This is a genomic window from Rhodococcus sp. GQ147, from assembly GCF_059759155.1.
Window position 1 is genome coordinate 1 of the sequence record NZ_JCAXDU010000018.1, and the last position, 106,241, is coordinate 106,241.

A 106,241-nucleotide genomic window follows, 5' to 3' on the forward strand; every position below is an offset into this window, starting at 1 on the left:
CCGTGGTCTTCTTCGCTGCGGTGGTCTTCTTCGCCGCGGTCGACTTGGTGGCGGTGGTCTTCTTCGCCGCCGTGGTCTTCTTCGCCGCCTTCTTCGCTGCCGCGGTCTTCTTGGCCGCTGCAGCTGCACCGCGCTTCACGGCCGGACCCGAAGCCGGGAGCTTCTGGGTGCCCGCGATGATGTTCTTGAAGGACTGGCCGGGACGGAAGGCCGGCACCGAGGTCGGCTTGACCTTGACCGTCTCACCCGTGCGCGGGTTCCGCGCGACACGCGCGGCCCGACGACGCTTCTCGAAGACACCGAATCCGGTGATGGTGACGCTCTTACCGTCGTGCACGGCGCGAACGATCGCGTCCACGATGTGCTCGACGGCCGCGGTGGCGGTGCGCCTGTCCGAACCGAGTTTCTCGGTCAGAACGTCGATCAGTTCTGCCTTGTTCATTGATTTCCTCCGCACATACACGGTCCACCGTCAGACCGACTCCAGTCCACGGTAGACCCGCAAACGGGCAAGAGTCTATGTGCCACGCGGATTCTCATGCAAATAACCTCCGGGCCCGGCCCGACGGGAGCGTCGGACCGGGCCCGGAGAAGGCGCGTTCGGGGGTGTTTTCAGGGCGCCGGAAGGGTACTCGGTTTCCATGACGGCCTTGACTTTTCGTACTCGGAAATCGCGTCTACCTGGCGCAATGTCAATCCGATGTCGTCGAGACCCTCCAGCAGACGCCACCGCGTGTAGTCGTCAATGGTGAACGGCACCACGGTGGTTCCGGCGGTCACCGTCCGGTTCTCGAGATCCACTTCCAGTTCGAGTCCGGGCTGCTGCTCGATGAGCTTCCACAGCAGTTCGACGTCGTCCTGCGAGACCTGAGCGGCGAGCAGACCGGCCTTTCCGGCGTTGCCCCGGAAGATGTCGGCGAAGCGGGACGAGATCACGACCCGGAATCCGTAATCCGACAACGCCCACACGGCATGCTCACGCGAGGAGCCGGTGCCGAAATCCGGTCCGGCGACGAGAACGCTGCCGCGGTCGAAGGGCGGGGTGTTGAGGACGAAGGACGGGTCGTTGCGCCATGCGGCGAACAGACCGTCCTCGAATCCCGTACGGGTGACGCGCTTCAGGTACACGGCCGGGATGATCTGATCCGTGTCGACATTGGAGCGGCGCAGCGGGACGCCGATGCCCCTGTGGGTGGTGAAGGCTTCCATCGAAAATTCTCCTCGTCGGTCCTGTGGTCTAGTCCAGATCCGCCGGTGCGGAAAGCGTTCCCCGCACCGCGGTTGCGGCGGCCACGGCCGGCGAGACGAGATGCGTCCGTCCGCCCTTGCCCTGCCGTCCTTCGAAATTCCGGTTCGAGGTCGACGCGGAACGCTCGCCCGGCGCCAACTGGTCGGGGTTCATGCCCAGGCACATCGAGCACCCGGCCTGACGCCACTCGGCCCCTGCGGCGGTGAAGATCTCGCCGAGACCCTCCTCCTCCGCCTGCGCGCGCACCCGCATCGAACCCGGCACGACGAGCATCCGGACGCCGTCGGCGACCTTGCGGCCCTGCAGGACATCCGCCACGGCACGCAGATCCTCGATGCGGCCGTTGGTGCACGAGCCGACGAAGACGGTGTCGATCTTCACGTCGCGCAGCGGCATGCCCGGTTCGAGATCCATGTAGCGCAACGCCTTTTCCGCTGCAGACCGCTCGGTTTCGTCGGCGATCTCCTCGGGTACCGGAACGCTGGACCCGAGCGCAGCGCCCTGGCCCGGGTTGGTGCCCCACGTGACGAAGGGGGTCAGAGCGCTGCCGTCGATGTGGACCTCGGCGTCGAAAACCGCGTCGTCGTCGGTCTTCAGCTGCTCCCACGCCTCCACGGCAGCATCCCAGTCGGCGCCCTTCGGGGCGTGCGGGCGGCCCTTGATGAACTCGTAGGTGGTCTCGTCGGGGGCGATCATGCCGGCGCGGGCGCCCGCCTCGATCGACATGTTGCAGATGGTCATCCGCGCTTCCATCGACAGTGCGCGGATCGCCTCGCCGCGGTACTCGAGGACGTAGCCCTGTCCGCCGCCGGTGCCGATCTTCGCGATGATCGCGAGGATGAGGTCCTTGCTCGTCACTCCCGGCGCGAGGGTACCGCCGACGTTGATGGCCATCGTCTTGAACGGCCGCAGCGACAACGTCTGTGTCGCCATGACGTGTTCGACCTCACTGGTGCCGATGCCCATCGCCAGTGCGCCGAAGGCGCCGTGGGTGGAGGTGTGGCTGTCGCCGCACACCACCGTCATGCCGGGCTGCGTGAGACCGAGCTGCGGGCCGACCACGTGGACGATGCCCTGATCGAGGTCGCCCATGGGGTGCAGACGGACACCGAACTCCTCGCAGTTGCGGCGCAGGGTCTCGACCTGTGTGCGCGAGACCGGGTCGGCGATCGGCTTGTCGATGTCCACCGTGGGGACGTTGTGGTCCTCGGTGGCGATCGTGAGGTCGGGACGCCGCAGCGGGCGTCCTGCCAGCCGCAGACCGTCGAAGGCCTGCGGGCTGGTCACCTCGTGTACGAGATGCAGGTCGATGTAGATCAGGTCCGGCTGTCGCGCCGATCCCTCTCCTTCACCGCGCACGACCACGTGCTGGTCCCACACCTTTTCCGCCAGAGTCTTTCCAGCCATCTTCTCCACCTTGTCGTACGTGACGAACGCGGGATCCCGGGGGCTGTCCGGCCGCGTATGGCGTCGTCCCCACCGTTCTCGGCATGCGATATGCTTCCCATTATGCGAGACGGAGGTATCGACCTATGAGACAGCATAGCGGGATCGGAGTGCTGGACAAAGCGATGACAGTCCTCCATGCGGTTGCCGAACAGCCGTGCAACCTCAACGAGTTGTGCGCGCGGACCGGCCTGCCCCGTGCCACGGCGCACCGTCTCGCCGTGGGCCTCGAGGTCCACCGCCTCCTCATGCGCGACAGCGACGGACAGTGGCGTCCCGGCCCCGGACTGGCCGAATTGTCCGCGGGCGCAGGCGACACGCTCGTCGAGGCCGCCTCGCTCGTCCTCCCCCGTCTGCGCGAGATCACCGGCGAGAGCGTGCAGTTGTACCGCCGCGAGGGCACCCAGCGGGTCTGCGTCGCCGCTCTCGAACCGCCGACCGGTCTGCGCGACACGGTCCTCGTCGGCGCACGCCTTCCGATGACGGCCGGCTCCGGCGCGAAAGTTCTGCTCGCGTGGGCCGATACGGCGACCCAGCGCGCCATCCTCCCCGACGCGGCCTTCGGTGAACGCGTGCTCGTCGAGGTCCGCCGCCGCGGCTGGGCGCAGAGCGCCGCCGAACGCGAACCCGGTGTGGCGTCGGTCGCCGCACCCGTGCGCGACAGCAGCGGTGGCGTGATCGCCGCGATCTCCGTATCGGGCCCCATCGACCGCATGGGCCGCCGACCGGGCGCCCGCTGGGCCGCCGACCTCCTCGCCGCCGCAGAAGCGCTCCAGAAGCGTCTCTGAGGCCGACCGCATGCCCGTGTCCCTCCCGGGTGGAGCCCAGGAGGGACACGGGCGGGGCGGGAGGAAGACAGCCGTGCGGCCCCACGCTCTGCCAGAGTGCTTCGCATGGGAACCAACCGCCGCGCAGGCATCACGATGACGGAGTCGGAGATCGACGAGTTCCTCCACCGCAGCCGGGTCGCGAACCTGGCGACCCTCGGACCGACGGGCACCCCGCACCTCGTCGCCATGTGGTACGCGGTGCTCGACGGGGAGATCTGGTTCGAGACGAAGGCGAAATCGCAGAAGGTGGTCAACCTCCGGCGCGACGATCGCGTGACCGTCCTCGTCGAGGCCGGCGACACCTACGACCAGTTGCGTGGCGTCTCGATCGAGGGGCGGGCGGAGATCGTGGACGACCACGACCGCCTGTTCGAGGTCTGCCGCGACGTATGGGAGCGGTACACCGCCCCGTACACGGAGGAGGCGCGCCCCGCGGTGGAGCAGATGATGCACAAACGGGTGGCCGTCCGTGTGGTGCCCGCGCGGGTGCGTTCGTGGGATCACTGCAAGCTCGGGATGCCTGCCATGGAGATCGGCGGCACGACGGCCGCCTATCTTCCGTCCGCCGCGCACTGACCGCCCATACGCGAAAGGCTCTCCGATCGATGATCGGAGAGCCTTCGTGGTTGTACCCCCGATGGGATTCGAACCCACGCTACCGCCGTGAGAGGGCGGCGTCCTAGGCCGCTAGACGACGGGGGCCTGGAACTTTCCGAGGAATCGACGAGCCGACGCCTCCGAGAGAAGAACACCCACCGACCCGGAGATCGGTGGGTAGTCCGTTGTACCCCCGATGGGATTCGAACCCACGCTACCGCCGTGAGAGGGCGGCGTCCTAGGCCGCTAGACGACGGGGGCCTATGGAACTTCTTCTCTTCGCTTCCCGAAGGAAGCTCAGCCAGCATAGCTGGCTGAGACGTTGCGGGCAAACCGCCGCGTCTCAGCTGGGGTACCAGGACTCGAACCTAGAATGGCTGAACCAGAATCAGCTGTGTTGCCAATTACACCATACCCCAATGGTTTGTTCCTTCGGCCTGCCCTGCGGGCGTTGTGGCCTCCGTTCCGAACCGAGAAGAAGATTAGCACCAACCCCGCCACCAACTACAAATCGGCTGGTCAGAGGAGTGCAATCGAGCTCAGGACGAGCTCGGTGGCATGAAATCGAGCCCGGAGGGAGTTCGGCCCGTCGCCGGCGGGTGCCGACGACGGGCCGAGAGCGACCATGCAGGGGTCAGGCGATGCGCGCCCGCCCGGCACGCAGTCGTGCAAGGGTGCGCTCACGGCCGAGCAGTTCCATCGACTCGTAGAGCGGCGGGCTGACGTGCGAGCCCGTCACCGCGACCCGCACGGGAGCGAAGGCCTTCCTCGGCTTCAGTTCGAGCCCCTCGATCAGTGCGCTCTTGAGCGCCTCCTCGATCGCCGGCGTGGTCCACTCGGTCAGGCCCTCGAGGGCGGCGACGGAGGCGTCGAGCACGGGCGCGGCATCCTCCTTGAGATTCTTCGCCGCGGAGACCTCGTCGAGCGTGAAGTCGGCGTCGTCGACGAACAGGAACTTCAGCAGGTCCCACGCGTCCCCGAGAACGACGATACGGGTCTGTACGAGGTCGGCGGCCGTCCGGAAGAGCGCGTCGTCGACGTCGGCCCCGATCCGGCCGTGCTCGACGAGGTACGCCTTCAGCCGGGTCGCGAACTCCTCCGGCTCGAGCAGGCGGATGTGCTCGGCGTTGATGGCGTCGGCCTTCTTCTGGTCGAACCGGGCGGGGTTCGAGTTGACCTTGGAGATCTCGAAGGCCGCGACCATCTCGTCGAGGGAGAACACGTCGCGGTCGTCGGCGAGACCCCAGCCGAGCAGAGCGAGGTAGTTGAGCAGGCCCTCGGGGATGAACCCGCGATCGCGGTGCAGGAAGAGGTTGGACTCCGGGTCGCGCTTGGAGAGCTTCTTGTTGCCCTGCCCCATCACGAACGGCAGGTGGCCGAACTCGGGCGTGAAATCGGTGACGCCGATGCGCTGCAGCGCCGCGTACAGCGCAAGCTGACGCGGGGTGGACGACAGCAGGTCCTCGCCGCGCAGGACGTGTGTGATCTTCATCAGCGCGTCGTCGACGGGATTGACGAGCGTGTAGAGCGGGATGCCGTTGCCGCGGGTCAGCGCGAAGTCGGGCACCGAGCCCGCCTTGAAAGTGGTCTCGCCGCGGACCAGGTCGTTCCACGTGAGGTCCTCTTCGGGCATGCGCAGTCGCACGACCGGCTTGCGCCCCTCGTCGAGGAATGCCTGCCGCTGCTCCGGGGTGAGGTCGCGGTCGAAGTTGTCGTAGCCGAGCTTCGGGTCGCGGCCGGCGGCCTTGTGCCGCTCCTCGACCTCTTCCGGCGTCGAGAACGACTCGTAGGCCTCCCCGGAGTCGACGAGCTTCTGCACGATCTCGAGGTGAAGGTCGCGTCGCTGCGACTGCCGGTACGGCTCGTACGGTCCGCCGACCTCCGGACCCTCGTCCCATTCGAGACCAAGCCACCGGAGGGCGTCGAGGATCGCCTGGTACGACTCCTCGGTGTCGCGTGCGGCGTCGGTGTCTTCGATGCGGAACACGAAGGTGCCGCCGTGATGACGCGCGAAAGCCCAATTGAACAGGGCGGTGCGCACCAGACCCACATGCGGGGTTCCGGTCGGTGACGGGCAGAAACGTACGCGTACTTCGCTGGTGGTCATGACTCGCTCAGGGTTGAGGATCGACGGGAGACCTTCCCAGGCTATCCGCCCCGCAGCGAGCTCCGGTCAGGATCCCTTGGCGACGACCGGATTCGTGAGCGTTCCGATGCCCTCGACGGTGATCGAGACTGTGTTGCCCGGCTCGATCGGTCCGACACCTTCGGGAGTGCCGGTGAGGATGACGTCGCCCGGCAGCAGGGTCATGACACCGGAGATCCATTCGATGAGCTTCGGGATGTCGTGCACCATCTTCGAGGTGCGGCTGCGTTGGCGGATCTGCCCGTCGACCTCCGCCGAGATCTCGAGATCGGAAGGGTCGATGTCGGTTTCGATCCACGGACCGAGCGGGCAGAAGGTGTCGTGGCCCTTGGCTCGGCCCCACTGGCCGTCCTTGCGCTGATGGTCGCGCGCGGACACGTCGTTGGCGATCGTGTAGCCGAGGATCGCCTCCCGGGCCTTCGCGGCGGGGACGTCCTTGCAGGGACGCCCGATGACCACGGCGAGTTCGGCCTCGTGATGGACGAGCGAGGTGGTGGGCGGAATCACGATGGGCGCGCCCGGGCCCACGATCGACGTGTTGGGCTTGAGGAAGATCATCGGCTCGTCGGGGACCTCGTTGCCCGACTCGGCGGCGTGGGCGGCGTAGTTGCGACCGACCGCGATCACCTTGGTGGCGAGGATCGGGGCGAGAATCCGCACGTCGGCGAGGGGCCAGCTCCGGCCCGTGAAGGTGGGGTTCCCGAAAGGATGCTCGGCGATCTCCTTCGCCGTCGCGGACTTCCCCTCCCCTTCGATGCTCACGAACGCGACACCATCCGGGCTGGCAATTCGACCAAGGCGCATGTCCGGAGTCTAACGGTGCGCGCACACTGCGATCGACGCCCGGGTGCCGCGGGTATAGAGTCCGACCAAGATTTCATATAACGGTACGACTTTCTCAGATAGTGGGACTCATGGACACTCCGGACATCGGTCGGCGCCGATGGCTGATCCTGGCCCTCGGCGTCCTCGCCCAGGCCTCCCAGGCCACCGTCATCAACGGCGTCGCCTTCCTCATCCCAATCCTGAACCAGGAGGGTGGCTTCACCCTCGCCCAGGCCGGAACCCTCGCCGGCGCACCGATCCTCGGCGGCGTGTTCACGCTCGTCGTGTGGGGCGCGATCGCCGACCGGTTCGGCGAACGTCTCGCGCTGGCCGCCGGACTCGGGATCGCGGCCGTCTCGATGGGACTCGCGAGCGCGACCACCTCACTGGACCTGTCCCGCACCACCTCCGCAGCACTGCTCGGCCTATTGCTGATGTGTGCGGGAGCCGGCGCCGTGAGCGCCAATTCGGCGAGCGGTCGCGTGGTGGTCGGATGGTTCCCGCCGCACCAGCGCGGCCTCGCGATGGGCATCCGGCAGATGTCGGTGCCGCTGGGTGTCGCCGCGGGCGCACTCGTCATCCCCACTCTCGCGGGCGACCACGGGATCGCCTGGGCGCTCTCGTTTCCCATGCTCGCGTGCGGGCTCGCAGCCGTCGTCTGCGCGGTCGGCGTGGTGGATCCGCCCCGACCCGGACGGGTGGAGGCCGAGCGCGCAGGCGTGCTCGGCAATCCCTACCGGAGTTCCATGTCCCTCACGCGGATCCATCTCGCGTCGATCCTGCTCGTCGTTCCGCAGTACGTCGTGTGGACCTACGCCCTGGTCTGGCTCATCGCCGACCGCGGCTGGGACGAGGTCGGCGCCGGTCTCGTCATCACCGCCGCCCAGATCCTCGGCGCCCTCGGACGTGTCGTCACCGGGGCCTGGTCCGATCGGGTGGGCAGCAGGCTGGGACCGATGCGCCTCGTCGCCGCATCGGTCGTCGTGTCGATGGTCGCGCTCTCCGTCACGGCGTGGACGGATTCGGCGATCGCGGTGGGCGTCCTGCTCGTCGCGTCGATCCTGACCTCGGCGCCGAACGGGTTGGCATTCACTGCCGTCGCGGAGATCGCCGGCCCGTTCTGGGGCGGCCGCGCACTCGGGATCCAGAACACCGGGCAGTTCGTGTTCGCCGCGGCCGTCGGACCGGTCTTCGGTGGGCTCATCGCCGCGGTCGGATTCCCCGCGGCCTTCGCCCTGTCCGCCATCGCTCCCGCAGCGGCGGTCCCGGTGATACCGAAGGACTGATACGCGAAACGCGCGTGGCGCCGGACGGGACGTACCCGCCGGCGCCACGCGCGTTTGTGCCGAAGAACTCGGTGCCCGGAGAGAATCCGCGCTCAGAGATCAAAGAGAAGCAGCGATCCGATCGCCGATCTCGGTGGTCACGATCGGACCGGGGCCACGATTCGCGAGGTCGGCCTCGACGGCCCGCTCGACGCGTGCAGCATCCTCCTCGCGCCCGAGATGGCGCAGCAGCAAGGCGGTGGACAGGATCGCCGCGGTGGGATCGGCGATGCCCTTGCCGGCGATGTCCGGTGCCGAGCCGTGGACCGGTTCGAACATCGACGGGTTGGTGCCCGAGGCGTCGATGTTGCCGCTCGCGGCAAGGCCGATACCGCCGGTTACGGCGCCGGCGAGGTCGGTGATGATGTCGCCGAACAGGTTGTCGGTGACGATGACGTCGAAGCGCGACGGGTCGTCGACCATGTAGATGGTCGCGGCGTCGATGTGACAGTAGGCCGTGGTGACCTCAGGGAACTCCTTGCCGACGGTCTCGACGGCGCGGGTCCAGATGGCGCCGGCGTTCGACAGCACGTTCGTCTTGTGGATGAGCGTGACGTGCTTGCGGCGGGTCTGCGCGAGCTCGAAGGCGTAGCGGACCACGCGCTCGGCTCCGAACCAGGTGTTCACCGAGACCTCGGTGGCGATCTCATGCGGGGTGCCGACGCGGATCGCTCCCCCGTTGCCGGTGTACGGGCCCTCGGTGCCCTCGCGGACGACGACGAAGTCGATCTCGTGGTCGGCGGCGAGCGGCGACTTCGAGCCCGGGTACAGGCGCGACGGCCGCAGGTTGACGTGGTGGTCGAGTGCGAACCGCATGTTCAGGAGGAGACCGCGTTCGAGGATGCCCGGCGTGACCGACGGATCGCCGATGGCACCGAGGAGGATCGCGTCGTGCTCGCGGATCGCGGCGAGATCGGCATCGGGCAGGAGTTCGCCGGTCGCGTTGTACCGGCGAGCACCGAGGTCGTACTCGGTCGTCTCGAGATCCGGGACGAGGGCGCGGAGCACCTTGAGAGCTTCCGCCGTGACCTCGACACCGATGCCGTCACCTGGGATGACCGCAAGTTTCATGAGCACTACTCACTTCCTGTGCGACGGTGGCCGCGACCGTGCAGACGGTCGCGGCCACCGGATGATGGAGAACCGAAGGATCAGGACAGGTCGACCTGGGCGACGCGCGCGTCGAGCGCCTCGGTGATCTGTCCGACCTCGGCGTCGCCGACGACGCGGTCGACACGGAGGATCACGGTGGCGCCGGGGCCCTCCGCGTCCTGGCTCAGCGCCGCGGCCTGGATGTCGATGCTCGCGTTGCCGAGCACGGTGCCCAGCGTTCCGAGGACACCCGGACGGTCCTGGTAGTGGACGATCAGGTTGTGGCCCTCGGCGCGGAGGTCGAAGCTGCGGCTGTTGATGTTGACGATCTTCTCGACCTGCTGCAGGCCGGTGAGCGCACCCGCGACGGACGTGACGTGTCCGTCCGGCGCCACGGCGCGGACCTCGACGGCGCTGCGGTGCGTGGTGGCCTCGCTGACCTTCTCGACCTCGACCGTCACGCCGCGCTGCTCCGCGAGCTTGGGGGCGTTGACGAAGGTGACGGGCTCGTCGCTGCTCGCCGAGAACAGGCCGCGGAGGGCGGCCAGGCCGAGAATGTCGGTGTTCTCGGCCGAGAGCTCACCGCTGACGACGACCTGCACGTTCTGCACGGCCTCGGGCGAGAGGGTGCCGGCGAGCAGACCGAGCTTGCGAACGAGCTCGAGCCACGGCGCGACCTCCTCGCCCACGGGGCCACCGGAGACGTTGACGGCATCGGGCACGAACTCGCCGGCGAGGGCGAGCAGCACGCTCTTGGCAACGTCGGTACCGGCGCGGTCCTGGGCCTCGGCGGTGGATGCACCGAGGTGCGGGGTGACGACGACGTTGTCGAGGTCGAACAGCTTCGAATCGGTGCACGGCTCGGTCTCGAAGACGTCGAGGCCGGCAGCGCGGACCTTGCCTTCGACGAGCGCGTCGTACAGCGCGTCCTCGTCGATCAGGCCACCGCGGGCGGCGTTGACGATGATGACGCCGTCCTTGGCCTTGGACAGACGCTCGGCGTTGATCAGGCCGGCGGTCTCCTTGGTCTTGGGCAGGTGCACCGAGATGAAGTCGGCGCGGGCGACCAGCTCGTCGATGTCGACGAGCTCGATGCCGAGCTGTGCGGCGCGGGCGGCCGGCAAGTAGGGGTCGTACGCGATGACGTGGGTTTCGAACGCCGCGAGACGCTGGGCGAACAGCTGGCCGATGCGGCCGAGGCCGACGACGCCGACCGTCTTGCCGAGGATTTCGGTGCCGTTGAAGCTCGACCGCTTCCAGGTGCGCTCACGCAGGGTGCGGTCGGCGGCGGGAACCTGCCGCGCCGCGGACATGAGGAGCGCGACCGCGTGCTCGGCGGCGGAGTGGATGTTGGAGGTGGGCGCGTTGACGACCATCACACCGCGCTCGGTGGCAGCAGCGATGTCGACGTTGTCGAGGCCGACACCGGCGCGACCGACGATCTTGAGGTTGGGCGCCGCAGCGAGCACCTCGGCGTCGACGGTGGTCGCGGAGCGGACCAGCAGCGCCTGGGCCTCGGGCACGGCCGCGAGCAGGGCGGGGCGGTCGGGGCCGTCGACCCAGCGCACCTCGACACCGTCACCGAGCGCATCGACGGTCGACTGCGCAAGCTTGTCGGCGATCAGGACTACTGGACGGCCATTCTGGCTCACGTGCGGACTCCCTGTGTCGTGAATGTGTGAGTGGTCGACGGCGCTCGCGCCCGACAGCATGCGTGGGCACCCGCGACCGCCCACAGTTTAGTGCCCCGGCCCCTCCCACGGGGCCACCGGGACCGGGATCACGGTGGTGCGGGCCGATCCTTCCGCGGGGGCGGGACGATGTCCTGCGGGGGTGCGTCGAGCACACTGCGCTCGATGCCGGGCTGGTTCCGGTGCCGGAAGGCCACCACGGCAGTGCGGACGGTCGGATGGAATCGACCGGCCCCGAAGCGATTCCCCGATTGCATCCGGTGCAACTTGTCCTTGACCGGCCCCTTCATCGCGGCGAAGGCGAGCCGTATCCCCCTGTGGGCGAGGTAGTCGTCGAGACGTTCGATCTCCTCGACGGCGCTGATGTCTAAATCCGTGATCGGTTCGGCCGCGAGTACCACCCACTCGATACGGTCCTCGCGTTCGCGGACGAGTTCACGGACGAACTTCGTGAGGATCACACCGTTCGCGAAGAACAGCGGAGCGTCGAATCGCACGAGCACGAGACCCGGGATGCGGTGGCCCTCGGGATGCCGCTCCCGGTCGTGATATCCGGCGATGTTCTCGAGTTCGACGAGTTCGGTCCGGTGGGGTTGCCAGGCACGCACGATCACGACCGCCAACGACAATGCGATCGCGACGAGTACACCCCTCAACACACCGGCGAGACCGACCGCCACGAATGCGGCGAAGGACAAACAGAATTCGATCTTGTTGACCCGCCACAGGCGACCGAGCCCCTTCGCATCGACGAGCGCACTCGCCGCGGCAATCACGACGGCAGCGAGCGCGGCCTGCGGCAGGTACGCCGTCGCCCCCGGCGCGGCGAGCAGGAAGATCGCGACCGTCACCGCTCCGACGGCACCCGCGAGCTGGGTACGCGCTCCGGCCTGTTCGAGGACGGGAGTGCGACTGCCGCTGCCGCAGATGGGGAATCCGCCCGTCGCACCGGCTGCGATGTTCACCACACCGAGGGCGCGCATCTCGGAACTGCCGTCCACGTCCTCGCCCCGTCGGAGCGCGAACGAGCGCGACAGCACCGCGGTGTCGGCGAACGCGATGACGGCGACCGCGACCGCGGGTGCGAGCAGTTCGATCACGTCTCCCCGTTCGATACCGCCCAGAACGGGCGCGGGGATCCCGGAGGGCAGCGCCCCCACCATCTCCACCCGATCGGTGAGCCCGAACACCTCGACCGCCGCGGAGGCGGCGACCACCGCGACGAGCACCGCGGGTATGCGGGGAACGACCTTCTGCAGCACGAGGATCACAGCGAGGGTGCCGGCGCCGAGGAGAAGTCCGACCGGTTCGACACCGTCCTCGAAGACGTCGTCGACGACGTCGAGAACCTCGGCGACGACACCGGATTCGTCGGCCGAGGTGCCCAGCAGGAGCGGGAGCTGCCCGACGATGACGATGATCGCGATCGCGTTGAGGAAACCGACCCGGATCGGTGTGGAGAGCAGATAGGTCAGGAATCCGAAGCGGAGTATCCCCCCGACGAGGAGGATCGCCCCGACGAGGAGGGCGAGCACACCGGCGAGGGCGACCGCACGCTGCGGGTCACCGTCGGCGGCGAGCGGGATCACCGCGGCCGCGATGAGCGGGGCGAGCGCGGAATCCGGTCCGAGCACGAGGATCCGGGACGGACCGACCACCGCGTACACGAGCATCGGCACCACTGTCGCGTAGAGACCTGTGTAGGGCGGCAGTCCCGCCGCCTGGGCATATCCCATGCCGGTGGGGACGAGCAGGGCGCTGAGCGCGAGACCCGCCGTGACGTCGCCCCGCAGCCACCCCCGCCGGTAGGACCGTGCGGTGGCGACACCCGGGAGCCGCCCGAACGCGGCGAGGAGCCACATCAGCCAAGTATCCTCCGCGGCCTCGGCCCGTGGCTGCGACATCGCTCACGCGCACCGACGACGGCGGCCCGGCACCCCCGTAGGGGTACCGGGCCGCCGTGACCGGATCAGGTGGCTGTCACGCCGTCTCGGTGATGGGGCGATCGACCCAGCTCATCAGGTCGCGCAGCTGCTTGCCGACAACCTCGATGCCGTGCTCGGCGTTCTGCTTGCGCAGACCTTCGAGCTCCTTGTTGCCGCCCTCGACGTTGGCGACGAGACGCTTGACGAAGGTGCCGTCCTGGATGTCCTTCAGGATCTCCTTCATGCGCTCCTTGGTGCCGGCGTCGATGACGCGCGGGCCGGAGAGGTAGCCGCCGAACTCCGCGGTGTCGGACACCGAGTAGTTCATGCGGGCGATGCCACCCTCGTACATGAGGTCGACGATGAGCTTGAGCTCGTGGAGAACCTCGAAGTAGGCCATCTCGGGGGCGTAGCCCGCCTCGACCATGACGTCGAAGCCGGTCTTGACGAGCTCCTCGGTGCCACCGCAGAGCACGGCCTGCTCGCCGAAGAGGTCGGTCTCGGTCTCTTCCTTGAAGGTGGTCTTGATGACGCCGGCCCGGGTGCCGCCGATGCCCTTGGCGTAGGACAGCGCGAGCGCCTGGCCCTCACCCTTGGGGTCCTGATGGACGGCGATGAGCGCGGGAACGCCCTTGCCGTCGACGAACTGACGACGCACGAGGTGGCCGGGGCCCTTGGGGGCGACCATCGCGACGGTCACGTTCTCCGGAGCGGTGATGAGACCGAAGTGGATGTTGAGGCCGTGGCCGAAGAACAGCGCGTCGCCGTCCTTCAGGTTGGGCTCGATGTCGTTGGTGAAGATCGACGCCTGGGCGGTGTCGGGCGCGAGGATCATGATGACGTCGGCCCACTCGGAGACCTCGGCGGGGGTGCCGACGGTGAGACCGGCTTCCTCGGCCTTGGCCCGCGACTTCGAGCCCTCCTTCAGACCGATGCGAACGTCGACGCCCGAGTCGCGCAGGCTCAGCGAGTGCGCGTGTCCCTGACTGCCGTAGCCGATGACGGCGACCTTACGACCCTGGATGATCGACAGGTCGGCATCGTCGTCGTAGAACATCTCGACTGCCACAGTGATTACCTCTTTCAGCAAGTATGGGTGTGTTAAGGCTAACGGGTAGCCGTGATGGACTTCGGACCGCGTCCGACGGCGACGACACCGGACTGGACGATCTCGCGGATTCCGTACGGTTCGAGCATGCGCAACAGCGCGTCGAGCTTGGACCGCGTACCGGTCGCCTCGATGGTCAGCGACTCGGGCGAGACGTCGATCACCTTGGCGCGGAACAGATTCACCGTCTCGATGACCTGGGTGCGTACACTCGCGTCGGCGCGCACCTTGATGAGCACGAGTTCGCGGGCGACGGACGCCTCGTCCTCCTGCTCGACGATCTTGATGACGTTGACGAGCTTGTTGAGCTGCTTGGTGACCTGCTCGAGCGGGAACTCGTCGACGGTCACCACGATCGTCATCCGCGAGATGTCGGGCACCTCGGTGCCACCGACGGCAAGGGATTCGATGTTGAAGCCGCGTCGCGAGAACAGCGATGCGACTCGGGCGAGCACGCCCGGCTTGTCCTCGACGAGAACACTGAGGGTGTGACTCGTGCTCACTTGGTCTCCTCCTGGGCCGCAGCGTTCTCGCTGCGGGTTTCGAGCGCGTCGATGGTCTCGTGGATGACGGCGGGATCGTCGGCAGCGGCGTCGTCGTCGAACAGCGGCCGGATGTCGCGAGCCGCCATGATCTCGTCGTTGCTCGTGCCGGCGGCGACCATCGGCCACACCTGCGCGTCCTTGCCGACGATGAAGTCGATCACGACGGGACGATCGTTGACCTCCTGCGCCCGGCGGATCGCAGGCTCGACGTCTTCCTCGCGCTCGACGCGGATGCCCACGCAGCCGAGGGCCTCGGCGAGCTTGACGAAGTCGGGGATGCGTAGCGAGTGCGTCGCCAGGTCGGTGTTCGAGTATCGCTCCTCGTAGAAGAGGGTCTGCCACTGCCGGACCATGCCGAGATTGCCGTTGTTGATGAGCGCGACCTTGATCGGCACACCCTCGACGGCGCACGTCGCGAGTTCCTGGTTGGTCATCTGGAAGCAGCCGTCGCCGTCGATGGCCCACACCTCGGTGTCGGGGCAACCCATCTTGGCGCCCATCGCGGCGGGCACCGCGTAGCCCATGGTGCCGAGACCACCGGAGTTGAGCCAGGTGCGCGGCTTCTCGTAGTCGACGAACTGCGCCGCCCACATCTGGTGCTGACCGACGCCTGCGCAGTAGATCGCGTCGGGACCGGCGAGCTTACCGACGGCCTGGATGACGTACTGCGGCGACAGGGTGTCGTCGGTGGGACGGTCGTAGCTCAGCGGGTAGGTGCGACGGATGTCGTCGAGGTAGGCCCACCATGCCGTGTAGTCGAGCTTCGTGCCGGTCGCCAGGTCGGCGCGGATCGCCTCGAGCAGTTCGACGATGACCTCCTTGCAGTCACCGACGATCGGCACGTCGGCGTGCCGGTTCTTGCCGATCTCCGCCGGGTCGATGTCGGCGTGGATGACCTTGGCGTCGGGCGCGAAGGAGTCCAGCTGACCGGTGACGCGGTCGTCGAAGCGGGCACCGAGGGTGATGAGCAGGTCACTCTTCTGCAGTGCGGCCACCGCGGCGACGTTGCCGTGCATGCCGGGCATGCCGCAGTGCAGGTTGTGGCTGTCGGGGAACGCACCGCGGGCCATGAGCGTCGTAACGACCGGGATGCCGGTCAGCTCGGCGAGCTCGAGCAGCTCGGCCGACGCCTCGGCCTTGATGACACCGCCGCCGACGTACAGCACCGGGTTCTTCGCGTCGGCGATCAGTCGCGCGGCCTCGCGGACCTGCTTGCCGTGCGGCTTCGTCACCGGGCGGTAGCCGGGCAGGTGCATCTCCGGCGGCCAGCTGAAGGTGGTCTGTGCCTGGAGGATGTCCTTGGGGATGTCGACGAGGACCGCGCCCGGTCGGCCCGAGGAGGCGAGGTAGAACGCCTCGGCCAGGATGCGCGGGATGTCGGCGCCGTCGGTGACCAGGAAGTTGTGCTTCGTGATCGGCATCGTGATGCCGGAGATGTCGGCTTCCTGGAAGGCGTCGGTACCGATGAGCGGGCGACCGACCTGGCCGGTGATCGCGACGAGGGGCACGGAGTCCATCTGCGCGTCGGCGAGCGGGGTGACGAGGTTCGTCGCGCCCGGACCGGAAGTGGCCATGCACACGCCGACCTTGCCGGTGGCCTGGGCGTAACCGGTGGCAGCGTGCCCGGCGCCCTGCTCGTGACGGACGAGCACGTGGCGCACGCGCCGCGAATCGAAGATCGGGTCGTAGACGGGCAGGATCGCGCCGCCGGGAATGCCGAATACCGTGTCGACCTCGAGTTCCTCGAGTGCGCGGACCACCGACTGGGCGCCGGTGACCCGCTCGGGGGCGACCTGGCGTCGATTGGCGGGCTGCGTCGCGGCAGCTGCGGGAGTCGGGGTGGCGGACCCCGGCTTTCGCGGCGAGGGTTGAGGCCGTGCGGTTGGTGCGCTCACTGCGAATTCCTCTGATTCTGGCTCCGGGCAACAAAAAACCCTCGTCAGCAAGTCTGCTGTACGAGGGTGGCGCGTCGTGGGCGAGTTGCGAAATGCGGCTCAGGCGACGACGCGCCGGCCGATTACGAGCAACCCATTCTGATTCACGCGCTCGACGGTAGGCGCATGGTGTCCAGACAGTCAACTTGGTGCGGTCCACTGTCCCAGAATGTGAGATGCCGCGGCTGCAGTGCGAAGATGTAGAGGTGTCATCTTCCCAGCAGCCCGTGCCACCGCCCCCATCATCCCACACGCCCGATTCGACGACGCAGGTCATCCAGATCTCGCGACTGTCCTTCCTCGCGTGCGCTCTGCTGTTCCTCGCCCTCGCCTCCCCCGCGCTGGCGTGGCCGGAGGCCTTCGCATGGACGCTGATCATCCCGTTCCTCGTCGCCGCCTGGGTCGTGCGGGTACGCACCGTCGTCGGCCCCGAGGGCATCGTCGCGCGAGCGACCTTCAAGACGACGAACCTGAAGTGGGACGAACTCGACGGCCTCCGGTTCCCGAAGCGGGGCTGGGCCCGCGCACGGCTCACCGACGGCAGCGAGGTCGCACTGCCGGTCGTCACCTTCGGCCGGCTGCCGCAGCTGTCGGAGGCCAGCGGAGGCCGCATCACCGATCCGTACGCGGCCGCACAGCTCGCCGAGGAGAAGGCATACCGCGAGAAGGCGGCCGCCGAAGCCGGTCCGGATGCCGAAACCACCGACGACGCAGTCACCGTCGAGAAGAAGGGGGACCGCTCCTCCTGATCCTCGCGACCGGATGCGAATAGAGGCATCCGGAAGCACGCGAGTAGATTCGTCGGTGCCGTTGCCCGGATCCGCCCAGCCCGGCGCCCGGACGCGGCCCGGCCGATTGCGCACCAGCCACCGTCAAGGAAGTCAGCCCATGCCCCCGTTGAGGTCACGCACCACCACCGTCGGACGAAACGCCGCGGGAGCGCGCTCCCTGTGGCGCGCCACCGGCCTGACCGATTCCGACTTCGGCAAGCCGATCGTCGCCATCGCGAACTCCTACACGCAGTTCGTACCCGGTCACGTCCACCTCAAGGACGTCGGTGAGATCGTCGCGAAGGCCGTGCGCGAAGCGGGCGGCGTGGCGCGCGAGTTCCACACCATCGCAGTCGACGACGGCATCGCCATGGGCCACGGCGGCATGCTCTACTCGCTGCCGAGCCGCGAGATCATCGCCGACTCCGTCGAATACATGGTCAACGCGCACACCGCCGATGCACTGGTGTGCATCTCGAACTGCGACAAGATCACCCCGGGCATGCTCAATGCCGCGATGCGCCTGAACATCCCGACGGTCTTCGTCTCCGGTGGTCCGATGGAGGCCGGCAAGGCGGTCGTCGTCAACGGTGTCGCGCAGGCCCCCACCGACCTCATCACCGCCATCTCGGCCTCCGCCAGCGAGGCCGTCGACGACGCGGGACTCGACGAGGTCGAGCGCAGCGCGTGCCCGACCTGCGGTTCGTGCTCGGGCATGTTCACCGCCAACTCGATGAACTGCCTCACCGAGGCTCTCGGTCTCGCGCTGCCCGGCAACGGTTCGACCCTCGCCACCCACGAGGCGCGACGCGCACTGTTCGAGACCGCCGGCCGGACGATCGTCGAGGCCGCCCTGCGCTACTACCGCGACGACGACGAGTCGGTGCTTCCGCGCAACATCGCCACCCCGGCCGCCTTCCGCAACGCAATGGCGCTCGACGTCGCCATGGGTGGTTCCACCAACACCGTGCTGCACACCCTCGCCGCCGCGCAGGAGGGTGAGGTCGACTTCGATCTCACCACCATCGATGAGATCAGCCGCCGGGTGCCCTGCCTGGCGAAGGTCTCCCCGAACTCCGACTACCACATGGAGGACGTGCACCGCGCCGGCGGAATCCCCGCCATCCTCGGCGAGCTGCGCCGCGGTGGTCTGCTCGAGACCGACGTCTCCACGGTCCACACGAAGAGCTTCGACGAGTGGCTCGACACCTGGGACATCCGTTCCGGCAAGGCGTCCGAGACGGCCCTCGAACTGTTCCACGCCGCACCGGGCGGTGTGCGCACCACCGAACCGTTCTCGACGGACAACCGCTGGTCGTCGCTCGACACCGATGCCGCGAACGGTTGCATCCGCGACATCGAGCACGCCTACACCGTCGAGGGCGGCTTGTGCGTGCTGCGCGGCAATCTCGCACCGGACGGCGCGATCCTCAAGACCGCCGGTATCGACGAGGATCTGTTCCACTTCGAGGGCCCCGCCTACGTCGTCGAGTCGCAGGAGGAGGCCGTCTCGGTCATCCTCGGCAAGAAGATCAAGGCCGGCGACGTCGTCGTCGTCCGCTACGAGGGCCCGGCCGGCGGCCCCGGCATGCAGGAGATGCTGCACCCGACCTCCTTCCTCAAGGGCATCGGTCTGGGCAAGGTGTGTGCCCTGATCACCGACGGTCGCTTCTCGGGCGGCACCTCCGGTCTGTCCATCGGGCACGTCTCCCCCGAGGCCGCGTCCGGTGGTGTGATCGGCCTGATCGAGCAGGGCGACCGGATCCGCATCGACGTCGCGACCCGCACCCTCGAGGTGCTCGTCGAGGACGAGGTGCTCGCGGATCGTCGCGCGAAGATGGAGGCCTCCGAGCGTCCGTGGCAGCCCGTCGACCGTGAGCGCACGGTCTCGAAGGCACTGCGCGCCTACGCCGCTCTGGCGACCTCCGCCGACAAGGGTGCCGTCCGGCGCGTGCCGTAACACTTCACGACAGCAGGAACGAGGGCCCCGCGATCATCCCGATCGCGGGGCCCTCGCCTGGTGTCCGTCCTTCGTATGTCAGCGTCCGAAGATCCACAGGCACACGCCGGCCGCCACACCCATCAGCAGCACGACGAACGAGCCCAGGAACGGACGCGTCGCCCAGCCGCGTCGTCCGTCGATCGCGATGCGTCCCGGTCCGGTGAGGGTGATCGTCACCGCGCAGGCGACGAGAAGGGCCTCGAACTCGAAGCCCGACGATTCGGCGGCGAAGAACTGGACGCCCGGCTCGAGTTCGTGTTTGAACAGCACCGCGTTGACCATGATGGCCACGATCGCAGCAGCGGCGAACGGAGTGAGCAGACCCAGGACGAGCAGTCCTCCGGCCGCGATCTCACCGACCGCGCCGACGATCGCGAGCACGGCGGGCTGCTGGTACCCCGCGTCGCGCAGCAACGACTCGAAACCGTCGAGACCCGGGCCGTTCCACAGACCCACCAGCTTCTGCAGTCCGTGTGCGACGAGGATCGCCCCGACCGCCGCGCGCAGGACGAACAATCCGAGGTCGAGCGTCCCGCGACGCACCTTCGGGGTCTGCTCGCCGACTGCCACCGCGCCGCCCGCATCCGCACCGAATACCGGCTCCGGCCGGTACATCTGCTCGGTGGGAGCGGCGTAGGCGTCGGTGCCGAGGGGCGTTCCCCCGGCCCCGAAGTCGTCGTCCGATCCGAGATACGACTCGCGTGGTCGGTGCATCTCGAGTGTGTGCTCGTCGGGCTGGTTTCCGTAGGAACTCGAACCCGCGTCCGGTATGCCACCGTTCTTGTTGTCGGCCACGCTCCCAGCCTAGGCCCGTGACTGCCCCCACACCCGGCATCCGCGGGTGCGCGCGTCGTGCCGGTAACGTTTGCGGCATGACACGGGGTACGCGGTGGACGGGTTCGTGGGGCGTACGTGCGGCAGCGGCGGCGCTCGCCGTCGGAGTCCTCGCCGTCCCGTCCTGCGCCCGCTTCGACGACTCCGCATCGAGCCCGTTCACTCCCGAACCCACCTTCGATCCGGGACCGGGCGTCGGGCCCCAGGACCCCACCGAGACGACCACGCCGAGCGCCTCCCCCAAGCCTCCGGGGCCGTGTGTCGATCCCGACCCGTCCGTGATCGCGACCTGCCTCGACGTCACCGGCGGCCTGGTGACGATGCCCGACGGCAACTCCGCGCTCGTCACCGAGCGCCGGACGGGTCGGATACTGCAGGTCGCGCCGGAGACCGAGCCGGTGGAGATCGCGACGATCCCGGTCGACGGATCCGGGGACGGTGGGCTCCTGGACGTGGCACTCTCCCCCACCTTCGCCGAGGACCGACTGCTCTACGCCTACATCACCACGGCCTCGGACAACCGCGTGGTCCGCATCGCCGCGGGCGACACTCCCAAGGACGTGCTGACGGGAATCCCGCGCGGCGCGACGGGCAATTCCGGCGCCATCGAATTCGTCTCCCCCACCGAGCTCGCCGTCCTGACTGGCGACGCCGGAAACGCAGCGGCCGCAAACGATCCGAACGTCCTGTCCGGCAAGCTCCTGAACCTGCCGCTCCCGGCACCCGGCGCAGCACCCACTCCCTCGGTGATGCTGTCGGGGATCGGCACCGCGGGCGATGTGTGCCGCGATCCGAACGGCAACCTGTGGATCACCGACCGCACTCCCCTCGAGGACCGGCTCCAACGGGTCGGGGTCGACGGCTCGACCGGCACCGGCCCGGCCTGGACGTGGCCCGAGCGGCCCGGTGTCGCCGGGTGCGCGGCGGCTCCCGACGGGATCGCGATCTCGCTCACCGACGCGAAGGCCGTCGCGGTCGTCGCTACCGATCCGGGGACCGGCGCGGTCACGGCGTCCCCCGTCCTCGCGGCGGAGGACCGCTACGGCATGCTGCGCGGCGCCTCTTCGTCGCCCGACGGCCTGCTGTGGGTCTCGACGGTCAACAAGTCCGGCGCCGAACCGGGACCGAACGACGACCGCGTCATCCGCATCCAGTTCCCGGCCGGTGGCGGCGGATTCGACTGATCATGCCCGCCCCGGTGTCTGCGCCGCAGCGGGGTGGTGGAGCAGCCCCGCGAGCATCGGGAGGACGAGGACGGTGACGGCGCCCGCCGCCACGAGGATCGACGCGCTCGCGTTCGTCATCTGATCGGCACTCACCGCGACGCCGGTGACCGCGACGATCAGTGGCAGACCCGTAGTGGAGTACAGGGCGATCTGCAGTTGTTCGGCGGTTCCGAACATGCGGTTGCCGGTCTCGTCGCGTTCGAGGCGCGATGCGACGAACACCGGTACACCCCTCACCAGGACGAGCAGTCCGAGGAATGCCAGCAGGATGCCCGGGGCACTCGCAACGGCACCGACGTCGATCGCCATGCCCGAGGTGACGAAGAAGATCGGGATGAGGAAGCCGTATCCGAGGCCGTCGAGCTTCTTCTCGAGCCGCTCGTCGCCCGCCGGGATCGTGCGGCGCAGGATGAAGCCGGCCGCGAAGGCCCCGAGAATGATGTCGAGATCGAAGACGGCGGCGACGGCGATGAGTCCGACGAGCAGCAACATTGTCAGGCGCACCGGGATCTGGGCGGTGGTGTCGGAGCCGAGCCGGACGAACTGGGTGAACCGTGAGCCCTCCCCCAGGATCCAGGTCGGCAGCACGGCGACGGCGACGGCCACGACCGCGAACGCCAGCAGGACGATCAGCGAGCCGAGTGCGCCGCGCGCACCGAGCAGGGTTGCCATGGCCACAACGGGCAGCAGTTCTCCGAACGCACCGTGATTGAGCACCGACCGTCCGAGTGGGGTCGCGACGAGCCCGCGGTCGGCGAGGATCGGCAGGAGCGTCCCCAACGCTGTGGATGTCAGGGCGATCGCCACGGCAATCTCGGCGTGCACCTGGCCGACCGCTCCCAGGGCGGCGACGGTACCGAGCGCCAACAGCATGCACACGCACCAGGTGAGCATCGCGCGGCGCCCACCCCGCCCGCGCAACTCGGCGGGGTCGATCTCGTATCCGGCGAGCAGGAAGAGCATCCCCAGGCCGAGTTCGCGCAGGATGCCGATCTCGCTGCCCGTCTCCGCGAGGTCGAACGCGTAGGGGCCGATGAGGACACCGGCCACCAGCAGCAGCACGACCTCGGGCACCAGCCGACGCGGGACGGCGCCGGCGATCAGCGGTGCCAGCACCGCCGCGACGGCGATCCAGAACAGCGAGGTGGCGACAGCAGCGTCCATGCGCCGCTACTCTAGCCGCGCAAGATCAACTGCACGCAGCGATGACGAGTTCCTTCACGCGCGCCGGATCGGCCTGTCCGCGAGTGGCCTTCATGACGTCGCCGACGATCTTGCCGGCCGCCTGGACCTTGCCGGAGCGGATCTTGTCGGCGATGTCGGGGTTGGCGGCCAGCGCGGCGTCGACCGCGGCCTGCAGCGCCGAATCGTCGCGCACGACCTCGAGACCGCGAGCGGCGACCACCTCGTCGGGCTCGCCCTCACCGGCGAGCACACCGTCGACGACCTGACGGGCCAGCTTGTTCGTCAGCTTGCCGTCGGCCACCAGCGCGATGACGCGGGCGACCTGTTCGGGTGTGATAGGCAGTTCGGCGAGTTCGACACCGCGGGTGTTGGCCTGCTGGGCCAGGTAGGCGACCCACCACGAGCGGGCCTCCGAGGCGGGGGCGCCGGCCTCGGTGGTCGCGATGACGAGGTCGAGCGCTCCGGCGTTGACGAGGTCGCGCATCTCCTCGTCGGAGACACCCCAGTCGGCCTGGATGCGGGCGCGGCGCAGCCACGGCAGCTCGGGCAGCGTCGCGCGCAGCTCTTCGACCCAGGCGGCGTCGGGCGCGATCGGCTCGAGGTCGGGCTCCGGGAAGTAGCGGTAGTCCTCGGCGGTCTCCTTGCGGCGACCGGGCGAGGTGGTGCCGTCGGCCTCCTGGAAGTGCCGGGTCTCCTGGATCACCTCACCACCGGAGACCAGTACGGCCGCCTGGCGCCGCATCTCGTAGCGCACGGCCACCTCGACGGACTTGAGAGAGTTGACGTTCTTCGTCTCGGTGCGGGTACCGAACTCCTTCGCGCCGATGGGCATCAGCGAGATGTTCGCGTCGCACCGCATCGAACCCTGGTCCATGCGGACGTCGGAGACGTCGAGTGCCTCGAGCAGGTCGCGCAGGGCGGTGACGTAGGCGCGGGCGACCTCGGGGGCGCGCTCGCCGGCACCGACGATCGGCTTGGTGACGATCTCGACGAGCGGCACACCGGCGCGGTTGTAGTCGAGCAGCGAGTGGCTCGCACCGTGGATGCGACCGGTGGCGCCACCGACGTGCAGCGACTTGCCGGTGTCCTCCTCCATGTGCGCGCGCTCGATGTCGACCCGCCAGGTGGTGCCGTCATCGAGTACGACATCGAGATATCCGTCGGTGGCGATCGGCTCGTCGTACTGCGAAATCTGGTAGTTCTTCGGCTGATCCGGGTAGAAGTAGTTCTTACGCGCGAAGCGACCCCACGGGGTGATCGAGCAGTTCAGCGCGAGGCCGATGCGGATCGCGGACTCGACCGCGGCCTGGTTGACGACGGGCAGCGCCCCCGGCAGACCGAGGCAGACCGGACACACCTGCGTGTTGGGCTCGGCGCCGAAGGTGGTCGGGCAGCCGCAGAACATCTTGGTGGCGGTGTGCAGCTCGACGTGCACCTCCATGCCCATCACGGGCTCGAACTTCGCGAGCACGTCGTCGTAGGCGAGCAGGTCAGCGGACACGGAGGCAGTCATGGTGTCGATTTTAGACGGCGCCGACAGTGCCGACGCGCCGCCTCACCCGAACAGGATCCGCATCTCCTGATAGCGCTCGTCGGGCACGTACTTCGGTTCGGCGAGCTCGTCGAAATCGACCCGAGCGATGTCGGTGCCGTGCAGCGCGACCATGCGCCCCCAATCCTCCTCGGCGACGAGATCGGTCACCGCCATGCCGAGTCGCGTGGCGAGCACCCGGTCGAATGCCGTGGGGACACCGCCCCGTTGGATGTGACCGAGCACCGTCGCGCGGGCCTCGACGCCGGTGTGCTTCTCGATGAGCGGCGCGAGCACCTCCGCGATACCGCCGAGACGCGGCCGGTCGAATCCGTCGAGCCCCTTGGTGGAGTACGCCTCCTCCATCTCGGGCAGTGTGAAGCCCTCAGCGACGACAACCATCGGCGAACGCCCGCGGTCGCGGACGCTGGTCACCCACTCGCAGATCTGTTCGAGGCTCTCGGGGTGTTCGGGGATGAGGATGGCGTGTGCACCACCGGCAGTACCCGCGTGCAATGCGATCCATCCGGCGTGCCGGCCCATGACCTCGAGCACCATGCACCGCTTGTGGGAGTTGCCGGTGGTGCGGAGACGGTCGATCGCCACCGTCGCGATCTCGACGGCCGTGTCGAAACCGAAGGTGTAGTCGGTGTGGCTGAGGTCGTTGTCGATCGTCTTCGGCACACCGACGATGCGGATCCCTTCACCGAACAGTCGCTTCGAGGCGGCAGCGGTGCCCTCTCCCCCGATGGCGATCACCGCGTCGATCCCGAGGCGGCCGAGGGTCTTCTGGATGTTCTGTGCCCCACCGTCGGGTCCCTGGTACGGACCGAACCGGCTCGTGCCGAGGATCGTGCCACCCTGCTGGGCGAGACCGCGAACACGGCTGCGGTCCAACGGGATCACATCGCCCTCGACGAGACCGCGCCAGCCGTCGAGGAATCCGACGAACTCCTGTCCGTGGACCTCGGTGCCCTTGAGCACCGCACCGCGGATGACCGCGTTGAGCCCGGGGCAGTCCCCGCCACTGGTGAGAATTCCGATCCTCGTCACGCACTACCTCCCGTCGCATGGTTCCGTACCGCACGGACCGATACCGCCCGGACCGCTGCTGCATTGCCATCCTGCCCGTTCACCGGCGCGACGGCAGCCCGATTCAGCCGGGTGTGACGAGACCGGACTCGTAGGCGAGCACCACGGCCTGTGCCCGGTCGCGCAGGTGCAGTTTTGCGAGAACCTTGCCGACGTGGGTCTTCACGGTCTGCTCGGCGACGAACAATCGTTCTGCGATCTCGGTGTTCGACAGGCCGTGTGCGATCAGTTCCAGCACCTCGAGTTCGCGCGGGGTCAGCGGATCGAGGACACGGTCGCGCCCTCTCGCCGGCCCGCGCCGGCTGGTGACGTCGGCGATGAGGCGACGGGTGACGGTCGGCGCGAGCAGTGCCTGACCATCGGCGACCACCCTCACGGCCCGCACGAGTTCGTCGGCGGGGGCGTCCTTGAGCAGAAACCCGCTTGCCCCCATCCCGAGCGACTCGTAGACGTAGTCGTCGAGGTCGAAGGTGGTGAGCATGAGCACCTTCGACCGCGGCTCACGGGTGTCGGCAAGGATGTGCCGCGCCGCGTCGAGACCGTTCATCTCGGGCATGCGCACGTCCATGAGGACGACGTCGGGCCGCAGTCGCGCGACCTCCGAGACAGCCGCTCGACCGTCGGGGGCATCGCCGACGACGCTGATGTCGGGCTGGGCTCCGAGCAGTGCTCCGAAGCCCTGCCGGACCATTGCCTGGTCGTCGGCGATGAACACGGTGATGGGAGGGTGCGGTTCGGTCATCGGCACCCACCTTAGGCCCCGGTCAGCACCGGGAGAACCGCTCGGACCTCGAATCCGCCGCCGGGGCGGGGATGGGCGACGAGTTGCCCGCCCACGACGGACGCACGTTCGACCATGCCGAGGATTCCGTTGCCGCCGCTGCGGTCCGACTGCCGAACGGTGGTGTCGACCTGACCGGGCGAGGCCGGCCCGTTGGTCACCTCCACCGTGACGGTCGCCGGCTCCCACTGCAGTCGTGCGGACACGCGGGCGCCGGGTGCGTGCCGGGCCGCGTTCGCCAGGGACTCTTGCAGGATCCGGTAGACGGTGAGTCCGACACTGTCGGAGACGGGTGCGGGGACGCCGACCGTCTCCGTCTCGAGCGCCATCCCGGCTCGGCGGGAGGACTCGAACAGCTCACCGATGCGGTCGATGTCGGGCTGCGGTTCGTGTTCGGGGAGCTGCCCGTCGCTGCGGAGTACTCCGAGCAGGGTGCGGACCTCGTTCAGCGCCTCCCGTGCGGTCGCACCGAGGGCGTCGAACTCGGCGCGCACGTCGTCGTTCACGTCCGGGAGCCGGTAGGGCGCGCTCTGCGCCTGCACGACGATCATCGACATGTGATGGGCAACGATGTCGTGGAGGTCGCGTGCGATGTGGGCCTTCTCCTCGAGGATGGCGCGCCGTGCACGTTCGAGCTCGCTGGCTTCCTCCTGCTGGGCGAGTTGCCGTCGGGAGATCACCAGCCAGCGCACCAACAGCCCGAACACCATCAGGGCGCTGATCCCGATCCCCCAGCCCCAGCCGTCGCTGCCGGGGACGAAGGCCGCGAAGAGCAGAACCGTCGAGACCCAGACGACGAGGACGATCCGGATCTCCTCGCGGATCGCCACGGCGAACACCAGCGCGAGCATCACCATGATGTGCACGACCTGCCACGGATAGTCGTAGCCGGGGACCAGGTCGAACGCTATCGGGATGACGAGTCCCGCCGCCGCGGCCACCGCCCACCCGAGCGCCGGCCGGACGAGCACGAGGAGGAACGGGAACACCGCCATCCCCGAGATCAGCGGCAACAGGGGTGGGGAGACGTCGTGGGTCAGGGGCAGCGTCGGCCACGCGATCGCATAGAGGATCAACGTCACGGTGACCACGGTGATGACGCTCCACCGTCCCCGGCCCAGGCGTCCCGCGGTTCTCACGCCGGACTTCGCAAGCTCTTTCACCTCACCCACGCTAGGAGCCGGGGTCTCGACTGTCCTCATACCTGGGGGTGAGATCCGCATAGCTCTGCGGGTGGTGTCGGCCTCCTCGAGATCGCTCCGTCGCGGGGTCCGGTGCAGGGCTGCGCGTTCCTAGCGTCACCGGCATGACAGTGAGATCCGCAGCGGTCCGAGTCGCGTCGGTCGCCTTCCTCGCCACCGCAGCATATGCCGCCGTGCCGGGGGCGCTCGCCCACTCCGCCGCGCCCCCGACGGAGGACGCCGCGGCCGCAGCGACGGTGACGGCGCTCGTCGCCGACGACGCGGAGGGAGCACTGTCGTCCCTGCCGGCCGATTTCACCGCCGTGATGGGGTATGCGCCGATCGTCGAACAGTGGGCGGACGGGACGACGGTGCTCGCCGACCCCGAAGGTGACTGCTCTGCCCCGGTGCCGCTGCCGGCGGCGTTCGAATCGGCATGCCGGGTGCACGATCTCGGGTACGACCTCCTGCGGTACGCCCACACCACCGGTGGCGAGCTGGGCACCGGTGCCCGCCGCGACCTCGACGGTCTGTTCGCACGGCATCTCGACACCGTCTGCCGTTCCGAACCCGGCATCCCCTCCTGCACGCCGATCGCAGGGATTTCTTCTGCAGCAGTCGAATTCAACTCGTGGCGACAGGGTCACCGGACACCTGTCGCGGAATCGCCGTGGGCCCTGGCCGTCGCTGCGGGCTCGGTCGCTCTGGGCTTCACGGCACGAAAGGTACGGCGATGACGATCCTCATGGTGGTTCTCGCGACGGTGATCTCCCTCGCCCCTCCCCTGCTGCCGCGACAGTCGGTCGTGCAGGGCGTCGTCACAGGGGTGTTCGTCCTGGTCGCGCTGGCCGTTCTCCGTCTCGTCGTGACCGCGAGGCGGCGGACCGGTCGGGCTCCGCGGCCGGCGAGACCGGAACTGCGTGTGCCCGTCGCGCTCGTCGGCGGATCCGTCGTGCTGGTCACGGCCGCCGGTGCGCATCGGTGGCAGAACGGTCTGCGGGAGGCGATGGCGGTCCCGGCGCTGGATGTGCGCTGGTGGCTGGAGGCACTGGCAGTCGCGATCGTGGTCGTCGCGGCGCTGCTCGCCCTTCCGCGCCTCGTGCACCTCCTGTCGCGACGCGGGGTGGCGGTGGCCGTCGCCGCGACGCTGGGAATCGGCGCCACGGTTGGGATCGGCACCACGGCGGCCTTCTCACCCGGAGGGGCGGTCGACACGGTCGCCTCCCCCACCGCGCTCTCGGCGGGATTGTCGGGTGGCGTGGGATCGGCGGTGTTGTGGAACCGGTTGGGTCGAGAGGGGCAGAAGTTCGTGTCCCTGCCCTCCGAGGGGTCAACGATCCGGATCTACATACCGTTGTCGGCCGCGCCGGATCCGTCTGCGCGCGCCGAGTTCGCGGTGGACGAACTCCGCCGGGCGAGAGCCTTCGACCGACCGCATCTCGTGGTGGCCGTGCCGACCGGCTCGGGCTGGGTCGATGCCGCTGCGGTTCGCGGCTTCGAGGACCGGTGGGGCGACGATGTCGCCATCGTCGCCCAGCAGTACTCGGACATGCCGAGCTGGGTGACCTTCGTCCTCGATCGCGGTGCTGCGGAGGAGGAGGCCCGCGCGCTCGTCACCGCCTTGCGGGCGCACCTGTCCACGCTGCCCGACGAGCGACGCCCCGCCCTGCACGTCTACGGGCAGTCTCTGGGAGCGTCCGGCGCGAGCGCCGTCTTCGACGACGAACCGGAGCCGTGTGCACTGTTCCTCGCGGGGCCACCCGCGGGGGTCCGCACCGCCGGTGCGAGTGTCCGGGCGAACACCTCCGACCCGGTGGTGTGGTGGCGGCCGTCGCTGCTGTGGTCGCCGCCCGATCTGTCGCATGCGCGCGCCGATGCCCCGACCCCGCCGTGGCTGCCGGTGGTGTCGTTCGTGAACACAACGGTGGACCTGCTCACCTCGCTCGAGGCGGCACCCGGTCACGGTCATCGCTACGGCGACGATCAGGCGCGGTGCACCTCCGCCGACGGGTAGATCGCGCCCACACGGATCGGCGTCCGGATACACCGCGACCCGCCGGCCGACGAACGGCACGACGGGTCGTGGTGTGGGAAAGGATCAGGCGACGATGGGTCCTCGTGCCGCCTCGAAGGCCGCACCCACGCGGTACAGGCGCTCGTCGGCCAGGGCCGGGGCCATGATCTGCAGACCGACGGGGAGACCGTCGTCCGCCGAGAGGCCGGACGGCACCGACATCGCGCAGTGCCCCGCGAGGTTGGTCGGGAGCGTGCACAGGTCGGACAGGTACATCGCCAGCGGATCGTCGACCTTCTCGCCGAGCTTCCACGGCGTGAACGGGCTCGTGGGCGAGACCAGCACGTCGACCTGCTCGTAGGCCTTGTCGAAGTCCTGCGCGATGAGGCTCCGGACTTTGAGTGCCTGACCGTAGTAGGCCTCGTAGTAGCCGGAGGACAGCGCGTAGGTGCCGATCATGATGCGGCGCTTGACCTCCTTGCCGAAACCGGCGGCGCGGGTCGCGGCCATGACCTGCTCGGCACTCATCGTGCCGTCGTCGACGCGCATACCGTACCGCATCGCGTCGAAGCGGGCCAGGTTGGAGGAGACCTCCGACGGCAGGATCAGGTAGTACGAGGCGAGCGCGTACTCGAAGTGCGGGCACGAGACCTCGACGACCTCCGCGCCGAGCTTCGTGAGCGTCTCGACCGCCGCATCGAACGACGAGAGCACGCCGGGCTGGTAGCTGTCGGAGTGCAGCTCCTTGACCACGCCGACCTTCAGGCCCTTCAGGTCGCCGGCCGCACCCTGGCGCGCCGCCTCCACGACGGGACGCACGGGGGCGTTCACCGACGTCGAGTCGCGCGGGTCGTGCCCGGCGATGACCTCGTGCAGCAGCGCCGTGTCGAGGACGGTGCGGCCGCAGGGACCACCCTGGTCGAGCGACGACGCACAGGCGACGAGGCCGTACCGAGAGACCGTGCCGTAGGTGGGCTTGGTGCCAACGGTGGCGGTGACAGCGGCGGGCTGGCGGATCGAGCCACCGGTGTCGGTGCCGATCGCGAGGGGAGCTTGATACGACGCGAGCGCCGCAGCGGAACCGCCACCCGAGCCACCCGGGATACGGCTGGTGTCCCACGGGTTGCGGGTGGGGCCGTAGGCCGAGTTCTCGGTGGACGAACCCATCGCGAACTCGTCCATGTTGGTCTTGCCGAGGATGGGGATCCCGGCCTCGCGCAGCTTCGTGGTGAGCGTCGCGTCGTAGGGCGAGACCCAGCCCTCGAGGATCTTCGAACCGCACGTGGTGGGCATGTCCGTGGTGGTGAACACGTCCTTGAGCGCGAGCGGCACACCGGCGAGCGCCGAGGCCGGTTTCTCGCCCGCGGCGACGGCACGGTCGACCTCGTCCGCGGCGGCGAGCGCCTGCTCGGAGGCGACGTGCAGGAAGGCGTTGTACTCGCCGTCGACCTCGGCGATGCGATCGAGGTGGGCCTGGGTGACCTCCACCGACGACAGTTCGCCGGCATGGATCTTCGACGCCAGAGTCGCGGCGTCGAGGCGTGTCGTATCCGTGCTCATTCGCCCTCTCCCAGGATCTGCGGGACCGAGAAGCGATCCTCCTCGACGGCCGGCGCACCGGAGAGCGCCTGCTCGGGTGTGAGACCGGGGACGACGACGTCGGGTCGCGTCACGTTGGTGACGGCGTTCGGGTTCGCCATGGGAGCCACATCGTCCGCGGCCACCTCCGACACCGCCTTGACGTGGTTGAGGATCGAATCCAACTGACCGGCGAACTCGTCGAGTTCGGCATCGGTCAGCGCAAGCCGGGACAACCGGGCGAGATGCGCGACCTCGTCACGGGAGATGGCAGGCACCGTGAATGGCCCCTTTCCGATGGAGAGTGAACGTCCTGTCCAGGGTAATGCGTCCTGGAAGCGACGGCGCACGCGGTTCGGCGACATCACTCGTCGCCCGGTCGGCGTCGCGTCCCGTCCGCCGATGTTGCAAGCTTCGCAACGCTGTGTTGCGTTCGTGTGACATGCACCGTCGCGACCGGGGATTATCGATGGGGTCGGCATAATTTCGGATCTGCGCCGTCCCGGACGCCGGCGCCGAGGTGCAAGGATGTGGTCTGCCAGAGGTCGACACGGGCCCCTGGGCCGGCACTCGGATGCCGGCGCACCACGAGCCGTCGATGTGGCGTTCGTCGACGGCAGGAAACCGACTGGGAAAGGACTCACGTGTCGTACCTCTTGCGTGTCAGGCTCCCCGATCGTCCCGGTAGCCTCGGCTCGCTCGCCCTGGCGCTCGGTTCGGTCGGCGCCGACATCCTGTCGCTCGACGTCGTCGAACGCGGCACGGACTTCGCGATCGACGATCTCGTCGTCGACGTCGAGCCGGGCAAGCTCCCCGACACGCTCCTCACCGCGGCCGAGGCCCTGCCCGGTGTGACGGTCGACTCGATCCGTCCCTACGCCGGAATCCTCGACACCCATCGCGAACTCGAACTGATCGATCACGTCGCCGCCGCCCGCGACGACCGCATCCAGATCCTCGTCGACGGTGCTCCCCGGGTGCTCCGCGTGGGTTGGGCGACCGTGCTCGGAGTCGGCCCGAACGGCATCTTCCGCCTCGCGGGGAGCCCGGGTTCGCCGGAGACCCACCTCGACGGCGTCCCCTGGATGCCGCTCGCCGAGGCCACCCTGCTCGACCACGACGGTGAGTGGGTGCCGCAGCTCTGGCGCGACATGGACACGATGCTCGCGGCCGCTCCCCTCGGCTCGCCCGAACGTGTCCTCGTCCTCGGCCGCCCCGGCGGACCGGAGTTCCGTCCGTCCGAGATCGCACGCATCGGTTACTTCGCGGGCATCGTCGGCACCGTCCTCCGATAGTCCCCGGGGTTCCGGTCGTAGCTTCGGGAAAGGGTCTCAGCCGACGACGAGCCTGTGTGCCTGCGCGATCGCTTCCTCACGCGAATGCACGCCCAGTTTCCGGTAGAGGGAACGCAATTGGGTCTTGACGGTGTTGAGGGTGACGAACTGTTCCTTGGCGATCGTGCCCGCCGTGCCGCCGGCGAGCAATGCGTCGAGGACCGCGCGCTCGCGTGGGGTCAGCCGTACGACGACACGGATCTCGCGGAAGATGCCGTACTCGGCCATCGCCGGGTCGAGATCGATCGGCAGGTCGACCCCGAGCGACAGGATGTCGCGCACGGCCGAGGGCGGGACTCCGACGAACGGCCGTGTCACCCCGGCATGTTCCGCCAGCACCACGGCCCGCTGGAGATGCCGTCGCGCATCGGTGCGGCGACCGAGTCTCAGAGACGCCACCGATCCGATCAGGGCGAGTTCCGCACCGACGGCCGGACAGTGCTCACGGGCGGCATCCCCACGATGCACGATCACCTCCGCGCCTCCGGGATCGCCGCCGAGCAGACGCAATCGCGCACGGGCCGGAGCCGTGAGGGGGTGCGTCGAGCTGTCGACCAGCTCGCACGCCGCGCGGGCCTCGCCGAGCGCGAGGTGCAGGTCGGCACGCGCGGCATCGACCAACACCGCGGAGATACCGGTGAGGCGATGGGAGAAGTGCTGAAGTTCCGAATCGATGTACAGCAGGCCGTCGGCGGGCACACCGCTCAGCAGCGCCAGTCGCCCCCGCGCGTACATGACGGCCGCCCACAACTCTTCCGTGTGGCGGAGAGTGCCGAGTTCGGAGAGCGCGCGGAAGGCCGTGCCGGTGTCGAGCCTGTCGAGGGCCACGAGCGCGGTGGCGACCAGGCCCGCCGTACGGATGAGGGCCTCGGCCTCTCCCATGATCGGCGGATGCCGGAGCTCCTCCTCGATCCACCGGGTCGCCTCGTGGGTCCGGCCCCGGAGGGCTTCGAGGAGCGCGAGTTTGCCCGCGGCCTCTCGCTCGACGAACACACCGCGACCCGCCGTGTGGGCACGGCGCAGCATCGTTCCGGCATCGGTGGTGCGTCCGCCGAGGAGGTAGACGGTGCCGAAGTTGAGGTATTTCAGTCCGTGGGCGTGCCGGGTCGTGTCGTCCAGCGTCTCGAAATTCGGCACGGGTTCGGTGGCCAGGCCGTCGCACACTTCCATCGCCTCGTCGTAGGCACCCTGCATCCGGAGACTTCCGAGGCGAAGGATCGTTTCGAAGGATCGAGGGAAGGCCCACTGTTCCGGCTCTCCCGCCTTGTTCCGGGCACAGGTGATCGTCCGCAGCGACGCGACGGTGCGATCGTTGGTCGTCATGTCGTCGGGGAGCAGCTCGAGCAGCACGATCCCCAGGGAGCGGAGCGATCCGCTTCCGTACAGCGCCACCCAGTTCTTCTCGACGATGTCGATCGCGCATCGCCAGTCGCGCCGCTCCACGGCATGTTCGAGGGCGATGTCCGGACGCGAGCGCTGCAACCAGTAGTCGATGAGAGCCGACCGCGCATCCCGCAGCTCCTTCGGGTATTCGGCGCTGCCCACCCGCAGGAGTGATCTGTGGACGACCTCGGGATAGCGCCAGGCGGTCTCGCCGTCCGTGGAGTCCTCGTCCGTCGAGCAGGCCTCGATCAGTCCCGACTCGGTCAGCGCGGTGAGGAAGGCGTCGCTGTCGTCGATGTGCGGTAGAGCCGAAATCGACGACTCCGTCACCGTGTTGGGTGCGGCGGAGACGAGGACCGAGCGGGAGGACAGTGCCAGTGAGGGATCCGCGGCCACGACATGCATGACGACGAGATCGACGGTCGAGTCGACCAGGACGTCGAGGGCGTCGGTGCCGTAGACCCGATCCGGCTTCTCGGCACGCAGCGTCGCACACACCGCCGCGACGAATGCGGCGAATCCTTCGGTGCGGCGGGTGATCCACTCGATGGTGCGTTGGTCCCGCGCAAGTCCGAAGAGCCGGCACAGTGCAGCGGTCTCGTCCACGGTGAACGCCAGGTCGTCGTCGCCGACGATCGTCCTGTGCGGGTGTCCGTCGACAAGTTCGGCCCACGAGCCTGCGGCCCTGCTGGTGACCACCATCCGCACCTGCGGCCCGAGCCGCAGCAACTGCCCGACCCGGTCTTCGATCGCTTCGACCGACCGGACACCGTCGAGCACGAACATCACGGGCCGGGGGTGCCGGACCAGTATCGAACACAACGAGTCGAAGGAGCCTTCCGCCGCAACGGGTTCGTCGACTCCGAGGGAGGTGCACAGCGACGATGCCACCGTCGCCCAGTAGGTCTCGGGTGTGACGTCGTGCGCGGGTTCGGGAATCACCACCGGCGCCCACTCGGGACACGGGTCGGTCGCCAGCCACGTGTCGACGAGGGTCGTCTTGCCGGAGAAGGGGCCACCGAGGATCACGGCGAGTTCGGAATGCGCGGACAGAACGGAGAACAATCGGCGACGGGACAAAGGCAGTGTTCTCGGCACGTCCACTATCCCTTTCGCATCCGGGCAGCATCGCCCTCGAAACGGACTCACAGGTATGTGCAAATATTAGCAGCCGGCGGGGGAAATGACGGATTTCGCCGGAACTCCGATCGCGCGCCAGGAATCACATCGAAGTAACTCCGCACCTCCATTCACACGGTCCACGAACGGATTTCACGTCGGCGGGGGAGAAACTCGGTGAGCTTCTCCCCCGCTGCGACTTCGTTCAGTGTGCGAATGCCTGGTCGGTGTGGCCGCGACCGACACCCTCGCGGAGATATCCGACTACATCGGCGATGTCTTCACCGAGCTTGTGGGCGATGTCCCGGCTGAACCCCTCGCGAAGCACGATTCGCAGAACCGCGACGTCCTCCGCGTCGGCCGGCATCGTGTAGGCCGGAACCTGGAATCCGCGGGCCCGCAATTCGTGGGAGATGTCGAACACCGTGAAGCCGGGGTCGCCCGTCACCTCGAAGGAGATGACCGGGATGGCGGAGCCGTCCGTGATGATCGCCATGTTCTCGATCTCGGAGATCTGCTTCGACAGCATGAGCGCGGTGTCGCGCAGGGTCTCCATGATCTGCGTGTACCCGGCGACACCGAGCCGGATGAAGTTGTAGTACTGGCCGATGACCTGGTTACCAGGACGCGAGAAGTTGAGCGTGAACGTCGGCATGTCGCCACCGAGGTAGTTGACCCGGAAGACCAGGTCCTCGGGCAGATGTTCCTTCGAGCGCCAGACGACGAAACCGATACCCGGATAGGTCATGCCGTACTTGTGACCACTGACGTTGATGGACACGACCCGCGGCACACGGAAGTCCCATTCGAGGTCCGGATGGAGGAAGGGCACCACGAAGCCACCGGAGGCGGCGTCGACGTGCAACGGGACGTCGGGACCGCCGGAGGCCGCGAGCTCGTCGAGCGCGGCGGCGATCTCCGCCACCGGCTCGAGTTCACCGGTGAAGGTGGTGCCGAGGATCGCGACGACGCCGATGGTGTTCTCGTCGACCGCTTCACGGACCTGCTCGGGGGTGATGGCGTAACGGCCGGGCTCCATCGGCAGGTACTTCGGCTCGACGTCGAAGTAGCGGCAGAACTTCTCCCACACCACCTGCACGTTGCTGCCGAGCACCAGGTTCGGCTTCGACGCGTCCTTGCCGGCGGCCCTACGGGCCTCACGCCAGCGCCACTTGAGCGCGAGACCGCCGAGCATGACGGCCTCGGACGAACCGATCGTCGAGACGCCGGTGGCCGACGACGGATCGGCCGGATCGAGGTTCTCGGCGTGGAACAGGGCCGCGACCATGTTGACGCAGCGGGTCTCGATCTCCGCCGTGGCCGGATACTCGTCCTTGTCGATCATGTTCTTGTCGAACGTCTCGGCCATGAGACGACCCGCCTGCGGATCCATCCACGTGGTGACGAAGGTCGCCAGGTTGAGCCGCGAGCTGCCGTCGAGCATCAGCTCGTCGTGTATGAACTGGTACGTCGCCTCCGGATCGGTCTCCGACTTGGGAAGTCGCAGAGCAGGAATCGGGTCGGTACCGAGTCTGCCGGTGAAGGCAGGTGCGAGTGTCTCGGCTGGAGCATTGGACTCTGACATGGTTTCCTCCATTTCCCGCATCGAACACTCGTCGATCCGGTGACTTCAGGACATACGGGGCGGCTCTCACACCTCGATCGGCGGGTACAGCCTCTCCATCGTGTAGCGGCGGTTGCGCCGAACCGACAGGGCACTCAGCGTCAACGATACGAGCAGGATTCCGGCCAGGACAGCGATTGCGATCCACAATCGCGAATCGATGTTCTCGGCGACGGTAAGCTGCCGCAGACCGTTGACGGTGTAGGTCATCGGGTCGAACGGGTGGATGTACTGGAACGGCTTCGCCGTGGTCGGCACGGGGTAGATACCGCCGGCCGAGACCAGTTGCAGCATCAGGAAGGCCAAGGTCACCACCCGACCGACGGCGACGCCGAAGATCGCATTGAACGCTTGGATCATGGCCAGATACGTTGCGGAGATCAACATCAGGAACAGGATCGTCCCCACGACGTGCTTCACGTCCAGTCCGACGCCGAAATGGACGACCGTGTACATCACGACCACCTGCAGGATGCCTACCAGCAGAGCCGGCCAGTACGACGCGAGGACCGTGCGGTAGGCACCGAGTCCCGCGACGGTGGGCCGCGACTGTAACGGGGTGAGCAGCATCCAGGTGATGATGCCGCCGACGAACAGGGCGAGCGACAGGAAGAACGGGGCGAAACCGGTACCGAAGGTGGGTGCCTCGTTCGTGTAGTTCTGTTGCAGAGCAACCGGAGTCGACAACGTCTCGGCGGTGGCGGTGCGTTGTTCGTCCGTCCAGTTCGGCACCTGGGTGGCGCCCTGACTCAGGGCCTGCGCGAGTTCCTGCGAACCCGACTGCAACTCGACCATGCCCGAGGACAGCTCTCCTGCTCCGTCGGCCAACTGGACACTGCCGTCGGCGAGTTGGACGAGACCGGAGTTCAGCGTGGCGGCACCGGAGCTCAGTTCGTCGACACCGCTGCGGAGTCGGTTCACGTCCGCCGCCAGTCCCCCGTTCGACAACGTCGCCAGGGCTCCCTGTAGCGGACTGTTCGGGTTGCCGAGTTGATACTCGAGTTGTTCGGCGCCTGCCTGCAGACGCATGATCTCAGCGGCTTCGGTGAAACTCTCCGGAATCGTGATGGTGTAGTAGTACTTTCCGTCGGCCAGACCCGCGACAGCGTCCTCTTCCGACACCTCCGCCAGATCGAGCTGACCGGATGCGATGAGGGACTTCACGACCTGATCGCCGGCGTCGACCTGTTCCCCCGTCGACGAACGACCGGTGTCGTTGTTGACGATCGCCGCGGGAATCTTGTTCACCGCACCGAACGGATTCCAGAAGGCCCACAGGTACATGGCCCCGTACAGCAACGGCATGAGAATGATCGTCGCGATCGCGATGCGCGGCATCGTGCCGCGGAAGTATCGCTTCGAGTCGCTACCGAGAGAGACGCCTGCGAGCACTCGTCACTTCCTCTTCGTCAGGACGCCGATGTCACCAGGTCCGAGCAGATCGTGCATGTCCACCACGGCCCGTACCCCGCTATCGGGGTCGACAGGGTTCACGTCGCCGATGATCACCGCCTGGTTCTCACCGAGCGCGACGAGCCGGCCGAGCAGGGTGGCACGTTCGACGTCGTCGGCGATCCGATCGATCCGGCCCACCACCAGCAGTGGCGGACGCCGGGTGTTCGCAACCGAGATCCGCAGGAGCAGTTGCTGGAGTTCGGGGAGGTCGTCGACGAACGCCTCGAGCGGTGGCAGCGGTACGTCGCCGAAGATCTCCTCGCACATCTCGGCGATACCGTCCTCACGGACCCGCGGAACGAACTTGTACCACGGGGAATCCCACCGCTTCTGCTCGGTGACGAGATCGCGCACGGTGACCGACGGGCGTACCTCGTCGAGCTCGTTCATGCACGCAATCGCCGACCGCGCGATGATCTTCTGCGGTCTGTCCTCGCCGAGAACCGTCAGCGATCCCCGGGTCAGTCGCATGCGACCGCACAGAGCCATGAGCAACGCGGTACGCGCAGCACCGGCCTGCACGGCCAGAACCGTCACTCCCCCGGCGTCGAGGTCCAGGTCGAGGGGGCCGAAGACATGGCCCCAGGGTCCGTGGAGTTCGATCCCGCGCGCCGACACGAGTGTGCCCGGCGTCTGCCGGGCGGTTGCCCGCTGCACGACCGGAGCGCCGTACGGCGGAGTCCCGACATCATCCGGTTCGGCTGTGCCCACCGGTGTTCCGCCGTAGTTTCCGTCCACGACGAAGGGATCCTCGAGCTGCTCGTCCGACAACTCGTCCCAGGCCTCTGCGTCGCTGCGCTGCCCGTAGTGAGTCACCGACTGTCCTTGCGCCGAGCGAGTGGGGTGTGGTGCCGTGTCCGATGCGCTGCCACGGTCACAGGCTGTTCTTGACGACGTGGCCGTTCTTCACGATGACCGACAGGTTCTTTGCTGGATCGGCGATCAGACTCAGATCCTCGAGCGGGTTGCCGTCGACGAGGAGCACGTCCGCCCAGGCGCCCTTGTCGATCACACCCCATCGGGCCTGACGGTAGGGATCGCGTTCGCCTGCGAGCCGGAACAGTTCGGCGTTTCCTGAGGTGAGCATCCGCAGCGCGTCGAGGTTGTTGTAGTGGTCGCCGAGCCGCGCGGCCATCTCGCTCTGGCGCGGCGCGATCTGCGGCTCGAGCAGCAGGTCGGTTCCCCAGGCCGTCTTCACGCCGTGCTTCTGCGCCCACTCGTAGACGTGGTCGGTGCCGGTGCAGATCTGCTTGTCCTTCTCCGCGCGATCCGGGTCGGGATAGTGGTGGTCGCCGAGCGCGAAGGGCTGCATCGACAACCACACCTCCTTCTCCGCGAGCAGTGCGACGGTCTCCTCGTCGGCGAGGTGGCCGTGCTCGATCGACTTCACCCCGGCCGCGACCGCGCGGCGGATCCCGGTGACGTTGTAGACGTGGGTGGCCACGTACGTGCCGTAGTCGGATGCGGCCTGGACGGCGGCACGCAGTTCTCTGTCGATGAACTGGACGGTGTACAGCGGGTCGTACATGGACGCCGCTCCGCCGCCGACCATCAGCTTGATCTGCGATGCACCTTTCTTGAGTTGCTCGCGCACGGCTGCGAGGACCCGGTCCTCACCATCGGCGACCCGCATGAAGCCGATCTGTTCGGCGCGGGCCTGATCCCCACCGAGGGCTGTGGGGCATTCGTAGACGAAGCCGAAGTCGCCGTGCCCGGACGTCTGCGAGATCGCGGCCTGGGACGGGTAGATGCGGGGACCGTCGAACAATCCCCGGTCGATCACCGATTTGATGCTGCCGGTGTCGCCGGCCATGTCGCGGACGGCGGTGAAGCCGCGCAGCAGCATGTTGCGGGCCTCGGCGAGGCCGTTGAGCGCGATGTGCGCTTCGCTGCCCATCACCATGTCGATGTAGGAGTTCGCGTTACCGACGAGGTGGACGTGCGCGTCGGACATGCCGGGCATGAGGACCCGCCCGCCGCCGTCGATCACGTCGGTCTCGCGGCCGGGTTCGTCGCCGATCGGCGATTCGGATACGGCGACGATGCGGTCTCCGTCGATCAGTACGTCGCCGGTGACGAGCTCTCCGGAAACTCCATCGAAAACTCGCACATTACGAAAAAGAAGGCGCTGAGTGGACTTACCGGTTTCCGTCATGGCTGGGACGCTAACGCGCATCGAACACGACTTCCGACCAACCGAAAGGATCCCGAACCAATTCACCCCAACCGTTCACCCTTTTCGAAAGTTCGTTCTGAACTGCACCTATTCGATCGGATAGTTTCTTTTGAAAACACACAAATTTCCGATCTTCGACTTACACTGCGCCAATGCTGATTCACCCGACATTGCGCATGCAGTCCTGGGGATTCGTCATCGGCGCCGCCCTGTTCGCATTGGGTTCGGCGCCCGGAATTGCGACGCTTCTCGGCACCGCCGGTGCAAATACTTCGTTCTTCGTGGGTTCCTGGTTCTTCACGGGTGCAGCATTCGTCCAATTGATGCTCAGTGGGCCGGCCACCGTCACGGACAAGGGCAGCCCGGCGATCCGCGCCGACTGGCTCGCGTCGCTGATCCAGTTCATCGGTACGCTGCTGTTCAACGTCAGCACGGGAGCCGCACTGCACGCCCACACCGTCAAGGGTGAGAAGCACCTGGTGTGGAACCCCAATCTCGAAGGTTCCCTGTGCTTTCTGGTGTCGAGCGCGATCGCGTGTGCAGTCCTCTGGCGAGCGGGCTCGCATTGGGCGCCGCGCTCGAAGGACTGGATCAGCGGGTGGCTGAACATGCTCGGGTCGATCGCTTTCGGGGTCTCCGCCGTCGGTTCGTTCGTCCTCGACGACGGAAACACTCTCGACCCGAGCCTTGCCAACACCGGCACGTTCGTCGGGGCGATCTGCTTCCTGCTCGCCGCGGCGGTATTCCTCGGGAGGCGCAGCGCCGAGGAACCGGAATCCGCAACGGCCTCCTGAGAATCCGCGGGCAGGGCACCTCCCGGCGGAGAGCGTCTCAGTTCTCCCCTTCGCGCCCTTCGAGATAGGCGCGAGCGGCGTCGGGCCCCTCGTCGAGCAGGATCCGGAAACCGTCCTCGTCGAGCACGGGTACTCCGAGATCGGCGGCCTTGTCGGCCTTCGAACCAGGGTTGTCGCCGATGACGACGAAAGCCGTCTTCTTCGACACCGATCCGGCGGCCTTGCCTCCGCGCGCGAGGACGGCCTCCTTGGCCTGGTCGCGGGAGAATCCCGCGAGCGTGCCCGTAACCACGATCGACAGTCCTTCGAGGGTTCGCGGGATCGATTCGTCGCGTTCGTCGGCCATCCGCACACCCGCTGCCGCCCACTTGTCGACGATCGCGACGTGCCAATCGACGGTGAACCAGTCGGTCACCGCCGCGGCGATCGTCGGTCCGACGCCCTCGACGGCCGCGAGCTCGTCGACGGACGCGGCCCGGATCCGGTCGAGGCTGCCGAACTCGGTGGCCAGCGCACGCGCAGCGGTCGGTCCGACGTGCCGGATGGACAGGGCGACCAGCACGCGCCAGAGCGGCTGTTCCTTCGCCTTGTCGAGGTTCTGCAGCAGACGGTCGCCGTTCTTCGACAGCACGCCCTTGGTGGTGCGGAAAAACGGGATGCGTTCGAGGTCTTCCTTCGTGAGCGAGAACAGGTCGCCCTCGTCGGCGATGATCTTCCCCTCGAGCAGCGCCGTGGCCGCCTCGTAGCCGAGGGCTTCGATGTCGAACGCTCCCCTGCCCGAGACGTGGAAGACCCGCTCGCGCAATTGCGCCGGGCACGACCGCGAGTTGGGGCAGCGCAGGTCGACGTCGCCCTCCTTCGCCGGGGCGAGGGTGGTACCGCATTCGGGGCACTGCGTGGGCATCTCGAAGGCGTACTCGGAACCGTCGCGCAGGTCGACGACCGGGCCGAGGACCTCCGGGATCACGTCGCCGGCCTTGCGGATGACCACGGTGTCGCCGATGAGCACGCCTTTGCGCTCCACCTCGGACGCGTTGTGCAGCGTCGCCAGCGAGACGGTGGACCCGGCGACGGTGACCGGCTCCATGTAGGCGAAGGGGGTCACGCGTCCGGTGCGCCCGACACTGACGCGGATGTCGAGGAGCTTGGTGGTGACCTCCTCCGGCGGGTACTTGTAGGCGATCGCCCACCGTGGGGCGCGGGACGTGGCACCGAGGCGTCGGTGCAGCCCCATGTCGTCGATCTTGACCACCAGGCCGTCGATCTCATGTTCGATGTCGTGGCGGTGTTCGCCCCAGTAGCGCATCCGCTCGACGACCGCCTCGGCGCCCTGCACGCGAACAGTGTGCGGTGAGACGGGCAGGCCCCAGGCCGCGAAGGCCGCGTAGGCGTCGGATTGCGAGCGGGGTTCGAAGCCCTCCATGCGGCCGTAGCCGTGGCAGTACATGCGCAGACGCCGGCGCGCGGTGACGGCCGGGTTCTTCTGCCGCAGGGAACCGGCGGCGGAATTGCGGGGATTCGCGAAGGGCGGCTTGCCTTCGGCCACCAGCCCGGCGTTGAGGGTCTGGAAGTCCTCGAGCCGGAAGAACACCTCGCCGCGCACTTCGAGCAACGTCGGGATCGGGTATTCGGCGGTGCCGGTGAGCTTTTCGGGAACGTCGTCGATCGTGCGGGCGTTGAGGGTGACGTCCTCCCCGGTGCGTCCGTCGCCGCGGGTGGCCGCGCGGACGAGTTTGCCGTTCTCGTAGACGAGGCTGAGCGCCACGCCGTCGATCTTCACCTCGCACAGATAATCGGGGTGAGTGCCGGTCTCGACCTCGGCGCGCGAGAGCCACGCGCGCAGTTCGTCCTCGTCGAAGACGTTGTCGAGGCTGAGCATCCGTTCGAGATGCTCGACGGCACCGAATTCGGTGGCGAAGCCGCCGCCGACCAGCTGGGTGGGCGAATCCGGCGTGCGGAGTTCGGTGTACTGATCCTCGAGTGCCTGCAGTTCGCCGAGGAGCGCGTCGAACTGACCGTCGGAGATGATGGGGGCGTCGCGCACGTAATAACGGAACTGATGCTCGCGCACCTGTTCGGCGAGATCCTGCCAGCGCTCACGCGCCTCCGGAGGAGCGGTGATGGGTGCGTCCGTCGGTTCACTCACAGCCTGCAAGCCTAGTCGAGGGGACCGACCGGAATACTCAGAGCGTGTCGGCTTCCTCAGCGAAGGCCGACGCGACGTCGCGCAACGAACGCAGAGCGGCCCGTGCCCCCTCCGTGGAGGCCGAGGCCAGCCCGCAGACCGGGCTCACCGCCACCGATTGCAGCACCTTCCTGGGGAACCCGAGCCGGTCGATCAGCTCGACGGCCGGTGCCGCGTACTCGCGCCAGCCCGTCGAGGCCGGTGCGGTGGCGGGCACGAGTCCGAGTATCGGGACCGTGCCCGAGTCGAACAGTTCCCCGAGTCCGTCGAGGTCGGAGCGTCGCACGCATCCGACGTCGAAGGCCACAGCGTCGGCAGCGCTGCGCCGCAGGAAGTCGGCCGGGAAGGTGCCCGCGCAGCAGTGCACCGCGACGGAGAGCCCAGTGCCCCGAATCGTCGTGTCGAGCACGTCCAGCGCTTCCGGGTCCGGCACGGCAGGGACGGTCTCGAGGACGGTCCGGCCCTTCAGCGTTCCGGCGAGCACATCCGGCAGCGACGGTTCGTCGAGTTGCGCGACCACCTGAACCCCGAGCCGGCGGGTGATCTCGGCGGCGTGTCGGGCCAGGCCCTCCGCGAGCGATTCGGCCAGGTCGCGAACGGCGCCGCGGTCGGTGAGCACCCGGCGTCCCGTGGCGAGTTCGACGTGGGCGGCGAGGGTGAGCGGCCCGGCAGCCTGCACCTTCACGGGGCGGCCGGCATCCAGCCCGGCGCGTTCCCAGGCCTCCTCGAGCGCATCGAGGTCCTGGGCGAGCAGGTCGCGCGCCCGGGCAGCCACACCGCCGCGTCGCGACACGAGGCGGTAGCCAGTGGTCGAGGTGTCGAGGTACATGTCGACGAGCAGGGCGCTGACCCGCCCGATCATGTCGGCACCGAGGCCGCGTGCCGGCAGTTCGACGAGGTGGGGCAGATCCGTGAGTTCGCCGACGACGACCGCCGCGGCCTCGCGCGGGTCCGTCCCGGGCCACGAACCGATGCCTGTCGCGAGACCGGACCACACCTCGCGGCCGGTGGCAGGTGCCGTCACCGGTCCCCTGCCGCGATGGTTCCGCTGCCGAGGACGATGTCGCCCGCAGCGTCGGACCGGTACAGCACGGCGGCCTGACCGGCGGCGACACCGGTGAGCGGTTCGCGCAGCGAGATCTCGATGCCCGGACCCACCGCTTCGGCGACGGCCGGGGCCAGGCCGCCGTGAGCGCGGACCTGGACGACGCACTCGATCGGTCCGACAGGAGCGGTGCCGGAGGTCCATACGGCGCGCTCGGCGCGGATCGACTCGACCTTCAGCTGTTCGGCGCTGCCGACCCGGACGGTGCCGCTCTCCGGTTCGATCGCGGTGACGTAGCGGGGGCGTCCGTCCGGTCCGGGCCCGGCGATACCGAGTCCCTTGCGCTGGCCGATGGTGAAACCGTGCACGCCCTCGTGCTGCGCGAGCACCTCACCCGAACGGTCGTCCACGACGGCGCCGGGACGCACACCGATCCGGGCACCGAGGAAGGCGCGGGTGTCGCCCGACGGGATGAAGCAGATGTCGTGGCTGTCGGGCTTGTTCGCCACCGCGAGTCCGCGCTCGGCGGCCTCCTCGCGGATCCGGCTCTTGGGGGTGTCGCCGACGGGGAACACCGCGCGCGACAACTGCTGCGCGGTGAGCACGGCGAGTACGTACGACTGGTCCTTGTCGGCGTCGACGGCGCGGCGCAGCACCCCGTCGTTCAACTGCGCGTAGTGACCGGTGGCGACGGCGTCGAAGCCGAGCGCGACGGCACGGTCGGCCAGCGCCGAGAACTTGATCTTCTCGTTGCAACGCAGGCACGGGTTCGGGGTCTCACCGGCGGCATAGGACGCGACGAAGTCGTCGATCACGTCCTCCTTGAAGCGGTCTGCGAAATCCCAGACGTAGAAGGGAATTCCGAGCACGTCGGCGGCGCGGCGAGCATCGCCGGCGTCCTCCTTCGAGCAGCATCCGCGCGAGCCGGTGCGCAGTGTGCCCGGCGCGGCCGACAACGCGAGATGCACTCCCACGACGTCGTGTCCGGCCTCGACCATGCGGGCGGCGGCGACCGCCGAGTCCACACCGCCGCTCATTGCCGCAAGAATCCTCATCTCCGGTCACCTCCTCGTCCACCGGCGCTCGCCAGTCCGGCGGCGCGAGCCCTGTCCACCACGGAAGGGAGAGTTTCGATCAGTTTGTCGATGTCACTGCGGGTTGTGGTGTGCCCCAACGAGAATCGGAGCGAACCGCGTGCCGTGATCGGGTCCGCCCCCATCGCGACGAGTACGTGACTCGCGCGCGCGACCCCGGCGGTGCACGCCGAACCGGTCGAGCATTCGATACCGGCCGCGTCGAGCAACATCAGCAGCGAGTCGCCTTCGCATCCGGGGAACGTGAAGTGCGCGTTGTTGGGCAGTCGTCCGACCTCGCGAGGACCGTTGAGGATCGCGTCGGGGATCGCCGCCTCGACACCCGCGACAAGAAGATCGCGCAGGTGCGCGAGTTCGGCGGTGCGGCCGGGCAGATCCGAGGTGACCTCGCGCAACGCCGCGGCCATCGCCACGATGGACGCGGTGTCCTGCGTCCCGGACCGCACGTCGCGTTCGTGGCCCCCACCGTGGGCGAGCGGCACGCACGGTACCTGCCTGCCGAGCAGCAGCGCTCCCACTCCCTGCGGACCACCGAACTTGTGAGCGGCCAGGGTCAGTGCCGACAGTCCGCTCGCGGTGAAATCGACTGGGAGATGCGCGACCGCCTGCACGGCGTCGCTGTGCATCGGGACGTCGAACTCGGCGGCGACCGCAGCGAGTTCGGTGATCGGCATGACGGTGCCGACCTCGTTGTTCGCCCACATCACGGACACGAGGGCGACCTCGTCGGCGTGGCGCGAGAGTTCCTCGCGGAGCGTGGTGGGATCGACGCGGCCGGAGCCGTCCACCGGCAGCCACGTCACCTGGGCATCCTCGTGCTCGACGAGCCATTCGACGGCGTCGAGCACGGCGTGGTGTTCGACCGCGCTCGCGAGGATCCGGCGACGCCGGGGGTCCTGGGCGCGGCGACCCCAATAGATGCCCTTGACGGCCAGATTGTCGCCCTCGGTGCCACCGGAGACGAAGATCACCTCGGAGGGCCGGGCGCCGAGGGCGGCCGCAATCGACTCCCGCGACTCCTCGACGCGCCGGCGCGCTGCGCGCCCCGATCCGTGCAGGGAGGACGCGTTTCCGACGGTGGCGAGGACCGACGTCATCGCCTCGACGGCCGCAGGAAGCATCGGCGACGTCGCGGCGTGATCGAGGTAGACGGTCGTGGAGGTACCGGAGGGACCGGCGGCGGGCGAGGTCATGACCGATCCAGGATAGCGGGTCGGCGCAGGTGCCCGCCGCGCTCAGGGGGGTCGCCCGTCAGGCGGCGTCCACCGTCCGTGCCGTTCCACCGGCCGGTGAGCCGCCGACCGGCAGGAATGTCACGGCCTCGACCGGGCGCTCGGCACGGACCGCGCGGGCGCATCGGGCTGCGAGATCGTGCCGGTCCCGACCCGGATGTTCGAGCGGAGCGAGCATGACTTCGACGACGACACCGCGGTTCCGGATCATCCGCCGGATCGAGGAACCGATCGTCTCGTCACCGACGAAGGCCGGCGCGGCGGTGAGGTCTCCCCCGCGCTCGCCGTATCGCAGGCCGACGGGCTGGACGGGGCACTGCGCGTCCACGGCCGCCTGCAGCAGGGCGGGGCGGAAACCGCCGTGGGACCGTCCGCATCGCGTCGTGCCCTCGGGGAAGACGGCGACGCACCCGCCCTCCAGCAAGCGGGTGCGTACTCGCTCGATCACGGCGGGCAGCAGTCGCAGTCGTTCCCGTTCGATGGGGATGACACGCATCCGGCGTGCGAGCGCGCCCAGCAGGCCCCAGTCGAGCAGGTCCGCTCGTGCGACGAACTCCGCGGGAGCGACTGCGGTGAGGACGAGGACATCCGTCCACGAGATGTGCGGTGCAACGACGAGCACGCCCCCTGCGCGCGCCCGTCGGTCACGCCGATCGTCGATCGTCGGACGGATGCCTACGCACCACAACAACAGGCGCGCACTGCGCCGCACCGTGCTCTCCCGACGCGCCGCGGGAATCATCCGTCCTGCCAGCAGGAGCGGCACCACCGTCAGCACGACCGCGACCGTCGCGATGCGCAACCACACCGTCGGCAGACCCACACGATCCGTCCCGTCCGGCAGGCACCGGATCCCGCACGGACTCGACGGCATCCACGCGTGCACCCGTGTCGTACCGACCCGAGTCACCGCGACCCCCGCTCGGCACGCTCGGCGGCCGCGCGCAGGCGGGCGAGATAGCGGGTGTCCGCCCGGTCCACGGCTAGTATCGCGACGAAGTCGGCGACCCCGAAGTCCGGATCGTGGGCCGGTTCACCACAGATCCGGGCACCGAGCCGCAGGTATCCGCGCAGGAGCGGCGGGACCACGGGACGCGGCAACGGAGCGATCTCGTCGAGCGGGTGGCCTTCGACCATCACGGGATTCAGCGGTCGGACCCGCGCTGCGGGTTCGACGGCGTGTCGTTCGAGCAGCAGGTCGCGCACGGCCCGAACGTTCGACGCCTCGGGCTCGTCGGGCGTCGTGCGCATGGGCACCGAGACGCATCCGACGACCTCGTTGTGTCCGGTCGCCTCGAGATAGTGCAGGATGCCGGCCCACATCAGGGTGAGGACCGATCCGGAACGGTGGGCTGGATCGACGCAGGCCCTGCCCATCTCCACCAGGCCTCGCCCGTGTGGGTCGAGTGCGGAGAGATCGAATTCGGTGGCGGTGTAGTACCCACCGGCCTCGCGGGCGGCTTCGGGCGGCAGCATCCGGTAACAGCCGACGACGTCGTCGGTGACCCGATCGCGCACCAGCACGTGGTCGCAGAACTCGTCGAACCGGTCGGCGTCGGATGCGCCCCCCGCATCGGGGATCCGGAAGCCGGGTTCACCGGAGAAAACCCGGTACCGAAGGCGTTGCGCAGCCAGGCGATCCGACGCTTCCGTCGACACGACGAGGGAGTAGTGGGGGCCGGACAGGACGGGAGCGGTGAACCCACTCGGGCGGTACAGCACCGGCGATGTGGTCATGCCCCAAGGTGTAACGACCGTGGGAGGCGTGCCGGCGGCGACGGGGTGTCGCGGCGATGCATCGCCGATGAACACTCCCGCAGAATGCACGCGGCCCCGCTCCTTTCGAAGGAGCGGGGCCGCGCAGGGATCGATCTGCCGGAGCGGATCAGCCCTTGTGCTTCTTGACCTCCTCGGTCAGCTGCGGAGCGACGTTGAACAGGTCGCCGACGACGCCGTAGTCCGCGATCTCGAAAATCGGGGCCTCTTCGTCCTTGTTGACGGCGACGATGGTCTTCGACGTCTGCATGCCGGCGCGGTGCTGGATGGCGCCGGAGATGCCGAGCGCGACGTACAGCTGCGGGGAGACCGTCTTACCGGTCTGACCGACCTGGAACTGGCCCGGGTAGTAGCCCGAGTCGACGGCGGCGCGGGAAGCACCGACGGCGGCACCGAGCGAGTCGGCGAGCTCCTCGACGACGGAGAACTTGTCGGCCGAACCGACACCGCGGCCACCGGAGACGACGATCGACGCCTCGGTCAACTCCGGACGGTCGCCGCCGACGATCGGATCGCGCGAGACGATCTTCACGGCGTTCTCTTCCTGGGCCGGAACCTCGACGGCCACACGCTCGGCGGCGGCAGCCTCGGGCTTGGCCTCGATGGCGCCCGGGCGGATGGAGATCACGGGGACCTCACCGTTGGCCTTGGCGTCGACGGTGAACGCGCCACCGAAGATCGAGTGCACGGCGGAGCCGTCGGCCTTGACGTCGACGACATCGACGAGCAGACCGGAGCCGATGCGGGCGGCGAGGCGGCCCGACACCTCCTTGCCCTCGACGGACGCGGCGGTGATGACGGCGGCGGGGCTGGTGGACTCGACGAGCGACGCGAGGACGTCGACCTTCGGGGTCACCAGGTAGTTGTCGACGTCTTCGGACTCGGCGGCGTAGACCTTGACCGCACCGGCGGCGGCGAGGGCGTCCTGCAGCGCGTCGGCGGTGCCGGGGGCACCTGCGACGACGGCGGAGGGCTCGCCGAGCACACGCGCGGCGGTGATGAGTTCGGTGCTGACCTTCTTGAGCGCGCCCTCGGCATGCTCGACGAGCACGAGTACTTCTGCCATTACTACTTCTCTCCTAGATATGTCAGATGTTGTCGCGGGGCGCGATCAGATGATCTTCTGGCCGACCAGGTACTGAGCGATCTTGCTGCCGCCGTCGCCCTCGTCGGTGACGCGCTCACCCGCGGTGCGCGGGGGCTTCGGAGTCACACCGGTGACGGTGGACGCAGCGTTCGCAACACCGAAGATCTCGGGATCGAGACCGATGTCGGCGAGGGTGAGGGTCTGAACTTCCTTCTTCTTCGCGGCCATGATGCCCTTGAAGGAGGGGAAGCGGGGCTCGTTGATCTTCTCGGTGACCGAGACGATGGCGGGGAGCGGAGCCTCGATGCCGAAGACGCCCTCGTCGGTCTCGCGCTCGCCGGCGGCCTTGCCGTCCGCGATCGTGAGCTTGCGCAGGTGCGTCAGGTGGGGCAGGCCCAGGTACTCGGCGATGATCGCGGGCACGGCGCCCACGCGACCGTCGGTGGCCTCATTACCGGCGATGACCAGCTCGACACCCTCGATCTGGCCGAGCGCAGCGGCGATCGCGTACGCGGTCTGGATCGAGTCGGAGCCGTGCATGGCGGGATCGTTGAGGTGGATCGCCTTGTCGGCGCCCATGGACAGCGCCTTGCGGATGGCGTCGGTGGCGCGGTCCGGGCCGGCGGTCAGAACGGTGACCTCACCGCCGTCGCGCTCCTTGATGAGCAGAGCTTCCTCGACGGCGCGCTCGTTGATCTCGTCGAGCACGGCGTCGGCGGCCTCACGGTCGAGCGTGTAGTCGCCGTCGCTGAGCTTGCGCTCGGACCACGTGTCGGGGACCTGCTTGATCAAAACGACGATGTTCGTCATGGGTCTGCGTCGACCTCCTGTGTGTAGCTGCCTTTGGTCGGCAAGGCGCTGCCTGAACCGAGCACTCGTGTCTTTCGCACGGCGTGTGCGATAGATTATCAGCCGCTAAGTTACCAGTCAGTAACTTGACGGGATTCCCGGTTCACCATAGCCGTACGGAAGGACGACGAAACCTGTGATCTGGAACACCGGAGACCACCCCTCCGGGGAGAGGTCTAATGTCGTGGCGGTGAGCGACACCCCCGCCCGCGCCGATGACGCGCACGCCCTCCCCCTCACCGGCGAACGGACGGTCCCCGGCATCGCCGAGGAGAACTATTGGTTCCGACGTCACGAGGTCGTCTACCAGAACTTTCTCCCCCGTTGCGTGAACCGGGCCGTGCTCGAGGCCGGCGCCGGCGAAGGCTACGGGGCCGACATGATCGCCGATGTGGCGACGCGCGTGATCGGCCTCGACTACGACGAGAGCGCCGTCGCACACATCCGCGCGCGCTACCCCCGCGTGGACATCCGGCACGGAAACCTCGCCGAACTTCCCCTCGAGGACGAATCGGTCGATACGGTCGTGAACTTCCAGGTGATCGAGCATTTGTGGGATCAGACACAGTTCCTACGCGAATGTCACCGCGTTCTTACCCCCGGCGGCGAATTGCTCATCAGTACTCCCAACCGGATCACCTTCTCCCCCGGCCGCGACACCCCGCTCAACCCCTTCCACACCCGTGAGCTGAACGCCGCCGAACTGACCGAACTGCTCGAGGACGCCGGCTTCCGCGTCGAACTCATGACCGGCGTGCACCACGGCCCCACGCTGCGCGCACTCGATGCCAAGCACGGCGGATCGTTCATCGACGCCCAGATCGAGCGCGCCCTCGCCGGGCAGCCGTGGCCGGACGATCTCACCGCCGACGTCGCGATGGTCTCCACCGACGACTTCGCCATCGTCCCCGAGAACATCGATGCGAGCCTCGATCTGGTCGCGATCGCCGTGAAGGACCCCGCAGCGAAGGACACCGCTCCGTGAGTGCCGCATCGTCCCGCGAACCCGGGATGTTCGCGCTCGTCCTCCACTCCCACCTCCCGTGGCTCGCCCACCACGGCCGGTGGCCCGTCGGCGAGGAATGGCTCTACCAGTCGTGGGCAGCGACCTATCTGCCCGTCACCGACGTGCTGCGGCGGCTCGCCGCCGAAGGCCGAACCCGGATGCTCACACTCGGCATCACCCCGGTACTGGCCGCGCAACTCGACGACCCGCACTGCCTCGCCGGGATGCACCACTGGCTCGGCAACTGGCAACTGCGCGCGCACGAGGCGGCCGGCATGCGGGAGGAGTCCTACCGCGCACTCGGCGCCCGCGAGCACCGCGCCGCCACCGCGGCACTGGAGGACTTCGAAACCCAATGGCGCCACGGCGGATCTCCCGTCGTGCGGCAGCTGATCGACGCCGACGCGATCGAACTGCTCGGTGGGCCTCTCGCCCATCCGTTCCAGCCCCTCCTCGACCCGCGACTGCGCACCTTCTCGTTGTCCGAAGGTCTCGCCGACGCGCACGCCCGCTGGAACCATCGCCCCCGCGGCATCTGGGGCCCGGAATGCGGTTACACGCCGGGCATGGAGAACGATTACGCCGCAGCGGGAGTCGAGCACTTCATGGTCGACGGTCCTGCGCTGCGCGGCGACACCTCGCTCGGCCGCACGGTCCGCGACTCGGACGTCGTGTGTTTCGGCCGCGACCTGCAGGTCTCGTACCGGGTGTGGTCGCCGAAGTCCGGCTATCCCGGCCACTCCGCCTACCGCGACTTCCACACCTACTGCCACGACACCGGACTCAAACCGTCCCGCGTCACGGGCCGCACGGTGCCCTCGCACGAGAAGGCGCCCTACGATCCCGAACTCGCGTCGCACGCCGTCGACCGGCACGTCGCCGACTTCGTCGAGACCGTCCGGCAGCGATTGCGCAGCGAATCCGGCCGCATCGGCCGGGACGCACTCGTCGTCGCGGCCTTCGACACGGAACTGTTCGGCCACTGGTGGTTCGAAGGTCCGATCTTCCTCGAACGACTGCTCCGCGCGCTTCCCGAGGCCGGCATCGAGGTGGGAACCCTCGCCGATGCCCGCGACCGCGGATACGTCGGCGCCTCCGTCGATCTCGAGAATTCGTCGTGGGGTTCGGGCAAGGACTGGCGGGTCTGGGCCGGCGACCAGGTCGCCGATCTCGTGCGTCTCAACGACGAGGTGGTGCGCACGACCCTCGACAGCATCGACAAGTCCCGCGAGCAGAGCACGTCGTCGGTCGCGCTCCGCAACCGCGTGCACGACCAGATGGTGCGCGAAGCGCTGCTGACGGTCTCCAGCGACTGGGCGTTCATGGTCAGCAAGGACACCGCCGCCGCCTATGCCCGCGACCGCGCGCACAAACACGCCCACGCCCTGCGTGAGATCGCCGAGGCGGTCGACTCCGGACGCACCGAGACGGCACGGCGTCTGGCCGACGGATGGAACCGCGCCGACAATCTCTTCCCAGGACTCGACGCCCGACGACTGCCCGGACGCCACGGAGGCCCGCGATGAAGATTCTGCTCGTCTCATGGGAGTACCCACCCGTCGTCGTTGGCGGCCTGGGCAGACACGTCCATCATCTCGCCACCGAACTCGCCGCGGCGGGCAACGAGGTGGTGGTGCTGTCACGTCGCCCGACCGGCACCGATGCGTCGACCCACCCCACGATCAGCCACATCGCCGACGGCGTGCTCGTGGTGGCGGTCGCGGAGGACGCACCCCACTTCGACTTCGGCGAGGACATGATCGCCTGGACGCTGGCGATGGGCCACGCGATGGTCCGCGCCGGGATCGGGCTGACCCGCGGCGGCATCGGCGAAGGTTGGTATCCGGACGTCGTCCACGCCCACGACTGGCTCGTCGCCCACCCCGCGATCGCGCTGGCCGAGTACTTCGACGTGCCGCTCGTGTCGACCCTGCACGCGACCGAGGCCGGTCGCCACAGCGGTTGGCTGTCGGGCCGGATCAACCGCCAGGTGCATTCCGTCGAGTGGTGGCTCGCCAACGAATCCGACCGTCTCATCACGTGTTCGGCGTCGATGCACGACGAGGTCACCGAGTTGTACGGTCCGGACCTGCCGGAGATCTCCGTGATCCGCAACGGCATCGACATCACCACCTGGTCGTACCGCGACCGCGAACCGCGTCCCGGGCCGGCACGACTGCTGTACGTCGGCCGCCTCGAATACGAGAAGGGTGTGCAGGACGCGATCGCCGCGCTCCCCCGCATCCGCCGCTCGCATCCCGGCACGACCCTCGTGGTCGCCGGTGAGGGCACCCAGTTCGAGTGGCTGCACGAGCAGGCACGCGTACACCGCGTCGCACGCTCGGTGAGTTTCCTCGGCAACCTCGACCACACCGAACTGCTCGGCTGGCTGCACGGCGCCGACGCGATCGTGCTGCCGAGCCGCTACGAGCCGTTCGGCATCATCGCCCTCGAGGCCGCCGCAGCGGGTACCCCGCTCATCGCGTCCACCGCCGGCGGCCTGGGCGAAGCCGTGGTCGACGGCGTGACCGGACTGTCGTTCCGGCCCGGCGACGTGGCCGGACTCGTCTCGGCCGTCCGGGAAACCCTCGACGATCCCGAGGCCGCCCGAGTGCGCGCGCGGGCGGCTCGGGCACGACTGACCGACGACTTCGACTGGCGCCGCGTCGCCGAAGAAACCGCGCAGGTCTACTCGTCGGCGAAGCGGCGGGTGCGTCACCCGCTCGCACGCCCCACTGTCCCCCAACGTCCCCTCCCGGACCGCGGATGAACGAGCAGCACACGCTCCAAATCGAGCGCCTGGCACCGCACGAATCCGATATCGTCGCCGTCACCGCACTGCTCAACGCGGTCTACGCGGTGGCCGAGGACGGCATGTGGGTACCGGGCACCACACGGACCGACACGGACGAGATCACCCGATATGCGCGGGAGGGCAGCATTCGCATCGCCCGCTCGCACGGCCGGGTGGTCGGCTGTATCCGCGTGACCCCGGTCGACGCGACGACGGCCGAGTTCGGGATGCTCGCCTCCGACCCGAAGGTCCGCGGCACGGGCGTCGGCCGCGTCCTGATCGACACCGTCGAGACGGAGTTCGCCGAGCGGGGTTTCGAGGCAATGCAACTCGAGGTGATCCGTCCGCGCGACACCTCACACGAGTCGAAGGTGTTCCTCGACCGGCTCTACACCCGGCTCGGGTACGTGCCGGAGGAGCCCGCGCCGCTCGATACGCGCCATCCGGAACTCGTTCCGGCTCTTGCGGTCCTATGTGAAACGGTCGTCTACCGGAAGCCACTGGGCCGACCCTGAGTCGACCTTCGACTCACGAGGTAGCGGACAACTCGGCCGGAGCGAGCGGCGGCTGCCGATCGAACCACGGCCGGGCCTGTTCGAGTTCGCCTGCGAGGGCGAGGAGCACACTCTCCCCACCGAGTGGGCCGACGAACTGCACCCCGAGCGGCAGACCGGACACCGTCCAGTGCAACGGCACCGAGATCGCCGGGCGCCCGGTGATATTGGCCAGCTGCGTGTAGGGGGTGCGCCCCAGATTGTCGTCCACCACCCGGTCGATGAAACCGGCCCGGGTCGCGATCCACGCGGTGCGGGTACGCAGGAGCGCCTCGCCGGCACGCCGCATCCAGCGGGGCGTGTCGAGTTCGCCGATGCGCGACGGCGGGAAGGCGAGTGTCGGCGTGAGCAGCAGATCGTAGCGTTCGTGGAACTGCGCGAGACCGCTCGCGTACTCGGCCCAGCGGGCATGGGCCGCAATGTAGTCCGACGCCGAGGTCGCCTTGCCCACGGCGGCGATGATGCGGGTGTCGAACTCGAAGTCCTCGGGTCGTGCTCCGGTGAGGCGGCAGGCCTCGGCGACCTCCGCGGCAGCCGTGGCGAACCACATGATGAGGAAGTCCTCTGCGAGACGCCGTTCGTCGATACCCGTCGAGGCGGGTTCGACGTGATGGCCGAGTTCCTCGAGCACCGCGACGGCAGCGTCCACCGCGGCCTTTGCCTCCGGATCGACCGGCGTCCCGATCGGTGACGCGGTCTCGTATCCGATCCGCAACCGCTTCGGCGCCGAGCGCGCGGCCTCTGCGTACGACCGGGCACGCTCGACGAGATACGGCCCACCCGCGTACGGGCCCGCCATGACGTCGAGGAAGGCAGCGGCGTCGCGCACCGTCCGGCAGATCACCCCGTTGGTAGCCGCGCCGTGCAGCGGTTCCCCGCCGCGCATACCGGTGGGCACGAGTCCGCGTCCGGGCTTGAGCCCGAGGAGCCCGCAGCAGGCGGCGGGAATGCGGATGGAGCCGCCGCCGTCGCTCGCTCCCGCCGCGGGAACGACGCCGGCCGCGACCGCCGCGGCGGAACCACCCGATGACCCGCCCGGCGTCACCGACGGATCCCACGGGTTTCGGGTGGCCCCGAACGCCTCGGGCTCGGTGATGCCCTTCGCCCCGAACTCGGGGGTGTTGGTCTTGGCGAACGGGACCAGGCCGGCTCCGAGCCACCGGTCGACGATCACCGAGTTCTCGTCCATCGGCAGGTCCGCGAGGACACGGGACCCGCACGAGGTCGGCTCACCGGCCAGATCCTGCCCCAGATCCTTGAGCAGGAACGGCACCCCGGCGAACGGACCGTCGAGCGGTTCGCGTGCCAGGACACGGGCCTTGTCGTCGAGCCTGCGGACGACGGTGTTCAGTGTCGGTTCGACCGTGTCGAGCCGCGCGATCGCGGTCTCGAGCAACTCGCTCGCCGATACCTGCCCCGTCGCGACGAGTTCGGCCAGGCCGGTCGCGTCGTGACTCCGATACTCCGAGTAGTCCATCTGCTGTCCCCCGACAGTGTCCCGGCCCGCGTCGCTACTGGTGGACGCCCGCGGGCGTGTCTCCCGACTTCTTCCGTGCGATATCTGCGAGCGCCGCTTCCCGGGCGGCACGCTCGGCAGCGGCGCTCTCCCACGCCACCTTACGGTTCTTCACGACCTTGGCGGGCGAACCCACCGCGATACTGAAATCAGGGATGTCTCCCTTGACGACCGCGTGGGCTCCGAGCACCGAACCGCGGCCGACCCGGGTGCCGCGGAGCACGGTGACCTTCGCGGCGATCCAGGTGTCCGGACCGATCCGGACGGGGCTCTTGACGATGCCCTGGTCCTTGATCGGGTAGGTGATGTCCTCGGTGCGGTGGTCGAAGTCGCAGATGTAGCACCAGTCTGCGACCAGCGTCGACGCGCCGATCTCGATGTCGAGATAGGTGTTGACGACGTTGTCCTTGCCGAAGACGACCTTGTCGCCGATCCGGAGCGAACCCTCGTGGCAGCGGATGGCGTTGCCGTCGCCGATGTGGACCCAGCGGCCGATCTCGAGGCGCGACAGTTCGGGCGTCGCGTGGATCTCGACGTTCTTGCCCAGGAAGACCATGCCGCGCAGCACCACGTGCGGATTGGCCAGCCGGAACTTCGCCAGGCGGTAGTACCGGACCAGGTACCAGGGCGTGTACGCCTTGTTGTCCAGCACCCATTTCAGAGAGGACAGCGTCAGGAATCGTACCTGTTCGGGATCCCTCCGACGGGACCCGCGCCACCTCGCCGTCAGAGGTGCACCCCACATGCTCGTCATAGGGGCAGCCTACGGTCCGCCTCGTTCGCGGCTCACGACCCCCGGCCCGATACGCTGACACGTCGAATCGTTCGCCTGTGGAGGAGTTGAGTGATGCGGGGTGTCCTGCGGACCGCGGTCCCGGCGCTGACGGTGGTCTTCGCGCTGAGCGCGTGCGGCGGTGGGGCCGGCACCGACGACGTGTTGTCGAGCGGTGGCTGGCCGGGACGGCACTCCGATGCCCGCAACAGCAACACCGCGACCGCCGAGAGCGTCGACGACCTCGCGCCCGGCTGGACGCGTCCGCTGGGCGGCCCGGTCGGCTCCCCCGCCGGGATCGCGGCCAACGGCCAGGTCTCGGTGGCGGCCGCGACGGAGGCCGGATGCAATCTGTTCTCCTTCCAGATGGACACAGGCCGCAAGCGCTGGTGCACGCGTCTCGCCCCGGCCGTCACGACGATCACCCCCGTCTCCGACGGCGTCGCGAACATCTACGTCGGTGAGGACGGCGGACTGCTGTCGTTCAACGAGCACGGCCAGCGTCGCTGGCGCATTCCCGTGAGCGGCAGCCCCCGCAGCGCACAGTTCACCTCCGACGGAAGCCTGTTGGTGGTCACGCATTTCGGTCAGGTCAACGTCGTCGACCCGCAGACGGGACAACTCGAGGCACCGCTGTTCGATCTGGTGCCGGTGCCGACCCTCGAGGACGGGCAGAACCTGCCGCGACTCGCGAGCGATCACGGCCTCCCCGCCTGCTTCGGGGGCTCGGAGGACTGCCCGGTCGCCACCACCCCGGCCGTCGACACCGCCACCGACCGTGTCTTCGTCACCGTGTGGCGTCCGGGTTCGGACAGGTCGGCGCTCGTGGCGCTGCGCTACACGGCCGGTGATGACGCCGTGGTCATCGAGGAGTGGTCGGTACCCGACCTCCCCGGAGGTGCGGTGACGAGTCCGGTTCTGTCTGCTGACGGTTCGACCGTCTACGTCCACGACGGGGAGGGTGCCCTGTGGGCGCTCGACGCCGAGACAGGCGAAGCGCGATGGACCCACGAGACCGGCCGTCCCACGGCGCTCGGTCCCGCCGTCACCGAGGACGGACTGCTGCTCCTCGCGTCGGCCGACGGCAGCGCCCCGCTGACGGCCCTGCGCGACGGCGGCGACAGCGTCGAAGTCGAGTGGGAGCGGGCGGACGTGACTCCGTACGGTGCGCCGGCGGTGACCGCCGACGGCCGGGCCTATGTGGTCGTCGACGGCGATCGGGGTCTCGCAGCGGCGGTGCTCGATCTCGCGGACGGAGCGACGATGGAGGAGGAACCCCTCGATCCCGCCACCGGATTGCCGGTCGGCACCGGCGTCGGCCCGGGCGGGGAGTTCGTGATCACGACTCTCGACGGGGACGTGGTGGTGCTGCGCGAACCGCAGTCCGTGTGAGGACGGCCGCCCGTGTGAGGGCGGTCAGCGCGACGGCGTGCAGACGAAGGCTTCCGGCGTCCGGCCGATGCGGGTGAGCACCACGCTGAGCGAGGCCGACCCGCGCAGTTTCAGGCGCGGACGCAATACCGCCGGGTCGACGTCGACGCCGCGCACGAGGATCTCGACCGCGCCGCAGTCGTGGCGGGCGAGCGCCTGACGGAGTGTCTTCTCGCTGTACTTGAGACGCTCGACGATCCGGAAACCCCGTACTCCGTCGGGCAGGCTGTCGCCGGTGAGATAGGCGATCCGCGGGTCGAGTTGCCACAGTCCGTGGGCTGCCGCGTAGTGGCGGACGAGACCGGCGCGCACGATCGCGCCGTCGGGGTCGACGATCCACTCCCCCGGCTCCCGTTCCGGAATGTCGTCGTCCGCGGCGTCGGTGATCTCGAAACCGGTTCCGTCCGAACGCAGTACTGCAGCCCGTCGGCGCACGCCGGGAGTGCTCAATCCCGGCGAGTACAGGCACGCTTCGCGGACTCCACCGTCGAGCGAGACGACCTCGACCTCACCGGCCCAGTCGAACGAGTCGAAATCCAGTCCCGGTGCGCACTTCACGGCGAGATCGCGGCCCGCGTAGGCGTCGAGGAGATCGGGCAGCGGTGGTTGCAGCGCGGCCGGATCATGGGTCCGTCGCCCGCCCGAACGGCGTGCGGGATCGGCGATGACGGTGGTGCCTCGCGTGACCGGACGCAGGGCGTCGGCGCGCAGGAGGTACGCCCCGGGGACGTTGTGCGCGGCCATCGCCAGCCGCACGTCGTCGAGATCGCTGCCGATCACGGTCTCGGCGACTCCGACGAGTTCAGTGAGCTCGGCGCCGATCGAACACGTCACGTCGTGCACTGTGCGCCCTCGCAACCGCTTCGCGCGGTGGGCCGCGACGCGCGTGGGCGTGGACTGCTGCAGAGCGTCGTCGGTGAGCACCCACTCGCCGCCGCCTGCGATCTTCGCCTCCGTCTTGCGTCGGAGGATGACGGTTTCGACCAGCATTCCGGCACGATCGCCGAAACGCGTACGCGCCCAGCCGATGTCGGCGAGGCGCGTACGCGTCGACAGCTCCCGGTCGGCGACGCTCGCGAGAGCGTCGCGGCCGTCGTCCGACGTCAGGTACTCGACGTCGGCGAGGGTGAAGTCGTAACCCAACTACTTGCCGGGCTTCACACCGGTGATCATGACGTTGTAGAAGAAGCTACGGGGCACGACGTGCTCGAGGATGTTCTCGTCGACCCAGCTCAGCGCCTTCCAGCCACCGAAGGCGAACTTCGCCCAGTTCCAGCCCAGCTTCTCCTGCGGGACGGCGGCCTCGAAGGTGCGCACCGGCCAGCCGAGCAGGGCCGCGGCGAACTCCTCGCTCGACGCCTTGACCTCGACGGCTCCGGCCGAGGAGGCCAGCTTCTCGAGATCGGAAGGATCGAAGGTGTGCAGATCGACGACGGCCTCGAGGGCGGCCGCCCGGGAGGACTCGTCGAGCTCGGTCTGCGGACGACGCCAGTCGCGCAGGAAAGGCAACTTGGTGATGTTGGTGGTGGCCTCCCACGTGACCCGGCCGAGCATGCGGGCGTAGAAGTTGCCGATCGTGCTGGGCTCACCGGCGAAGACGAAACGGCCGCCGGGCTTGAGCACGCGCAGCACCTCGCGCAGCGACTGCTCGACGTCCGGGATGTGGTGCAGCACGGCATGGCCGACCACGAGGTCGAAGGTGTCGTCGTCGTACGGAATGGTCTCGGCGTCGGCAACGCGGCCGTCGACGTCGAGGCCGAGATTCTCGGCGTTGCGGAGCGCGACCTTCACCATGCCGGGCGACAGGTCGGTCACCGAACCGGTCTTCGCGACCCCACCCTGCATGAGGTTGAGGAGGAAGAAGCCCGTGCCGCAGCCGAGTTCGAGTGCGCGCTCGTAGGGCAGCGGCTGATCGCCGGCCGCGGCGACGAACCGCCCCTTGGCGTAGTCGATGCACCGCTCGTCGTACGAGATGGACCATTTCTCGTCGTACGTCTCGGCTTCCCAGTCGTGGTAGAGCACCTGGGCTAGCTTGGTGTCCTCGAGCGCGGCTGCGACCTCTTCGGCAGTGGCGTGCGGATTCGGCGCGGGGTCGACCCCGTCGGTCCTGCTGGCAGTCATGCGGTGATCCTACTCATCGGTAAGCTGTGGACAAGTGCAGGTGCCGGTCGGCATCACTCGCCGACGAACTTCGCCTTGCCCGGCCCGTTCTCGATGAACGATTCGAGGCCGATGGTGCGGTCCTTCGTGGCGAACAGCGCGGCGAAGACGTGCTGTTCGATCTTCAGACCCGTATCCAGATCGGTGTCGAGGCCCTGGTCGATCGCGGCCTTCGCAGCGGCGAGCGCGCGCGAGGCGGCGCCTGTGAACTGCCCGGCCCAGCGACGCGCAGCCTCGTAGACGTCGTCGGGGGCGACGACCTCGTCGACCAGACCGATCGACAGGGCTTCGTCGGCGCCGACGAAACGACCGGTGAAGACGAGATCCTTCGCCTTCGCCGGGCCGACGAGCCGAGCCAGTCGCTGGGTGCCGCCGCCACCGGGGATGATGCCCAGCAGGATCTCGGGCGTGCCGAGCTTGACGTTGTCGCCGACGATGCGCCGGTCGGCGCCGAGGGCGAGTTCGAGGCCACCACCGAGGGCGTAGCCGGTGATCGCGGCGACGGTGGGCTTGGGGATGTCGGCGATCGACCCGAGGGCCGACTGCAGGTCGCCGACGATCTCGCTCATCTGCACGTAGCTCAGGTCGGCCATCTCCTTGATGTCGGCGCCGGCCGCGAACACCTTCTCGCCGCCGTAGACGATCACCGACTTCACGTCGGACCGGACGGTCGCCTCGCGCGCAGCGGCCCGGATCTCCTCCTGGAGCTGCCGGTTCAACGCGTTCATCGGAGGGCGGTCGAGACGGATGGTGCCGATGCCGTCGGAGACGTCGAGGGTCACGAATTCAGCCATGGTCCTCAGCCTAGATGTCGGAGCGCTGGGCCCACGGATGAGTACCGACCTCGTAGTAGGCCTCGTCCCCGTCGAACGCGATGTGGACCGCCCCGTCGCGACGGCTGATGATCGGCAGGATCGGCTCGATGACCGGATCCGCCGCCATGAGGTCGGCGACCGTGGCGAAGCCCGACAGGATCGACAGCTGACTCCACGTGGGCGGGAGCAGGATGCACCGGCCCGACCGCCAGTCGGCGAGGGCCTCCTCCGCGGTCTGCCACTGCACCAGATCGGTCTCGCTGGTGTTGCCGTCGGCCCGCTGTCCTTCCGGTACCGCGGCGACGAAGAACCGCGTATCGTAGCGGCGCCGCTCCCCCAGCGGGGTGATCCAGTTCGCGTGGGGACGCAGCAGGTCGGCGCGCAGCACCAACTGTTCCTTCTCCAGGAAGTCGCCGAAGGACAACTCGCGCGCTTCCAGCAGACGACGCGCCTCCGCGTAGTCACCGGTGTCGGCCACCACCGAATCCTCGGTGGGTCCGGCGAGCAGCACGCCACACTCCTCGAAGGTCTCGCGCACGGCCGCGAGCACCAGTGCACGGGCCTGCGCCTCGCCGATACCGAACCGCTCGGCCCACCAGGTCACGTCCGGTCCGGTCCACCGCACCTCGGCGTCGGTGTCGGAAGTGTCGACACCGCCGCCGGGGAAGACGGTCATGCCGCCGGCGAAGTCCATGCCGACGACACGACGCTGCAGGAACACCTCGACGCCGCGCGCAGAGTCCCGCACGAGCATCACGGTGGACGCGTCGCGGATGGGTACCGCGGTGGGATCGAAGGTGGATGCCGAGCGATTGTTGGCCATGGCCTCAACCTAACCGATCGGTCCCGGCACCACCCGACCCGGAGTCACCGGCGGTGCCGTCCCGCCTGGCGGGTGCGGCGGGCGAAGAACCGGTCGTCGACCTTGTCGAGCGAGATGGACTGACTGAACGCCGCGCTGAGGTTCTCGGCGGTGATCACGTCGTCGAGCAGGCCCTGGGCGACCACACCGCCCTCCTTCAGGAGCAGCGCGTGCGTGAAGCCCGGCGGGATCTCCTCCACGTGATGGGTGACGAGCACGATCGCAGGGGCATCCGGGTCGGCCGCGAGCGTCCCGAGCCGGGCCACGAGTTCCTCGCGACCGCCGAGGTCCAGACCGGCCGCGGGCTCGTCGAGCAGCAGCAGTTCGGGGTCGGTCATGAGCGCCCGGGCGATGAGCGCACGCTTGCGTTCGCCCTCCGACAGCGTCCCGTACAGACGGTCGGCGAGATGTTCCGCGCCGAGGCTCTCGAGCATCTCCACCGCGCGGCTCGTGTCGATGTCGTCGTACTGCTCGCGCCACCGGCCCAGCACGCCGTAGCCCGCGGAGAGCACGAGATCGGTGACCTTCTCGTCGTTCGGCACCCGGTTGGCCAGGGCCGCGGAGGACAATCCGATCCGGGGTCGTAGTTCGGACAGATCCGTCTTTCCGAACGTCTCCGCGAGGACGTGCGCGGTGCCGGAGGTGGGGAACGTCTCGGCCGCCGCGACCCGCAGCAGCGAGGTCTTTCCTGCCCCGTTGGGTCCGAGAACCACCCAACGTTCGTCGAGTTCCACCTTCCAGGTCACGGGACCGACGAGGACGTTCCCGCCGCGTCGGACCACTACGTCGTCGAATTCGATGAGCAAATCGGGATCAGGTTGTGCCACGCGGACCATCTTCTCTTACGCCCGAGCCCGAAACGCGGCAGGATCGGTTCCCGTGTCGTCCTCCGCATCCGAATCTGCTGTCGTGTCCGGCTCGGTCGCGCTCCCCGACCGGGCCGCCTTCCCGCTCGGCCCCACCCCGGTCGACGGTGGGACACGCTTCGCCGTCCACGCCCCGCACAGCGACCGCGTCCAGGTCTGTCTCGTCGACGACGACGGGAACGAACACCGCGTGGACCTGCCCGACCGCACCTACGGGGTCTGGCACGGGGTGGTCCCCGGCGTCGGCGCCGGGCAACGGTACGGCTACCGCGCCTACGGGCCGTGGCAGCCGCAGTGGGGGTTGCGTACCAATCCGCACAAGATCCTGCTCGACCCGTGGGCCCGGCGGATCGTCGGCGACGTCGGTGATCCGGACCGGCTGATCCCCCACCAGGGTGACCCGTTCGGTGCGATGTCGAGCACCGACTCGCTCGGCCACACACCTCTGTCGGTGGTGACCCCCGTCCTGACGCCCATGCACGACAAACCCCGCGTGCCGTGGGAGAACACCGTCGTCTACGAACTGCACGTCGGTTCGTACACGGCCCGTCACCCGCTCGTGCCGCCGGAACTGCGCGGCACCTATCTCGGACTCGCCCACCGGTCGGTGATCGACCACCTGGTGGGGCTGGGAGTGACGACGGTCGAACTGCTCCCCGTGCAGGCCTTCGTGACCGAGCCGTCGGTGCGTGCGCGGGGGATGCGCAACCACTGGGGCTACTCGACCGCCTCGTACTTCGCGCCGCATCCCGCCTACGCCGTCACGCCCGGCAACGAGATCGCCGAGTTCCGAACGATGGTCGACGCCTTCCACAGCGCCGGGCTCGAGGTGCTGCTCGACGTCGTCTACAACCACACGTGCGAAGCATCGGTCGACGGTCCGAGTCTGTCCTGGCGCGGTCTCGACGCGCCCGGCTACTACCTGCTCGACGCGCACGGACGGGACATCGACCTGACGGGGTGCGGCAACACCCTCGACGCGTCCTCACCGATCGTCGTGCGGATGGTGTGCGACAGCCTCCGGTACTGGGCGGACGTGATGGGGGTGGACGGCTTCCGCTTCGACCTCGCCAGTGCGCTGGCCCGTCCCCGCGGTGGGGCCTTCGATCCGCGAGCGGCACTGCTCACCGCGATCGTCACCGATCCCGTCCTCTGCGACGTCAAGCTCGTCGCCGAACCGTGGGACGCCACCGCACACGGTTACCAGCTCGGGAACTTCGGCGCGCAATGGGCCGAATGGAACGACCGCTACCGCGACACGGTCCGCCGTTACTGGGCGGGACGTTCCGGGATCCGCGAGATGGCGTCGCGGCTCACCGGTTCGGAGGACCTCTACGACAGGAACATCCGGCAGCCGTGGATGTCGGTCAACTTCGTCACCGCCCACGACGGTTTCACCCTCGCCGATGCGGTCTCGTACGAGCGCAAGCACAACGACGAGAACGGTGAGGAGGGCCGGGACGGGTCGAACAACAACGAGTCGGTGAACCACGGGGTCGAAGGGCCGACCGACGATCCGGAGATCCTCGCCGCCCGCGACCGGCACATCCGGGCGATGCTCGCGACGCTGCTGTTGTCGACGGGCACACCGATGCTGCTCGCCGGCGACGAGTTCGGGCACACGCAGAACGGCAACAACAACGCCTACTGCGTCCCCGTGGACGTCCCCGTCCGCGACGCCTGGCCGCTGGACTGGGAGCACGCCGACCGTGCGCGAACGGATTACGTGCGCGAACTGCTCCGCCTGCGCACGCGCGTCCCGGTGCTGCGGCAGCGACGCTTCTTCGAGGGCCGCGCCCGGTCCGTGGGCTATCCCGATCTCGTGTGGTTCGGCATCGAGGGGATCGAACTCGACGAGGATGCGTGGCAGGACGACAGTCGCCGCACGCTGCAGGGCTGGGTCGACGGCTCGCAACTCGGCACCGTGACCCGCACCGGCGTCACTCTCGAGGACAGCAGCGGGCTGTTCGTTCTGCATTCGGGCGACGCCGCCACGGTGACCCTCGCCGGACCCGAGTGGTATCGCGGCAACATCGTGTGCGTCTTCGATTCGAGTGCCCCCGACGGCAGGCCCGCGGACACCTCCCCGATGCGGGTGGGAAGTTCGTACCCGGTCGACGGTCCGACGGTGCTGATCTTCTGGATCGCGGACGACGGACCCATCGAGCAAGGATGATCCACGGCGGCACGACGCCGGTGGAGGTCAGGCTCGTTCGTCGACCGTGCCGGGCACCGCGATCACGGTGATCGAACCCGGGGCCACCTCGGTGAAGCCCGCGTCGCGGACCGCGACGGCCGTGCCGGCTTCCACGCGGGCGAGCAGCTCGCGCCAGGTGGCCTCGTCCGCATCGCGGACGGCACACGGGAATCCGTCGGAAGCCCAGGCGCGTGCGGTGTCGACGTCCAGTGCCCCCGCGAACAGCATCGCAGCATGACCGACCTGCGCGGCCGCCTTGCCGACGGTCATCTCGAGGTCCTTCTGCACCCAGAGGACCGGAACGCCGTCCGCCGGTGGGGGCGGATCGTCGTGGGGCAGGTCGGTGCCACCGATCTGCAGGCGGGAGATGCGCGGGTCCAGTTCCCCCACCGGGCCGGGCACGAACGCCCGGGCCTGGGCACCGGCGTGGTCGACGGTGACTCCGTCGACGTCCTGCGCGGCACGCCAGTGCGCTCCGCGGGCGCGGCGGGCGACCTTCCGGATCCGCGCGTCGTTCCATGCGAGGAAGGGTTCCTGCCACGGACCGGGTTCGCCGTCCGGGCCGGGACCGACCCGCGGGTCGAAACACAGTGCCACGGTGGCCATCGCGGCGGCTTCGAGCACCGCGCTGCGGGCGGGTGGATCGACCTTGGGGATGTGCAGCACGATCGGCATCGCCTGCACCTTCGCCGGATCCTCCGGGTCGGGCCGGTGCCCGTAACCGCGGGTGAGTACGCCGTGGCGCTCGGCGAAACCCGGATCCGAGGCCGGGTCGAAGACCCGATCGGGTGCGGCCTCGAAGACCGGCTCGGGCGCCGTGTCCGCGAAGTCGGGGTCCAGCTCAGACACTGCCGTCGATCGGGACGCGGCGCAGGGTTCCGTCGACGCGGTCGGCCGCCTCGATCTCCTCGCGGGTGACGCCGAGGACGAAGAGCACCGCATCGAGGTAGGGATACGACAGGGCGGTGTCGGCGACCTCGCGCAGGGCCGGCTTGGCATTGAACGCGACGCCCAGGCCCGCGGCCGAGAGCATGTCGATGTCGTTGGCACCGTCGCCGACCGCGACGGTCTGCTCGACCGGCACGCCCGCCTCGTCGGCGAACTCGCGGAGGGCGCGTGCCTTGGCGGCGCGGTCGACGATGTCGCCGACCACTCGCCCGGTGAGCTTGCCGTCGACGATCTCGAGCGTGTTGGCGCGGACGAAGTCGAGTTCGAGTTCGTGTGCGAGCGGGTCGATCACCTGGCGGAAGCCGCCCGAGACGACGCCGCAGCGGAAGCCGAGCCGACGCAACGTCCGGATCGTGGTGCGGGCACCGGGAGTGAGTTCGAGCTGCTCGGCGACCTCGTCGATGACGGTCGCCGGCAGACCCGCGAGGGTCGCGACGCGTTGTTCGAGGGACTGCGCGAAGTCGATCTCACCGCGCATCGCAGCCTCGGTGACCTCGCGGACCTTGTCCTCGACACCGGCGTGCGCGGCGAGCATCTCGATGACCTCGCCCTGGATGAGCGTGGAGTCGACGTCGAAGACGATCAGGCGCTTGGAACGACGGGCGAGACCGCCGCGCTCCACCGCGATGTCGACGTCGAGGCCCGCGGCGAGTTCGACGAGGGCGTGCCGCAGCGCGGCGTCGGCCTCGACGCTGGTGTCGGGCGCGGTGATCATCAGCTCGAGGCCGGTGAGCGGGTAGTCGGCGATGCCGCGGATCGAATCGATGTTCGCGCCCTGGGCCGCGAGGGCGCGGCCCACCGATCGCAGCGCCTTGGCACTGACCGGGCTGCCCAGCACCACGACGGCGTGGGTCGAGACGGTGCGGGCGCCGCGCTCGGCACCGATCTGGACGTCGGCGTGCATGCCGATGGTGGCCATCGCGGACTCGACCTCGTCCTGCAACGCTTCGACATCGGTCGGGCAGACGAGGAGGACACCGAGGGTGAGCCGGCCACGGATCACGACCTGTTCCACATCGAGGAGGTCGACGTCGTGCCGCGTCAGCGCTGCGAAGAGCACCGAGGTCACGCCGGGATGGTCAGGTCCGGTCACGGTCACCAGCACCGTGCTGTCAGACGCCACTACGTCTCCGATCGCTTGTCTGTCGAGGTACACACGGACGCACGCGCGTACCGGCTCGCTCGTTCATTGTTGCAGGGCGAACCGCCGCTCCCCTTCGCGGGTCCGGACCCACGGAAAGGCCGAAGCCCCACCCGGTGAACGGGTGGGGCTTCGGTCGATCGTCGATCTGCGCTCAGGCGCGCGGATGGTCGCCGGGGGTACGGTCGGCACCCTCGAGGACGTTGACGTTGTGCTTGTCGCTGCCCGGGCCGACGTGCGCTTCGGCGCGCATCTTCTCGACCATGTGCGGGTAGTGCAGCTCGAAGGCGGGACGCTCCGAACGGATCCGCGGCAGCTCGGTGAAGTTGTGCCGCGGGGGCGGGCAGCTGGTGGCCCACTCGAGCGAGTTGCCGTAACCCCACGGGTCGTCGACCGTGACGACCTGGCCGTAGCGGTAGCTCTTGAAGACGTTCCACAGGAACGGCAGCGTCGAGGCACCGAGCACGAACGCACCGATGGTGGAGATCGTGTTCAGGGTGGTGAACCCGTCGGACGGCAGGTAGTCGGCGTAGCGACGCGGCATGCCCTCGTTACCGAGCCAGTGCTGCACCAGGAAGGTGGTGTGGAAGCCGATGAAGGTCAGCCAGAAGTGCCAGCGGCCGAGCTGCTCGTCGAGCATGCGTCCGGTCATCTTCGGGAACCAGAAGTAGATGCCGGCGTAGGTCGCGAACACGATGGTGCCGAAGAGCACGTAGTGGAAGTGCGCCACCACGAAGTACGAGTCGTGCAGGTGGAAGTCCAGCGGCGGGCTCGCGAGGATGACACCGGTCAGACCACCGAAGAGGAAGGTCACGATGAAGCCGACCGAGAACAGCATCGGCGATTCGAAGGTGATCTGGCCCTTCCACAGCGTGCCGATCCAGTTGAAGAACTTCACACCGGTCGGGACGGCGATCAGGAAGGTCATGAACGAGAAGTACGGCAGCAGCACGGCGCCGGTGGCGTACATGTGGTGCGCCCACACGGCGATGGACAGCGCCGCGATGGCCATCGTGGCGTAGACAAGACCGGTGTAACCGAAGATCGGCTTGCGGGAGAAGACCGGGAAGATCTCCGAGACGATGCCGAAGAACGGCAGCGCGATGACGTACACCTCGGGGTGACCGAAGAACCAGAACAGGTGCTGCCACAGGAGCACACCGCCGGTGGCGGGGTCGTAGATGTGGCCACCGAGGTGACGGTCGACGAACAGGCCCATGAAGGCGGCGGTCAGCAGCGGGAACACGAGCAGGATCAGCAGGCTGGTGATCAGGATGTTCCAGGTGAAGATCGGCATCCGGAACATGGTCATGCCCGGTGCACGCATGCACACCACGGTGGTGATGAAGTTGACGCCACCGAGGATGGTGCCCAGACCCATCACGCCGAGGCCGAGGATCCAGAAGTCGGCACCGACACCCGGGGAGTGGATCTCACTGGTGAGCGGCGTGTACGCCGTCCAACCGAAGTCCGCGGCACCGCCGGGGGTGACGAAGCCGAGCATGACGATCGTCGCGCCGAACAGGTACAGCCAGTAGCTGAAGGCGTTCAGGCGCGGGAAGGCGACGTCGGGGGCGCCGATCTGCAGCGGCAGGATGTAGTTCGCGAAGGCGAACACGACCGGCGTCGCGTACATCAGCAGCATGATCGTGCCGTGCATGGTGAACAGCTGGTTGAACTGCTCGTTCGACAGGAACTGCAGGCCGGGGACCGCGAGCTCGGTACGCATCAGCAGGGCCATCAGGCCGCCGATGAGGAAGAAGGCGAACGAGGTGACCATGTACATGATCCCCAACATCTTGGGATCTGTGGTCGTGATCATCTTGTAGATGAACGAACCCTTGGGTCCCTGCCGCGGCGGGTACGGCCTTGCTGCAGCTATCTCTGGGACTGGCTGGGGCGCTACGGCAGTCACTAATCCTCCTGAATGCGCGCTCGACCTCGGGCTGGAGGCGAACGGTCTCTGGCTTGCGCTCATCGAATCGTAGACCCTGCCCGAAACGGTCGCCCTCCGGGTCCTACTCACTGTCGTACTCGACTCGCGAGGCTACCTGGAGCGGAGCGGACAACCACAATCGGATTTTGTGCTGCACTTCACACGCAGGGCGACAGCAGGTGACCCCACCACGCGCGAACAGCACGGGTTAGGGTGCACTTCCCCCCGCAATCACAGAAGGACGACCCGTGCCTGTTCTCTCCTCCCGACCAGCCCGGTTCGCGGCAGCACTGCTGACCGCCGGACTCCTCGTCGCCGGCTGCAGTTCGGCCGACACCTCCGACGACGCGACCACCGACACCGCGTCCGACTCGGCCGCCGGCTTCCCCCGGACCGTCGAACACTTCCGCGGTTCCACCACGATCGAGAGCGAGCCGACCCGCATCGTCGCGCTCGACACGAGCTATTCCGACGCCGTGCTTCTCCTCGAGGCACCTCTCGTCGGGTACGTCGACTACCGCACCGACGAGTTCCCCGACTATCTCGGCGACTCGCGGCAGCACGCGACCGACGCCGTGTCCGTCGGCAAGACCGCGGACGTGAGCCTCGAACAGGTGGCCGCGCTCGAACCCGACCTCATCCTCTCGGCGGAGGTGCGCGACGGAGAGAACTACGAGGAACTGTCCGCCATCGCCCCGACCGTCTTCTCCCAGTCGACCGGACCGACGTGGAAGGACAACATCCGCCTCGTCGCGCAGGCCATCGGCAAGGAGGACCTCGCCGAGCAGAAGATCTCCGAGTACGAGGAGCGCGCCGCGGCCATCGGTGCGGACATCAACGAAAAGGCCGGCAACCCGACGATCTCGATCGTCCGCTTCGCCGGTGAACCGACGGCCCGGCTGTACCGCACCACCTCGTTCAGCGGCATCGTGCTCGAGGACGCCGGTCTCGCCCGCCCCGCGAGCCAGGGTCCCGATCCGTCGGATCCGTCGAGCATCATGAACGCCATCAGCCCCGAACTGATCACCGAGGCCGAGGCGGACGTCATCTTCGTCACCACCTACGACCTCGGCGACGGCAAGGCGCAGGCGGCGGCCGAACCCTTCGTCACCAATCCGTTGTGGCAGAACCTGCAGGGAAGGAAGGTCGAGGTCGACGACAGCGTGTGGATGATGCCGGTGAGCATCCAGGGTGCGCACCGCATCCTCGACGACCTCGCGGACACCTTCGGCGTCGACCGTCACACGACCGGATAGCCTGAGCCGTCCGATCCGAGCAGCGTCCTACAGGAGTTGGTCCGACGTGTTTTCCGTGCACCGGTCACGAGCAGTACTCGTCGCAGCCGTCGCTGCGGTGACGACAGCCCTGGCCGGATGCTCCACACCTCCCGACGACGACGCATCGGAGATCGTGCGCACCACGACCCGCATCGCCGGTGCGTCGGTCGTGGGCATCGACCGGGACACGTCGACCGCGTGCGCACTCCCCTCCCCGCTCGATCCGGGACAGCCCACCACCGGCACCCGGCCGGTCCTGCACACCGCAGGCCGGTCGGATGTGCCCGCCGACCCGCAGCGGATCGTCGTCCTCGACCCCGCGGCGCTCGACGCGGTGTGCGCCCTGGGGCTGTGGGAGCGCGTCGTGGGAGCGAGCGCCGAGCTCACCGGCCGGCCGGAATATCTCGGCTACGGGATCGGCGAACTCCCGCCCGTGGGTGGCGCGGGCAACCCGGACGTCGCGGCGATCGAGCGCGCACAGCCGGATGTGATCCTCGGCTCCTCCACCGCCCCGGACGTCTACGCCTCCCTCAGCGGCATCGCACCCACCGTGCTGGTCGGGTCCGATCCGGTCTTCTGGAGGGAACAGTTCGTGCGGGTCGGTGAGGCGCTCGGGCGCACGGAGGCCGCACGTCGCGTGCTCGACGACTACGCGACGGCCGCGCGCGATCTGGGCCGCGAGCTCGTGTCGTCCCAGACGCAGGCGTCGATCGTCCGGTTCACGGCCGACGGCCCGACCGTGGAGGGCACCGCGTCGTTCGCGGGGCAGGTGCTCGGCGACGTCGGCGCTGCCCGGCCCCCGGCCCAGCGGTTCGCGGTCGTCGACGGACAACCGTGGCAGGCCGTCGACACCGAGGACCCGGCCCCGGCGGACGGCGATGTGATCTTCGTCCGTTTCGCCGGTGAGGACGGGCTCGAGGCCGGCAAGGACTACATGCAGACCGACGAGTGGCTCGACCTCGGGGCCGTGCGCGACAACCGTCTGTTCTCCGTGACCGACGACGTGTGGTCGACCCCCGGACCGGTCGCCGCGCGGGCGATCCTCACCGACCTGACGCACACCCTCAACGGATATTCGAACTGATCGCCGGCTCGACCGGCGGCAGCACGCCTGCCGGTATAGAAACGAGGGCGTGCCGATACCCGATTTCGTCGTCCAGCTCCGCTCACACGTAGGAACCGCACCCCTGTGGCTGCCGGGGGTGAGCGCGATAGTCACGGACGACGACGACCGCGTCCTGCTCACCCGCCGCGCCGACAACGGCATGTGGGCCGTGGTGTCCGGCATCCTCGAACCCGGAGAGGAACCGGCGGTCGCCGCAGTCCGGGAGGTGCTCGAGGAGACGGGTGTCGCCGCCGAGATCGTGCGGCTGACGAGCGTCGACGTCACCGCGCCCATCACCTATCCCAACGGCGACGTGGCGCAGTACCTCGACGTGTGCTTCCTGCTCCGCGCGACCGGCGGGGACGCTCGCGTCGCCGACGACGAGAACCTCGAGGTGGCGTGGTTCGCGCCGGACGACCTTCCCGAGCCGCTCACCGAGACGTCGCGTCTGCGGCTCGGGAAGGCGCTCGCCGGGCGTGCGGAGGCCTGGTTCCGTCAGTAGGCAGTGTTGATCGGACCCGGGCTCCACAGACCGCTGCGCGTGACCGTGGCGGTGTCGAGTTCCGCGGTCTCCGTCGACGGATCGATCGGTGTGTACTGCTCGATCGCTCCCCAGTCGCGGTCCCAGTCGTGATCGAGATACGACGGGATCGTGCGGGCCCGCAACAGCTGGTCGGTCCAGCCGAGAGGACCGCCACCGTTGTGGTCCTGCCACAGATCCGTGGAGATAGCACCGATCCGGTCCGGCAGGATCCGGTACTCGGGGATCTCGGCGATGCCGTTGCGGTGCACCATCTGCCGCTGGCACGGGAAATTGAGACCGACAGCCCAGTCCAGCAGGACCGGTGTGTCGCTCCCGACGACCTGCTGCAAAGTCTGCGTCTGCGGCACGCGCGGCGGGGTGAACGCCAGCCACTGTTCGGGCGCGAGATCGTTGTCGGAGGCGACGATCCGCACCGCGTCGACCTCGGCCGGCAGCGTGTCCATCGGGACACGCAGATTCCTCCACGAGGGCGACGGACCGATGTCGATCGGCAACGCCCGTCCCAGCGCGGTCACGCTGCCGTCGGCAGCGGTGGTTCCGTATTCGAGTTCGAGCCGCTGACCGTAGGTTTCGGTGCCGTCGGCGTCGACGGAGAAGATCCGGCCGGCCGCGGCGATCGTGACGAGATCCCCACGCGATCCGGTCGCGTCGGGCTCGGGCAGCCGGAACCAGGCGCTCGTGACGTCGCCGAGGGACGATCCGTGGCTGCCCAGCACCGGCGTGGTCACCGGATCGAGGCCGAACGGCAATGCGACGGTGCTGCCGTTGATTCCGACTCTGCCGGTACCGCCGCCGGTGCCACCGGTACCGCCGGTCGAGCTCTGGTCGTCGTTCGTGTCGACGGTGTTGGCGGTGCCGGCCGAGGCCGAGTCGTCGTCCGGGGTCAGATCGAGCGCGACACCACCCGGCGTGAACCCGTCCCCTCCCCCGGCATCGAGAGCGGAGGCCGCGTCGGCACCGATGGGGGTGAGCACCGAGGCGTTCGGATCCGTTTCGAGCAGCACGTCGTTCGCGAGCGCACACGAGTTGCCGGTGAGCGTGTCGACGTTGGACCGTGCCACCGAATAGCCCGGGTACTGCGAGATCGCGCCCTTGGCCAGTGACAGCACCTCGAACAGCACCATCGCCGCGGCGGCGACGGTCAACGGCGGCACCGCCCACAACCGCGACGGGGTGTCGGTGCGGGTGGAGGCGACGGGGTGGATGTGCCACCACGCGGCCAGCAGCAACGCGACGACCGTCACGGCGAAGAAGACGGTGGAGAAACCGAATCCGGCGACCGACGGCGGCTTGTCCCACCACGGGACCCCGTAGCTCGAGACGTACCACCAGCCGTTGGGGCCGATGAACGACATGGTCACCACGAACGACACCGCCGCGGCGAACAGGGCGCGGTTGCGTCGCGAACGCAACACCGCGGGTCCGGTGGCCACGGCGGCGAGCATCGCCACCGCGGCGGCCAGACCGGCGTAGATACCGAAGTGGTGGGTCCACTTGGTGGGCGCGAACATCATCAGCACCAGCGCGCCGAGGGTGATGCCGACGATGCGGCGGGACGGTCCCTGCGCGGTGCCGGGGATGTGCCCACCGCGGCGCAGCATCGCCACGATCGCCACCGCCAGGCACAACACCAGGGTGAAGACCGCGAACCTGCGGGCCAGCGAGCCGTCCACGGTGATCTGCAGCAGGTACTGGTAGCGCAGATACTCCTGGAACCACGGCACGTTCGGACCGACGCCGTGCACGTGCTGCATCTCCAGCACCGCCGCGAGGGTCTGGTCGGCGAAGACCGGCACCAGGATCACCAGTCCGGCCGCGAGCATCGGCGTAAGTACCGGCAGCCATCCCAGGGTCTGCGCACGCCGATGGAGGATGCGGGCGATCGGGCGGGCACCGGCGATCAGCGCAGCGAAACAGATGATGCCCGACGGTCCCGCGGTCACGGTGAGCGCGGCGACGACGATCGCGGCCGCCGCGGGCAGCAGACGCCGGGTGGCGATCGCGCGTTCGACCGAGCACCAGGTGAGCACGACGCCCGTCGCGACGATCGGTTCCGGGCGCAGTCCGTTGTTGAGCGGCAGCCAGAACGCCAGGAACACCAGCGCCCCGGTCCACAGCGGAAGCCGGTTGCGACGCAGTGCGACGCCGAGACGTGGAGCGACCTCGCGGCTGAGCACCCACCAGCACAGGATTCCGGCGGTCAGTGCCGGTAGCCGCATCCAGATGCTCGCCGTCGAGACCTGGGTCATCAGGGCGAGGACGTCGTAGAAGGGAGTGCCGAAGGGTGCCTCGGGCACACCGAACCACCGGAAGTAGTTCGCCATGTACCCGGCCGCGCCCGCGGCGCGAGCCATTCCGAGCTGGTAACCGTCGTCGGCGGTGTTCGCCCCGATGACGTGCCAGACGAGCAGCGTTCCGACGACCAGCGCGTCGATGCGGGTGAACGACCACCACGACGCCGGCAACAGGCGGCGGTGGCGACGACCGTCGGCGCGATCGAGCCGGGCCAGCGTCCACAACGCCAGTGCCGTGGCGACCACCGCGACGATCATCGCGACGATCTTCAGCACCGTCGGAGACGTCGTGAAGCGGGTGTCGACGGTCGCGGTGACCGAGACACCGTCGAGTGCGGGACCGGGCAGGTCGGTGAAGATGCCGACGAGCTGGGGCCGCAGGTCTCGGTCGAAGGTCCGCTCCCCTGACGCCGCGGCCGAGCCGGTGATCGTGGCGACGGTGCGTTCCGAGTTCGAGGACAGGGTGACCGAGCAGTCCCCGGCCAGGTCGTCCACCGGCGCGGAGGCGAGCAGTGTATTGCGGGAGATCACCTCGAACACCGCCGGCCCGTCGTCACCGGCCGGCCGGACACGGGCGATCAGCCCGTAGCGTTCACGGTCGGGAGCTCCTGCGGGAAGTGTGGAGAAGACGGTGCCGCCGTCCGGCAGCGCGTCGCGCACGGACCGGCACTCGATCGTGGCGTCGAGATCGACCGGTGCGTAGGACACCAACGGCGCCGAGATGCCTGCGTTGCTCTCGCTCTGCGGCCAGTCGATGGTCGCAGTGGTCTGCGTCACGGGCAGGAACGGCATCGCGATGGATGCGACGATCCCCACGACGGCGGCGAGCACCGCCCACAGACGGGTCCGCTGCTCGACTGCCCGCCCGCCCGACGGCACGCGTTCGATTGTCACCGGCCGAGGCGAGCCCGACGCTTCTCTTGTCTCGGTCACGAGGAGCGATGCTATCGGGGACGGGCCGGGCCGCGAAAAGCACGCGATCCCGCACACGGGCGCTGCTGCGCCCGGTGTACGGGATCGATGCGTTCGGGCCGGTGACAGAGAACGTCTACGTCAGAAGTCCCAGTCGTCGTCTTCTGTGACGACGGCCTTGCCGATCACGTAGGAGCTGCCGGAGCCCGAGAAAAAGTCGTGGTTCTCGTCGGCGTTCGGCGACAACGCCGACAGGATGGCCGGGTTGACGTCCGTCTCGTCCTTCGGGAACAGCGCCTCGTAACCGAGGTTCATCAGCGCCTTGTTCGCGTTGTAGCGCAGGAACTTCTTGACGTCCTCGGTGAGCCCGACCTGGTCGTAGAGGTCGGCCGTGTAGTGGGTCTCGTTGTCGTACAGCTCGAAGAGCAGTTCGAAGACCCAGTCCTTGAGCTCGTCGCGCTCGGCCTGCGTGATCGTCTCGAGCCCGCGCTGGTACTTGTAGCCGATGTAGTAGCCGTGGACGGCCTCGTCGCGAATGATCAGGCGGATCATGTCGGCGGTGTTGGTGAGCTTGGCCCGCGACGACCAGTACATCGGCAGGTAGAAGCCCGAGTAGAACAGGAACGACTCGAGCAGCGTCGAGGCGGCCTTGCGCTTGAGCGGGTCGTCGCCCTTGTAGTAATCGAGGATGATCTGCGCCTTGCGCTGCAGGTGCTCGTTCTCCTCCGACCAGCGGAAGGCGTCGTCGATCTGGCGGCTCGAGCACAGCGTCGAGAAGATCTGCGAGTAGCTCTTCGCATGCACCGACTCCATGAACGCGATGTTCGTCAGCACCGCTTCCTCGTGCGGGGTCACCGCATCGGGGATGAGCGAGACCGCGCCGACCGTGCCCTGGATGGTGTCGAGCAGCGTCAGGCCCGTGAAGACCCGCATCGTCAGTTCCTGCTCGTACTCGGTGAGCGTGCCCCACGACTGGATGTCGTTGGAGACCGGCACCTTCTCCGGGAGCCAGAAGTTGCCGGTGAGACGATCCCAGACCTCGGCGTCCTTGTCGTCGGGGACGCGGTTCCAGTTGATCGCGGAGACGCGATCGATGAGTTTGACGCGCACGCCGTCGGCCGGCGAGTGTGCTGCTGCAGTCATCGGTTACCTACCTGAATTGTGTGCTGATGCAAAGACTGTCGTGGAGCAGGGTCACAACATGCAGGAGACGCAACCCTCCACCTCGGTGCCCTCGAGCGCCATCTGCCGCAGGCGGATGTAGTACAGGGTCTTGATTCCCTTGCGCCACGCGTAGATCTGGGCCTTGTTCACGTCGCGGGTGGTGACGGTGTCCTTGAAGAACAGCGTCAGCGACAGCCCCTGGTCGACGTGCTGCGTCGCGGCAGCGTAGGTGTCGATGATCTTCTCGTAGCCGATCTCGTAGGCATCCTGGAAGTACTCGAGATTCTCGTTCGTCATGTAGGGCGCCGGGTAGTAGACACGCCCGATCTTGCCCTCCTTGCGGATCTCGATCTTCGACGCGACCGGGTGGATCGAGCTCGTCGAGTGGTTGATGTACGAGATCGAACCGGTGGGCGGAACCGCCTGCAGGTTCTGGTTGTAGATGCCGTGCTTCTGCACGGACTCCTTCAGCTCGCGCCAGTCCTGCTGCGTGGGGATCGCGATGTCCGACTCGGCGAACAGCTGACGGACCCGTTCGGTCGCCGGCTCCCACACCTGATCGGTGTACTTGTCGAAGAACTCACCCGAGGCGTACTTCGACTCCGGGAAGCCCTTGAAGTACGAGCCGCGCTCGATCGCGATCTTGTTCGACGCACGCAGGGCGTGGAACAGCACGGTGTAGAAGTAGATGTTCGTGAAGTCGACGCCTTCTTCGGACCCGTAGAAGATGTGCTCGCGGGCGAGGAAGCCGTGCAGGTTCATCTGGCCGAGGCCGATGGCGTGGGATTCGTTGTTGCCCCGCTCGATCGACGGCACCGACGAGATCGTCGTCTGGTCGGAGACGGCCGTCAGGCCGCGGATGGCGACCTCGATGGTCTGCGCGAAGTCGGGCGAGTCCATCGTCTTAGCGATGTTCAGCGAGCCGAGGTTGCACGAGATGTCCTTGCCCACATGGCTGTAGGACAGGTCGTCGTTGAACTCCGAGGGAGTCGAGACCTGCAGGATCTCCGAGCACAGGTTCGAGTGCGTGATCTTGCCGGCGATCGGGTTGGCCCGGTTCACCGTGTCCTCGAACATGACGTAGGGGTAGCCCGACTCGAACTGCAGCTCGGCGACGGTCTGGAAGAACTCGCGCGCCTTGATCTTCGACTTGCGGATGCGCTTGTCGTCGACCATCTCGTAGTACTTCTCGGTGACGTCGATGTCGGCGAAGGGCTTGCCGTAGACGCGCTCGACGTCGTACGGCGAGAACAGGTACATGTCCTCGTTCTTCTTCGCCAGTTCGAAGGTGATGTCGGGGATGACGACGCCCAGCGAGAGGGTCTTGATGCGGATCTTCTCGTCGGCGTTCTCGCGCTTGGTGTCGAGGAAGCGGTAGATGTCGGGGTGGTGCGCGTGCAGGTAGACCGCACCGGCACCCTGACGGGCACCGAGCTGGTTGGCGTAGGAGAAGGAGTCCTCGAGCAGCTTCATGATCGGGATGACGCCGGAGGACTGGTTCTCGATCTTCTTGATCGGAGCGCCGTGCTCACGAATGTTGCTGAGCAGCAAGGCGACACCGCCACCGCGCTTGGACAGCTGCAGTGCGGAGTTGATGGAGCGGCCGATCGACTCCATGTTGTCCTCGATGCGGAGCAGGAAGCAATTGTGCACCACAGCGCCGCGAATCGTATAGGTATGTGTGCCCTCGACGTGCAGGTTATACACCTTGCTCGGCGTCTCGTCGGTCTTCGCGATCTCACGGATTCCGTAGACATGACGCCCGTGCGCCACCTGATAGGTCGTGCGCTTGGCGCCCTTCCGCCCGACATAGTTGTGCAGGTTCTTGCCGACGTCGAAGATGAAGTCTTCGTTGGTGCCGGGCACCCCGGGGACGAACACATGGCCCGTCACATTGCCCGCCTGGTTGATGTACTGGCGAACGACCGACACGATGCCCAGGCGGCGCAGGATCAACTGCACCTGATCCACCAGTTCCGGATTGACGAGATCGAGGATCATGCCGCCATTGGTGCTGCAGCCGTCGCCCCTGAACAAGCCCGCAAGCAGACCGCGCTGAAACTCTTCATCGGCAGTCATGACATCGCGCGTCAGGCGTTTCGTACTGTAACCGGTCCCGGCAAGCGACAGCAGCAATGACGCCACCACCTTGCTGTTGCAACCCATCTTGGTCGAGTGGTCCGACTGGTTGGTGGACTGAGAGAGTTCGACGCCGAATACTTGCTTGAACGCCGCCGCCAGATCTGCCTGGTACTCGACCTCGTGTGCACCGAGAGTGAAGTGAACACCATTGGGTTGCACACCATCGACACCCGCACGCTTGGATACGTAGCCCTCGGCAACATACCAGCCGAGAATCAGTCCGAACTCGTACGATTCCTCGACGTATCGGTTGACACCGACGAAGCGCTGACTGTGACGCTGCTTGTTCCGATGCTTGGCATCAACGTTCACCTTACGAATCAGACCATCGACCTCTTCGTACAGTCCATTACCAACATGGTCCATGAGGTCGAAAACGCGCTTGTCGCGCTCACCCAACGGCGCCGCGGTGACAATGAAGTCGGTCGGGCGCACGTCCTGGGCAGCGAGCCATACGAAACCGTTGAAGGGATCCGCTCCATCGCCGTCGATCAAGGTCTCGACATCACGCTCGGTCCACACCAGGATAGGATGCTCCGGAGTGCACCGAATCGGCTCTTTGTGCCCGAAGTGCGAAATCGACACCAAGGCTTGATCATTCGGGTTCTCGATCAGCTCCTCGACCGCGTGGTACGCCCCGTCGTGCGACAGGACCAGATCCCCCGCCTGCAGGGTCTCGATAGCCCGCTGCCCGTCGATCGTGTCGATGAGCGTACCGGCGGGAAAGCACGAGACGGGCTCGCCGCGCTGCTTCTTGCCCGAGTTGAGGAAGGTCGGGGTGGCCGGCTGGAAACGACCCGAGATGATCTCGTCGACGAGGTGCCGGGCGAGGATCTCGTCGCCGTCGGCGAGCGTCAGCGCGACCATGCACACACGGTCCTCGAAACGCTCGAGGTAGCGCTTGCCGTCGAACGTCTTGAGCGTGTACGAGGTGTAGTACTTGAACGCACCGAGGAAGGTCGGGAACCGGAACTTCTTCGAATATGCGTGCTCGAACAGCGATTTGACGAATGCACGCGAATACTTCTCGAGCACCTCGGGCTCGTAGTAGTTCTCCTCGACGAGGTAGTCGAGCTTCTCGTCGAGGTTGTGGAAGAAGACCGTGTTCTGGTTGACGTGCTGCAGGAAGTACTGACGGGCGGCGGCCACATCCTTGTCGAACTGGATCTCGCCGTTGGGGCCGTACAGATTCAACATCGCGTTGAGCGCGTGGTAGTCGAGATCCTTGAGCGAATCGTCGAGGTGTGCGCTCGTGGCGGGAGCGGGATCGGTAATGGTCACAGTGCTGTCCCCACTTGTCGGAGTTAGGAAACGGCCGCGCAGTCACGTCCGCGACGCGCGTCGAATACGGATACGGATGTGGCTCAGGCGTTCTGGAGAACGGACTCCCAGAATCGGGCGAGACCGTCGCGGACACGCTCGACGTCGTCGGTCGTGCCCATCAACTCGAACCGGTACAGATACGGCACCTTGCACTTGCGCGAGACGATGTCTCCCGCGAAACAGTACGAGTCGCCGAAGTTGGTGTTACCCGCCGCGATGACACCGCGGATCAGGCCCCGATTGTGCTCGTTGTTGAGGAATCGGATGACCTGCCTGGGAACGTAGCGGGTATCACGGCCCGTGGCGGTCGTCCCGCCACCGTAGGTCGGCACGATCAGTACGTACGGATCGCGGACCTCGAAATTCCCCTCACGATCGTGCAATGGGATCCGGCTGGCCGGGATCCCGAGTTTCTGCACGAATCGGTGGGTGTTCTCGGATGTACTCGAGAAGTACACCAGCGATGTTCCCGGGATCGACCCCAGCGAAGCCATCGGTAGTCACCACTCTTCATTCGATTGCGAAGACCGGCCCGGGCGGACACGGAAGACGTCCGCCCGGAGACGACGACGATCGGGCCGCCGCGAACGCGGCCCGGGCTCAGGCAGCGACGGTGAGCGCCTTGATGCGATCGGGGCGGAAGCCCGACCAGTGGTCGTCGCCGGCGACGACGACGGGCGCCTGGAGGTATCCCAGCGCCATGACGTAGTCGCGGGCCTCGGGGTTCTCACTGATGTCGACGACGTCGTACTCGATGCCGGCCTTGTCGAGGGCGCGGTAGGTGGCGGTGCACTGGACGCAGGCAGGCTTGGTATAGACGGTGATGTTCATGAATGCCCCTTTTCCGACGGCCGTGGGCGGCCTGACGACTGACTGCTGTGCGTTACCCGGAAGCCCACTCATCCGTCCGATCCCGCTTCCCCGAGAGATCGTCGGCACTTGTGGCCCTCCAGCGGTCTAGACACTACACCTTGTGTCCATCGGATACACAGAACCCAGGATGTTGTGACTTACAAAGGTGATATTCCCAGGTCGCGACCCTCCCTCCACGGCGTTTCGGGCGTGTCCCGGCGTGTCGCCGCAGCGCGCACGAGAGAGACCTCGAGCACAGTGTGGCGGGTGCCACCGACAACTTCGCGAGGGCACCGCGAGAACACCCTCCCGACTGCCCTGTTCGGGGAAACCGGATGCGGGACGAGCGACCGTTTCCGCGCGCTCGTCCCGCCTCCGATCCGGTGTGTCAGGGCAGTCCGGCCAGCAGGTCGTCTAGGTGGGCCGGCAGGTTCCGGACCCGCACTCCGGTCGCGTGCCACAGGGCGTTGACGACCGCCGCGGCGCTGCCCACGATCCCGATCTCACCGATCCCCCGCGACCCTATGGGTGTCGCGTGCAGGTCCTCGTCATCGAGCCAATCCGCTTCGACCCGGCGGATGTCGGCGTGTGTCGGCACGTGGTATTCGGACAGATCGTGGTTGACGACGTGCCCGAAACGCGCGTCGCGGATGCTCTCCTCGAAGAGCGCCATCGAGATCCCGAAGGACATCCCGCCGATGACCTGCGAACGCGCGGTTCGCGGATTGATCACCCGTCCCACGGAGAACAGACCGAACATCCGGGGCACCCGGATCTCGCCGGTATCGGCGTCGACGTGCACCTCGGCGAAGTGCACACCGAAGGACTGCGCGGTGTAGTGCTCGAGTTCGCGGTTCTCGGCTGCCGACGCGGACAGTTCGGCACCCACCGGCGGGTCGTCGCCGAAACGTTTGCCGAATTGCTCTGCGGCCGTGACGATCGCGGTTCCCCAGGACGAGGTGCCCGACGACCCGCCGGCCACCGTGCCGTTGGGCAGTGCGCTGTCGCCGATCTCGAGGTCCACGTCCTCCGGTCGGCATCCGAGTGCGTCGGCGGCGATGAGGGTCAGGGTCGTCCACGCACCCGTACCGAGGTCGGTCGCTCCGATACGGACGGAGTAGCGCCCCTCCCCGAGGTGCCGGATCTGGGCTTCCGAGCCGGGATTGACCATGTGGGGATAGGTCGCGACCGCCATGCCGGTACCGATCAGGGTGTTGCCCTGCCGCCGGCGGCCGGGTTCGCGGTCGGACGGATCCCATCCGAATCGCTGCGCTCCTTCGCGGAGGCATTCGACGAGTCGGCGCGACGACCACGGCTTTCCCGTCTCCGGATCCGACTCGGGTTCGTTGCGGATGCGCAGTTCGATCGGGTCGATCCCGAGTTCGGCGGCGAGCTCGTCCATCGCGACCTCGCCGGCGAACATGCCCGGCGCTTCACCTGGCGCGCGCATCCAGAACGGCGCCGGCACGTCGAGGGTGATCGCGCGATGCGACGTACGGGCGTTGGCGACGTCGTAGAGATTGCGCAGCGGCACCCCCGCCTGTTCGACGAATTCGGTGACCCGGGACGACTGGGCGAACGCCTCGTGCACGAGACCGGTGAGCTTGCCGTCACTGTCGGCCGCGAGCCGGATGTGCGAGGCGGTCGGAGCGCGGTACCCGACGTAACCGAACATGTCTGGTCGGGAGACCGCGAACTTGATCGCTTTCCCGGCCAGGGCCCGCGCCGCGAGTCCGCCGAGGACGTCGTGCGCGTGAGGACCGCCCTTGGAACCGAATCCCCCACCGATGTATGGACAGACCACCCGCATCCGGGCCGCGTCGAGACCGAAGACCGGCGCGAGGGTCTCGACGACACCGTGCGGATGTTGCGTGGAGGTGTATAGCGTCAGAGTGTATCCGTCGGTCTCACTGTTCGACGGCACGACGTCGTTCCGCCAGATCGCGACCACGGTGTGCGGTTCGAGTGGATTGTTGTGTTCCTCAGGGGTGGAGTACCACTGATCGATCACCGTCTCGGCGCGGGCGAACGCCGCGTCGACGTCGCCTCGCTCGGTGTCGGGTTCGTAGCCGCCGTTGACGGTCTCGGGTGTGTACGCGTCGGGATGGTCGGCGCGGAAGAGCGCGTCGTGCGGTTCCTCGCTGTACTCGACTTTCAGGAGCGAGCATGCCTCCCGGGCGATCTCGAAGCTCTCCGCGACGACCGCGCCGATGATCTGACCCCGGTACAGCACGTCGGGTGTCTGCAGGACGGAGTACTCGCCCTCGGCCTCTTCGGTGAGACGTGGGGCGTTCCAGGGAGTGAGGACCTTCAGCACCCCGGGCACCGCTTCTGCGGCGGCGGTGTCGATGCGGTCGACGCGTCCACGGGCGATGGTGGAGGTGAGCGGTACGAGGTAGGCGGGATCGTCGACCGGGTGCTCGTAGGCGTACGGTGCCGTCCCGGCGACCTTCGCCGGTCCGTCGATGCGCGCGGTGGAGCGTCCACCTGCTCGGATCGGCTCGGGGCTCATGCGGATCCACCTCGTTCCCGTCGTTCGTCGAGTTCGCGCAGGGTCGCCACCACGGTTCGCCGCAGCAGCGGGATCTTGTAGGCGTTGCCGTCGAGGGGACTCGCGTCGGCGAGTTCGGCCTCGGCCGCCGCAGCGAAGACCTCGTCGGAGGGTTGTTGCCCGAGGAGTGCTTCCTCCGCGCGGTGTGCCCGCCAGGGCCGGTGTGCGACCCCACCGAATGCGATGCGGCACCCGGTGATCGTCCCGTCCGCAACGGTCATCTCGGCCGCTACGGAGACCAACGCGAAGGCGTAGGACGCCCGGTCGCGCACCTTGCGATAGGTGGACAGCGAACTCTGCGCCGCGGGGATCTGCACGCCGACGATGAGGTCGTCGCGTTCGAGCACGGTGTCGCGCTCGGGTGTGTCGCCGGGGAGTCGGTAGAAGTCCTCTACCGCGATGGCGCGCTCGCCGTCCGGGCCGAGGACCAGGACTTCGGCGTCGAGCGCGAGCAGGGCGACCGCCATGTCGGACGGATGGGTGGCCACGCAGTGCTCCGAGGCGCCGAGGATCGCGTGGTAGCGGGTGTATCCGCCGATGGCGGAGCAGCCGCTGCCGGGTTCGCGCTTGTTGCAGGGGGTGCTCACGTCCCGGAAGTACGAGCACCGCGTGCGCTGGAGCAGGTTGCCGCCGGTGGTCGCGGTGTTCCGGAGCTGGGGTGAGGCACCGGCGAGCAGTGCGCGCGACAGCACCGGGTAGTTGCGCCGCACGAAGGGATGCGCCGCGAGGTCGCTGTTGCGGACGTTGGCGCCCACCCGGATTCCCCCGTCGGCCGTCTCCTCCACGGCGTCGAGCGGAAGATGCGAGACGTCGACGAGGAGATCGGGGGTCGCGACGCCGAGTTTGAGGTGGTCGACCAGATTCGTGCCGCCCGCGAGGAAGACCGCACCCGGTGTCTCGTGCACGACGGCGACGGCGGCGGCGGGATCTGCCGGTCGCTCGTAGCGGAGGGGGCTCATCGCGTCTCCTCCGTATCGAGGCGGCTGTCGCCGACACCGATTCGGCTGTCGCCTGCACCGATTCGGCTGTCGCCGGTGGCGACGGTGCGGATCGCCGAGACGATGTTGGGATAGGCGGCGCAGCGGCACAGATTGCCGCTCATGCGTTCCCGGATCTCGTCGTCGTCGAGTTCGGGTGCCTGTTCGAGATCGGCCGTTACGTGACTCGGCGCCCCGTCGGCGAACTCGTCGAGCATGCCGACGGCCGAACAGATCTGGCCGGGGGTGCAGTAGCCGCACTGGAAGGCGTCGTCCTCGATGAACTGCGCCTGGAGCGGATGCATCTCCCCGTCGCCGAGTCCGGCGGCGGTGACGATCTCGGCGCCGTCGTGCGAGGCGGCGAGGGCCAGGCACGAGAGGGTGCGCCGGCCGTCGATCAGCACGGTGCACGCTCCGCACTGACCGAGATCGCATCCCTTCTTCGGGGACGTGATCCCGAGGCGGTCGCGCAGTGCGTCGAGCACGGTGGTGCGGACGTCGATCGGGACGCGACGCTCCACCCCGTCGACGTGGAGAACTATGTCGAGATCGGGTCGGTGGCCGGTATCGGTCCTCGTGTCCCCGCTTGTCATGGGCAAACCTCCGAACAGTGGGCTGTGTTCGGGGCATTCCCGCTGCAGGCGTCATCGAACCGTCGAGATGCGACGAGCGACGAGGGGAGCGTCCGCGGCTCGGCCGGACCCTGCGGATACGCGGTGCCGGAGACCTCACGGGTCTCCGGCACCGGGGGTGTCGGTCGGTCCGCCGGCCGCTCTCGGTGCCGGCGGTACCGGCAGGGACGACGGACGTCTCGATCAGGCGTCGGCGAGCACCTTGGTGGCGTCGGCCAGTGCGGCGACGACCGTTGCGACCTGCTGCGCGGTCTCGGCGTGCTCCTTGGCGTGCTCGCCGCCGAACTTGCCGAAGGTTTCGCCGACCGACAGCGAGCCGGCGTCGACGACCTTGCCGCCGGCGATTCCGACGACCTTGACCGCGTCCTCGAGCGCCCACTTCGCAGCGTTCTGGCTGGGCGACTGGCTGACGATGGCGACGGGCTTGCCGCTCAGTGCGCCGGCACCGTAGGGGCGCGACAGCCAGTCGACGGCGTTCTTGAGCACCGCGGAGACGGTGCCGTTGTACTCGGGCGTGACGATCAGCACGGCATCGACCTCGGCAGCGGCGTCGCGCAGAGCCACGGCAGCAGCGGGGGCAGCCTCGCCGTCGAGATCCTCGTTGTAGAAGGGAACGTCGGCGAGGCCCTCGTAGAGGGTCACCTCGACGTTCTCGGCAGCAACCGCCGCGGCGGTCTCGGCGAGCTGGCGGGAGACGGAGCCGTCACGCAGGCTGCCGACGAGGGCGAGAACTCGGGTCATGGGAACATCCTCGGGTCGAAGTGGTTGACTACGCAATTTTAAACGGACCGCGGTCCGCTTTATTCCCCGCCCCGCTAGAGTGTGACCTTGTGAACACTCGCCCCCTCCCGCACGCGGACGGTCGGGCGCTGCCTGCGGCGAACAGCCGGGCTCTCCCCCTGGCGGACGAACGACTCTCCGAACGGGGCGACGCAGCGCGCAATCGTTCCCGTCTGCTCGACGCCGCCGCCCTGCTCGTCGCCGAGCGCGGCGTCGATGCCGTGACGATGGACGCCGTCGCGGCGCGGGCCGGGGTCGGCAAGGGCACCGTCTTCCGCAGGTTCGGCTCCCGCGCCGGGCTCGTCCGGGCACTGCTCGACCACAGCGAGCGCGAGTTCCAGCAGGGCTTCCTGTTCGGCCCGCCACCGCTCGGCCCCGACGCCGAGGCCCTGGACCGGCTCATCGCCTTCGGTCGTGCACGCATCGAACTCGTCGAGGTGCAGGGCGAACTGCTCCGCGCGGCCGAATCCGCCACCGACTCCCACTACACCGCTCCCGCCCACCTGGTCTCGCTCGCCCACGTCGACGCACTGCTGCGTGCTGCCGGAGTCACCGGCGACACCCGATTGCTGGCGACCTCGCTGGTCGCGTCGCTCGAGGCCACCCTCGTGCTCCACCAGTGGCGCGAGCTGGGACATCCGCTCCGCCGACTCGCCGACAACTGGGCCGAACTCGCACACCGTGTCGTGACCGGTCGAGGTAGCCGCAAATCTGGGTCGAGCGCCGTACCGTAACGGCATGATTCGCACATTCCGGGTGCTCGCACTGGTCTCCCTGACAGCGGTGGCCGCCGCGTGCAGCACCGATTCGGATTCGGACGACGGCAACTCCGCGGAGGACCTCACCGGCCGCACCTTCGTCTCGACGAGCGTGACCGGCACGCAGATCCCGGGCGACGGACCGATGGTCGTCGAGTTCCCGGAGGACGGACGCATCTCCGCGACCGCCGGCTGCAACCGTTTCGTCGGCGGCGTGGACCTGGCCGACGGCCGAGTGAAGGCATCGGACCTGGCGAGCACGATGATGGCCTGCCTGCCGGAACGCGAGGGAGCAGACGCTTGGCTCACCACGCTGTTCGACGCCGAGCCGCGCTGGTCGCTCGACGGGGACACCTTCATGCTCACCGGCGACGACATCACGGTCTCGCTCGAGGACGAGAAGGTCGTCGACCCCGATCTGCCGATCACCGGCACCGAGTGGGTGGTGACCTCGCTGCGCACCGCCGACGCCGTCGTCAGGTCGGTCGCCCTGGAGAACGCCGCGCCGACGCTCACCCTGGCCGACGACGGCACCCTCACCGGGAACACGGGGTGCAACGAGTTCGGCGGCAGCGCCGAGGTGGGCGACGATGTCATCCTGTTCGAACCGCTCACCATGACCCGCGCGGCCTGCGCCGATCCCGAGCTCGCCGACATCGAGACGCACGTCCTGAACGTGCTCGCAGGTGAGACCACCTACATCGTCCGGGGCTCGTCGATGATTCTCACCGCAGCGAACGGCACCGACGGACTGGAGTTCACGGCCCGCTGATCCCTCCTCGGTACCGTGAGACCCATGCCGGGAGCAGTCCGCGTGGTCGTCGTCCTCGCACTGGGTGCGCTGCTGTCCGGGTGCGGAATGTTCGGGTCGTCGCCGTCCGACCCGATCGGTCGCCGTTACATCTCGACCGAGGTCGAGGGGCGGCCGATCCCCGGCGGCGGTCCGCTCCAGTTGTCGTTCCCCGCTCGGGAGCGGGTCGCGGCGTCCGCCGGATGCAACCGGTTCACCGGCACCGCCGACCTGTCCGGGAGCAGGATCCGCGCCGGGACGCTCGCGTCCACGAGAATGGCGTGTCCTCCCCCGCGCGACGGCGCCGACGACTGGGTACGGACGCTGTTCGCGGGCACACCCCGGTGGACTCTCGACGGGGAGGTGCTCACCCTGACCACCGGCGCGGTGACCGTCACCCTCACCGAACGTACGGACGGGCGCTGAGATCGTTCGTCATGGAATCGTTCAGTAACGCTCGACGAGCCAGCGGGCGAGTTCCTGCGCGCTGCGGTCGACCTGCTTCGGCCAGTCGAGCGCCGAATCGTCGGCCCGGTCGCTCACGTGCTTGACGAGCCGGCACCGCGCGCCCATGCGGCGGGCGGCATAGGCAACCGCGAAGCCCTCCATGTCGACGAGATCGGCGCGCGCGGACAGCGCGTCGCGGATCTGGGCGTCCGAGACGAACGAATCACCGGTGGCGAGCACGCTGCCGTCACCGTCGTCGATCTGCACGACGTCCTGCACGGGATGACCGAGGCTCTTCAGGATCTCGCTGCTGATGTCGTGGTTGATCGCGGCGGACGGCAGGAACAGTCCCGAGTGGTGGGTGTGCAATGCGCCGGCGGTGCCGATGTTCACGACGAGCGGCCGCGCGTCGGCCGGATACCCCGCGAGCGCCGCGGTGACGGCCACCGCTGCGTCGACCTTCCCGATCCCGGTGATCACCGTCTCGTAGCGTTCCGGGACGTGCGCCGCCTCGGCGCGGGTCGCGGATACGACGAGAATCCCGTTCACGTACTGCCTCCGAGTTCGAGGGTCGCGAGTGCCGCCCGGTGCAGCTCCCGCCCGTACCCGGCACCGTATCCCGCGGCGTGCACCGCCAGTGGATGCAGCTGGTGCACGGGCACCCGCTGCTCCCACCCGACGCGTAGCGGATGCGCCGCCTCGTAGCCGTCGACGACCCGGCCCAGGTGCGGGCAACCGAAGAGCGCGAGCATCGCCAGATCCGTCTCGCGGTGGCCGCCGTGCGCGGCCGGATCGATCAGGACGACGCCGCGCGGCGACCACAGCACGTTGCCGTTCCACAGGTCTCCGTGCAGGCGCGAGGGCGGATCCTCGTCGTCGAAGGCTCCGGCGGCGACGAGATCGCAGGCGGCCTCGATCTCGTGGCACTGACGGCCGGTGACGCTGCCCGCCTCGACCGCGATGCGCAGGAAGGGCAGCACCCGCTCTGCGACGTAGAACGATCCCCAGGTGTCGTGCACGGTGCGGCTCATGGGGCGGCGGCCGATGAACAGCTGCCCGTCGTAATCGTCGGGTGCCGCACCGAAACCGGCGGCGCCCACGTCGTGCATCCGGGCGAGTGCCGCACCGAACTCCCGTGCGGCCTCGGCGGACGGGGATGCCTCGGCGATCCGCTCGAGTTCGATGTGGTGCTCGCTCACCGACCGCACCGCCACCACCGGCATACCGGCCTCGGCGAGCCAGGCCAGACCGGCCGCCTCGGCCCGGAAGAAATCAGGATGGGTGTGCGGGTCGTGTTTGCGGAAGACGTCTCCGGTGCTCACCCCGAAGAGTCTGCCCGACCGCACACTTCGTCCCGCCCTCTTCGCCCACCCTCTTCTCCGTTGTATCGCAGCAGTAACACAGGAACGCTAGGGTCGTGAAGATGACGAACCTTCGCGATCGGATCATCGAAGAACTCGGGGTGAAACCCTCCATCGACCCGCGCGCCGAGATCGACGCGCGGGTGCAGTTTCTCGCCGACTACCTGCGCAGCACTCCCGCGAAGGGATTCGTGCTCGGCATCAGCGGCGGGCAAGACAGCACCCTCGCCGGCAAGCTCGCCCAGCTCGCCGCGGAGAAGCTCCGCGCCGAGGGCCACACGGCGGAGTTCGTCGCGGTCCGCCTGCCCTACGGCAAGCAGGCCGACGAGCACGACGCCCTCGTCGCATTGGAGTTCATCGGAGCCGACCGCACTCTCGGTGTGGATGTGAAGCCCGGCGCCGACGCGACGGCTTCGGAAGCGGCTCGCGCGCTGTACGGCACCGAGACGCGTCTGCGCGACTTCGTGCGCGGCAACATCAAGGCCCGCGAACGCATGATGATCCAGTACGCGATCGCCGGAGAACTCGGCTACCTCGTGGTCGGCACCGACCACGCCGCCGAAGCGGTGACCGGTTTCTACACCAAGTACGGCGACGGCGGCGTCGACATCACTCCCCTGGCCGGTCTGACGAAGCGGCAGGGTGCGGCGCTGCTGCGCGAACTCGAAGCACCCGAGAGCACCTGGATCAAGATCCCCACCGCCGATCTCGAGGACGACCGTCCCGCGCTGCCTGACGAGGAAGCGCTCGGCATGGCCTACAGCGAGATCGACGACTATCTCGAGGGCAAGGACGTCACCGACGACCTCGCCAAGCGCCTCGAGGCCAAGTTCCTCGACACGCGGCACAAGCGCGTGATGCCCGTGGGGCCCTTCGACACCTGGTGGCGTGAGGATTAACCACCCGCGAAGGGCGGCAGGACGTCCACTCGGGACCCGGCCGGCCGGCCGAGGTCCCGGGTGAGTTCGCCCGTGCCGCCGTCGCCGGGTTCGAGCAGGAAGGCCGCCACCGACAGGACCCGCTCCATATCGGCGCCGTAACGATCGACGAGGACGGCACGCAGCGTGCCGAGATCGGCGCCTTCCGGCAGGTCGATCGTGTCCTTCTCGCGTCCGGCCGCATCTGCTGCGGCCGCGAAGTACCGCACCTCGATCCCCGTCGTCACCTCAGCCACCGATAGCTCCCATGCTCCGCTGCGGCGGCGCGAAGTCCGCCGCGTCCATGCCGTGTCCGGCCGACTTGTTCCACATCGCCCCGCGCCACAGCGCGGCGAGTTCGTCGTCGGTGGCGCCGCCCCGCAGAGCGGCGCGCAGGTCGGTCTCCCGGTCGCTGAACAGGCAGGACCGGACCGTTCCCTCGGCCGTCAACCGCGTGCGGTCGCAGTCGCTGCAGAACGACCGCGTAACCGACGCGATGATCCCGACGGTCGCCGGTCCGCCGTCGACGAGCCAGCGTTCGGCCGGCGCGGACGGGTCCTCGCGTTCGGTCTCCGTGAGCGTGAACCGCTGCCCGAGCACGTCGAGCAATTGCTGGGCCGGCACCATCTGCGAGCGCGCCCAGTTCTGATCGGCGTCGAGAGGCATCTGCTCGATGAACCGCAGTTCCACGCCCTCGTCCAGGCACCACGCGAGCAGATCGGCCGCACCTTCGAGGGTTTCCGGCATCAGGACAGCGTTGACCTTGACCCGACCCAGTCCGGCGGCCACCGCGGCGCGGATACCGTCGAGCACCGAATCGAGCCGATCGCGGCGCGTGAGCCGCGCGAAGTGCTCGCGGTCGATGGTGTCGAGGGAGATGTTCACGCGGGTCAGTCCGGCGTCCGCCAGCGCCCGCGCACGGTGCCGGAGACCGACCGCATTGGTGGTCAGCGCGATCGGCAGCCCCGGCGTCTGCTGCGCGCATCCGGCGACGATCTCCTCGAGATCGCGGCGCATGAGCGGTTCCCCACCGGTGAAGCGCACCTCGTGGACACCGAGTCGACCGGTCGCGATGCCCACCAGACGCACGATCTCGGCGCTCGCGAGCAGCTGGTCGCGCGGAATCTCGGGAAGGCCCTCGGCCGGCATGCAGTAGGTGCAGCGCAACGAGCACTTCTCGGTGAGGGACACGCGCAGGTCGCGGGCGATGCGACCGAAGCGATCGAGAAGCTCGGGCACGTCGGGCCGATCGGACGCGTCGTCTGCGCGATCGCGCACGACCGGGATGCCCATGTCCACCGCTGTCATACGACCATCGCTTTCATACAGCCCAGTATGCCCACAACCGCCGATCGTGACATCGCATCCGGACAGACGGGGCACACGCGGCGCGTCGTGGGCGGCGGGGCACGGCCCTCGTGTGCCTAGGATGGCGGCATGACGAGCGGCAGGCGGTCCGTGGAGGAACACGAACAGCACGTGGCGGCGTTGCTCGACCCGTTGCGGAAGAAGAGCCCATTGCGTGTGCCGCTCGCGCACGCGCTGCACCGCACCCTCACGGAGGACGTCGAGTCGCCGCTGGACCTGCCACCCTTCCGCAACTCCCAGATGGACGGCTACGCCGTCCGCGCCGGCGATCTCGCGTCGACCCCCGCCGACCTGCCCGTCCAGGGCGTGCTGGCCGCGGGCGACACCGTCGCGGCACTCGAACCGGGGCACGCGCTGAAGATCATGACGGGCGCTCCCGTCCCGGACGGCGCCGACGCCGTCGTCCCGGTCGAGGACACCCGTGCGACCACCCCCGACTCGGACGGCGCCGGCAGCGTGACCGTCGAGCGCAGCGTTACGCCCGGAACCTATGTGCGTGAGGCGGGAACCGACGTCCGCAAGGGCGATCTGCTGCTTCCCGCGGGCACGGTCCTCGCCGCCCGACACATCGCCGCGCTCGCCGCCGTCGGCCTCACCTCGATCCCCGTCCGTGCACGGCCGCGGGTCGCGATCATCTCGACCGGCAGCGAACTCGTCACGGCCGGGAGCGAACTCGGGCCGGGCCAGATCTTCAACTCGAACGGACCGGCGCTGGCCGCGAGCGCGTCGGCCAACGGTGCCGACGTCGTGACCATCGACCACTGCCACGACGATCCGGAGGAGTTCGTGACGATGCTCGAACATGCCGTGGGCGTCGCCGACGTCGTGTTCACCTCCGGCGGAGTGTCGAAGGGCGACTTCGAGGTCGTGAAGGACACGCTCGCGCCGCGGGGCGGGCAGTTCGTCTCGGTGGCGATGCAGCCGGGCGGCCCTCAGGGCACCGCCGTGGTCGACGGCGTGCCGATCCTGACCTTCCCCGGCAATCCTGTCAGCGCGCTCGTCTCGTTCGAGGTGTTCGCGCGACCCGCACTGCGGGCCGCCGCCGGCTATCCGCCCGTCGTGTGCGAGAGCTTGCCGCTCACCGAGGATCTCACGTCGATCCCGGGACGCCGGCAGTTCCTGCGCGGGCGACTCGACGAGAAGGGGGTGACCCCCTTCCGCGGGCACGGGTCGCATCTCGTCGCCGGACTCGCCGCCGCCGACGTGCTCCTCGACATCCCCGCCGACACCACCTCCCTCGAAGCCGGAGACCTCGTGAAAGTACGGATCCTGTGACCGACCTCAGCCACCTGGACGACCAGGGACGCGCCCGCATGGTGGACGTCTCCTCGAAGACCGACACCACACGGATCGCCGTGGCGGCAGGCGAACTCGTCACCACTCCCGAGGTGGTCGCGCTCGTCCGCGCCGACGACATGCCCAAGGCCGACGTCCTGGCCACGGCCCGCATCGCCGGCATCGCGGCGGCGAAACGCACCTGGGAGCTCATCCCCCTGTGCCACCAGCTGGCGCTGTCGTCGGTGAAGGTGATGTTCGACTTCACCGACACCTCGATCACGATCGAGGCCACCGCGAAGACCAAGGGCCCGACCGGAGTCGAGATGGAGGCGCTCACCGCGGTCGCCGTCGCCGGCCTGACCCTGCACGACATGGTCAAGGCCGTGGATCCGGCCGCCGTTCTCGACGGCGTGCGGCTGATCTCCAAGGAGGGCGGCAAGCGCGGCCACTGGACCCGTGACGACACACCCGGCCGGGACGGGACCCCCGGGGCCGGCGAACAGCCCATGGAGAAGACCGGACGCTCCGCCGCCGTGGTCGTCGCGTCGACCGGTGTCGCCGCGGGCACCCGCGAGGACCGCACCGGACCGCTCATCCGGTCGTGGCTCGAGGACAAGGGATTCGCGGTCCGCGGTCCCCTCGTCCACGCGGACGCCGACATCGCAGCCGGTCTCGCCGACGCGGTCCGTCCGGGCCCTGCCCTGGTCGTGACGACCGGCGGAACCGGGGCGTCGCCGACAGACGCGACCCCCGAAGCGACTCTCGCCCTGCTCGATCGTGAACTGCCCGGCATCGCGGAGTCGATCCGGCAGCGCGGACTCGAGGCCACCCCGCACGCTGTGCTCTCGCGCGGCGTCGCCGGTCTCGTCGGCCACACGGTCGTCGTGAACCTGCCCGGCTCGCCCGGCGGGGTGAAGGACGGTCTCGCCGCCCTCGACCCGATCCTCGACCATCTGTTGGCACAAGTCGCAGGAGGCGGCGCTCATGAGTGAACTACTGGCCCGGCTCTCCTCGGAACCGCTCGATCCCGCAGCGGTGGACGCCGCGGTGGCAGGCGCCGAACACGGTGCGGTGGTGCTCTTCACCGGTGTCGTCCGCAATCACGACGGTGGACAGTCGGTGACCGCGCTGCAGTACCAGGCACATCCGGATGCCGAAACGTTCCTGCGGCGGTGCTGCGAGGACGTCGCGGCGAAGTCCGGGCTTCCGGTCGCGGCGGTGCACCGAGTGGGCGATCTCACCATCGGCGATCTCGCGCTGGTCGCGGCGGTCGCCGCCCCACACCGCGCAGAAGCCTTCGCCACCTGCGCCGAACTGGTCGAACGCATCAAGGCCGAAGTGCCGATCTGGAAGCGTCAGCACTTCACCGAGGGTGCCTCGGAGTGGGTGGGTCTGTAGTCACATCAGGGACTGACGCACCCTGTGCGGTAGGGTGACATGGTTCGGGCGTCACGACGACGCCCACCGTCGTGGGATACCGGCGGCCCGGGATCGTGCCCGGCTCGCATGCACAGATGCAGTACGCACAGATGCACCGGCCTTCCTTGCGGCGATCGCACAGCACCACGGGCACACGGTCCGTCGAGTGCACACACGCCGCATCGAAAGGCAGCGCTGTTCCATGACCACATCTTTCTCCGATCTCGGGGTGCCCCGCCCGCTCGTCGCCACGCTGAACGACGCCGGGATCACCAGCCCCTTCCCCATCCAGGTGGACACCCTCCCCGACACCCTCGCCGGTCGTGACGTGCTCGGACGCGGACGCACGGGTAGCGGTAAGACCCTGGCCTTCTCGATCCCGCTCGCCGCTCGCCTCGCCGGCAGGAGCACCCGGGCGGCAGGCCGTCCGCGTGGCCTGATCCTGGCTCCCACCCGCGAACTGGCGACCCAGATCGCCGCGGCCATCGAACCGCTCGCGCATTCGTCGGGTCTGAAGGTCACCACGATCTTCGGCGGCGTGTCGCAGAAGCGCCAGGTCGAGGCCCTCCGTCGCGGCGTCGACATCGTCATCGCCTGCCCGGGCCGCCTCGAGGACCTCATGCGCCAGAAGTTCGTGGCGCTCGACGACATCGAGGTCACAGTGCTCGACGAGGCCGATCACATGGCAGACCTCGGCTTCCTGCCCGGCGTCACCCGCATCCTGACGGCGACACCGAAAGACGGTCAGCGCCTGCTGTTCTCGGCCACCCTGGACAACGGCGTCGACAAGCTCGTCAAGCGGTTCCTGAAGAACCCGGTCATGCACTCGGTCGACGAGGCCACCTCCCCCGTCGCCGCGATGACCCACCACGTCTTCGACGTCGCGGGCATGGATACGAAGAAGGACCTCGTCCGCACCCTCGCATCGGGAACCGGTCGCCGAATCCTGTTCATGCGCACCAAGCATCAGGCCCGCAAGCTCGCCAAGCAACTCACCGACTCCGGCATCCCAGCGGTGGACCTGCACGGCAACCTCTCCCAGAACGCCCGCGACCGCAATCTCGCCGCGTTCTCGTCGGGTGAGGCGCGGGTGCTCGTGGCGACGGACGTCGCCGCACGTGGTGTCCACGTCGACGACGTCGAACTCGTCGTGCACGTCGATCCCCCGGCCGAGCACAAGGCGTACCTGCACCGCTCCGGTCGCACGGCCCGCGCCGGCAGCACCGGCGACGTCGTCACCGTCGTCCTACCCGACCAGCGCAGGGATCTCGCGGCCATCATGCGCAAGGCCGCCATCGACGTCACCCCCATCAAGGTGACGGCGGATTCCGAGCACGTGCTGAAGCTCGTCGGCGAGATCGCGCCGTACGTCGCGCCGGCACCGAAGCAGGCTTCCGCGCCGTCGCGTCCGCAGCGCAACGGCGGCAGCCGCCGTTCGTCGGCTCCCCGCCAGGGCTCCGGTTCGGGTCAGCGTTCCTCGTCGAGCGGACAGCGTTCCGCCGGTGGGCAGCGCTCCTCGGGTGGGCAGCGCTCCTCGGGTGGGCAGCGCGCGGCCGGCGGTCAGCGTTCGGCCGGTCAGGGCGCCGCAGCTGCCACCGGTGGCCGTCGTCGTCCCCAGCGCCGTACCTCCGCCGCTCGCTGAGCCGAAGGGCCTGCCTCCCGCGTCAGCGGGGGTGAGTCGGCCTTCCGCCTCAGCGGGATGAATCGGCCTTCCGCCTCAGCGGGGCGTGAATCGGTGTATCGCGTACATCGCGTCCGCGGACACCGGTTCGGTCGGCACGCAGCGGCGTAGTCGCTCGCGTACGTCGTCGGAGTCGAGATCGGCCCCGATGACGACGAGCTGCGTCCCGTCGGGCACGTCGTCGCCGCGACCCGCCGGTTCGAACCTGATGTGGTCGCCGACGGTGTGCAACAGATAGGTGCCGGTGTCCAGTCCGGCAGCGACTCGCACGTATCCCTTGATACGGAACACCCCTGCGGGCTGGTTCTCGAGGAGATCGACCAGCACGCGGGGGTGCAGTGCATCTGCTGACTCGAAGGTGATCGCGTCGTAGCCGTCGTGCAGATGGGTGTGCTCGTGGTTGTCCTGCTCGTAGAGCAACCGGTCGAGGGTGAGCTGCTCCCCCGGCTGCGGACCCGGCCGCTCCGGGATGTCGAACAGCAACGCCGGGTCGAGGCGACCGTGATCGGTCGAGACGACCGCGGCGCGGGAGTTGAGCCGGCACAGGCGCGTCAGCAGATCGTCGTGGGCCTCACCGTCGATCCGGTCGGTCTTGTTGATCAGCACCAGATCGGCGAGCGCCACGTGCTGTTCGACCTCGGGATGCTGCTCGGCGGTCGCGTCGAACTCCACCGCGTCGACGACCAGCACGAGGCCACCGTAGGAGACGTATTCGTTCTCCGAACCGGCGACGAGCCGGATCATGTTGCGGGGCTCGGCGAGTCCACTCGCCTCGACGACGATCACGTCGAGATCGGACGAGCGGTGGGCGAGCTTGTCGAGCATCGCGTCCATGTCACTGACATCGACTGCGCAGCACAGACATCCGTTGCTCAGCGAGACCATCGAGTCGACCTGCCCCGCCACCATCATCGAATCGATGTTGACGGAACCGAAATCGTTGACGATCACACCGATCCGCGCACCGCGGGTGTTGCGCAGCAGGTGGTTGAGCAGCGTCGTCTTCCCCGCGCCGAGAAATCCGGCCACCACGATCACCGGGATCTGCTTCTTCGCCATGGTGGTGAGACTAGCCGTGCGCTCGTACGCGGTTCCGACGGCAACCGCCGCCGGAACCGCGCACCGGCAGCATCAGCTGCCGCGCTTGATCCACTCCTCGAGGTGCGGCGACTCGGTGCCGATCGTGGTGCCGTCGCCATGACCGGTGTGCACCTTCGTCTCCGCGGGCAGGACGAACAGCTTGTCGCGGATCGACCCGATAATGGTCGGGAAGTCCGAGAACGAGCGGCCCGTCGCGCCCGGTCCGCCGGAGAACAGGGTGTCGCCGGTGAACAGCTCACCCGCTTCCGGCAGGTACAGGCAGGTCGAACCCGGCGAGTGACCCGGCGTGGCGATCGCCTGGATGTCGGTTCCGGCCACCCGGATCCGCTCCCCGTCCTCGAGCGTGCCGTGCGCGACACCCGGGTGGGTCATCTCCCACAGCACGTCGTCGGCCGGGTTGAGCAGGATCGGCGCGTCGAGCTTCTCGGACAGCTCCGGCGCCACGGTGATGTGGTCGTTGTGTGCGTGCGTGCACACGATCGCCACGACCTTCCGTCCACCGACGGCGTCGATGATCGGCTGCGCGGTGTGCGCGGCGTCGATCACCACGACCTCGGAGTCGTCGCCGACGAGCCAGATGTTGTTGTCGACCTCCCATTCGCCGCCGTCGAGCGCGAAGGTGCCCGACGTGACGACCCGGTCGACGCGGATCGGCGAGGTGCTCACAGGACCACCACCGAACGGAGGACCTCACCGCGGTGCATCGTCTCGAACGCCTTCTCGACGTCGTCGATGCCGATGCGCTCGGTGACGAACTTCTCGAGCGGCAGGCGTCCCTGCTGGTACAGGTCGACGTAGGTCGGGAAGTCGCGCTCGGGCAAGCAGTCGCCGTACCACGAGCTCTTGAGCGAGCCGCCGTGCGAGAAGAAGTCGATCAGCGGCATCTCGAGGGTCATATCCGGGGTGGGTACACCGACGAGGACGACGGTGCCGGCGAGGTCGCGGGCGTAGAAGGCCTGCTTGTAGGTCTCCGGCCTGCCCACCGCGTCGATGACGACGTCCGCACCGAAACCGCCCGTCAGCTCCTTGATCGCCTCGACCGCGTCGACCCCGCTGGAGTTGACGGTGTGGGTGGCACCGAGGTCGGTGGCCCACTCGAGCTTCTTGTCGTCGCGGTCGACGGCGATGATCGTGACGGCACCTGCCAGGCGCGCACCCATGATCGCGGCGTCGCCGACACCGCCGCAGCCGATGACGGCGACGGACTGGCCGCGGGTGACTCCGCCCGTGTTGACGGCGGCACCGAGACCGGCCATGACACCGCAGCCGAGCAGGCCGACGACGGCCGGATCGGCGCTCGGGTCGACCTTGGTGCACTGACCGGCGTGGACGAGGGTCTTGTCGGCGAACGCGCCGATGCCCAGCGCCGGAGTGAGTTCGGTGCCGTCCTCGAGTGTCATCTTCTGGGTGGCGTTGAAGGTGTCGAAGCAGTACTGCGGCTGACCGCGCTTGCAGGCGCGACACTGGCCGCACACCGCGCGCCAGTTCAGGACGACGAAGTCGCCCACGGCGACCGAGTCGACGCCCTCACCGACGGATTCGACGACACCGGCGGCCTCGTGGCCGAGCAGGAACGGGAACTCGTCGTTGATGCCGCCCTCGCGGTAGTGCAGATCCGTGTGGCACACGCCGCACGCGGCGATCGCGACGACGACCTCACCGGGGCCGGGATCGGGGATCACGATGGGCACGACCTCGACAGGCGCTCCCTTCGAGCGAGCGACGACTCCGCGGACTGTTTGCGACATGCTGTCTCCGTTTCGTGATGCGACCGGCAGTATCCGGTGTTTCCGACTTCCGGTGATTCCGACCCTAGCCACTCCCGCGGCGCTCTGCTCCTGATCGTTCGGCGGGCCCGACCCAGCCGAACGGCCAGTCGCTGAGCGGCGAACTCGAATTGTCCGATTGACGCATTTCCCTTGGATTTCGCGGCTTGGTGTTCGCGCCTGCATTTCTCCGTCGCCACCTCGGTAAACCCGTGTCGATGTAACGCTGCGAGCGACCTTCACGAAATCCGTTACGACCCGCCGCACTTCGGCGGGCCGGCAATTCCTCGGTCAGAAACGGATTGGTAGAGGCCCATGGCACTTCGAAAGTCGCTGTCGCGTCGGCGGATTCTCGCCGGCGTCTTCGCCCCCACCGCGCTCGGAGTCGTGGCAGCGGCCGCGATCGTGCTTCCGCAACAGGACACCCCCACCGTTGCCGACCCGTACCTCGCCGGCCTGGCGAAGACCACCGAATGTCACGACATGGTCAGCCTGGGTATCGGCGGTCGCGGTGACATCCCTCGCGACGAGTCGAAGATGCTCGTCGACGAGAACGGCAACCGCCTTCCCGCCGCCCAGCAGGGCGCCTACCGTAGCCATTGGGTCGAGCCGGTCATCAGCGCACCGCTCGAGAACCACGAGGCCGGCGACGGCTACGCGGCCATCTACATCGAGTACCCGGCCGACCTCGCCAGCTACGAGAACGCCGTGAACAAGGGCGCCGAGAACACCATCGAGGTCATGAAGGCCATCCGGCGGTCCTGCCCCGACACCCAGTTCGCCATCGTCGGGTTCAGCGAGGGCGCGGACGTCGCGCGCCGCGCCGCGATGCAGATCGGTGCGCAGGAGCAGAGCGAGGACGGTTCCTGGGAGATCATCGATCCCGACGCCGTCAGCGGCGTGGTCATCCTCTCCGACGCGGGCCGCGAGGCCGGAGAAGGCTTCTTCCCCGGCGCGGAAAACGGCACGAACCCCGACGGCTTCGATCGCCCCTACCAGCCGGGCAGCGACGCCGTTTCCGGACGCGGTGTCCTCCCCGACACGAACGGTGGTTTCGGTCATCTCGCCGGCAAGGTCGCCTCGTTCTGCTCCGAGGGCGACTTCACGTGCTCGGCACCCGAGAACATCGCGCTGATCGAACTGCTCGCGAACGTGGGTCGTCAGGTCAACGGCGACGCCCTCGAGCGTGAGGGACTGACACCCGCGACCGGTGCCGACCTGGCCCAGGTCGTCGGCCGGGTCGCGCTGCTCGCCCTCGCCGACATCTCGGCGAATCCGGACTGGATGCGGTCGGACGAGACCTTCCTCGAGGTGCTGATCAAGGTCTCCGACCCGAGCTACGATCCCGCCGCCCGCCCCACCACGCCTGTGGCTGCCGACGCCGACTCCGGCGCCACCCGTGAGGACGGGGCCGAGGCGCCGATCCCCGCGGAGCGTCTGTCGAACCTCGCGTACCTGCCGGAGAAGATCGTCAAGGAGGTCGTCGGGTTCATCCGGAGCAACCAGAACACCCTCGCGGTGGTGCTTGCCGACCCGTACGACCAGACCTTCGGCTACGACCGTGAGAACGACGACCACTACGGGCACCACTTCGACTACTGGGACGACGACATCGACGGCAAGGGCACATCCACCGTCGAGTACGCCGCCGCCTGGCTCGAGCACCTGGCCCGCCAGGCCAAGGAGGGCAACGCGGTCGATGCGAACAAGGTCGACAAGGCCGCGGTGCTGATGATCGCCGAGGAGACGGCGAAGGCCGAGACCGCCGAGGCGTCCACCACGCCGGAGACCTCGCCGTCCTCGACTGTGACCGACGATGCGACGGTCGCCGACAGCAGCGTGCCCACCCCCGTCGACGCTGTCCCGGCTCCCGCAGGCGACCCCGCTGCACCGGTGGCCCCGCCTGCACCCGAAGCGGGCGTGACGACAGCCACGCCCACCCCGATGACCACCACGGCTCCGGTCTCCACCCCGTCGGAGACCACGACTCCGGCCACGGGCGAGACCACCACGGGCGCCGGGTCGACCACCTCCTCCGGAACGCCCACGACGACCGTCGCCCCGACGACCACGTCGCCGGCACCGGCTGCCTGACCGTCCTCGACGGGCCACCCGCCGACCGAGAACTCGGCGTCAGCCCGCGGCGCGGACCCCGGCCTCTGCACCGAGAGCCGCGGCCTCACCGCGAGTGCTGACGCCGAGTTTTCGTAGTACGCCGGCCACGTGGAACTTCACCGTCGACTCGCTCACGCCGAGACGTTCGGCGATGACGCGGTTGCGCCGTCCGGCCACGAGATGTTCGAGGACCTCGATCTCCCGGGGCGCGAGCGCGGCGAGCGCATCGAGAGCGGGTCCGTCCGTCGCAGCGATCGGCAGGTCGAGCGGGAAGCTCACCGCGATCCGTGTGCCCCAGCCGGGGGTCGACTCGGATTCGATTCCACCGCCGAGGGTTTCGACGCGGTCGCGGAGCTGGCGCCCGAGTTCGACGACGTCGATCTCGCCGCTGCCGTCGTCACGCACGTCCACCAGCAGGGTCGAGTCGTCGCAGGTCCACGCGACGCGCACCCGCGTCACGTCGGTCTGACCGGACATCGCCAGCACGGCGCCCCGGGCGATCGCGCGGGCCGCGTGCGCGACCTCGCCGGGCAGTCCCCGTCCACCCACCGGCGGAGCGACCATCTGCAGGTCGAGCGGGCGGTGCCGCACCAGATCGCGCAGTTCACCGTGGAGTCGCGCGAACGCGGTGGTCAGTGCCTCCTCCGCGAGTTCGCGGTGCAGGTCCACCGCCGATCGCAGGCCGATCAGGGCCTCGGTCGCCGTCTCCCGCGCCGTGGTCCGGGCACGGGTGTCGTCGAGATCCTTCGACCGCAGGGTCGCGAGGATCGTCTCGAGGGTCACGGCATGGGATTCGGTGAGCTCGGCGACGGTGCGGGCCCGCTCCGCGGAGGCGGCCCGCGATTCCGCGAGATATGCCGGGCTGGCGGTGTGCACCTGCAACCGGATGCCGGTCGCGACCACCCCGAACGCCGCCCGCACGAGAACGAGGGCCGCGGAGGTGGCCCGGGCCCCGCGAGGCACGAACACCAGGAGCGTGTCGGTGCTGTCGAGGATCGCGCACACCTCACGATCGCGACCAGCGAGACGGAAGCTGCCGCGGCGGATCTCCCCCGCGACGAGGTCGTTCCGCACCCGGTCCAGCTCGGCGATGGTCACCCGGTCGACGATCGACGGGTCGCCGGCCACCTTCCGCGGCCGGCCGGTGCATTCCCTCGTGAAGATCACCAGGGCACTGTGCGGAGCGAGGTCGTCGACATAGGTGGAGAATCGCTGCGCGATCTCCGCGAGCGGACCGGTGAGGACGTCGCGCAGCTCGGCGATCAGGACCTCAGGGCGACGGGCAGCGGGACTCACATGCCCACGATATCGGCGTCCACCGGCGCCTTCCCGGGAGGAGCCCCGGCCCCTGCCGACGCGTGCATCGCGTACTGCGCCACTTCGGCCCCTCGGACCCCGGCCGGCGGTAGCATTCCGATCACTGGGGCGACATCGATTCCTCGTCCGTGGGAGGTGCTGCGAACAGTGGCGGACCCCCGCGCGACGACGGGCACCGCGACCGCGATCGACGGTCGCGACGGGTTCCCCGCGACCGTGCCGCGTCTGCTGCTCGACCGGGTGTCCCGCTCCCCCGACTCCGTCGCCTACCTGCGCCCGGACGGTGAACGGTGGCGTCCTTCGACGTGGACGGACGTACGCCGCGAGGTCTTCGACCTCGCGGCGGGACTGATCGGTCGGGGTGTGGGAGCCGGATCGCGGGTCGCGATCTGCGCGACGACCTGTTATCGGACCGTCGTCGCCGACCTCGCGATCGCGTGCGCGGGCGGCGTCACCGTCCCGATCTACCCGGCGACCCGCGACGACGAGGTGCGGTCGCAGATCCGGCGTGCGCACACCGTCCTCACCGTCGCCGACCGGCCGGTCGCCGCCACCGACGTCCTGGGCATCGACGGACTCGACAAGCTCGCCGACGAAGGGCGCCGTCTGCTGCGCACCGACCCCGACGTCGTGGAGCGACGGATCGCGGCGTTGTCCCCGGATGACGAGGCCGCGCTGATATACACGGCGTGCGAGGACGGCCGCACCAAGGGCGCGTGCCTGACCCACCGGGGCACGACCTACGGCGCCCGTGCCGTCGCGCAGACCGGGATGATCTCGTCGTCCGACCGTCAGTTGCTGTGGTTGCCGCTCGCGCACGTCTTCGGCCGGTCGTTGCTGCTCATGGCCATGCACACAGGTGTGAGCACCGCCGTCGACGGTCGCGCCGACCGCGTCACCGCGAATCTGCGCACGGTCCGGCCGACCTTCCTGGGATCGGTCCCGCACGTGCTCGAGAAGATCGCCCGGCTGGAACGGGACGAGCTCGGGGGTCGGCTCCGCTTCGTCGTCTCCGGATCGGCGCGATTGTCCGAAGACGTCGCCCGGCGGTTCGAGCAGCTCGGTGTACCGGTGCTCGAGTGTTACGGGATCACGGAGACCTCCGGACCGTCGTGCGCGAACCTGCTCGGCGCGCACCGCCCCGGCACGGTCGGCCGACCACTGCGCGGCACGGAGGTCCGGATCGCCGACACCGGCGAACTCCTCATTCGGAGTCCCGGAGTGATGACCGGTTACCACGACGATCCCGCAGAGAGTGCCGCCGCGCTCGACGCCGACGGCTGGTTCCACACGGGCGATCTCGCCGAGATCGACGCCGACGGATTCGTCGTCGTGACAGGGCACCGCAAGGACACCTTCAAGACCAGCACCGGAAAGTACGTCGGCCCCACCGCGCTCGCCGACCGCTGGCGCCGGATGTGTCCGGGCAGCGAACTCGTCGTGGCCGGGGAGCTGCGCCCGTACTGCGTCGGTCTCGTGTTCACCACCGCGCCGGAACCGGTCGTCGCGGCCGCGCTGGAACAGCTCGACGCCCGATCGGATCCGTGGGAACGCATCCGCCGTTTCGTCACGGTGAGCGAGCCGCTGGAGACCGACGATCTCGATCCGGCCGGGCGTCCGATCCGGGATCGCGTGCTCGCCCGGTACGCCAGTCTCGTCGACGAGATGTACGCGAACGGTCGTCGCGCGGGCCAGGACGGGTCGCGGCAGACGGATGCCCTCTGAAGTAAGGTTCGCCTAAACGCAGGTCACCGCGCGGGCGGAGAGACCGGTCGTTCCGCCGTCCACGATCCCCTGCCGAGGAGAACGCACCCATGGCCCGTAGTCTTCGCCCCCTCGAGGTCTTCCCGATCACCACGCGGTACCTGAAGGTGCTCCGCGTGACGGACGTGAGCCCCGGGATGCGGCGGGTGACCCTCGGGGGCGAACAGTTGCGGGCGCACGTCGCGCCGAACGGATTCCCGGTGGAGGCGTTCCGGTCCGACGGTGTGGACGACGAGTTCAAGCTGATGTTCAAGCATCCCGAACTCGACGAGGCCCTCGGCCCCACCCAGGCTGACGGCGTGGTGAACTGGCCGCGCGATCCGAAGCTGCTCATGCGCACCTACACCGTCCGGCGCTGGGATCCGGTCGCCGGCGAGATCGACGTGGACTTCGTGCGCCACGGCGTGGGTCCCGCGTCGAGCTGGTCGTACCGCGCGGAACCCGGTGAGACCATCCAGATCGCCGGACCGAAGTCGTCGGCCGGACACCCGCAGGGCGTGGACTGGACGCTCGTGGCAGGCGACGAGACGGCGCTGCCGGCCATCGGGCGCTGGCTCGAGAACTGGCCGGAGGGTGCACGCGGCCGGATCTTCGTCGAGATCGCCGACGACTCGAATCGGCAGGATCTTCCCGTTCCCGCCGGTGTGGAGCTGACCTGGCTGAGCCGCGACGGCGCCGAGCCGGGCACGACCACCCTGTTGTTCGATGCCCTCCGGGCCGCCGAGTGGTGGGACGGCACGGTCTTCGCGTGGGTGGCCGGTGAGGCCCTCACGCTCACCCCGATCCGGCGGTGGCTGCGCAATGAGAAGGGCCTGCCGAAGGAACAGGTGGAGGTCACCGGCTACTGGCGTCGTCAGGAAGTCGCGGTGTCGGAGGCCGACGCCTCCCTGCCCGATTTCGAGGCGACCGAGGACGAACGCGACCGTTTCGACGAATTGGCCGAGATCGCACCGGGTTTCGCGCTGCGGGTCGCAGCGACCATCGGACTGGCGACGGCCTTCGACGCGTCGCCGCGCACCCTCGACGAACTCGTGGCCAAGACAGGGACCGACCGCACCGGTCTGGGCAAACTTCTCCGTTATCTCGTCGCCGTGGGGGTGGCCGAGGATCTGGGCGAGGGCCGGTTCCGGCTCACCGGCGTCGGCCGTGAACTCGAGGACGACCACCACCTCGAGGAACTGCGACTCGACGGTGTGCACGCGCAGCGGGAACTGGCGGGCATGCTCGCACTGCTCGCTGCCGTCCGCACGGGTCGCGGGGACGACGCACATCGGTTCGGCAAGAGCTTCGCGCAGCGCGTCACAGACGACACCGCTCTCCTGACGGATCGGTACGAGCAGGAAGCCGAAATGGCCGTCTACTTCGCCAGTGCCCTCGCGGCGAAGGTGCCCTCCGATGTCTCCACGATCGCGGTCTCCGGTGAGGCCGCCGGTTCCTACGCCCACGCCCTCGTCACGGCGAATCCGTGGGTACGGGCGACCGTGGTGGCCGCGCCGTCGGAGATCGAGGTCCTGCGTCGCGTCCACGGCGAGCACGAGCGCGTCGCCTATACGCCGGGCAGCATGCTCGAAACCCGCCCCGAACCGGTCGACGCGGTGCTGCTGACCGGGCGGTTGAACGAACTGCCCGATGCCGACGCCGTGCACGTGCTGCAGCAGGCGGCGGCGGGACTGAATCCGGACGGCCGGGTCCTCGTCTTCGGCACTGTGCTCGACGACATCGCCGGTGAGCACGACTACGAGGACGATCTCGTCGACTTCGCGCTCAGCGGCGGCGGTGGTCGTACGCACGAGGACCACCTGGCACTGTTCGAGGCGGCCGGCCTCGCGGAACCCGAGCGCACGACGGTGGGTTGGGGCATGACGCTGTACACGTCCACCGGCTCGGCGGGCTGAGATCGTGAGAATGCAGCGGCCTCGCGACGCGCGGGGCCGCTGCAGAACGACAAGAAGAGCTGCTGCGAGGAAGTCTCCCGCGAGGAATGTCTTCCGAACGGTGGACCTAGCGGGAGGCTTGTCGAAACTCGCCCCAGCGCTGGACGGATGGTCCCGAGCCACAGGGCTATTCGGAAGCGTGCGTGTCCACCAGGCGCACCGAAGCGGAGCCTTCCTCAGCTGTCTCGACCGGATGAGGTTCGTCAGGTTCCGGAAGTTCAGGGCCGAGCCGCGGAGGCGCTCCAGGCACCCGTTGACGGTCCCGGTCGGGCCGTTGCACGTGCCGGTCCGGTCGAAGAACGCGAGGATGTCTCGTGGGCGAGACGCCGCGTGTCCGTCCCGCGCGAGAGCGCCCGGCTACCGCATCCCCGGCACCACGGGTCCGGCTCGGCGACGCGGCACTCGATCACCGCGCGATCCGGCTCGAGCAGCTGACCGACGGCCACAAGACCGAGCTCGTCGAGGTGGAAGAAGACGGTCAGGTCGGGGGTCGCGAAGGTAGCGTGGTGCACGTCGAGGTCTTCCGGCGGATGGTCAGTGTGAGAGCTTCCATCATCGGAAGGCCTCGACTTTCATCCGGCGACCGACGCGCTCAGCCACCCACCCCCTCAACT

General features: G+C 68.5%; 88 protein-coding genes, 3 tRNA genes and 5 pseudogenes. 30 read left to right on the forward strand and 66 right to left on the reverse strand.

The genetic code is table 11. The annotated features are described in order from the left end of the window. The 3 genes from AC6CID_RS19170 to leuC all read right to left on the reverse strand — a co-directional run. A partial coding sequence (locus tag AC6CID_RS19170) for an HU family DNA-binding protein (RefSeq protein ID WP_498354328.1) occupies positions 1-442 on the reverse strand: 442 nt, incomplete at its 3' end. 170 nt (positions 443-612) lie between these two features. Beyond that, positions 613-1,209: a 3-isopropylmalate dehydratase small subunit gene (leuD, locus tag AC6CID_RS19175; protein ID WP_006554524.1), complete on the reverse strand. Its 597-nt coding sequence runs from the start codon at positions 1,207-1,209 to the stop codon at positions 613-615. Between the two features lie 28 nt (positions 1,210-1,237). Next, a complete protein-coding gene (gene leuC / locus AC6CID_RS19180; protein ID WP_019288377.1) occupies positions 1,238-2,665 on the reverse strand; it encodes a 3-isopropylmalate dehydratase large subunit in 1,428 nt (475 codons plus the stop codon). Positions 2,666-2,781: 116 nt separating this feature from the next. On the opposite strand from leuC, the gene AC6CID_RS19185 reads away from it, so the two are divergent. Both AC6CID_RS19185 and AC6CID_RS19190 read left to right on the forward strand, forming a co-directional pair. Further along, positions 2,782-3,483: an IclR family transcriptional regulator gene (locus AC6CID_RS19185; RefSeq protein ID WP_006554526.1), complete on the forward strand. Its 702-nt coding sequence runs from the start codon at positions 2,782-2,784 to the stop codon at positions 3,481-3,483. A 105-nt stretch (positions 3,484-3,588) separates the two neighbouring features. Then, positions 3,589-4,101: a pyridoxamine 5'-phosphate oxidase family protein gene (locus AC6CID_RS19190; protein WP_006554527.1), complete on the forward strand. Its 513-nt coding sequence runs from the start codon at positions 3,589-3,591 to the stop codon at positions 4,099-4,101. Positions 4,102-4,154: 53 nt separating this feature from the next. Here AC6CID_RS19190 and AC6CID_RS19195 read toward each other — a convergent pair. From AC6CID_RS19195 to AC6CID_RS19215, 5 genes are all read right to left on the reverse strand, one after another. Continuing rightward, a tRNA-Glu gene (locus AC6CID_RS19195) sits at positions 4,155-4,227 on the reverse strand. An 83-nt stretch (positions 4,228-4,310) separates the two neighbouring features. Continuing rightward, a tRNA-Glu gene (locus AC6CID_RS19200) sits at positions 4,311-4,383 on the reverse strand. Positions 4,384-4,469: 86 nt separating this feature from the next. Further along, positions 4,470-4,541, reverse strand: a tRNA-Gln gene (locus AC6CID_RS19205). A 215-nt stretch (positions 4,542-4,756) separates the two neighbouring features. Next, entirely contained in the window at positions 4,757-6,229 is a 1,473-nt protein-coding gene (gltX, locus tag AC6CID_RS19210; RefSeq protein ID WP_006554528.1) for a glutamate--tRNA ligase, read from the reverse strand. Between the two features lie 66 nt (positions 6,230-6,295). Continuing rightward, complete coding sequence (locus AC6CID_RS19215) at positions 6,296-7,072, reverse strand: fumarylacetoacetate hydrolase family protein (protein ID WP_006554529.1); 777 nt, start codon at positions 7,070-7,072, stop codon at positions 6,296-6,298. 110 nt (positions 7,073-7,182) lie between these two features. Here AC6CID_RS19215 and AC6CID_RS19220 point away from each other — a divergent pair, with 110 nt between their 5' ends. Further along, a complete protein-coding gene (locus AC6CID_RS19220; RefSeq protein WP_121209064.1) occupies positions 7,183-8,379 on the forward strand; it encodes an MFS transporter in 1,197 nt (398 codons plus the stop codon). Between the two features lie 99 nt (positions 8,380-8,478). Here AC6CID_RS19220 and AC6CID_RS19225 read toward each other — a convergent pair whose 3' ends face one another. The 6 genes from AC6CID_RS19225 to AC6CID_RS19250 form a co-directional block, all read right to left on the reverse strand. Next, positions 8,479-9,489 (reverse strand): 3-isopropylmalate dehydrogenase, encoded by a 1,011-nt coding sequence (locus AC6CID_RS19225; protein WP_033097800.1) that lies wholly within the window; start codon positions 9,487-9,489, stop codon positions 8,479-8,481. Positions 9,490-9,569: 80 nt separating this feature from the next. Beyond that, positions 9,570-11,162: a phosphoglycerate dehydrogenase gene (serA, locus tag AC6CID_RS19230; protein ID WP_006554532.1), complete on the reverse strand. Its 1,593-nt coding sequence runs from the start codon at positions 11,160-11,162 to the stop codon at positions 9,570-9,572. 128 nt (positions 11,163-11,290) lie between these two features. After that, the gene (locus AC6CID_RS19235; protein ID WP_024101383.1) at positions 11,291-13,063 is read right to left on the reverse strand and encodes a SulP family inorganic anion transporter; all 1,773 of its coding nucleotides are present in this window, start codon (positions 13,061-13,063) and stop codon (positions 11,291-11,293) included. 118 nt (positions 13,064-13,181) lie between these two features. Continuing rightward, the gene (gene ilvC / locus AC6CID_RS19240; protein WP_170318577.1) at positions 13,182-14,183 is read right to left on the reverse strand and encodes a ketol-acid reductoisomerase; all 1,002 of its coding nucleotides are present in this window, start codon (positions 14,181-14,183) and stop codon (positions 13,182-13,184) included. Positions 14,184-14,233: 50 nt separating this feature from the next. Then, positions 14,234-14,737 carry an acetolactate synthase small subunit gene (gene ilvN, locus AC6CID_RS19245; RefSeq protein ID WP_006554535.1) on the reverse strand — a complete coding sequence of 168 codons (504 nt, stop codon included), beginning with the start codon at positions 14,735-14,737 and terminating at the stop codon, positions 14,234-14,236. Continuing rightward, positions 14,734-16,674 carry an acetolactate synthase large subunit gene (locus AC6CID_RS19250; protein WP_024101384.1) on the reverse strand — a complete coding sequence of 647 codons (1,941 nt, stop codon included), beginning with the start codon at positions 16,672-16,674 and terminating at the stop codon, positions 14,734-14,736. Before AC6CID_RS19250 ends, ilvN begins: the two co-directional genes overlap by 4 nt. Positions 16,675-16,940: 266 nt before the next feature. On the opposite strand from AC6CID_RS19250, the gene AC6CID_RS19255 reads away from it, so the two are divergent. Further along, a complete protein-coding gene (locus AC6CID_RS19255) occupies positions 16,941-17,462 on the forward strand; it encodes a PH domain-containing protein (protein ID WP_006554537.1) in 522 nt (173 codons plus the stop codon). Positions 17,463-17,601: 139 nt separating this feature from the next. Beyond that, positions 17,602-19,443: a dihydroxy-acid dehydratase gene (ilvD, locus tag AC6CID_RS19260; RefSeq protein WP_024101385.1), complete on the forward strand. Its 1,842-nt coding sequence runs from the start codon at positions 17,602-17,604 to the stop codon at positions 19,441-19,443. Between the two features lie 78 nt (positions 19,444-19,521). Here ilvD and AC6CID_RS19265 read toward each other — a convergent pair whose 3' ends face one another. Further along, on the reverse strand, positions 19,522-20,280 hold the full coding sequence (locus tag AC6CID_RS19265) for a DoxX family protein (protein ID WP_019288387.1): 759 nt from the start codon (positions 20,278-20,280) through the stop codon (positions 19,522-19,524). A 77-nt stretch (positions 20,281-20,357) separates the two neighbouring features. On the opposite strand from AC6CID_RS19265, the gene AC6CID_RS19270 reads away from it, so the two are divergent. After that, a complete protein-coding gene (locus tag AC6CID_RS19270; RefSeq protein ID WP_059380771.1) occupies positions 20,358-21,503 on the forward strand; it encodes a PQQ-dependent sugar dehydrogenase in 1,146 nt (381 codons plus the stop codon). On the opposite strand, the gene AC6CID_RS19275 is transcribed toward AC6CID_RS19270, so the two are convergent. The 5 genes from AC6CID_RS19275 to AC6CID_RS19295 form a co-directional block, all read right to left on the reverse strand. Then, on the reverse strand, positions 21,504-22,709 hold the full coding sequence (locus AC6CID_RS19275) for a cation:proton antiporter (RefSeq protein WP_064061620.1): 1,206 nt from the start codon (positions 22,707-22,709) through the stop codon (positions 21,504-21,506). Positions 22,710-22,734: 25 nt separating this feature from the next. Next, positions 22,735-24,243 (reverse strand): Asp-tRNA(Asn)/Glu-tRNA(Gln) amidotransferase subunit GatB, encoded by a 1,509-nt coding sequence (gatB, locus tag AC6CID_RS19280; RefSeq protein WP_006554542.1) that lies wholly within the window; start codon positions 24,241-24,243, stop codon positions 22,735-22,737. 42 nt (positions 24,244-24,285) lie between these two features. Next, positions 24,286-25,314, reverse strand: coding sequence for a 6-phosphofructokinase (locus AC6CID_RS19285; protein ID WP_024101390.1), 1,029 nt, complete (start codon positions 25,312-25,314; stop codon positions 24,286-24,288). Positions 25,315-25,417: 103 nt separating this feature from the next. After that, positions 25,418-26,095: a response regulator gene (locus AC6CID_RS19290; RefSeq protein ID WP_006554544.1), complete on the reverse strand. Its 678-nt coding sequence runs from the start codon at positions 26,093-26,095 to the stop codon at positions 25,418-25,420. 11 nt (positions 26,096-26,106) lie between these two features. Next, positions 26,107-27,273 (reverse strand): sensor histidine kinase, encoded by a 1,167-nt coding sequence (locus AC6CID_RS19295; RefSeq protein WP_371746966.1) that lies wholly within the window; start codon positions 27,271-27,273, stop codon positions 26,107-26,109. Between the two features lie 167 nt (positions 27,274-27,440). On the opposite strand from AC6CID_RS19295, the gene AC6CID_RS19300 reads away from it, so the two are divergent. Both AC6CID_RS19300 and AC6CID_RS19305 read left to right on the forward strand, forming a co-directional pair. Continuing rightward, on the forward strand, positions 27,441-28,052 hold the full coding sequence (locus AC6CID_RS19300) for a hypothetical protein (RefSeq protein ID WP_064061618.1): 612 nt from the start codon (positions 27,441-27,443) through the stop codon (positions 28,050-28,052). Next, entirely contained in the window at positions 28,049-29,329 is a 1,281-nt protein-coding gene (locus AC6CID_RS19305) for an alpha/beta-hydrolase family protein (RefSeq protein ID WP_200358253.1), read from the forward strand. The genes AC6CID_RS19300 and AC6CID_RS19305 overlap by 4 nt, the downstream gene beginning before the upstream one ends. An 84-nt stretch (positions 29,330-29,413) precedes the next feature. Here the strand turns inward: AC6CID_RS19305 and gatA are convergent, their stop codons facing one another. Continuing rightward, positions 29,414-30,889: an Asp-tRNA(Asn)/Glu-tRNA(Gln) amidotransferase subunit GatA gene (gatA, locus tag AC6CID_RS19310; protein WP_006554548.1), complete on the reverse strand. Its 1,476-nt coding sequence runs from the start codon at positions 30,887-30,889 to the stop codon at positions 29,414-29,416. Further along, positions 30,886-31,185 carry an Asp-tRNA(Asn)/Glu-tRNA(Gln) amidotransferase subunit GatC gene (gene gatC, locus AC6CID_RS19315; RefSeq protein WP_006554549.1) on the reverse strand — a complete coding sequence of 100 codons (300 nt, stop codon included), beginning with the start codon at positions 31,183-31,185 and terminating at the stop codon, positions 30,886-30,888. Before gatC ends, gatA begins: the two co-directional genes overlap by 4 nt. 366 nt (positions 31,186-31,551) lie before the next feature. Here gatC and AC6CID_RS19320 point away from each other — a divergent pair, with 366 nt between their 5' ends. Then, complete coding sequence (locus tag AC6CID_RS19320; protein ID WP_006554550.1) at positions 31,552-32,202, forward strand: ACT domain-containing protein; 651 nt, start codon at positions 31,552-31,554, stop codon at positions 32,200-32,202. A 36-nt stretch (positions 32,203-32,238) separates the two neighbouring features. On the opposite strand, the gene AC6CID_RS19325 is transcribed toward AC6CID_RS19320, so the two are convergent. From AC6CID_RS19325 to AC6CID_RS19345, 5 genes are all read right to left on the reverse strand, one after another. Then, positions 32,239-34,722, reverse strand: a complete 2,484-nt coding sequence (locus AC6CID_RS19325) for a LuxR C-terminal-related transcriptional regulator (RefSeq protein WP_248846293.1) — start codon at positions 34,720-34,722, stop codon at positions 32,239-32,241. Positions 34,723-34,948: 226 nt separating this feature from the next. Next, a complete protein-coding gene (gad, locus tag AC6CID_RS19330; protein ID WP_064061623.1) occupies positions 34,949-36,328 on the reverse strand; it encodes a glutamate decarboxylase in 1,380 nt (459 codons plus the stop codon). Between the two features lie 66 nt (positions 36,329-36,394). Continuing rightward, positions 36,395-37,759 (reverse strand): YhgE/Pip domain-containing protein, encoded by a 1,365-nt coding sequence (locus AC6CID_RS19335; RefSeq protein WP_498354329.1) that lies wholly within the window; start codon positions 37,757-37,759, stop codon positions 36,395-36,397. 3 nt (positions 37,760-37,762) lie between these two features. Then, positions 37,763-38,638 carry a P-loop NTPase family protein gene (locus tag AC6CID_RS19340; RefSeq protein ID WP_064061613.1) on the reverse strand — a complete coding sequence of 292 codons (876 nt, stop codon included), beginning with the start codon at positions 38,636-38,638 and terminating at the stop codon, positions 37,763-37,765. A gap of 58 nt (positions 38,639-38,696) precedes the next feature. Beyond that, positions 38,697-39,932, reverse strand: a complete 1,236-nt coding sequence (locus AC6CID_RS19345) for a metal-dependent hydrolase family protein (RefSeq protein WP_371850683.1) — start codon at positions 39,930-39,932, stop codon at positions 38,697-38,699. A 218-nt stretch (positions 39,933-40,150) separates the two neighbouring features. On the opposite strand from AC6CID_RS19345, the gene AC6CID_RS19350 reads away from it, so the two are divergent. Next, positions 40,151-40,792 carry a hypothetical protein gene (locus AC6CID_RS19350; RefSeq protein ID WP_064061611.1) on the forward strand — a complete coding sequence of 214 codons (642 nt, stop codon included), beginning with the start codon at positions 40,151-40,153 and terminating at the stop codon, positions 40,790-40,792. Positions 40,793-40,829: 37 nt separating this feature from the next. On the opposite strand, the gene ligA is transcribed toward AC6CID_RS19350, so the two are convergent. The 8 genes from ligA to AC6CID_RS19390 all read right to left on the reverse strand — a co-directional run bounded on the left by ligA (position 40,830) and on the right by AC6CID_RS19390 (position 50,021). After that, positions 40,830-42,938: an NAD-dependent DNA ligase LigA gene (gene ligA / locus AC6CID_RS19355; RefSeq protein ID WP_064061610.1), complete on the reverse strand. Its 2,109-nt coding sequence runs from the start codon at positions 42,936-42,938 to the stop codon at positions 40,830-40,832. A gap of 37 nt (positions 42,939-42,975) precedes the next feature. Then, positions 42,976-44,001, reverse strand: a complete 1,026-nt coding sequence (locus tag AC6CID_RS19360) for a methionine synthase (RefSeq protein WP_006554558.1) — start codon at positions 43,999-44,001, stop codon at positions 42,976-42,978. After that, positions 43,998-45,077 carry a tRNA 2-thiouridine(34) synthase MnmA gene (mnmA, locus tag AC6CID_RS19365; protein WP_033097734.1) on the reverse strand — a complete coding sequence of 360 codons (1,080 nt, stop codon included), beginning with the start codon at positions 45,075-45,077 and terminating at the stop codon, positions 43,998-44,000. The genes AC6CID_RS19360 and mnmA overlap by 4 nt, the downstream gene beginning before the upstream one ends. After that, a complete protein-coding gene (locus tag AC6CID_RS19370) occupies positions 45,074-46,309 on the reverse strand; it encodes a cysteine desulfurase family protein (protein ID WP_006554560.1) in 1,236 nt (411 codons plus the stop codon). The genes mnmA and AC6CID_RS19370 overlap by 4 nt, the downstream gene beginning before the upstream one ends. A gap of 58 nt (positions 46,310-46,367) precedes the next feature. After that, the gene (locus AC6CID_RS19375; RefSeq protein ID WP_139192949.1) at positions 46,368-47,171 is read right to left on the reverse strand and encodes a lysophospholipid acyltransferase family protein; all 804 of its coding nucleotides are present in this window, start codon (positions 47,169-47,171) and stop codon (positions 46,368-46,370) included. 83 nt (positions 47,172-47,254) lie between these two features. Further along, positions 47,255-48,085, reverse strand: coding sequence for a GNAT family N-acetyltransferase (locus AC6CID_RS19380; protein WP_064061609.1), 831 nt, complete (start codon positions 48,083-48,085; stop codon positions 47,255-47,257). A 148-nt stretch (positions 48,086-48,233) separates the two neighbouring features. Next, entirely contained in the window at positions 48,234-49,190 is a 957-nt protein-coding gene (locus AC6CID_RS19385; protein ID WP_006554564.1) for an electron transfer flavoprotein subunit alpha/FixB family protein, read from the reverse strand. A 45-nt stretch (positions 49,191-49,235) separates the two neighbouring features. After that, positions 49,236-50,021 (reverse strand): electron transfer flavoprotein subunit beta/FixA family protein, encoded by a 786-nt coding sequence (locus tag AC6CID_RS19390; protein ID WP_006554565.1) that lies wholly within the window; start codon positions 50,019-50,021, stop codon positions 49,236-49,238. Between the two features lie 223 nt (positions 50,022-50,244). On the opposite strand from AC6CID_RS19390, the gene AC6CID_RS19395 reads away from it, so the two are divergent. From AC6CID_RS19395 to AC6CID_RS19410, 4 genes are read left to right on the forward strand one after another with little or no spacing between them, the layout of a single operon-like run. Then, a complete protein-coding gene (locus AC6CID_RS19395) occupies positions 50,245-51,045 on the forward strand; it encodes a class I SAM-dependent methyltransferase (protein ID WP_006554566.1) in 801 nt (266 codons plus the stop codon). Positions 51,046-51,071: 26 nt separating this feature from the next. Then, positions 51,072-52,592: a 1,4-alpha-glucan branching protein domain-containing protein gene (locus AC6CID_RS19400; protein ID WP_037216018.1), complete on the forward strand. Its 1,521-nt coding sequence runs from the start codon at positions 51,072-51,074 to the stop codon at positions 52,590-52,592. Beyond that, a complete protein-coding gene (locus AC6CID_RS19405; RefSeq protein WP_064061608.1) occupies positions 52,589-53,836 on the forward strand; it encodes a glycosyltransferase family 4 protein in 1,248 nt (415 codons plus the stop codon). The genes AC6CID_RS19400 and AC6CID_RS19405 overlap by 4 nt, the downstream gene beginning before the upstream one ends. Continuing rightward, a complete protein-coding gene (locus AC6CID_RS19410; protein ID WP_024101406.1) occupies positions 53,833-54,375 on the forward strand; it encodes a GNAT family N-acetyltransferase in 543 nt (180 codons plus the stop codon). The genes AC6CID_RS19405 and AC6CID_RS19410 overlap by 4 nt, the downstream gene beginning before the upstream one ends. A gap of 13 nt (positions 54,376-54,388) precedes the next feature. Here AC6CID_RS19410 and AC6CID_RS19415 read toward each other — a convergent pair whose 3' ends face one another. Both AC6CID_RS19415 and AC6CID_RS19420 read right to left on the reverse strand, forming a co-directional pair. Then, entirely contained in the window at positions 54,389-55,891 is a 1,503-nt protein-coding gene (locus AC6CID_RS19415) for an amidase (protein WP_033097731.1), read from the reverse strand. Between the two features lie 34 nt (positions 55,892-55,925). After that, complete coding sequence (locus AC6CID_RS19420) at positions 55,926-56,684, reverse strand: acyltransferase (protein ID WP_064061607.1); 759 nt, start codon at positions 56,682-56,684, stop codon at positions 55,926-55,928. 93 nt (positions 56,685-56,777) lie between these two features. Here AC6CID_RS19420 and AC6CID_RS19425 point away from each other — a divergent pair, with 93 nt between their 5' ends. Then, complete coding sequence (locus AC6CID_RS19425; protein ID WP_033097729.1) at positions 56,778-58,094, forward strand: outer membrane protein assembly factor BamB family protein; 1,317 nt, start codon at positions 56,778-56,780, stop codon at positions 58,092-58,094. 24 nt (positions 58,095-58,118) lie between these two features. Here the strand turns inward: AC6CID_RS19425 and AC6CID_RS19430 are convergent, their stop codons facing one another. The 5 genes from AC6CID_RS19430 to AC6CID_RS19450 are packed head-to-tail and all read right to left on the reverse strand — an operon-like array spanning position 58,119 to position 62,806. Next, positions 58,119-59,276 carry a THUMP-like domain-containing protein gene (locus AC6CID_RS19430; RefSeq protein WP_006554573.1) on the reverse strand — a complete coding sequence of 386 codons (1,158 nt, stop codon included), beginning with the start codon at positions 59,274-59,276 and terminating at the stop codon, positions 58,119-58,121. Further along, positions 59,277-60,254 carry a class I SAM-dependent methyltransferase gene (locus AC6CID_RS19435; protein WP_019288412.1) on the reverse strand — a complete coding sequence of 326 codons (978 nt, stop codon included), beginning with the start codon at positions 60,252-60,254 and terminating at the stop codon, positions 59,277-59,279. Between the two features lie 53 nt (positions 60,255-60,307). Next, positions 60,308-61,087, reverse strand: a complete 780-nt coding sequence (locus AC6CID_RS19440; RefSeq protein WP_019288413.1) for an enoyl-CoA hydratase-related protein — start codon at positions 61,085-61,087, stop codon at positions 60,308-60,310. Positions 61,088-61,097: 10 nt separating this feature from the next. Beyond that, on the reverse strand, positions 61,098-61,931 hold the full coding sequence (locus AC6CID_RS19445; RefSeq protein ID WP_006554576.1) for an NUDIX hydrolase: 834 nt from the start codon (positions 61,929-61,931) through the stop codon (positions 61,098-61,100). 44 nt (positions 61,932-61,975) lie between these two features. Further along, positions 61,976-62,806, reverse strand: a complete 831-nt coding sequence (locus tag AC6CID_RS19450) for an ABC transporter ATP-binding protein (RefSeq protein ID WP_006554577.1) — start codon at positions 62,804-62,806, stop codon at positions 61,976-61,978. Between the two features lie 43 nt (positions 62,807-62,849). Here AC6CID_RS19450 and glgX point away from each other — a divergent pair, with 43 nt between their 5' ends. Beyond that, positions 62,850-65,012, forward strand: coding sequence for a glycogen debranching protein GlgX (gene glgX, locus AC6CID_RS19455; RefSeq protein WP_231781892.1), 2,163 nt, complete (start codon positions 62,850-62,852; stop codon positions 65,010-65,012). 27 nt (positions 65,013-65,039) lie between these two features. Here the strand turns inward: glgX and AC6CID_RS19460 are convergent, their stop codons facing one another. The 3 genes from AC6CID_RS19460 to ctaD all read right to left on the reverse strand — a co-directional run bounded on the left by AC6CID_RS19460 (position 65,040) and on the right by ctaD (position 69,037). Beyond that, positions 65,040-65,882 (reverse strand): peptidyl-tRNA hydrolase, encoded by an 843-nt coding sequence (locus tag AC6CID_RS19460; RefSeq protein WP_006554579.1) that lies wholly within the window; start codon positions 65,880-65,882, stop codon positions 65,040-65,042. Continuing rightward, the gene (gene serB, locus AC6CID_RS19465) at positions 65,875-67,104 is read right to left on the reverse strand and encodes a phosphoserine phosphatase SerB (RefSeq protein WP_498354330.1); all 1,230 of its coding nucleotides are present in this window, start codon (positions 67,102-67,104) and stop codon (positions 65,875-65,877) included. Before serB ends, AC6CID_RS19460 begins: the two co-directional genes overlap by 8 nt. 172 nt (positions 67,105-67,276) lie before the next feature. Beyond that, the gene (gene ctaD, locus AC6CID_RS19470; protein ID WP_024101412.1) at positions 67,277-69,037 is read right to left on the reverse strand and encodes an aa3-type cytochrome oxidase subunit I; all 1,761 of its coding nucleotides are present in this window, start codon (positions 69,035-69,037) and stop codon (positions 67,277-67,279) included. 269 nt (positions 69,038-69,306) lie between these two features. On the opposite strand from ctaD, the gene AC6CID_RS19475 reads away from it, so the two are divergent. From AC6CID_RS19475 to AC6CID_RS19485, 3 genes are read left to right on the forward strand one after another with little or no spacing between them, the layout of a single operon-like run. Further along, the gene (locus tag AC6CID_RS19475) at positions 69,307-70,314 is read left to right on the forward strand and encodes an ABC transporter substrate-binding protein (protein ID WP_064061605.1); all 1,008 of its coding nucleotides are present in this window, start codon (positions 69,307-69,309) and stop codon (positions 70,312-70,314) included. A gap of 46 nt (positions 70,315-70,360) precedes the next feature. Continuing rightward, complete coding sequence (locus AC6CID_RS19480; protein ID WP_374107754.1) at positions 70,361-71,419, forward strand: iron-siderophore ABC transporter substrate-binding protein; 1,059 nt, start codon at positions 70,361-70,363, stop codon at positions 71,417-71,419. A 49-nt stretch (positions 71,420-71,468) separates the two neighbouring features. Next, on the forward strand, positions 71,469-71,942 hold the full coding sequence (locus tag AC6CID_RS19485; protein WP_159417938.1) for an NUDIX hydrolase: 474 nt from the start codon (positions 71,469-71,471) through the stop codon (positions 71,940-71,942). Here the strand turns inward: AC6CID_RS19485 and AC6CID_RS19490 are convergent. From AC6CID_RS19490 to AC6CID_RS19540, 11 genes and pseudogenes are all read right to left on the reverse strand, one after another. After that, positions 71,936-75,172 carry an arabinosyltransferase domain-containing protein gene (locus AC6CID_RS19490; protein WP_064061602.1) on the reverse strand — a complete coding sequence of 1,079 codons (3,237 nt, stop codon included), beginning with the start codon at positions 75,170-75,172 and terminating at the stop codon, positions 71,936-71,938. The genes AC6CID_RS19485 and AC6CID_RS19490 overlap by 7 nt on opposite strands. Positions 75,173-75,331: 159 nt before the next feature. Next, positions 75,332-76,333 carry a class 1b ribonucleoside-diphosphate reductase subunit beta gene (gene nrdF, locus AC6CID_RS19495; RefSeq protein WP_006550395.1) on the reverse strand — a complete coding sequence of 334 codons (1,002 nt, stop codon included), beginning with the start codon at positions 76,331-76,333 and terminating at the stop codon, positions 75,332-75,334. Between the two features lie 51 nt (positions 76,334-76,384). After that, positions 76,385-78,001, reverse strand: a pseudogene (nrdE, locus tag AC6CID_RS19500) (class 1b ribonucleoside-diphosphate reductase subunit alpha); the annotation flags it as partial. A gap of 24 nt (positions 78,002-78,025) precedes the next feature. After that, positions 78,026-79,213: pseudogene (locus tag AC6CID_RS19505) on the reverse strand (LAGLIDADG family homing endonuclease); the annotation flags it as partial. Positions 79,214-79,219: 6 nt separating this feature from the next. Next, positions 79,220-79,777: pseudogene (locus tag AC6CID_RS19510) on the reverse strand (ribonucleotide reductase N-terminal alpha domain-containing protein); the annotation flags it as partial. 83 nt (positions 79,778-79,860) lie between these two features. Further along, positions 79,861-80,313 carry a class Ib ribonucleoside-diphosphate reductase assembly flavoprotein NrdI gene (gene nrdI, locus AC6CID_RS19515; protein WP_220666251.1) on the reverse strand — a complete coding sequence of 151 codons (453 nt, stop codon included), beginning with the start codon at positions 80,311-80,313 and terminating at the stop codon, positions 79,861-79,863. A 106-nt stretch (positions 80,314-80,419) separates the two neighbouring features. Beyond that, positions 80,420-80,650 (reverse strand): redoxin NrdH, encoded by a 231-nt coding sequence (locus tag AC6CID_RS19520; RefSeq protein WP_006550390.1) that lies wholly within the window; start codon positions 80,648-80,650, stop codon positions 80,420-80,422. 409 nt (positions 80,651-81,059) lie between these two features. Beyond that, complete coding sequence (locus AC6CID_RS19525; protein WP_498354331.1) at positions 81,060-83,183, reverse strand: xanthine dehydrogenase family protein molybdopterin-binding subunit; 2,124 nt, start codon at positions 83,181-83,183, stop codon at positions 81,060-81,062. Next, positions 83,180-84,181, reverse strand: coding sequence for an FAD binding domain-containing protein (locus tag AC6CID_RS19530; RefSeq protein WP_024101424.1), 1,002 nt, complete (start codon positions 84,179-84,181; stop codon positions 83,180-83,182). The genes AC6CID_RS19525 and AC6CID_RS19530 overlap by 4 nt, the downstream gene beginning before the upstream one ends. Continuing rightward, positions 84,178-84,792: a 2Fe-2S iron-sulfur cluster-binding protein gene (locus AC6CID_RS19535; protein WP_051121499.1), complete on the reverse strand. Its 615-nt coding sequence runs from the start codon at positions 84,790-84,792 to the stop codon at positions 84,178-84,180. Before AC6CID_RS19535 ends, AC6CID_RS19530 begins: the two co-directional genes overlap by 4 nt. Before the next feature lie 222 nt (positions 84,793-85,014). Next, entirely contained in the window at positions 85,015-85,572 is a 558-nt protein-coding gene (locus tag AC6CID_RS19540; protein WP_006550386.1) for an NAD(P)H-dependent oxidoreductase, read from the reverse strand. Between the two features lie 128 nt (positions 85,573-85,700). On the opposite strand from AC6CID_RS19540, the gene AC6CID_RS19545 reads away from it, so the two are divergent. From AC6CID_RS19545 to AC6CID_RS19555, 3 genes are read left to right on the forward strand one after another with little or no spacing between them, the layout of a single operon-like run. After that, positions 85,701-86,345, forward strand: a complete 645-nt coding sequence (locus AC6CID_RS19545) for a TetR/AcrR family transcriptional regulator (RefSeq protein WP_050993422.1) — start codon at positions 85,701-85,703, stop codon at positions 86,343-86,345. 4 nt (positions 86,346-86,349) lie between these two features. Then, positions 86,350-87,141, forward strand: coding sequence for an META domain-containing protein (locus AC6CID_RS19550; RefSeq protein WP_255026055.1), 792 nt, complete (start codon positions 86,350-86,352; stop codon positions 87,139-87,141). Between the two features lie 24 nt (positions 87,142-87,165). Then, complete coding sequence (locus AC6CID_RS19555) at positions 87,166-87,585, forward strand: META domain-containing protein (RefSeq protein ID WP_039586033.1); 420 nt, start codon at positions 87,166-87,168, stop codon at positions 87,583-87,585. A 21-nt stretch (positions 87,586-87,606) separates the two neighbouring features. On the opposite strand, the gene AC6CID_RS19560 is transcribed toward AC6CID_RS19555, so the two are convergent. Both AC6CID_RS19560 and AC6CID_RS19565 read right to left on the reverse strand, forming a co-directional pair. Continuing rightward, entirely contained in the window at positions 87,607-88,155 is a 549-nt protein-coding gene (locus AC6CID_RS19560) for a nucleosidase (RefSeq protein WP_006550382.1), read from the reverse strand. After that, positions 88,152-88,952, reverse strand: a complete 801-nt coding sequence (locus AC6CID_RS19565) for a fructosamine kinase family protein (protein ID WP_072740427.1) — start codon at positions 88,950-88,952, stop codon at positions 88,152-88,154. The genes AC6CID_RS19560 and AC6CID_RS19565 overlap by 4 nt, the downstream gene beginning before the upstream one ends. 77 nt (positions 88,953-89,029) lie before the next feature. On the opposite strand from AC6CID_RS19565, the gene nadE reads away from it, so the two are divergent. Next, positions 89,030-89,866, forward strand: coding sequence for an NAD(+) synthase (nadE, locus tag AC6CID_RS19570; RefSeq protein WP_006550380.1), 837 nt, complete (start codon positions 89,030-89,032; stop codon positions 89,864-89,866). Here the strand turns inward: nadE and AC6CID_RS19575 are convergent. Together AC6CID_RS19575 and moaA are read right to left on the reverse strand one after the other, a co-directional pair. After that, positions 89,863-90,141 (reverse strand): MoaD/ThiS family protein, encoded by a 279-nt coding sequence (locus AC6CID_RS19575; protein WP_006550379.1) that lies wholly within the window; start codon positions 90,139-90,141, stop codon positions 89,863-89,865. The two genes, nadE and AC6CID_RS19575, sit on opposite strands and share 4 nt — an antisense overlap. Next, a complete protein-coding gene (gene moaA, locus AC6CID_RS19580) occupies positions 90,134-91,192 on the reverse strand; it encodes a GTP 3',8-cyclase MoaA (RefSeq protein ID WP_006550378.1) in 1,059 nt (352 codons plus the stop codon). Before moaA ends, AC6CID_RS19575 begins: the two co-directional genes overlap by 8 nt. A 129-nt stretch (positions 91,193-91,321) precedes the next feature. Here moaA and AC6CID_RS19585 point away from each other — a divergent pair, with 129 nt between their 5' ends. From AC6CID_RS19585 to AC6CID_RS19600, 4 genes are all read left to right on the forward strand, one after another. Beyond that, positions 91,322-92,527 carry a molybdopterin molybdotransferase MoeA gene (locus AC6CID_RS19585; protein ID WP_041803405.1) on the forward strand — a complete coding sequence of 402 codons (1,206 nt, stop codon included), beginning with the start codon at positions 91,322-91,324 and terminating at the stop codon, positions 92,525-92,527. Then, the gene (moaCB, locus tag AC6CID_RS19590; RefSeq protein ID WP_064062149.1) at positions 92,524-93,522 is read left to right on the forward strand and encodes a bifunctional molybdenum cofactor biosynthesis protein MoaC/MoaB; all 999 of its coding nucleotides are present in this window, start codon (positions 92,524-92,526) and stop codon (positions 93,520-93,522) included. Before AC6CID_RS19585 ends, moaCB begins: the two co-directional genes overlap by 4 nt. Continuing rightward, positions 93,515-93,928 (forward strand): molybdenum cofactor biosynthesis protein MoaE, encoded by a 414-nt coding sequence (locus AC6CID_RS19595; RefSeq protein ID WP_064062150.1) that lies wholly within the window; start codon positions 93,515-93,517, stop codon positions 93,926-93,928. The genes moaCB and AC6CID_RS19595 overlap by 8 nt, the downstream gene beginning before the upstream one ends. Positions 93,929-94,151: 223 nt before the next feature. Further along, positions 94,152-95,591: a DEAD/DEAH box helicase gene (locus tag AC6CID_RS19600; protein WP_006550375.1), complete on the forward strand. Its 1,440-nt coding sequence runs from the start codon at positions 94,152-94,154 to the stop codon at positions 95,589-95,591. A gap of 75 nt (positions 95,592-95,666) precedes the next feature. Here AC6CID_RS19600 and AC6CID_RS19605 read toward each other — a convergent pair whose 3' ends face one another. The 3 genes from AC6CID_RS19605 to AC6CID_RS19615 form a co-directional block, all read right to left on the reverse strand. After that, the gene (locus tag AC6CID_RS19605; RefSeq protein WP_064061570.1) at positions 95,667-96,689 is read right to left on the reverse strand and encodes a CobW family GTP-binding protein; all 1,023 of its coding nucleotides are present in this window, start codon (positions 96,687-96,689) and stop codon (positions 95,667-95,669) included. Between the two features lie 72 nt (positions 96,690-96,761). Beyond that, a complete protein-coding gene (locus AC6CID_RS19610; RefSeq protein ID WP_006550373.1) occupies positions 96,762-97,397 on the reverse strand; it encodes an MBL fold metallo-hydrolase in 636 nt (211 codons plus the stop codon). Continuing rightward, positions 97,394-98,479, reverse strand: a complete 1,086-nt coding sequence (locus AC6CID_RS19615) for an S-(hydroxymethyl)mycothiol dehydrogenase (RefSeq protein WP_006550372.1) — start codon at positions 98,477-98,479, stop codon at positions 97,394-97,396. The genes AC6CID_RS19610 and AC6CID_RS19615 overlap by 4 nt, the downstream gene beginning before the upstream one ends. A 333-nt stretch (positions 98,480-98,812) precedes the next feature. On the opposite strand from AC6CID_RS19615, the gene AC6CID_RS19620 reads away from it, so the two are divergent. Then, positions 98,813-100,591, forward strand: coding sequence for a cutinase family protein (locus tag AC6CID_RS19620; protein ID WP_064061571.1), 1,779 nt, complete (start codon positions 98,813-98,815; stop codon positions 100,589-100,591). 39 nt (positions 100,592-100,630) lie between these two features. On the opposite strand, the gene AC6CID_RS19625 is transcribed toward AC6CID_RS19620, so the two are convergent. Then, positions 100,631-101,908 carry a LuxR C-terminal-related transcriptional regulator gene (locus tag AC6CID_RS19625; protein WP_006550370.1) on the reverse strand — a complete coding sequence of 426 codons (1,278 nt, stop codon included), beginning with the start codon at positions 101,906-101,908 and terminating at the stop codon, positions 100,631-100,633. 168 nt (positions 101,909-102,076) lie between these two features. Here AC6CID_RS19625 and AC6CID_RS19630 point away from each other — a divergent pair, with 168 nt between their 5' ends. Further along, positions 102,077-103,654 carry an AMP-dependent synthetase/ligase gene (locus tag AC6CID_RS19630; RefSeq protein WP_064061572.1) on the forward strand — a complete coding sequence of 526 codons (1,578 nt, stop codon included), beginning with the start codon at positions 102,077-102,079 and terminating at the stop codon, positions 103,652-103,654. 89 nt (positions 103,655-103,743) lie between these two features. Then, entirely contained in the window at positions 103,744-105,588 is a 1,845-nt protein-coding gene (locus AC6CID_RS19635; RefSeq protein WP_064061573.1) for a siderophore-interacting protein, read from the forward strand. A 207-nt stretch (positions 105,589-105,795) separates the two neighbouring features. Here the strand turns inward: AC6CID_RS19635 and AC6CID_RS19640 are convergent. Together AC6CID_RS19640 and AC6CID_RS19645 are read right to left on the reverse strand one after the other, a co-directional pair. Continuing rightward, positions 105,796-105,948, reverse strand: a pseudogene (locus AC6CID_RS19640) (ISL3 family transposase); the annotation flags it as partial. Continuing rightward, positions 105,939-106,139 (reverse strand): annotated as a pseudogene (locus AC6CID_RS19645) (ISL3 family transposase); the annotation flags it as partial. The pseudogenes AC6CID_RS19640 and AC6CID_RS19645, both read right to left, overlap by 10 nt. Between the last annotated feature and the right edge of the window lie 102 nt (positions 106,140-106,241).

Bases quoted from the DNA above. Each gene is read 5' to 3' on its own strand.
- leuD (WP_006554524.1), bottom strand. From the start codon at position 1,209: ATGGAAGCCTTCACCACCCACAGGGGCATCGGCGTCCCGCTGCGCCGC.
- AC6CID_RS19185 (WP_006554526.1), top strand. From the start codon at position 2,782: ATGAGACAGCATAGCGGGATCGGAGTGCTGGACAAAGCGATGACAGTC.
- AC6CID_RS19190 (WP_006554527.1), top strand. From the start codon at position 3,589: ATGGGAACCAACCGCCGCGCAGGCATCACGATGACGGAGTCGGAGATC.
- gltX (WP_006554528.1), bottom strand. From the start codon at position 6,229: ATGACCACCAGCGAAGTACGCGTACGTTTCTGCCCGTCACCGACCGGA.
- AC6CID_RS19215 (WP_006554529.1), bottom strand. From the start codon at position 7,072: ATGCGCCTTGGTCGAATTGCCAGCCCGGATGGTGTCGCGTTCGTGAGC.
- AC6CID_RS19220 (WP_121209064.1), top strand. From the start codon at position 7,183: ATGGACACTCCGGACATCGGTCGGCGCCGATGGCTGATCCTGGCCCTC.
- AC6CID_RS19225 (WP_033097800.1), bottom strand. From the start codon at position 9,489: ATGAAACTTGCGGTCATCCCAGGTGACGGCATCGGTGTCGAGGTCACG.
- AC6CID_RS19235 (WP_024101383.1), bottom strand. From the start codon at position 13,063: ATGTGGCTCCTCGCCGCGTTCGGGCGGCTCCCGGGTGTCGCCACCGCA.
- ilvC (WP_170318577.1), bottom strand. From the start codon at position 14,183: ATGTTCTACGACGACGATGCCGACCTGTCGATCATCCAGGGTCGTAAG.
- ilvD (WP_024101385.1), top strand. From the start codon at position 17,602: ATGCCCCCGTTGAGGTCACGCACCACCACCGTCGGACGAAACGCCGCG.
- AC6CID_RS19270 (WP_059380771.1), top strand. From the start codon at position 20,358: ATGACACGGGGTACGCGGTGGACGGGTTCGTGGGGCGTACGTGCGGCA.
- AC6CID_RS19275 (WP_064061620.1), bottom strand. From the start codon at position 22,709: ATGGACGCTGCTGTCGCCACCTCGCTGTTCTGGATCGCCGTCGCGGCG.
- gatB (WP_006554542.1), bottom strand. From the start codon at position 24,243: ATGACTGCCTCCGTGTCCGCTGACCTGCTCGCCTACGACGACGTGCTC.
- AC6CID_RS19290 (WP_006554544.1), bottom strand. From the start codon at position 26,095: ATGACCGAACCGCACCCTCCCATCACCGTGTTCATCGCCGACGACCAG.
- AC6CID_RS19300 (WP_064061618.1), top strand. From the start codon at position 27,441: ATGACAGTGAGATCCGCAGCGGTCCGAGTCGCGTCGGTCGCCTTCCTC.
- AC6CID_RS19305 (WP_200358253.1), top strand. From the start codon at position 28,049: ATGACGATCCTCATGGTGGTTCTCGCGACGGTGATCTCCCTCGCCCCT.
- gatA (WP_006554548.1), bottom strand. From the start codon at position 30,889: ATGAGCACGGATACGACACGCCTCGACGCCGCGACTCTGGCGTCGAAG.
- gad (WP_064061623.1), bottom strand. From the start codon at position 36,328: ATGTCAGAGTCCAATGCTCCAGCCGAGACACTCGCACCTGCCTTCACC.
- AC6CID_RS19350 (WP_064061611.1), top strand. From the start codon at position 40,151: ATGCTGATTCACCCGACATTGCGCATGCAGTCCTGGGGATTCGTCATC.
- mnmA (WP_033097734.1), bottom strand. From the start codon at position 45,077: ATGAGGATTCTTGCGGCAATGAGCGGCGGTGTGGACTCGGCGGTCGCC.
- AC6CID_RS19370 (WP_006554560.1), bottom strand. From the start codon at position 46,309: ATGACCTCGCCCGCCGCCGGTCCCTCCGGTACCTCCACGACCGTCTAC.
- AC6CID_RS19380 (WP_064061609.1), bottom strand. From the start codon at position 48,085: ATGACCACATCGCCGGTGCTGTACCGCCCGAGTGGGTTCACCGCTCCC.
- AC6CID_RS19385 (WP_006554564.1), bottom strand. From the start codon at position 49,190: ATGGCAGAAGTACTCGTGCTCGTCGAGCATGCCGAGGGCGCGCTCAAG.
- AC6CID_RS19390 (WP_006554565.1), bottom strand. From the start codon at position 50,021: ATGACGAACATCGTCGTTTTGATCAAGCAGGTCCCCGACACGTGGTCC.
- AC6CID_RS19400 (WP_037216018.1), top strand. From the start codon at position 51,072: ATGTTCGCGCTCGTCCTCCACTCCCACCTCCCGTGGCTCGCCCACCAC.
- AC6CID_RS19405 (WP_064061608.1), top strand. From the start codon at position 52,589: ATGAAGATTCTGCTCGTCTCATGGGAGTACCCACCCGTCGTCGTTGGC.
- AC6CID_RS19410 (WP_024101406.1), top strand. From the start codon at position 53,833: ATGAACGAGCAGCACACGCTCCAAATCGAGCGCCTGGCACCGCACGAA.
- AC6CID_RS19415 (WP_033097731.1), bottom strand. From the start codon at position 55,891: ATGGACTACTCGGAGTATCGGAGTCACGACGCGACCGGCCTGGCCGAA.
- AC6CID_RS19420 (WP_064061607.1), bottom strand. From the start codon at position 56,684: ATGACGAGCATGTGGGGTGCACCTCTGACGGCGAGGTGGCGCGGGTCC.
- AC6CID_RS19425 (WP_033097729.1), top strand. From the start codon at position 56,778: ATGCGGGGTGTCCTGCGGACCGCGGTCCCGGCGCTGACGGTGGTCTTC.
- AC6CID_RS19435 (WP_019288412.1), bottom strand. From the start codon at position 60,254: ATGACTGCCAGCAGGACCGACGGGGTCGACCCCGCGCCGAATCCGCAC.
- AC6CID_RS19440 (WP_019288413.1), bottom strand. From the start codon at position 61,087: ATGGCTGAATTCGTGACCCTCGACGTCTCCGACGGCATCGGCACCATC.
- AC6CID_RS19445 (WP_006554576.1), bottom strand. From the start codon at position 61,931: ATGGCCAACAATCGCTCGGCATCCACCTTCGATCCCACCGCGGTACCC.
- AC6CID_RS19450 (WP_006554577.1), bottom strand. From the start codon at position 62,806: ATGGTCCGCGTGGCACAACCTGATCCCGATTTGCTCATCGAATTCGAC.
- nrdF (WP_006550395.1), bottom strand. From the start codon at position 76,333: ATGACTGCAGCAGCACACTCGCCGGCCGACGGCGTGCGCGTCAAACTC.
- nrdI (WP_220666251.1), bottom strand. From the start codon at position 80,313: ATGGCTTCGCTGGGGTCGATCCCGGGAACATCGCTGGTGTACTTCTCG.
- AC6CID_RS19520 (WP_006550390.1), bottom strand. From the start codon at position 80,650: ATGAACATCACCGTCTATACCAAGCCTGCCTGCGTCCAGTGCACCGCC.
- AC6CID_RS19525 (WP_498354331.1), bottom strand. From the start codon at position 83,183: ATGAGCCCCGAGCCGATCCGAGCAGGTGGACGCTCCACCGCGCGCATC.
- AC6CID_RS19530 (WP_024101424.1), bottom strand. From the start codon at position 84,181: ATGAGCCCCCTCCGCTACGAGCGACCGGCAGATCCCGCCGCCGCCGTC.
- AC6CID_RS19535 (WP_051121499.1), bottom strand. From the start codon at position 84,792: ATGACAAGCGGGGACACGAGGACCGATACCGGCCACCGACCCGATCTC.
- AC6CID_RS19540 (WP_006550386.1), bottom strand. From the start codon at position 85,572: ATGACCCGAGTTCTCGCCCTCGTCGGCAGCCTGCGTGACGGCTCCGTC.
- AC6CID_RS19550 (WP_255026055.1), top strand. From the start codon at position 86,350: ATGATTCGCACATTCCGGGTGCTCGCACTGGTCTCCCTGACAGCGGTG.
- AC6CID_RS19555 (WP_039586033.1), top strand. From the start codon at position 87,166: ATGCCGGGAGCAGTCCGCGTGGTCGTCGTCCTCGCACTGGGTGCGCTG.
- nadE (WP_006550380.1), top strand. From the start codon at position 89,030: ATGACGAACCTTCGCGATCGGATCATCGAAGAACTCGGGGTGAAACCC.
- moaA (WP_006550378.1), bottom strand. From the start codon at position 91,192: ATGACAGCGGTGGACATGGGCATCCCGGTCGTGCGCGATCGCGCAGAC.
- AC6CID_RS19585 (WP_041803405.1), top strand. From the start codon at position 91,322: ATGACGAGCGGCAGGCGGTCCGTGGAGGAACACGAACAGCACGTGGCG.
- AC6CID_RS19595 (WP_064062150.1), top strand. From the start codon at position 93,515: ATGAGTGAACTACTGGCCCGGCTCTCCTCGGAACCGCTCGATCCCGCA.
- AC6CID_RS19600 (WP_006550375.1), top strand. From the start codon at position 94,152: ATGACCACATCTTTCTCCGATCTCGGGGTGCCCCGCCCGCTCGTCGCC.
- AC6CID_RS19605 (WP_064061570.1), bottom strand. From the start codon at position 96,689: ATGGCGAAGAAGCAGATCCCGGTGATCGTGGTGGCCGGATTTCTCGGC.
- AC6CID_RS19615 (WP_006550372.1), bottom strand. From the start codon at position 98,479: ATGTCGCAAACAGTCCGCGGAGTCGTCGCTCGCTCGAAGGGAGCGCCT.
- AC6CID_RS19620 (WP_064061571.1), top strand. From the start codon at position 98,813: ATGGCACTTCGAAAGTCGCTGTCGCGTCGGCGGATTCTCGCCGGCGTC.
- AC6CID_RS19635 (WP_064061573.1), top strand. From the start codon at position 103,744: ATGGCCCGTAGTCTTCGCCCCCTCGAGGTCTTCCCGATCACCACGCGG.